This window comes from Qipengyuania marincola, assembly GCF_029688625.1.
Classification (GTDB): Bacteria; Pseudomonadota; Alphaproteobacteria; order Sphingomonadales; family Sphingomonadaceae; genus Qipengyuania.
Genome location: NZ_JARULC010000003.1, coordinates 440,611 through 552,564 on the forward strand (window position 1 = coordinate 440,611; position 111,954 = coordinate 552,564).

Genomic DNA, 111,954 nt, shown 5'->3' on the forward strand with positions numbered 1-111,954 from the left:
GGTCTCGTAAGCCCACTCGATCCACGGCAGGAGACGCTTCAGATCTTCCTGCTCGACCGTGCCACCGCACCAGATACGAAGGCTGGGCGGAGCGTCGCGATAGCCATTGAAGTCGTATCCAACGTCGCGCTCCTCGAGCAGCTTGACAATCTTCTTCGGGACACCTGCCTTGTCCTCGTCGGACAGGCCATCGTACCACTCGCCCTGGAAGACGAAGCACACGCCGGTGTTCGTCCGCTTTGCAGGGTCGGCAACCATGTTGCGCAGCCAGGGGGTCCCCTCGATCCAGTCGAGCACGATCTTCGCATTGGCATCGGCGCGTTCGAACATCGCCTTGCGGCCACCCATTGCCTGCGCCCATTCGAGCGCATCGATGTAGTCTTCGGTCGCCAGCATGGAGGGCGTGTTGATCGTCGCGCCTTCGAAGATGCCGGTGTTGATCTTGCCGCCTTTCTTCAGGCGGAAGAGCTTGGGCAGGGGCCATTCGGGATCATAGCTCTCGATCCGCTCGACCGCCTTGGGGCTGAGGATCAGCATGCCGTGCTGGGCTTCGCTGCCCATTACCTTCTGCCAGCTGTAGGTTGTGGCATCGAGCTTCGCCCAGTCCATCTCCATCGCGAAAACGGCGCTGGTGGCATCGTTGATGGTCACGCCTTCGCGGCCCGGGGCAAGCCAGTCGGTGTTCGGGATCTTCGCGCCCGAGGTCGTACCGTTCCAGGTGAAGACGACGTCGTTATTCTGCGGAATGGACGCAAGGTCGGGGATTTCGCCGTAGTCAGCGTCGAGCGTAGTCAGCTTCGGCAGCTTGAGCTGCTTGACCGCATCCTGGATCCAGACGTTGCCGAAACTTTCCCACGCCGCGACCGTGGCCGGGCGATCGGGGCGCAGCATCGTCCACATCGCGCATTCGAGCGCGCCCGTATCCGATGCAGGCATGATGCCGACCAGGTAATCCGCGGGCACGCCGAGCATCTCCTTCGACAGGTCGATGGCGTATTTCAGCCGCGACTTGCCGAGGGCGCTGCGATGCGAGCGGCCGAGCGATTCGGTTTTGAGCTTGGAAGCGGACCAGCCTTTGTGCTTGGCAGTCGGTCCGGACGAGAAGAATGGGCGCTCAGGCTTGAGCGTCGGTTCGGCAGTCATGTATTCTCTCCTTGCAGAGAGCACGCGCGGCGTTGGGACCGCGTGGCCCGCTGGCGGCAATAAAGTTGCGTCCGTGGGAGTCAATGCGAAATAGGAATGCATCGACCGGTCGAGGGTTCGCTGGGTTCAACGCAGGCTGGCGCAAATCGGTCCTGCGCCCTATGGCCCGCCGTAATGGACGCTTCCGACCTGCGCATTGCCCTGTTCAGCGGCAATTACAACATGACCGTGGACGGCGCGAACAGGGCGCTGAACCGCCTGGCGGAATTCCTGATGCGGCAGGGGGTCACCTTGCGCGTCTATTCCCCCACGATCGACACGCCCGCCTTCGCACCGCAGGGCGATCTCGTGAGCCTGCCGTCGGTGCCGATCCCCGGCCGGTCCGAATATCGGGTGCCGCTGGGCCTCAACGATGCGGTCAAGGCGGACCTCGAACAATTCGCACCGAACATGGTCCACATCGCCTCGCCCGATTTCAGCGCGCGGGCGGCGGTCGACTGGGCGCGCGAGCGCGATATCCCGGTGCTCGCCTCGGTGCACACGCGGTTCGAGACGTACCCCCGCTACTACAAGCTCGGCTTTCTCGAGCCCGCGGTCGAGGCGTGGCTGCGGCGCCTCTATCGCAAGTGCGATGCGCTGGTCACACCGTCGCAGAGCATGGTCGACACGCTGCACGAACAACGCATGCACCGCGACATCTCGATATGGTCGCGCGGGGTGGACCGCACGATTTTCGATCCTTCCAAGCGCGACATGGAATGGCGCCGCGCCCAAGGGCTGGCCGACGACGATGTGGCGATTGTCTTCTTGGGCCGGCTGGTCATGGAAAAGGGACTCGACACTTTCGCCGACACGATCGTCCAACTGCGCAAGGAACAGGTGCCGCACAAGGTGCTGGTGATCGGCGACGGGCCCGCGCGCGGCTGGTTCGAGAAGACATTGCCCGGGGGGATTTTCGTCGGCTTCCAGGGCGGCGCAGACCTTGGCCGCGCGCTGGCGAGCGGAGACATTTTCCTCAATCCGTCGGTCACCGAAACTTTCGGCAATGTGACGCTGGAAGCGATGGCATGCGGACTGCCGGTGGTGGCTGCAGGCGCGACCGGGAGCGCGAGCCTCGTCGCGGACTGGGAAACAGGCCGGCTGGTCGAGGCGGGGAGGCCGCGCGAATTCGCCGAGGCGCTGGCGCCCTATTGCACCAATCCGGACCTGCGGGCGCGCCACGGCGCGGCGGGTGAGCGCGCCGCCCGCAACTACACATGGGATGCCATCAATCAGGCGGTGCTCGACACCTATCTGCGCCTGATTGGCCAGCGCGCGGCCTAGGTCAGCGAAGCACGCCCTTTTGCCGCATGCTGATTGCATAAATCAGCAGGAACACCGCGATGCTCCACAAGACGATCGGGAACCAGGCCGGCTGAATCGCCGCGAGTTCGGGCGGAATGTCGGCCATCGCCTCATAAAGCGAAGTCAGCGCAAGGCCGATGAGCGACAGACCGAAGGCAAGGATGGCGAAACGGTTGCGCAGCAAGAGCAGGACCGAACCAATGATCGCGCCCCAAACGCCCAGGGCCCAGCCGCTGTGCGCCCAGATCGGAAACGCCTCGAGATAGGCGATACCTTCTGCCGGATAGCCCATCGAATCGAGATAGGCCTGATCGCGCAGATTGGTCATCGTGTAGTCGTAAGCTCCGATCGCGTTCCACAGCAGCGATACGATGCCCACAAGCCACAGGTGCCATGGCGTCTTGATGGTCTCGGCCATAAATGTCCTCCCCTCGTTCCGACCCTCGCCAGCCAGCCTAGCGAGGATCGGCCGAGAGGCAAGCGAGCGCGGCGTCAGAGGCGTTCGATCTTCTTGGCGAGATCATCCACCAGATCGACGATCTCGCGCATGGTCGCCTCGTCCAGCTTGCCGGATTTGGCGCGGTTCTTGAGCACGGTTGCGAGGTTGCCCACGGCGCGGAACATCTCCGGCGTCGCAAAGGCCTTGCCCGATTTGGCGCGGCGCTTGCGCTGGCCCTCGATCCGCTCGCGCAGGTTATCGACCTCGTCCTTGCGGTCTGCCAATTCGCCGCGTCCCTTCTCGGTGGCACGATAGGCCTTGCGCGGCTCGTCGCCGTCGACTTCGCGGATCAGTCCCTCGTCTTCCAGCAAGGAGAGCGTGGGATAAACTGTGCCCGGGCTGGGCGAATAATTGCCGCCGGTCATATCCTCGATCGCCTTGATCAACTCGTATCCGTGGCGCGGTTCCTCGGCAATCAGATGGAGCAGCAGGAGACGCAGCTCGCCGGAGGCGAACATGCGCCGGCGCCGGGAACGGTGCTTCTTGCCGCCCCGACTGGAGCCTGTACCGAAGGGACCATTGGGGCCGAAAGGGCCGCCAGGCCCGAAAGGACCGTCGGGGCCGAAGGGGCCTTTCGGGCCGAACACGCCCTCGGGCCCGAAGAAGCCGGAAGCGCTGTAGGTTCTGCTGAACGATCCGTCGCGATCGGGGTCGACATCGACCTCTATATCGACATCGACATCGAAGTCCTCGCCCTCGGGGTGGTCGGGAATATTGCCTTCGAGGGGTTCGCCCCGGTCGCTGTCACGGTCATGACCACAAGCCATATCTTTTCTCCTTTACGATAGGTCTAAGATATATCTTTCATTCACGCTGACAAGCGGGCGGTGCAAAAGCTCGACCGACGCACTATGTCAGCCGACCAATGGCCGACCTGTTTCCCGATAGCCTGCCCGCCAAGCCTGCCGATGCCGCGCCCCGCGAAGACGCGCCGTTGGCCGATCGCCTGCGCCCGCGCTCCCTTGCCGAGGTCGTCGGCCAGGACCATTTGACCGGCCCCGAGGGCGCGATCGGCCGCATGGTCGCTGCCGGCCGCCTGTCCAGCATGATCCTGTGGGGCCCGCCCGGCACCGGGAAGACCACCATCGCGCGGCTGCTCGCCGATAGCGTCGGCATGCGTTTCGAAAGCGTCAGCGCGGTGTTCAGCGGCGTGGCCGACCTCAAGAAGGCCTTCGCCGCTGCCGATAAGGCTGCCGAGGCGGGGCAGAAGACGCTGTTGTTCGTCGACGAGATTCACCGCTTCAATCGCGCGCAGCAGGATGGCTTCTTGCCCTTCGTGGAACGCGGCACGGTGACGCTGGTCGGCGCGACAACCGAGAACCCGAGCTTCGCGCTCAATGCCGCGCTGCTCAGCCGCGCGCAGGTGCTGATCCTGCAGCGGCTCGACCACGAAGCGCTTGGCGCGCTGCTCGACAAGGCGGAAGAATTGGAGGGGCCCCTGCCCCTAACCCCCGAGGCGCGCGGCGCGCTAGTTGCGAGCGCGGATGGCGACGGGCGCTTCCTGCTCAACCAGGCCGAGACGCTCTATAATGCGAAAATCGAAGCGCCGCTCGATCCCGCCGCACTGGGCCAGTTCCTGCAGCGCCGCGTGGCGGTCTACGACAAGGATCGCGAGGGGCATTACAACCTCATTTCCGCACTCCACAAGGCGGTGCGCGGCAGCGATGTGCAGGCAAGCCTCTATTACCTCGCGCGCATGCTGACCGCTGGGGAAGAACCGCGCTTCCTCGCCCGCCGCCTGATCCGCATGGCGGTGGAGGACATCGGCATGGCCGACCCGCAGGCGCTGTTGCAGTGCATGGCGGCGAAAGATGCTTACGAGTTCCTCGGCAGTCCGGAAGGTGAGCTCGCGCTGGTGCAGGCCTGCGCCTATCTTGCCACCGCGCCCAAATCGAATGCGGTCTACAAGGCGCAGAAGGCCTCGTTCAAAAGCGCGAAGGAAACCGGCAGTTTGATGCCGCCCCAGAATATCCTGAATGCGCCGACCAAGCTGATGAAGGAAATCGGCTATGGTTCGGGCTATAGCTACGACCACAATTCCGACGAAGGCTTTTCGGGCGATAATTACTGGCCCGAGGAGATGGAGCCGCAGGAATACTACACGCCAGTCGATCGCGGCTTCGAGCGCGAGGTCAAGAAGCGCCTCGACTATTGGGACAAGCTGCGCCGGGAAAGGCATTCGTGACACGCAGGTTCGATAATTTCCTCGCCATCGACTGGTCGGGCGCGAAGGGCCGCAAGCACAAGGGTATCGCGCTTGCGGTGGCCAGGGCAGACGGTGGTGCACCGGTACTTATCGACCATCGCTGGAGCCGCGAGGAAGTGCTCACCGTGCTGCGCGAGGACCTGCCGCCGAACACGCTCGTCGGCCTGGATCTCGGCATCGGCTTGCCGCATGTCGATTGCGGCGCATATTTCCCGAAGAACGATGTCTCCCTGCCCAATGCACCGGCGCTATGGGCGCTGATCGACGATATCTGCCGCAAGGACGAGCATCTCGGCGTGCAGTCCTTCGTCGGGCATCACCAGTATGCGCCGTACTTCCGCAATGGCGCGGACACAGGCGCGCATTTCGGTTGCGACGATGCAGTCCATGGCCGCGGACGCTTTCGCGTCACCGAACATGCGCAGGCGGCGATGGGCTGCAAACCCTATTCGAACTTCAACCTCGTTGGCGCGGCGCAGGTCGGCAAGTCGAGCCTTACGGGCATGCGGATGCTGCACCATTTGCGCGGCCTGCTGCCGGTCTGGCCGATCGACCCGCTGCCGCGCAAAGGCTCGGTTATCGTCGAGATTTACACCAGCCTCGCCGCGATGGAGGCGGGGCGCAGCGCGGCGCGCGCCAAGATGCGCAGCCACGAGGACTTGAACCAGGCGTTGTCGGCTCTCGGCTGCGCCCCCGTGTCGGGCAAAGGGCCGATCGACGATCACTCCTCCGACGCGCTGCTCACCGCGGCCTGGTTGCGGAAGGTCGCAAGCGAGAAGCGACGGTGGCACCCCGATGCGATGACAGCGCAAATCGCGCGCACGGAAGGCTGGACTTTCGGCGCGATATGACGCAGTGGCGCGCCACGTTCCGACGCTCTTTTGCAGCTTCGTGGTCTTCGGGGTCATCGCCCCCAAGCAGCGAAGCGGCAGGGCAAACAGGATACGCCGGCTTAGCTCAGCTGGTAGAGCACCTGATTTGTAATCAGGGGGCCGCGGGTTCGACTCCTGCAGCCGGCACCACTTTTTGTGGGACGTCACTGAAACTTGGACAATTTCCAAGTTCTTTGGACAATTCCATGCGTGAAGACAGGCGCAGTTCGAGAGATCTGTAACTGCTTTGCGCCCCAAATACGTACGCTCGATCGACCGAAGACGCTTCCCGAAAGCCGCCAAACAGCGGCTTCCTGCGTTGACGCCTGAGGCAACGACATGATGTGGGTGCAAAGCTAGCTCTGTGCGCCTCGAGGTGCTGCTTCTGCCAGCAGCAAGGTTCCGATCAGGCCAGCCTTGCCTCCAAGCGCGGAAGACATGATTTTGTGGTTCTTTCGGCGGGGGAAATATTCTGCGCCCGATCCACCACCTTCTCCAGCAGGCCCGGTGTTTTCATGACCCCTCCGCCCAGCACGATTATCTCCGTCGCCATCGAAGCAGAGATACTGTGACACATCTGGGCGAGATAACCCGCCACGAGATCCCGGGCTTCGTGGTTTGCGGGAAGGTCGGAAAGTGTCGAGCCCCAGCGCTCAAGGATGGCCGGCCCCCGCATCAAATTTGCGTTCGGAATGTCGGACTAACCGATGTCAGTTCCGGCTCGGCAATGGTGATAACCCGTTGATGACCGAAGCGATCCTGAATCTGTCCAAACATCAGTGATCGCTGGCGCCAGGTAAGGCGACGCCCGCCTTCACCTCGCGCCGCCACCGTTTGGTCATCACGAGGGCATATGTTTACGCAGCTTAATCCGCCTATGCCGGTGACGGTACTCGACAAAGGGAACGGCCTTGCGTTTGCCGTCATCGACTACGGGCTGGAACACAACCTCATCTGGGTCACGGCGCTCGATAACTCGGGCGAAATCTGGTGCGCTCCGAACCCCAAGGTCAGGGTGCAAGCCAACTGGACGGCAGGCCGGATAAAGGATGAAGACTTTCATGCTTCCGGCAAAGCGGATTCACCCGCATGAAGTCTGGAATGCTCGCTGTTGAAAGTCGGCTTACTGGTCGCCTTGCGGAAGAGTTCAAAGCGCATATCGCTATGGCCTCTTTTCCTTGCGTCGGTGCGAAGTCGGCACTTGCGAAGGGCCTTCTGGAAATCGTGATCGCTTTCGATATGCGAAGCGCCTGGGACGATCTGCGCATACATGATCGGCTCATAGGGTGGGCGCAAACCTATCGTGACGATCCGGAAGGCTTACGGAGCCTGGCTGTCATCTTCTCACAACCGTCGAGCCTCGACGAGAATGAGTTTGAGCAGCTGCTGTGGGAGCGACTGCAGTCGTTTGCCGAAAAGGACAATTGGCTCGGCCAGCCATACGATCCGGCGGTCAGTGCCGATCCAGACGATCCGCACTTCTCGCTGAGCTTCGGAGGACAGGCCTATTTCGTCGTCGGCCTTCATTCCGCAGCCTCCAGACCAGCTCGACGGTTCTCGCATCCCGTGATGGTTTTCAACCTGCACGACCAGTTCGAACAGTTGCGCGCGGGCGGTCGATACGAACGGATGCGCGAGGCCATCCTGGAGCGCGACAGACAGCTGGCCGGCGACATAAACCCGATGCTGGCGCGTCACGGCGAAAGCAGCGAGGCGCGGCAGTACAGCGGTCGAATGGTCGGCGAAGATTGGGAGTGCCCTTTCCGCGATCCGAGATTGGAGAGAGAATGAATCGCATCGAACCACGCACCGGCGTCGCCTTCACCATGCGCCGCGGGGCGACCCTCACGGTTCGCGATCCGTACGGTCAGCAAGTCTCCGACCTTGTCGCCTACAACTCCGATGACGTACGGGAGGTCATCTCCAATGGACGAACCTTCGATTATGAAGAGACCATCCATTTAGGCTGGGGTAATCGCCTGTGGTCGAACCGCTCCAACCCCATGCTCACAATCACCGACGATACCGCGCAATGCCATGATTTTCTGCTGACGCCGTGTTCGGAGCAAACCTTTCAGCATTTCTATCCGGACAAGCCGGTCCATCGCGGCTGTTTTGGCAATCTGGCGGAGGCGCTCGAGCCGTATGGCATCGGTCCCGATGATATTCCCACCGCGTTCAACATTTTCATGAATGTGCCCGTGGATGGCCAGAGCGGATTACTCGCAGTGAAGCCGCCCAGATCCAAGGCTGGTGACAAAATTCAGCTGCGTGCGGAGATGGATTTGATCATCGGTCTGACCGCGTGCTCCGCCTACGATTCAAATGGTGGGTCATTCAAACCAATTGATTATTCGGTGAGCGAAGTTGACTGAAACCCCGAATATCTGGTCGAATTGGGAGCGGGTCGTGGAGATTTCCGCGAACGCGCTTCTGTTCTACATTCTCATCATCGTCATGGTCCGGGTCGTCGGGAAAAGGACCACCAGCGAATTCAACAATTTCGACTGGATCATCAACGTCGCCGTGGGAAGCCTGGCGGCAAGCGGAATTCTGCTACGCAACGTGGCAAGTGTCGATGCGATCGCAGCCATCGTAGTTCTCGCCGCCTGCCAGTTCGTCACCACGAAACTAGTGATGCGGAGTGATGATGTCGCCGATGTCGTTAAGGCGGAGCCGACCTTGCTAACCCACAAGGGCGAGTACCTGCGGGACGCGATGGCGCGAACGCGGATCTCGGAAGAGGAGATAAAGACTGCCCTGCGCGCTGCCGGGATCACAGCTAATTCCGATGCCAATTGGGTTGTCCTGGAAACGAACGGCACCATGTCCGTCATACCGCGACAAGATGTCCAATGGGGTGACGCCGATGCTCTATCAGACGTCAATTGCCCCGACGGACTGGAAGGTTAGTCCCAATCTTCCTTCACCTTCAGCGGGCCATCACCATAGAGATAGTCCGGATCAAACTGGGCGTACTCCTTCAACGCGTCCCAATCGCTGGTGTACAGGTCGCCCCTGCGAATTTCCGCAATTCCAAGTTCGCGAAGTTTCCCTACGGCGCGGTTGGCATGGATCGCACTAACCCCGCACATGTCAGCCATATCGAACTGGGTAAATGGGGTACGCAAAGCGCGGGTGACGCTGCGGCCAATCAGATCGAGACGTGTGTGCAGCTCTGCATAAAGATGCGCGATGCGCCGAGGCGCGTCCAGCTGTTCGAGGGTCTGGATCCATTTGCGATGGATTGCAGCATCGAGCAGCGTGGCGAACCACATCGCTCGGGCAACACCCGGCCGATCCCGCATGACCCGGCGAAGCGTGTCATGGCTGACGCAGCCGACTTTCACGCGTCCGGCAGCATCGACGTTATGGTCGAGCCGCTTCAAAGCAAATCCATGCAAGTCGACAAAATCGCCCGGGACATGCACGCCCGTAATGAAACGCTTGTCCTTAGTCTCGATAGTACGAAAGATGTAACCTTCGATGAGGATCGTACTGCGATCGGTCCTGACACCCCGTTCGAGCAGGCGCGTGCCGTCCTCGTGCTCTTCCACGCTCTCGACGAGTTCTTCGATGTAGTTCAAATCATCGAGACTAAGATTTCGTCGCAACCTGCCAGCGAGAAAATCGCCGGTGAGGGGGAGGCGACCGAGCTCGATGTCTCCAGTCTTTGCATCCATGACGCGCGGTTAAGCAAAGGTGCGGAAATGCGTCTATTGACGGATGTTAGCTTTCTGTTCTTTTTGCTCAGAAGGCTCGGATTTTATGAACCGTTCGGACTTCGTGGCGCTTGCGACCGCCTCGCGGATATCCCGCAAGGGGTGCCGACATATCGGCTCGAAAGGGTCACATTGGCCGCCGGCTCGATAGCCCCACTTCTGCATCCGTGCTGCTAGCTCTTCGTCCAAGTCGGCTGATACACGATAGCGGCGATTACCATCCATGATCTTGAGCCCGGTGGGCTGATCGTCAAGCGACAGGAACGCGAATAACGACCGCCGCACCCTGCCCGCATCGGCGACCAGATCTTCATATCTGATCACGAGCGCCGAATGTAGATAGGCAAGGTCTGTCGCCATAAGGTCATAGGCATCGAGCGCGTACCGAACGAGCTCCTGCGGATCGGTATCGACCCATTTGGAGAGTGCAGCTGCCATGACCTGCGGATGGCGCAGGATCACGATAAATTGCGACGTAGGAAACAGCTGCTGATACAGTCTCATCCTCGTCAGGTTGACAGGCGACTTTTCGATCCACCACGGCTTCTCCGGCGCGAACCAAGAACGCCAATCGGTGAGCAGACGCTCCTTCGTCTCGAGCGTGTTGTATGCGGAAGACTCTGTATAATGCTCCTCGGGGGCGGTGGCGTAATGACCTGGTCGACCATGAAGGGCCGTATGCGGAATCGCCCCTTGGAGATAGCACCCCTCGTTTTCCGGTGCTGGCGAAGCCGAAATTGCGGAAACTTGCGGGTGCGATCCGATAATCCGTGCGATTAGCGAGGTTCCCGTGCGGTGGAGTCCTGCGACAAAGATGAACCTGTTATTCAAAGGGTTCACCCGAACTTCCTAATCGCCAGTTCACCTCCGCCGTAGAGATAATCGGGTCTAAAACCTGCATAATCTTCCAGCTTCTGTCGGTCTGGGATTCGCACTTCGCCACGCCGGAAATCGACGAGGCCTTGTTTGCGCAAGTCGGCGAGTGCACGATTTGTATGGATGGGAGTAGCGCCGCACATATCGGCGATGTCGGATTGTGTCAGAGGTGTTTCGAAACCGTCCGGATAGCCCAGCCCGACCATCTCCAGCCGCCGCCAAATTTCGGCAAAAATATGTCCGATCCGCTTTGGTGCGGTCAGCTGTTCAAGCTTCATGATCCACTCGCGATGCATGGCGGCATCCAACAGGGTGGAAAACCAGAAGAGGCGCGCCAGATGCGGCTTCTCCTGCATGATATTCGCAATCGCTGTATGCGGCACCTGCGCGATTTTCGTGGGACCGACACAATCGATGTTGTGGTCGAGCCGTTTGAGCGCGAAGCAGTGGAGGTCCACGAAGTCACCCGGCACGTGGAAACTCACACCATAGCGCCGGTCCTCGCTTTCGAGAGTTCGCAGCATGAAACCTTCGACGAGCATCGTGGAGCAGTCGCACACGTCGCCGCGCGCAATCAGGCGGTGACCATCGTCAAAGGTCTGCACATCACCAGCCAAAGCCTCGAGCTCGGCCTTCTCGGCATCGCTCATGTCCTGCCGGAGCCGCCTCGCAAGGAAGCGGCCAGTCTTCGGATATAGCTCCAGTTCGCTTGCGGGAGTCATCGAACCTCCTGACCACTAAACCCAACGGCCTGCCGCACGTTCCGGTCGCTCATTCGACGAATGTTAGCTTTGCCGTCTCCCGGCAAGTCCGCCCGTTCTGCAACACATGTCGGATCGTCTCGGATTTAGCCGGTGAAAATCGCCGTACTCGCCCATATTCGCCATGCAATTGCCGAACCGTTTAGCGGGGGAATGGAAGCGCATTGCGATATGCTGTGTCGCGGCCTGCGCGCAGCCGGTCACGAAGTCGACATGTTTGCGGCCGACGGGTCCAGCGATCCGGGCCTCGTGCCCATCTGCGATGCACCTTACGACGAGGTGCTGCCATGGCGTGTCTATAGAGGCACACGGGAACTCGCCGCTTACCAGCGCGACGCGTTCGAGCGAGTTTTAACGAGGATTGGAACTGGCGAGTACGACGTGGTGCACAACAATTCGCTGTTCCCGGAAATCATCGAGTGGTGTGCGCATGCCGGAATTCCCTGCGTCACCTCCCAGCATGTCCCGCCCTTTGGCTCGATGTTCGATGCCGTTTTGGCCAGCAGCCAGCACCCCAACATTGGTGCCACCGTCACATCGCGCGACCAACTATCCTTGTGGTCGCAGAAGGGATGCGCGGATCTGAAGGTAGTACCAAACGGCATCGACAGCCAGGCCTGGCTGCCGGTCGGAGAGGTTGGCGATTACTTCACATGGGTGGGCCGCATCGTACCGAACAAAGGTCTCGGACACGCGGTACGAGCCGCACGCCTTGCTGGGATCCGGCTCAAAGTCTTCGGGCCGGTGGAAGATGCAAGCTATTTTGCGGATGAGGTTGAACCCTTCCTTACGGATGGGATCGAGTTTCACGGCCACAAGTCACGCGCAGTCCTGCGCAAGGAAGTGGCAGGCGCTCGCGGCGCTCTCGTCACCCCGCTGTGGGATGAGCCTTTTGGCCTTGTTGCCGCCGAAGCTCTTTCCTGCGGAACGCCGGTCGTCGGTTTCGATCGGGGCGCCCTCGCCGAGGTCGTAGGGGATTGCGGCTATTTAGTACCGAGTGGCGATATTGATGCGCTCGCTGACGCCATTGCCCAAACCGGGCAAATTGATCGAAAGGCATGCCGTCGACGCGCGGTTCAACACCTTTCGGTTCAGGCGATGATCCAAGGTTACGAGGATTGCTATGCCAAGGTTATCGCTGGCGCCCGGCTCGCCTCTTTGCCGCGCCTGGCCTGGTCCTCGAGCGTTTCGAGTACGAGCGCACTGCTCGCATAGGGTTGATCTTCCTGTTGGCGAGTAAGCGCCAGATCTGTCTCGTCGGGCTCTTTGAGCTTGATCCAGCCGCCCTGCCCGTCTGGCTCGATCAATCCCATTAGGCGAAAAGCCCGCAACCAATGCTGCATCGTAGGCTCGCCCCATTTCTCGGCAAAAATCCCGGCGTTCTGCACCACGCTATCTAGGTGATGGACCGGTGGCATATGATGCTTGTGATACTGGTGATAGGCCTTTGCGCCTCGCGCCCACCATAGAGGAACGTCCTTCGACACCAGGGTCCGACCGAAATCCGTGTCCTCACCACCATAGCCAACATACCGAGGATCGAACCCGCCGATCTCGTGGAAAGTTCGCGCCGGAAGGGCAAAATTCAGCGACCAGAAGCAGCGGTAGTCTCCGCACCGTCCAACCATGCCGCGTGGCGGACCAGCACGCTCGGAATGCTTGACCGCCAGGCTCTCGAACCTCTCGAAATCGATCCCTTTGTCGGCTGCGCCTTTAGGGAGGTATCCCACCTCGCCCATCAATACGCCATCGTTGAAGGCCGAAGCGGCGACATAATCCTCGATCAGCCGAGGCGCTGGGATGCAATCAACATCCAGAAAAACGAGCAGGTCGTTTTTAGCCTGAGCGGCGGCATGATTACGCGCCTCCGCCAAGCAAATCCCGGAATTTCCGAGCAACACCTGACGCACAGGGAAGCTCGTCGCCGGGAGGTCATATCGGCGCTCCTGCATGACGGCGACTACAAGTTCACCCGGCGGGCGGGTCGAGTGGTTCAGTCCCTTAATCAGATTGGCGAGATGCGTTTCGCGGCCATGTGCCAGGGTGCAGACGGTGATTGTCATGCCACGATCTCCAGCGCTGGCTTCTCTCCGGATCCCGCCCACAATCGCTGACACAGTTGTTCCAGCCATTCGGCGGCTTTCTGCGGTGCGTCCGGGTCGATTAGAGACCGCTGCCGCTCGACATCGATCAAACTTGCTGCTGTCCATAGCTTTTCCCAAGCCTGAGCATGCGACGGCCATAGCCGCGACACCGCCGCAAGGCCCTCACGATCGAGCACTTCGGCCTTGCAGAACTGCTCGTCGAAATAGCGCCATTCCGGAATGACGACCCACGGCTTGCCAGCAGCCAGTATCATGTGAACCGTGGTGTTGCCGCAGGAAGAGACCACGCGATCGGCGGCGGCGATCCACTCATGTGGATTGTCTACCCATCCCTTGTGTTCGAGATTGCCGGGGGGCGTCTCATGCCATTCGCTGCGTACCTTTCCGATAGTCACCCACCGTACGTCGGGTTCAGCACGTGCACCGAGGGTGAGTGGGGCTGATGGAGTGCCCTCACCACCACCACCGGCGATTACCAGAACGACCTCCTGCTCCGGATCAAGACCAAGTTTCTCGCGGGCCTTGCTCTTATCGATGGGCTGGTCACATTCGACGCCGACACCCGAAGCGTAATGCGTTTTCTGCCGTAGTTTCGCAGGACGGTCAGACTGCTCCAAGCTTGGCGCAAACGGTGCCAGCAACCCGACGGCGCTGTCGTAAGACGCCATGTGTCCCGGGTCGGATCTCTGGCCATGCTGCAGTACAGCGACGTGCGGTATGGAGCAGAGGCGAGCCAGCTGGCCAAGTTCGGCCGAAACGTCGGTCACGAAAAGCGCTGGTTTCGCTTTCTCGAACCATCCCGCGATACGAGATACCGCCGAGGTTATGGTAGGCCAGCCTAACGGTGCACAATGAACCGTAGCAGGCATGGCAAACGACGCCATGGCCGGCGCCTCATTACCCCGAGGTTCGAAGAGCGAGGGCACAGCGATCACCTCGATACGCTTATCTAGATCAGAAAATATCTCCGGCTTCGCGCAGAAGAGCGTCATGTCCCGATGTCCTACGACGCAGTTGGCTATCGAGGCTGCGCGTTCAGCGTGACCGCGTCCCTGGTGGTGAACAAAATAGCCGATGGGTCCGTTCTTACTCATGCCGGAACTCCCGCAGATTGGCGCATACGCAATGTCCGCGCGCGATGGTGAGCAAGAACTCCTTCCAACGCGCCGGATGCATTCTCCCGCCGCGAGCGATAAACGTTGCTGCGCGTAGCCAGCGAAGCAACCTCTTCTGCGTGATTGCCGACGAGGATCGCGTTCTCGCAAGCCGTGAGCATGTCGGCATCGTTGCCGCTGTCACCAGCAGCGAAAACATGGCTTGGCGCCACCTTAAAGTGGTCGGCCACATAGCTCATCGCAGCAGCCTTGCCTGCGTAAGGGGGCAGGACGTCCAGTAGTCTTCCGTGACTGAAGACGACACGCGCCGCTATATTTTCGGATCGGAGCAAATTTTCGATGCGCGCGGCGCATTCTTCGTTTTCAACGAAATAGCTGCGCTTGTAAGGTCGCTGTTCGTAAGATGGTTGGGCGACGAGGTCCGGATACCCATCCAGCAGGCTGTCTACGGCTGCGGGATTCCAATCCTCGTTGATGAACGCCGAAAACTCTTGATCGAGCGTCAATTCGCCCGCTTCTTCCCGATAGACTTCTGTTCCCACCGAGGTGATCCAAGCGAGGGGTGCCGGCAGCCCCCAGTCGCGCACCAGTCGTCGGGCTTCGACAATCGAACGCCCGGTCGCCACGACAAAACCGATCTTTTCACGTCTTTCCATGAAGCGTCGGAAGCGGCGAATGCCTTCCGGGCAGCCAGTCAGAGTGTTGTCGAGATCGCTGACGAGGAGGTGCGTATGCTGCTTCTGCGGCCTTGGCCCCGATAGCACCTCTCGCGCGACTTCGGTGAAACCGGCTGCGTATCTTTCCCAGTTCATCTCGAGGCTGTTGGCCAGAGCATTGCGCGAGCACCGGTTCCACAGATGCCTGTCGGTGACGAGGCGCTCTACGGCAGAACCGATCTCCGATACATCGCGGGGATCGACGAGCAGCCCGTGCTCCAGATCCGCAAGGATGTCCTGTGGTCCCCCGACCTTGGTCGCTACAACCGGAAGCCCATGCGCCGCAGCTTCCACCAGCGTCAGGCCATAAGGCTCCATGAGGGCCGGATTGACGAAAACCCCACGTGTTCGTGCAGCGAGCGCGTAAAGAGCCTGCACGTCATCACGAGAATGGGACTTTGGATAGGCGACGCAACCGTAAAGATCGTGCCGGTCGATGCGCTCGACCAGTTCGCGCTGGACCTGCTGCTGTTCCTCGCTTCCAGTTGCGAGATTTTCACGCAGTCCGGCGAGGATGACGAGATTGCACCGGTCCCGCATCGTTGGGATTGATGCGAAAGCATCAATCAGCGTGGAAAGGTTCTTCTTGCGGACAGGCCGCGCAATCGCGAGCACCATTGGCTTGGAGGGGTCACGGAGAAAGGGGGCAATGAGATTTGTCGCCGAAGCCAAGCTTGCAGCGCGCTGCTGCCGGTCGATCCCCGGGACGAGGCGGTTCACCTTGCCAATTCGAGCCGAGGGATAGGCGACAAGCTGGCGTTCGCATTCGTCGCGTGACGACCCGATCACGGCGCAAGCTCTGTCGATAGCACGGTCTTCTTCTGCAATGCGGGCCTCAATTGCTTGAGAACGCACCGCCATGGCAGTGCGCTTATCCAGACCAAGAGAATGGGCGGTATAAACAAACGGGACGCCTAGTTCTTCTTCCACCCTGATCGCGACATCGGCTGCATCGGCGAAGTGAGCGTGGATCACATCTGGCAATCGTTCGCGCTGGCAAAATTCGGCGATAAGAGCATCCGTAAACGCTTCGCGGTCGGCTCTGAGGGCTTCCTTGGCCAGGTACGCAGAATTTCCGCTATCGATCCTCGTAATGACGAGTTTGGGGTTGATGCGTTCTTCTGCTTGATGATGGACGCTGCCGAGCTGCGGCGCATCGAAGCGGCGGGTTATAATCTCGGCTAAGCTTACATCTTTCCTCCGGGACAGTGCCTCCATTTCGCCCAAAATGTAGGTGATGTGCCCGCCCGTATCCTCGGTCAGGCCATACCGGACCGGTTCGGCTTTCAGGCAGCCGCCGAGCGCGAGCGACACGATATGCAACAGCAATCCCCTTGGTGGTTCAACTCTTTGAACAGGGGAAATCGATAGTCAGGCCCTTAACCAACCAATGTTGGTCCATGCGCCTTTTTGTAGGGTTCGCTAGTCAGTTTTTCGAGATCCCGAACCGTATCGACATCAGCAAGCTCTCGCCAATCTAGTGGGGCGACCAACTCAGCTTCGCCAAACTCGAGACTGCGAGCACCTTGCTCGCCTGTCAGACCTTCCAGCTGTCTAAAAGCCGATCTCGGGAGGATGGCCGGACATCCAGCGGAGCCATCGGGATAGCGCGTGAAGGCTACGCCTTGCGCGGCGATGAGCCGCTCAAGGTGGGTGCGTGAGACAAGCGGCATGTCAGCGAGCATGATGATGACCCGATCGCAATCGGTAAGCGCGCGCACTCCTACAGTGATCGAGGTGCCCATTCCGTTTTCTGCGAACTGGTTCTCGACTCGTATCCACCCCAAGCGGCTTTCAATCGGGCTGTCTGGACCGACGACGACGACGCGCTTGCAAAAATCGATGGCCTTTGCGGTCTCGGCAGCTCGTTCCCATAAGGGTTGTCCTTGGAATTCGGCCAAGAGTTTACCCCCGCCGAACCGCTTCGCTTGGCCCGCTGCAAGCAGGATCACGCCTGTCCTTAGTTCAAGCGGCGACACGCATTTGCTCGTAGCGGCCGACGATTTCGGACAGTGCCGACAGGGCAAGAGTTCGTGGAGACTTGCAGGAAGGCAACAGTCCGATCGGGCTTGTCAGCCGCGCGATTTGCTCTTCCAGAACGCCGCGTGCGGCAAGCGCCAATGTCCGATCGGAACGCGCCCGCTCCCCGCCTTGCGCTCCTATATAGAAGGCCTCACTCGCCAATGCCTGCTCAAGCAAGGCCAGCTCCCATTCGTGATCATGAAAGAGCAGCAGGCACGCCGTCCAGGGATCGTAGCGCACATTCTGGATCGTTTGGCCAAGAGCGAGTCGATTCCGCGAAAACACTTCGACATCGATTGCCATGGCCGAAGCTAAGGCAGTGACAGCCTCGACTTCCTGCCCCTCACCCAGGACGATAAGTTTCAGCGCCGGTAGATAGGCGCGGCTCAACAGTTGCCTGCACTCCCTTAGCGCCAGCCTGGCTGGGCGACGCCCCCGCAGCGCTTCGAGTGCAGTGCGACAGTCGGTCCGATCCGGTGCCGGATCGAGCATGATATCTAGTCCGCCTCCACACGGCAGACGGAAGTCGATTTTCGGCGAACCCCGGCCATAGCGAGCGACATGTGGTCCTTTGCAATTCGCTATATCCGTAGCCAGTTGCTTCTCGAGACAGCCATCGGCGAGATCGCCCACGGTAGATCCATCCGGCAAGACTGCCAGTTGCGCACCGAGGCGCCGCGAGAAACTGCCGTCTATGTTCACGATAGTGCAAAGCCCCACACCGGGCTGGCACGCGGCGGCGAGCGCGAGATGATCCTCGTCGTGCACCGTCTCAATGGTATGATCGGACAGCATCAGTCGGGCATTACCGCGAGCACGCGATCCGGCGTCATCGGATAATCGTAGAGCCGCGCACCGCAGGCGTTGTAGATCGCGTTGGCGATCGCTGCCGCTCCGCCGCACATGCCGAGTTCTCCGATGCCCTTGGCCTGGATCGGGCTGGCCGCGCCATCGCGTTCCTCGACCAGCACGACATCCAGATCGGGGACGTCGCGATGAACGGGCACGTGATACTCGGCAAGGTCGCAGTTGACGAGGTGCCCGTCGCGCGGATCGAATTCCAGCGCCTCGGTCAATGCGACGCCTATGCTCCACGTAATGCCGCCGATGCATTGCGAGCGGGCGGTTTTGGCATTGAGCACGCGGCCGAAACCGAATGCGCCGAGCATGCGCTCGACACGGGTCTCGCCGGTGTAATGGTTGACGCGCACTTCGGCGAAGAATGCACCGAAGCCGGACGCGGTGTAATCGTCTTCGATATCGCCGGGTTCGTAATGTCCCTCGCGGGCGAGGTCCTTGCCTTCGAGAAGGTCTGTCAGCGATTCACCGGTAGCGGTCTTGCCTTCGCTCAGTTCGAGTTTGTCCTCGCTCGTGCCGATCCTTGTGGCCAGTTCCTCGCGGATCGCCTTGCACGCGACATAAACCGCCGAGCCGATCGAAGCCGCGCCCCAACTGCCGCCCGAGCCGGGGCCGCGCGGGTGGCGCGTATCGCCCAACTCGACAAGAACCCGCTTCGGATCGAGTCCGAGCATCTCCCCGGCGATCTGAGCGAGGATGGTGTAGGTCCCGGTGCCGATATCGGTCATGTCGGTTTCGACGAGTGCCGTCCCATCGGTTTTCAGCGTCACGCGCGCCTTCGCCTCTGAGATATTGTGCACGCGGGCGGCACTGGCCATGCCGGTGCCGATCCACCACTCGCCCTCGCGCCGCTGACGCGGTTTGCGTTGGTCCTTGTCCCAGCCAAAAGCCTCAGCACCCTGTTTCAGGCATTCGGCGAGCTTGTGGGAGGAGAACGGCAGTCCGTCTTCGGGATCCTTTTCGGGTATATTGCGCAGGCGCAGCTCGACCGGATCGATACCGGCCTTTGCGGCGAGCACATCCATCGCGCCCTCGAGCGCCGGCATGCCCACCGCCTCGCCCGGAGCGCGCACCGATCCCGCAGTCATGCGGTGGATGCGGGCGACATTGAGCATCAGTTCGCGGTTTTCGCCGCCATACATGAAGTGCGATGATTGTAGCACGGGCTCGGCAAAAGTCTCTCCGGGAAGATTGGACACCAGCGCCTCGTGACCGAAGCCGATGAGCTTGCCGTCGCTGTCGGCCGCCAAGCGCAGACGCTGCGTCGTTTCGCTGCGGCGCATGACCGTCTGGAAAACCTGCTGGCGCGACTGCACGACGCGGACCGGGCGACCCACCTCCTTCGCCGCCAGCGCAGCTGCGACCACTTCCTCGCTGATCCCCAGCTTAGAACCGAACCCGCCCCCGACGAAGCGGGATATGAGGCGGATGTTTTCCTCCTTCATATCAAGCGCATCGGCCAGTTCGGTGATGTTGTAATTGAGCATCTGGAGCGATGCATGGACCGTCAGCTTGTCGCCATCCCATTGCGCGATCGCGGCGTGAGGTTCCATCGCGGCGGACGCGTGACCTTTCGTGGTATAGGTCACATCGACGCTGTGTGCAGCGTCGGCCATGGCATGGGCCAGATCGCCCTGGTGAACTGTCTCGTCCTCCTGCTCCTCGGGTTCGACCTCGCTGGGATCGAGGGGGGCACCCTCCTCCTTGCGATACTCGACGGCCAGGTGCTTGGCGGCGTCGCGCGCCTGCTCAAAGGTTTCGGCCACCACGAGCGCAATCGGCTGGCCCCAGTAGCAGACCTGCGACGGCCCTTGCATGGGCGCTTCGTTCGCCGTTCCCTGCGCCGCGCGGGTGCAGAGCTTTTCGTCGTCGATCACCGCGATGACGCCAGGCATGGAAAGCACACTCTCGCGATCGATGGACGTGACCTCGCCGCGTGTAATGGTAGCTGTGACCAAAACACCTTCGGCGCAGTTCTCGACCGGAAATTCGGCCGCGTAGGACGCGGTCCCGGTGACCTTGGCCAGTCCCTCGATGCGCGGCAGGGGCTTGCCCAGCACACCCTGCTTCATACCGTCGAGACGGTTCGAATTGACGGGTTCGTCCTGTTTGAAATGGACCGTCATGCTGCGTCCTCCGTCGCCTGTGAAAGGACGGCGTGAAGCGTGCGCCGTGTCAGCGGTATCTTGAAGTCGTTCTCGCCAAACCCGCGCGCATTTTCCAGCAGGATGTCGGCTGCCTTGTCGAACAGCGCATCCGAAGGCGGCTGGCCCAGCAGGCATTCTCCGACGCGCGGATCGTGCCACGGCTTGTGCGCCAGCCCGCCGAAAGCGAGGTCGGCGCGCGAAAACTTGCCGTCGGTCAGCTCTATGATGGCGGCAACGGAAACCAGCGCAAAGGCATAGGAGGAACGCTCACGCACCTTGCGATAGATCTGGGTGCCGCCCACTGGCGCGGGAAGAACGATGCCGGTGATGATCTCGCCCGGTTCGAGGACATTTTCGATCCATGGCGTATCGCCCGGCAAGCAATGGAAATCGCGCACCGGTACGCTGCGCTCACCTTTGTCGCCCGAGATGTGAACCGTCGCGCCAAGCGCGCTCAGCGCCACTGCCATGTCGCCCGGATAAGTGGCGATACACTGGTCGCTCGTGCCAAGGATCGCGTGCAGTTTCGCGATACCGTCGATCGCTCCACAACCGCTGCCGGGCTCGCGCTTATTACAGGGCTGGTCGATATTGGTGAAATAGAAGCACCGCGTGCGCTGGCACAGATTGCCGCCGTTGGTGGCCTTGTTGCGCAACTGCTGCGTCGCTCCGGCAAGGATCGCGCGTGAGAGCACCGGATAATCGGAACGCACGCGCGGATGGACGGCGGTTTCGGTATTTGTGGCGAGCGCGCCAAGGCGCAGGCCGCCATTGTCCGTATCCTCGATTTCGGCGAAGCCGAGCCGGTTGATGTCGGCCAGCTGATCGGGCGTTTCGACCTGCAGCTTCATCAGATCGAGCAGATTGGTCCCGCCGGCAATCGCAAGCGTATCCTTGCCTGCGGTCATATTCGAGGCTTCGGCCAGCGAAGGCGCGCGAGTGTATTGGAACGGCCTCATGAGCGCCCTCCTGCCGCGACTTCCTCGATCGCAGCGACGATATTGGCGTAAGCGCCGCAGCGGCACAGATTGCCGCTCATCCGCTCGCGTATTTCTTCACCGGAGATCGCGATACGCCCTTCGAGATTTTCGCTGGCGTCACTGGGCCAATCGGCAGCAATCTCCTCCAGCATGGCGGTGGCCGAACAGATCTGGCCCGGAGTGCAATAGCCGCACTGGAAGCCATCGTGCTCGAGAAAGGCGCGCTGAAGAGCCGAAGGCTCGTCGGGCGTGCCGAGACCTTCGATGGTGGTCACGCTGTCGCCATCATGCATTGCAGCCAGCGTCAGGCAACTGTTGATGCGGACGCCGTTCACGATCACCGTGCAGGCCCCGCACTGGCCGTGATCGCAACCCTTCTTTGTGCCGGTAAGGCCGATGTGTTGCCTCAGGAAGTCGAGAAGACTGACCCGCGGGTCATCGGGAGTGGGATAAGCGGTTTCGTTTACGGTAATCGTGTCAGCCAAGGACGCCTCCTATCCCCTTAGAACCTTCAAGAGGCAAAAGGTGTCCGAAAACCCGGCATTCAGAATGCCGGAAGCTGCTGCTCTGCGAACCCCCAGCCTTGGAGCGCCTTGGACGAAGCACGCCGTAACAGCGTTTCCGCCTGATCGATCGAGAACGCATTCGCGCTGTCCATACCTCTCAGTTCGTTCCAGGTCACAGGGACCGCAATAGGTGCCCCGGACCGTGCACGCGCCGAATAGGGCAGCACTGCCGTCGCGCCGCGCTGGTTGCGCAGCCAGTCGATGAAGATGCGGCCCTTGCGTTTGGCCTTGCTCATGTTCGCGGTGAAGCGGTCGGGCTCGGCAAGGCTCAGCGCTTCGGAGAAACGCCGGGCGAAATCCTTGTGCTCGCCCCAGCCGTGCCCCGGCGTGAGCGGCACCACGACATGGACGCCCTTGCCGCCCGACAGCATGGCGAAGCTGGTCAGCCCAAGGTCGGCAAGCCGGGCGTGAATGTCGCGCGCGGCTATCTTCACTTCGGTAAAACCAAGCCCCTCGTCGGGATCGAGATCGAAGATCATCCGATCGGGCTTCTCGACATCGTCAGAGCGCGCGCTCCAGCCATGAAACTCGATCGTGCCCATCTGGACGCATTGCAGCAGGCCGCGCTGGTTCTCGACATAAAGGTAATCCTCATGCCCGCCGTCCTTCTCGCGTATCGGAACATGCTGGACGGCATCGCCGAAAGCGCCGCTGTCATGCTTCTGGAAGAAACACTTTTTCGCTCTCCCTTGCGGACACCGGACCAGGCTGACGGGGCGCCGCGCGGCGAATGGAAGCATGACCGGTGCGATTGCTGCGTAATAGTCGGCCAATTCCCCTTTCGTCTGACCGCTGTCCGGAAATATGACACGGTCGCGGCTGGAGATCGCGACCTCCTCTTCCGCGGGCGCAGATGCGGGTTTGTCGGGAACGACCTTTTTCGCCGGTTTATCGCCACGCAGGCCGAGGAAACTGCCGTGGCGCACGTTCCCGTCGGCGGTGAACTCGGCAAAGGCGATTTCCGCCACGAGCTTCGGGGTCACCCAAGTCACGTTGCGCGACGATGCCTTCTCCACCTCCGCAGGTGGGGTCTTTCGCTGCAACCGCTTCAGTTTCCCCGAAAGTTCATCGAGATCGTCGGCAGAAAAGCCGGTGCCGACATTGCCCTTGTAGACAAGCTCGCCGCCCTCGTGCTGGGCGAGCAGCAAAGAAGCGAAGGGGCGCGCCTTCGCGCTCGAGGCCTTCCAGCCGATGATGACGAATTCCTGCCTGCGGGTGCATTTGACCTTTACCCAGGCTTTCGACCTGCGTCCGGAATATTTCCCGTCCACGGTTTTGGAAATGATACCTTCCTGTTTCGCATCGCACATCGCCCGGTACAGGGTTTCGCCTGCACCCAGTACGTGTTCGGCAACATGGATCGGCGCCTCCGCATTCGCGAGCAAGGCCTCGAGCCGCTCCTTGCGCTCGATATTCGGAAGGTCGCTTAAATCGTCGCCCTCCAGTTCCAGCAAGTCGAAAGTGTGCAGTGCCAGTTTGTCGGATGGCTGTTGTGATCCGGAACCTCGCTTCAAGACCTTTTGCAGGGTCGAGAAGTCCGGATTGCCCTTGTCGTCATAGGCCACGATTTCGCTGTCGATCAGCGCCGACGGGAGGTGGAGCGCAGCAATGGCATCGACCAGAGGGCCGAACTTGTCCGTCCAGTCCTTGCCGTTTCGCGTATAGATGCGCACGTCCTTGCCGCGCACCGCCACCAGCGCGCGGTAGCCGTCGAACTTGATTTCGTGCATCCAGCGATTGCCCGTCGGCACATCGTCGACCAGAGTGGCAAGCTGGGGTTTTCGATACTTCGGTAGCGCAGCGGTTTTCGCCTTGCGGGATTTTGTTGTGCTGGCGCCGGGGCGCTTGTCACTCTTCCCGCCCGCGATTTCCGCCATAGAACGGCCAGTCGCAACGCTGGTCAATTCGCGCTGCACCAGCGCATCGCCCGCTTCCGCGTGCTCATCCTGCAGCTTGCGCAAAAGCCAGTTTTCGCGCTTCTCGCCCGGCTTCTTCTTCATACGGATCAGCAGCCACTCGCCGCGCATTCGCTCGCCTTGCAATGTGAAATGGAGATGCCCTTTTTCGAGGTCCTTCGCGCTTTTACCCTCCACAGGCGCCCAGCTTCCCTGGTCCCACAGCATCACCGTCCCGCCGCCATATTCCCCCTTGGGAATGACGCCTTCGAACTCCGCATAGGACATGGGATGGTCCTCGGTCCGCACCGCCAATCGCTTGATATTCGGATCGGGGGAAGGTCCCCTGGTCACGGCCCAACTCTTCAGAACGCCATCCACTTCGAGCCGTAGGTCCCAGTGCAACCGGGTCGCGTCATGCTTCTGGACGATGAAGAGGTCGCCAGATTTACTGGCCTTGCGCTTGCCCGCAGGCTCTGGCGTTTGCTTGAAGTCCCGCTTTGCGTTGTATTCGGCCAAATGATCCTTGCGTGCGGCCATGGATCAGGCGGATTTCTTGCGCTTCGCAGGCTTCTTCGCCTTGTCGCCCTCGACCGATTTCTTGAGAGCGGCCATCAGGTCGATGACGTTGGAACCCGGCGGGGCGTCCGGATCGTCCACATCCTCTATGACCGCCTTCTTGCTCTTCGATTTGGCCTTCTTGTCGATCAGCTTCTTCAGCGCTTCGGCATAGCGGTCTTCGAACTCGCCCGCATCGAAGGGCGCGCTCTTCTGTTCGATCAGCGTATTGGCCAGGTCGAGCAGTTCCTTCTTCGGCTTGGCGTCTTCGATATCGTCGAAGAAGCTCTGGCCCGCGCGCACTTCATCGGCATAGCGCAGCGTCTCGAGGAGCAGCCCCTTGCCGCACGGCTTGATCGCGACAAGCTTCTCCCGCCCGCGCACCGATAGCTGGCCCAGCGCCACTTTCTTGGCCTTCCGCAGCGCCTCACGCAGTACGATGAACGCCTCCTCGGCAAGCTCGTCCTGCGGCGCGACGTAGTAAGGCTTCTCGAAATAGAGCGGATCGATCTCGCAGGCATCGACGAACTGGACCAGCTCGAGCGTGCGCTTGCTCTCGATCTTGACGGCTTCGATTTCTTCGTCCTCGAGCAGGACATAATTGCCTTTGGATATTTCGTATCCGCGGATGATCTCGTCGCGGTCGATGGGGCCGATACCCGGCACGACCTTTTCGTAGGAGATGCGTTTGCCGCTCGGCTCGTGGATCTGGTTGAAGCTGATCCTCGAACCGGATTTGGATGCCGAGTAAATTTCGACCGGGATCGAAACCAGGGCCAGCCGAATCTGTCCTTGCCAATACGCACGAGCTGCCATGAAATTCTCCGTTCGGAGGTGAACGTGCGAGGCGGGCGGAATGTTTCAGTCAGGGCTGCTCCTTGCGGATAAGATAGCGCCATACGCCCCAGGCGTTAATGATGAGCAACACCAAATTCATAGCCGCGATCGGCATCGCGTTTTTCACGAGACCGGAGTAGATCCACATCAGCGAAACGACCGTAAATAAGACGAACCCCCACCCCGTGAGCCTCCGTCCCCTGTCTAGCGCGATCAGCGCGGCTGCGATTATCGTTCCAATCGATGCAATCCACTCAACCGGTCCTTCCATATAAAGCCTCTTTCAAGCGCGAAAAACAAATCGACGCATCAGATGTAGTCGTGGCTGAAAACCTTTCAAAAGTCAGGAAGCGATAATGCGCGTTAGCTATTCTTAATCGTCAGATCGTTTAGCAAATAGCCGATGGCCAGGCTCATTCACTAGCAGGGCGTCAGAGCGCATACGCAGCCAATTCAGGAAGCATTTCGACGTCTGCTTCTGGGCAGTCGATTTTACATCCGTGATGACGGAATTGGGGGCGCAGAGCGGACGATCCAGAATCGATAAGAGCAACCCGCACGCAAAAAAGTCCAATCGGCGCAATTCGAAAGCCGTTGGCTGTTTCGTGGGATTACGAAGGTATCCAACCACTCATGGCTATCCGCAAGATTATCCAGGCTACGTTGACAGCTTGTCCAAGCTAGTTGGAAAAGTGCAGCCTCAAAGCCCCCGGATTCTCGTACGCGCTATCCAAGCTTCAGTGACGTCCCACCTTTCCAACAAAAATCAAGTTCGCGCATTTGCTCTTGGCCAGCCGTTCGCTGCGACTTAGGACGGGCGCGATGGACACCTTTTTCACCAGTGCCGAACTTCCGTCAGGTCTGCGCAGCGCCTTTGCCGAAAGTCGCATTTCGCTGAGCCTGGCCGATGCAAACGCACAGGATATGCCGTTGATTGCGGTCAATCGCCCTTTCTGCGAGATGTCCGGCTATGGCCCGGACGAAGTGCTTGACCGGAATTGTCGGTTCCTCCAGCCCGACGAATCACCTGAGGCCGTTCGCAAGGACATGCGGGGATTCCTCTATGATTCGGACAAGCTGGATGCCCGGTTCGTCATCCCCAATGTGACCAAGGACGGACGCAAGTTTCTCAACCTGGTGTATATGGCCAAGCTCACGAAAGGCGACGAGGTTGCATTCGTTTTGGGCTCGCAATTCCCGGTCGATCCGGAAAAGGCTTCCGAGCCGGACCTTTACGACCGCGCGCTGAAGGAAAGCCTGAAGCAACTAAACTTGCTGACCGGTGACGATAACTGGGCTCTTCTGGGCAGCTTCGATGCCCTGGCATCGAGCCATTCGATCATTGCAAGGGCGCGGATGGAATGAAGGAAGGGGCACCGGCAAGCAAACCCGCGACGTCGGGCGATTTCGCGATCGTCGGCGTCGGCGCGTCGGCCGGCGGACTGGAAGCCCTGCGCGAAATGTTCAGCGGCTTCGACGGCCAGAGCGGCATGGCTTTCGTGGTCGTCCAGCACCTCGATCCGACGCATGAATCGCTGATGGCGCAGCTGCTCGAACGCTACACGCCAATGGCCGTGAAGCAGGCAGAAGGCGGCGAACAGCTCGAACCCGACCACATCTATGTGATCCCGCCCGCCCACGGCCTCGCGCTGAATGACGGCGTGCTGGAACTCACCGAATTTACCGAACAGCGCGGCATGCGCCGGCCGATCGACGATTTCTTCGAAAGCCTCGCCAAGGACCAGGGCGAGCGGGCAGCCTGCGTGATCCTGTCGGGCACCGGCGCGGACGGCAGCCGAGGCCTGCGGGCCATCAAGGAGCATTCGGGCATCTGCATCGCGCAGGATCCCGACACGGCCGCCTATGACGGCATGCCGACCGCCGCCATCGGCACGGGGCTGGTCGATATCACCTGCGACCCGCGCGACACGGTCGAGCACCTGTCGAAGTTCTTTCAGCGTGCCGGCCTCGCCGATGTCGTAGAAAACGATCTCGAAGACGCTGATACGCTGCTCGATATATGCGACGTCCTGCGCGAAGCGGTCGGCCACGATTTCTCCAATTACAAGCGCAGCACGCTGAACCGCCGCGTTGCCCGCCGCATGCAGGTCCTCGGGATCGAGGACACCAAGGCCTATCTCAAGCACCTGCAGGAAAACGGGAACGAGTGCAGCGCGCTCTTCAGCGACCTTCTGATCAACGTCACCCGTTTCTTCCGCGACACCGAACACTTCAAGAAGCTCGACGAACTGGTCATCTCGCCAATGGTCGAGAAGGCCAACAACGGTGAGGAACTGCGCATCTGGGTGCCGGGCTGTTCAAGCGGCGAAGAGGCCTACAGCATCGCGATGTTGTTTGCAGATGCGGCCAAGCGCTTCGACAAGCGCCCCTATGTACAGGTGTTCGCCACCGACATCGACGACAAAATGCTCGATATCGGGCGATCGGGCGTCTACCCGCTGTCATCGATTCAGGACATTCCCAAGCAATTCCAGGATGAGTACATCTATGGAAGCAAGGAGAAGTTCACGATCGCGCCGCAGATCAGGGACATGGTGCGCTTCAGCGTGCACAACCTCGTGCGCGATCCGCCCTATTCCAAGATCGACCTGGTTGCCTGTCGCAATGTCCTGATTTATTTCGACGATTCACTGCAGAAACTGGTGTTCCCGCTGTTCCATTTCGCCACGCGCGAAAGCGGTTACCTGTTTCTCGGATCATCGGAAACGATTGGACGGCACGAGGATCTGTTCGAGCCCGTGGACCAGTCTTCGCGCATCTTCCGGCGCAAGAACGTCAAGGGCAACTACACGCTCAATCTGGCCAGCGACGTATCGCGGCAAATCAATCGCAGCAGGCAGAGATCCAACAGGGAAGAAGCAACGCGCAGGGGCGGCGTCGAGGTGCGCGCGCTGGAAAAGGTGGCGCAGCGTTATGCGCCGGTCAGCCTGCTGCTCGACCGCGAGGCCATGCTGCTCGAACGCTGGGGCTCCGCCGGACGCTATCTCGATTTCCCAGAGCGGCTGGAGCGCTCGATCCACGTGCCCTCGCTCGCACGACCGGGCTTGCGCGAATTGATCGGCCCGATGATCCGCCAGGTTTCCAACACGGGGCGCCGCGCGATCGTCAAGGAGGTCGAGATCGTGACCGACTTCGGCACGCTCGAGGCGACGGTCGTCTGTGAGCCGATCGACAACCAGACCTTCCTGTTCGTCGTCAACGAGACCCGTGGCCTCGAACCGGATAGCGGTGGCGATTACGATGAATTCGATCCCGAGGACGGCCAGCGGCAGTTCCTCGAAGAGGAATTGCAGGCCACCCGGCATCGCCTGCGCTCGACGGTCGAGGAGCTGGAAACGACGAACGAGGAGCTGAAGAGCTCAAACGAAGAAATGATGTCGATGAACGAGGAGCTCCAGTCGACCAACGAGGAGCTGACCACCGTCAATGACGAGCTGAAGAACAAGGTCGACCAGCTCACGACCGCCAACGCCGACCTCAAGAACTTCTTCGATAGCACCAAGCTGGCCGTGCTGGTTGTCGATTCCGAGCTGAAACTCCGCAGCTTCACCGATGCGGCCGAAGACCTCTTCCCGCTGACGAAGGAGCATATCGGGCAATCGCTGGCCACTTTGCCGCACAATCTCGACAATGACCATTTCGTCGAAATGGCCAAGAGCGCAGCGAAGCAGGGATTGCAGGTCGAAGAGGGCATGCATTCCCGTGCGCTGGATCGCGAGCTGGTGCTTCAGGCAATCCCCTATCGCCTTCTCGATGGTGAGCTGGACGGGGCGACATTGATCTTCACCGATGTCTCCGAAACGCTATCCCTCGAACGGGACCTGCGCGAGGAGCGCGAACGGCTGCGGCTTGCGCTCGAAGTCGCGAAGATCGGCATCTGGGAATACGAACCTTCCACCGACAAGACGGTGCTGGATCCGACCGAGCGCATCTTGCTCGATCTCGACGAGGACGATCCTGGCGACACGCTGGAACCCATCATGGCCTCCCTGCCCATCGAGGATCGCGACCGTGTCAACCGCGCATTGCGCATGGCGATGGAAGGGAAGAGCGACTTCGACGAGGTATTCCGCCTGCCGCTGGATGATGGCGAGACGCGTTATCTTCATGGTCTTGGCAAGCTGATCGAAATTTCAGGCACGCGAAAGTTCATCGGTGTCACCTTCGATGTGTCCTCCGAACGCCGCCTGCTTGACCAGCGCGATCTGATGATCCGCGAGATGAACCACCGGGTGAAGAACCTGTTCTCGGTGATTTCGGCCATGGTTTCCATCGCCGCTCGCGACGCCGAGGATGTGACGAGCTTCGCCGAGGGGCTGCGCGACCGCATTCACGCGCTCGGCCGCTCGCATTCGCTGACCCACGAGGCGGGCGACCCGGCAGATGGGGGGATCCAGCTATCGAAGCTGGTCGATACCGTCCTGCGACCCAATCTAGCAGGTCAGGATGTGGCGATAACCGGTCCCGACACGACCATCCGCAACGACCAGATCACCTCCATCGCTCTGATTCTTCATGAATGGGCGACGAATTCGACGAAATATGGAGCGCTCGCGACCCGTGACGGCTCGATCGAAATTCGGTGGAGCGAGAAGGAAGGCGAAGTGGCGATCAACTGGCGCGAGCAAGGAGAGGCGCCCGGGGGCACCGCAGACAGCGGGCCAGGCTTCGGCACAAAGCTAGTTCAGACGGCCGCGCGTCAGCTCCGCGGCGATGCTACCGGGGAACCAATCGATGGCGGCTATCGCCGCACCTTGAAGTTCCAGACCGAGTAGGTCGCTCTCTCAGGCAGCGCAGCTTTTCGTGTCGCCAGCCATTTGCAGAGCCCTGCCGATGTCCGCAGGCGAGGCCGGCTTCTCCAGCTTGGGGCAACCGGAAAATTCCTGGCAGAGTTCCTGGTGCGAGAGGTTTGCGCTGACAAAGATGACCGGAACGCCGTGATTGGTCAATTCGCGGGCCACCGGCCAGACCGGTACGCCTGCAACATCGATATCTAGCAGGGCCAGATCGGGCGTTGCGTTCTCGAGCGACGCAAGTGCGCCTTCGACACTCGTCGATTCCGAATGGATGGCATAACCGAGATCTTCGACGGTATGGACGAGGTCGAGAAGTACAAGCGCCTCGTCATCGACAATCATAACATTCTGCATCGGGGCGATTTTAGACCTTATCCCACGTTATCGTGTGGACCGAACGGCCCAATCCCGGAAACCGTTCCACGCTTCGCCGATTTTTGCCGCCATACGTTAACCATTGGGTAACTCACCCTTCTGCGGCGGATTGCGAACTCGCCTTGCGCTGCAAAAGCTTCTAGAGGGCGCGGCATGCATTTTCTCGACCAGGCCAAGATCTACCTCAAGTCCGGCGCAGGCGGCCCCGGTGCTGTCAGCTTCCGGCGCGAGAAGTATATCGAATACGGCGGCCCCGATGGGGGCAACGGCGGCAAGGGCGGCGACATCGTGTTCGAAGCGGTCCAAGGCCTCAATACGCTGATCGACTTTCGTTATGCGCAGCATTTCAAGGCCAAGCGCGGGATGCACGGTCAGGGCAAGGACCGCACGGGCGCTGGCGCGCCCGATCTCGTAATCGAGGTGCCGGTCGGCACGCAGGTGCTGTCGGAAGACAAGGAAGACGTGCTCGCCGATTTCACCGAGGTCGGTCAGCGCGTGGTTTTCCTCGAAGGCGGCATGGGCGGGCGCGGGAATGCCAGCTACAAGTCGAGCACCAACCGTGCGCCGCGCCAGCACCAGCCGGGCGAGCCGGGCGAGGAGATGTGGGTCTGGCTGCGACTGAAGCTGCTTGCAGATGTCGGTCTGCTTGGGCTGCCGAATGCCGGCAAGAGCACTTTCATCAATCAGGTGTCGAACGCCAAGGCCAAGGTGGGCCATTATGCCTTCACGACACTCGTGCCCAAGCTGGGGGTGGTAAGCCACAAGGGTCGCGAGTTCGTGCTGGCCGATATTCCCGGGCTGATCGCTGGCGCTGCCGATGGTGCGGGCATCGGCGACCGCTTCCTCGGCCATATCGAGAGATGCCGTGTGCTCATCCACCTGATCGACATTTCGGGCGATGATCCGGCGGCCGCCTATCGCACGGTCAACGACGAGCTCGAGGCCTATGGCGCGGGCCTCGCCGACAAGCCGCAATTGGTCGCGTTGAACAAGCTCGACCTCGCCGATGAGGAATTGGGCGAAGGCTTTGCCGAGGAATTGCTGGCGGCGGGTGCGGACAAGGTTTTCACTATCTCTGGCGCGACCGGCGCGGGAATCCCCGAATTGCTCGATGGCGTGCTCGCCTATCTGCCCGACCGGACTGCGACCGAAACGCATGCCGAAGAGGTCGAGGACGACAGCGAAACGCCCGACTGGTCGCCGATCTAGGCTTCGTTGTCCGGACCATGGAAAGGACCGTTCCGCTCAATCTGCGAAAGACACGCCGCCTGGTGGTCAAGGTCGGCTCCGCGCTGCTGGTCGAAAACGGCGAAGCGCGCGCCGAGTGGCTGGCGACCTTGGCGCACGATCTGGCTGACCTGCGCTCAGGTGGCACGGAAATCATCGTCGTGTCCTCCGGCGCCATTGCGCTGGGCGCGGCGAAGCTCGGGCTTGCCCGGGGCGGGCGCGGCAGCTTGGCCGACGCGCAGGCAGCCGCGAGCGTGGGGCAGGTCGAACTGGCGCGGCTGTGGTCGGATAAACTGCGACGTCATGACATCACCGCAGCGCAAATGCTGGTCACACTTGGCGATCTGGAAGATCGGCGGCGCTATCTGAACGCCTCCGCCACCCTCCAGCGGCTGGTGGAGACCGGAGCAATTCCGGTGGTCAACGAAAACGACAGCGTTGCGACCGAGGAAATACGCTTCGGCGACAATGATCGGCTCGCGGCCCGCGTGGCGCAGGCCGCCGGCGCCGATACCGTGATCTTGCTGTCAGACGTCGACGGGCTTTACGATCGTGATCCCGGCGAGGAAGACGCGAGACTTGTCGAGCGGATTGAAGGGGTCACGCCTGAAATCATTGCAATGGCCGGCCCGGAGTCTTCATCGGGTATCGGCTCGGGCGGGATGCTCGCGAAACTGCAGGCCGCTCGCATCGCCGAGCGGGCCGGTATCACATTGGTCATTGCGAACGGGACTGGCCCTTCTCCGCTCACCCGCTATTGCGACACCGCGATCGGCACCGTCTTCCTTCCGCAGGCGGACGCCAGCGCGCGCAAGGCATGGTTGGCCGGTCGGCTCGCACCCGCCGGGGTCCTCACAGTCGATCCGGGCTGTGCCACCGCGCTGGCCAATGGAGCCAGCCTGCTTGCCGCAGGGCTGATCGAAGTCGCAGGCGAGTTCGGACGGGGAGATCTCGTGGCGATCCACGGGCCGAAGGGCGAGCGCCTTGGCCAGGGCCTTGTCGAGTATGGTGCCGCCGAATGCCGCACGATCATCGGCCTGCGGGAAGACGAGCAGGAAGCGCGTCTCGGCTATGCACCGCGCGCGGCGGTTGTCCATCGCGACCATATGGTGCGAGAATGACGATAGCCTTGACCGGTGCGACCGGCTTCGTCGGACAAGCCGTGCTCGACGCGGCCACACGGGCCGAGACCCGCGTGCGCGCGCTCACTCGTCGCGCGCAGCATGATCGCGAAGCCGTCGAATGGATCGAGGGAAGCCTGTCGGACCCTGCTACGCTTGAGCAATTGTGCCAAGGTGCGGAGGCGATGATCCATGTCGCGGGCTTGACCAGCGCTGCCGATCCGGATGCATTCATCGCGCCCAACATCGATGGCACCGCTGCCGTCATTGCCGCGATGAAGGCGGCGAAATGCAAGCGGTTGATCTTCGTTTCGTCATTGTCTGCCCGCGAACCGGACTTGTCAGCCTATGGCGCATCAAAGGCGCGCGCCGAGGAACTGGTCCAGGCAAGCGGGCTCGACTGGACCATGGTGCGCCCGCCCGGCGTCTACGGTCCGCGCGACATCGATTATCTCGAGATGTTCCGCAGTGCGAAATGGGGCCTGGTCCCCCTGCCCCCGCGCGGCGCGAGCTCGATCATCCACGTCGACGATCTCGCGCGTCTGCTGCTCGATCTGGTCGATGCGCCGCCAGCATTGGTTCGTCGCCAGACCTTCGAGCCCGACGACGGGAGAGAGGGAGGCTGGGCGCACAAGGAACTGGCCCGCGAGATCGGCCATGCAGTCGGCCGCCGGGTCTTCGCGCCGCATCTGCCGAAGCCGCTGATGCTAGCCGGCGCTAAGATCGATGGGTGGCTGCGCGGAGACCGGGCGCGGCTGACCCCGGACCGCGTCGGCTACATGGCGCATCCCAACTGGGTCGCGCGCAGCGACCGAAGGGTTCCGGCTGCGGTATGGCAACCGCACATTCCGGGCGAGGAAGGGCTTCGGCAAACCGCCCAATGGTATCGCCGCGAGGGCTGGCTTTGAGGATTGCCCACCGCTAGCTTCGCTTCATGGACTTCATGAAGATCATCAAGTCGCTGGAGCTGTTGCTCTACGAGCTGATGGTCTGGCTGGTATTCTACCCGCTGACGCTGGCTCGCAGCGTCATCCACCCACTGCGCCTGATGGTGTATTCGGATGACGAAATCGAGCAGGCCGAGGAAGATCGCTATTCTGACACCCTCAGCCCGCCGATCTTTCTGGCGATAACTCTGGGGCTGATCCATCTCGTCGAGCTTGCCGGCGGATGGAATATCCAGTCGGAAGGCTTCCTGGCAGACGACAGGAATCTCATCGCCTACCGGCTCGTCGCATTTTCCCTGTTCCCGCTGATGCTTTCGCTACGCATGCTGCGATCTCAGGGCGTTGTGCTGGATCGCAAGACCTTGCGCGAACCTTTCTACGCCCAATGCTTCATCGCGGCGCCATTCGCCTTGGGCGTCAATTCGGGCGTACTTGCGATAGCCGCCACCCGCACCTTTACGACCGGTTTGGCGATCATGCTTCTGGCGGTGATCTGGTACTTGGCCGTCCAGACAGCCTGGTTTCGGGAAGAGCGAGATATTTCGCTGGTGCGAGCGTTCGGCAATGCGGTGCGCGGCTTCTTCGAAGCGCTGGTGATCGTAGTCCTCCTCGGGGTCGTGGTCGACGCGCTCTAGAGGAAGGGCTCCTCGCCCGGCTTGTGGATGCCGCATTCGACCTTGTCCCAGCCGGCCCAACGCCCGGCCCGCGGGTCTTCGCCCTCGCCCACCTGCCGGGTACAGGGCGAACAGCCGATCGAAGGGAAACCGCGCTCCACGAGCGGATGGCGCGGAAGGTCGTAGGCCGCGAAATAGGCGGCGATATCCTCGGCTGACCAGTCGATCAGCGGATTGATCTTCAGCCGGCCTTGCGCATCCGACGTGTCCAGTTCGAAGCGCGGCAGATTGGCGCGAGTCGAGGACTGGAACGCCTTTCGCCCGGTGAAGCTCGCGTCGAAATCGGCGAGCGCCTTGGCGAGCGGCTTGACCTTGCGCAGCTCGCAGCAGCCGTCGGGATCGTAGGACCAGCGCAGCCCGCTCTCGTCGCGCGTTTCGAGGTCGGTGAGTTCTGGGTAGATATCGATGCGGTTGAGACCCAGGCGCTCGGTCAGTTCGTCGCGATAGGCCAGCGTTTCGGGGAAATGCTTGCCTGTTTCCAGGAAGAGAACGGGGACTGTCGGATCGATCTGCGCGATCAGATGGAGCAGCGCCGCGCTTTCAGCGCCGAAACTGGACACCACCGCCGTATCGCCTGCCAGCTGCCCTTCGATCACCGCGCGCAGCCATTCCTCCGTCTCCGAACCGCGAAACATGCGATTGAGGCGGATGGCATCGTGCTCCGAGAACCGCGGAGCCGTATCGAGGCGGCCGATGGCGCGCAATTCGTTCATGCGTGGCGTTTCGTCCAGATGGGCGTGCGATCGTCAGCCGCGCTCTGGTAGACTTCCGGCCACCGCTCGAAAGCGGCTTCCACATCGTCCTTGTTCAGCTGCTGGTCGGGCTCGAATGCATCGAAGCCGCAGCGGCGCATATAGGCGAGCTGGTCTACCAGCACGTCACCCACGGCGCGCAATTCGCCGTCATATCCGGCCTCGCGCAGGATACGGGCCGAGGAATAGCCGCGCCCGTCGCCGAATGCGGGGAAATTCACTTCCACCAACGCCAGCCGTTCCAGGTGCGGCAAGAGATCGCGGGCATCGTCGCCCGGTTCGATCCGCACGGCCGAGGCGTTGGACTGATCGAGAAAGGCATCGACCGTCACTGCGGGATGGTCGACCGTCTCGTCGTCGCGATAGCGCAGAAGCTCAGCCATCCCAGCCTCCAGACCGTTCGGTCGAGTTGCGAAAAGATTTGCCGACCGGAACAGTCCCGTCCGACAGCGGAAGGTTGCAGGCGGTCCAATCAACCATAAAGCGCCTCCTTGAAGGGGTTCATGCCGATGCGGCGATAGGTATCGAGGAAGCGTTCGCCGTCCTCGCGTTCACGTTCGTAAACTGTTGTGACCGTCTCGACCGCATCGACGATGCCGTGCTCGTCGAAGCCGGGGCCGGTGATCTTGGCGAGGCTCACGTCCTCCGCCTCGCTGCCCCCGAGCAGGAGCTGGTAGTTCTCGACCCCCTTTCGGTCGACGCCGAGGATGCCGATGTGGCCCGCGTGGTGATGCCCGCAGGCATTGATGCAGCCCGAAATCTTAAGCTTGAGCTGGCCGAGCGTTTCGGTCTTGCCGGTCTTGGCGAACCGTTCCGAAATCCGCTGCGCGACCGGGATCGAGCGGGCATTAGCCAGGCTGCAGTAATCGAGACCGGGGCAGGCGATGATGTCTTCTACGGTGTCGAGGTTGGGCGCGCCCAGCCCTGCCTCGTCAAGCGCGGTCCACAGCGCATGGAGATCGGCCTTGCGGACATGTGGCAGGACGATGTTCTGCGTGTGCATGACGCGCAATTCGTCGAAACTGTAATCCTTGGCGAGATCGGCCATAAGGCGCATTTGCTCGGCCGTCGCGTCGCCCGGAATGCCGCCCACCGGCTTGAGGCTGATGACGGCAGAGACATAGCCGTTCGCTTTGTGCGCGACGGTATTGCGATCGACCCACAGCGCGAAGTCGGGGTCCGAACGGTCGATGTCGGAGGATGCGTCGGCTTCGAACAGCGGGTCTTCGAAGAAGGTGCGGATACGCTCCAGTTCGGCGAAGGGCGGTTCGACGCCCTGTTCGAGCAGATGGGCGAATTCCTCTTCGACCTGGCGGGTATATTCCTCGGCGCCCAGTTCGTGGACGAGGATCTTGATGCGCGCCTTGTACTTGTTGTCGCGCCGGCCGTAGCGATTGTAGACCCGCAGGCAGGCCTCGGCATAGGTCACCAGCCGGTCGAGCGGCACAAAATCGTTGATGCAGGGGGCAATCATCGGTGTGCGGCCCATGCCGCCACCGACATAGAAGGCCGCGCCCAGTTCGCCCGCGTCATTCTGCACGATCTGGATACCGATATCATGCAACCGCATGGCTGCGCGATCGGTGTCGCTGGCGATCACCGCGATCTTGAACTTGCGCGGAAGATAGCTGAATTCGGGATGGAAACTCGACCACTGGCGCAGCAGCTCCGCATAGGGCCGAGGATCGACGACCTCGTCGGCCGCGGCGCCCGCAAAATGGTCGGAGCTGATGTTGCGGATGCAATTGCCGCTGGTCTGGATGGCATGCATCTCCACCTTGGCAAGGTCGGCGAGGATGTCGGCGGCGTCCTCCAGCCTGATCCAGTTGTACTGGATGTTCTGGCGCGTGGTGAAGTGGCCGTACCCGCGATCGTACTTGTCCGCGATGTCGGCCAGCGCATGCATCTGGCGGCTGTCGAGCGTGCCATAGGGAATGGCGACGCGCAGCATGTAGGCGTGGAGTTGCAAATAGAGCCCGTTCATCAGCCGCAGCGGCTTGAACTGGTCTTCGGTCAGCTTGCCTTCGAGGCGGCGGCGTGCCTGGTCGCGGAATTCCTCCACGCGGGCATCGACCATCGCCTGGTCGTATGTATCGTATTTGTACATCAGATCACCCAGTTGCCGATATCGGGATCGGCGGGCTTGAGGGTCAGGTCGGGCCGGATGGTGGGGCCGAGTGCACGGACGCGCTCCTTGATGTGCGAAGGCCGGGGGGTGCCTTCCAGCATCTCGGCATCGATGGCGTAGGGCGCATTGACGCGGCGCGCGGCTTCTTCGCGGCGGGCGGTCTCGTCCTCGCTTCCGCTGACATCGGCGGCGTCTTCGACATGGATCGACCAGTCGCTGCCGGTCCACCAGATCACCGCTCCGGTCTTGAGATCGTTTCCGGTCAGCAGCCTCATTGCGCAGCCTCCTGTGCCTGCGTCGCAAACGCGGCGGCATCGCGTGCAGTGACTTCGCCGATCACGATCAGCGCAGGACTGACCACCGCCTCGCGCTCGACCAGTTCCGGCAGCCCCGCGAGCAATCCGCGCAGCACGCGCATCTCAGGACGCGTCCCGTTCTCGATCACCGCAACCGGCATGTCGGGGGCCAGCCCGTCCTCCATGAGCTTCTCGGCGATCTGCGGCGCGGTCTTCACGCCCATGTAGATGACCAGCGTGCGGCCCTTGCCGGCGAGCCCCGCCCAGTCCTGATCCTTAAGTCCCTTGCACTGGCCCGCCACAAAGCTGACGATGCTGGAGGCATCGCGATGCGTCAGCGGGATCTGCGCTGCGGCAGCTGCGCCATTTGCGGCGCTGATACCCGGGACGACCTCGACAGCGATGCCAGAAGCACGGGCCACCTCGGCTTCCTCTCCGCCGCGCCCAAACACGAAGGGATCGCCGCCCTTGAGCCGCACGACATCCTCGCCCGAGCGTGCAATACGAACCAGCAACTCGCTGATCTCTTCCTGCGGCAAGGTATGGTGCGACCGCCGCTTCGCCACGGAAACGAGCTCCGCATCCTTGCGCGCGAGGGCGAGGATCGTCGGATCGACGAGGCCGTCATGTACGATTATGCGAGCGCGCTCGATCAGCCGTGCGGCGCGGATGGTCAGGAGGTCGGGATCGCCCGGTCCCGCGCCGACGAGATAGATGGTGCCGATATCTGCCATGCTGGAAACATGCGCCCGACGGCCATCCAGCGCCAATCAGAATGCATGTCCGGCAAGGTAGGCGAGATTTTGAAATCGCACCTTCCGGCGCGGCAACCTATTCTTTCGTGGCCTTGGGCGACGCGGCACCGCCTTCGGCCATGCGGGCGAAGATACGCTCCAGCTGGTCGCTGCTGCGCAAGTGGATATCGCGCTGCGGGAAGGGAATTTCGACGTCGTGTTCCTTGAACAGCCACCACAGCTTCTTCAGCACCGCGGACCGCACATTGCCGACGCCCTCCTCGGGATCGTCGATCCAGCAATGGATGGTGAAGTTCACCGAATTGTCGCCATAGGCATCCATCCATACGGTCGGAGGCGGGGTTTTCAACACGCGGTCGCATTCCATGGCGGCCTGCAACATCAGCTTTTCCGCCAAATCCATATCGGATTCGTAACTCACTCCGACCGGCACCTGCATGCGCACGTTCTTCGACGAATAGGACCAGTTTTCCACCTGATTGATCATCAGGTTCTCGTTCGGAATAAGGTATTCGCGCTGGTCGCGGGTGGTCACCGACACGGCGCGCACACCGATCTTGCGGATCTGTCCAAAGGTCTCGTTTCCAGCCATGTCGGCCACGGCGATAACGTCGCCCGGCTTGATCGATTTGTCCATCAGCAGGATGATCCCGGCGATCAGGTTGCCGAAGGTCTTCTGTAGGCCGAAACCGATGGCGAGGCCGAAGGCGCCCGAAAATACCGCCAGCGCGGTGAGATCGATGCCGAGCAGATCGATGCCGAGGAAGAATGCCGCGGCCCAGACAACAATCGTGACGATCTTTTCGACGAGCAATTGCTGGGTCTGGTCGAGCCTGGTCAGACGCCTCACGCCCCGCTTCGCCAGCTTGCTGGTGAACCACGCAAGCGCGAGCACGCCGAGAATGACCGCGGCGACAATCAGCACGTCGAACAGCGAGACACGGAAATTGCCGAAGCTCAGCGCCAGAGCGTCGAGCGTATCGAGCACGGTCCCGGCTGTCTCACTCTTCGAACTCACGGCATCGCGGATGCCCTGAGCCGCCGCAACCGATGTTTCCTCCGGTGCGTCCTGCGCCAGGCTCCACGCCTGCTCGACCGGGGTTGCCTCGGGAGCCGGGGTTTCGCCCGCAGTCGGTTGAGTGGCGGTTTCGCCTTGCACGTCTATCCCCCGTCCATCGCCGCAAAGCCGCGCGCGAGGTCGGCGATGAGGTCGTCAGTATCTTCGAGGCCGATCGATAGCCGCACTGCATGGCGGTCCTCAAGCCCCCAGCCGTCCTTGGGCCACGCCATTTTCGTTCGGACGGGTTCGACATCGAACGGCAGCGCCAGGCTTTCGAACCCGCCCCAGCTGTAACCGATGCCGAACAGCTCCAGCCGGTCGACCAGGCGACAGCGCGCGGCATCGTCGCGGCCCGCGATCACGAAGCTGAACAGGCCGCACGCGCCGGTGAAGTCGCGCTGCCACAATGCATGTCCCGGGGATCCCGGCAGCATCGGGCACAGCACATGTGCAACGTCGTCCCGCTGGTCCAGCCACTCGGCAATGGCGAGGGCGCTCGCGGTTTCCCTCTCGAGCCGGAGCGGCATCGTGCGCAGGCCGCGCAGGGCGAGCGCCGCATCGTCGGGTGAAACGACATGTCCGAGCTGTTGCGCGGTGATCCGCAGGCGGCGATACCAACGCTCGCCAGCGCTCGCCGCCCCCATCATCAGGTCCGAATGCCCGCCGACGTGCTTGGTCAGCGCGGTAATCGCGATGTCGCACCCACGTTCCAGCGCGGGGAAGCCGAGCGCGGTTGCCCAGGTGTTGTCGATCAGGCTCACCACGCCGCGCTCGCGCGCGATCGCGGCGAGCTGCGGAATGTCGCAGACCTCCATAGTCAGGCTACCGGGCACTTCGAGCATGACTGCCCGGGTCCGGTCGCAAAAGGCCGTTCGATAGGCGTCGAGGTCCAGCGGGTCGAAGAACCGATGCTCCACGCCGAACTGCTTCAACAGCCCCATCGCCGTATTGCGCGTGGGGTCGTAGGCGTTGTCCGCCACCAACAGCACGTCACCGCTCCGCAGGACGGCCATCAGCGATCCCACGATAGCCGCAAGGCCGCTGGGATAGAGGACAGTACCCGCCGCGCCTGCTTCCAATTCGGTCAGCGCTTCGCACAGCGCCCATTGTGTGGGCGCGCCCCGGCGGCCGTAGAAGAATCTGCCATCGGCGTTCGCTTTCGGCCCTTCCCTCAGCGACGCGCAATCATCGTAAAGATGCGTGCTGGCACGCCAGACAGGCGGATTGACCACGTGGTCGGCAAAATCGCCGGATCGCCCGCCGGTGACGACGCGCGTTGCCGGACGGTGAGTGCCGTCGCCCCTGCTACTCATCCCGGTTTGGCTCCACTTGCCTTCGGCGTATCCGGATCGCTGCCCCACTCCAGCCAGCTTCCGTCATACAGGGCCGCATCCTGCTTCCCTGCCAAATCGAGGCCGAAGAGCAGCACGCAGGCAGTCATGCCGCTGTTGCAGCTGGTCACTATGGGTCGTTCAAGATCGACGCCTGCACCTTCGAATTCCGCGCGCAATGCGTCGGGAGATTTCCACGTACCGTCCTCGTTCAACAGCCTCGCAAAATGCAGATTGGCGGCGCCGGGAATATGACCCTGCGAACCGCTGCCCTCCTCTCCGGAGAAGCGCGCTGAGTCTCTGGCGTCCAGCACCTGTTCGGCGCGGTGTTCGCAGTTGGCGAGAATTTCCGCCTTGCTGCGCACCTCCCGCCGAGGCGAAGGGACTGGAAAGGCGATGGCTTGAGAGACTTCAGACCCGCTTTCAGTCTCACGCTCCTCGGCCCGCCACTTGGCGAAGCCGCCGTCGAGGATTGCAACCTCCTCCATTCCGAAGTGATCGAGGATGAACAAAGCGCGCGCCGCGCTCCTGATGGCGCTGTCATCGTAGAGGATTATGCGATCGGTCGGCCCAACGCCAAGCGCACCCATGCGTTCGGCGAATTGATCTGGTGTCGGCAGCGCCTTGGGAACGTCGGATGCCTCGTCGACGAAACTGGCAAGATCGAGAAAACGCGCGCCAGGAATATGGGCAGCGCGGAATTCTTCGCGGGCATCGCGTCCGCTATCCGGCAAATGCATCGTCGCATCGAGCACGACGAGTCCGGCATCGCGGTGGTGCTCCGCAAGCCATCGGGTGGAGACGAGACGATCCATCCCGTTCCGACTAGCCGCGCAAGGTGTGCAAGTCGAGCTAGGCGAGCTCGCGCTGCGCGATCGGCGCATAGCTGCGCGGCGGCTCGTCGAGGCGGAAAGGCTGGACCCGGCCGCCATCGGGCTGGCCCTGACCGACCACGAAGGTCTTGACCAACGCACCCTCTCCTGCCCCGTCGACGCGCACGCGCATCAGCGGCACGAGGAGCGGGTGTCGGCCCTGCATAATCACCTGCGCTGCGGAAAGCGGAAGCTGCACTTGGCCTTCCACAGCGACCGTCTGGCGCGGCGCGATGCGGGCTAGCGTGTGGCGCGGTTCAAGAATTGTGGCGGGTGTGGCAACCTGATTTTCCATCGGACTGCCCGAATGGGCCGACACGAGATCGACCCCTACGGTCACGTCATTCAGCGCGCTGTCGGTCCGGTTGGTGAGGGTCAGGCGATATTTCAGTGTTGCAAACATCGCGCTGCGGGTGAGCTTTTCGGCGCTCAACCGCATGGCAAGCGCCTCTGCGGTACCGATGGCAGGCGCCGGGCTATTCGCTGCGACCACCGGTTTCTCGATAGCGGGGGGCGGCGCAGCGGCCTTTCGACGATGCCATGCGAAAGCTCCGGCGGCCAGGGCGACGAGCACACCCAACAGGGCGAACAGCCAGCCCCAAGTACCGCCCTCGCTTTCGACATCGGCTGGGCCGGCGTTATTTCCTGGCTCGAACCCCTGCTCGATATCCGGAGTGGGCGGTGGCGCGGCGATCGGTGGGGTCCCGTCGGTCGGCTGGACCGGAGGGACGACCGGCGACGCCGATGGAGCAGCAGATGAGGATCCCGATGTCGCGGGCGCGGCTTGATCGGGTCGCGCTGGGGGCGTCGTAACCGAGCGCGTTGCGGGTGCTCGAGAACCCTCGCCGGTCGCCGTGGGCGCTGGCGTGAGCGTGGGCGTGATAGTCGGCGTGACTGTGGGCGTGGCAGTGGCGCGTGGCGTCGGGCTTGCCGTCTCGATTGCCCGCGGGCGCACCGGGACCACGCCGCTCTCGGTATCGACCGGCCCTTGCACCTGCGGCGACGCGGTTGGCGTAGGCGCCGGTGGCAAGGAGAAATCCTGCACCGATTGTTGCGCCAGGGCTGCACCGGGCAGGCTCAATGCCAGAGCGGTAAGTGGAAGGTGAAGACGCTGGATCATCTGCGTGTGAAGCGATCAAAATTCATGGGGTGGCGGGCAGGCACGCGCCTTATCCGGCTTCGCGGTGAATAGGCACTGAAGCGGACACTTCCAAGCATCGCCTTGCGCCGAACCGCCTTTCACGGCAGATGCGCGGCATGAGCGACACAGTGTCTCCCAGGTTTCTCGGCGAAAACAGCCCGCTTCCCTCCTCTCCGGAGGAAGCCGAGCTCGATTACGTACCCAACCCGCGTGCCGGCCAGCTTTACCTGGTCCGCTTCGCGGCGCCCGAATTCACCTCGCTGTGCCCGGTGACGGGTCAGCCCGATTTCGCGCATCTGGTGATCGACTATGCGCCGGGCGAAACCATCGTGGAATCGAAAAGCCTGAAACTTTTCCTGGGGTCATTTCGCAATCACAATGGTTTCCATGAAGACGTGACTGTCGGGATCGGCCAGCGCCTGTTCGAGGAGATGCGCCCGCAATGGCTGCGCATCGGGGGTTACTGGTATCCGCGCGGCGGAATTCCGATCGACGTTTTCTGGCAGAGTGGCGCGCCGCCTGCCGATTTGTGGCTGCCCGATCAGGGCGTCGCATCCTACCGGGGGAGAGGCTGATCATGGCTGAACACGAAGATACGACCGCTCACGACGATAATGCCACGACGACGACCACGGGGGATACGGCGCAGCGCCCGCGCCGGGTCTGGCGCAAGAGCTTGCCGAAATGGTCGCTGTGGGTCTCGCTGGCGGTCCTCGCCTGGTTCGCTTTCGCAGCCTTCGGGCCCAAGTTCGGCCTGATCGGATGGCAGACCGGCCTGATATTCATGATCCGCGAGGCGGGCATCATCCTGATCGCCATCGCCGCCATCTTCGCTCTAATCGCGCTCGCCTTCGCGTTCTTCAAATCCCCGCGTGGACCGTGGTGGAAGGCGGCGCTGGCGCTGGCCATTCCAGCGCTCCTGTTCCTTGGCCTGCTGATGCTTCGTGCCCAGGCCGCCGCCGTCCCGCCGATCCACGACGTATCGACCGACCTGCGCAATCCGCCGACCTTCTCCGCGCAGACCATGGCCTTGCGCGCCGAACTGGAAGCCAATCCGATCAACGATTACGGAACCCCTCTCGGCGAGTTGCCGATGTGGGCGGAATCGGACGATGCGGCGCTCAAAGCCAAGAACCACGCCGACATCGTGTCCGAGGAATATCCCGACCTGACGCCGATCATCATCGGCGGAGCGACGCAAGACCAGGCCGTCGATGCGGTGGTCGCGGCGATGGGCGAGATCGGCCTGCAGGACGTGCACCGGGTCGAGGGTGCGAACACGGTCGAAGGCGTGGCGGAGACCTTTGCCTTCGGCTTCAAGGACGATGTCGTCGCACGGGTGGAGAACGGCCAGATCGACCTGCGTTCGGTCAGCCGCGTTGGCGTGTCCGACCTTGGCTACAATGCCGAGCGGGTGAAGGAACTGCGCGAGGCGATCATCGACCGCCTCGAGCGGTAAAGCGCCTGATCCAGCGGGTGTCGAGCCAGTCCTTCACCCGCCGCAGCCAGGCCGACTGCAATCCCAGCCTGCCATAGCTGGCGATAGATTCGCCACGGCAGGTGTTGAGGAGGTAGAAATCCATGAAGCGCGGGCTGTAGCTGCGGCGCGGAGCCTTGCCGGCGAGCATGCGGCGCAAATTTTTGGCCAGCACTGGCCCGCTGTAAACGGCATGGACACCCGAATGCGGCACTTTGCGATCGGTTCGCCGCGCGACATCGCCCGCGGCGAGAATATGCTCGAAGCCGCACACGCGCTGATATTCGTCGACGCGCACGAAACCTTGATCGTCGATCGGCAACCCGCTCGCCTCCGGCCAGTCGGGCGCGCCACTCCCCACGGCGGCGGCTATCAGGTCGAGCGGTTCGAGCGACCGTTGCCCGGCCACCAGTGCCCCGCCCTCCACTCGCGCATCGTTCCGGACGACCGCGATGCCCTGCCGGTCGAGTTCGGCAGCGACGCGCCCCCGCACCGCCGGCGAATGGTCCGGCAGCAGGCCGCTTTCCCCAGTCACGAGAACCACCTCGCAATCGCGCCAATGGGCCGAATTGCGAAAGCCGAAGGCGAGTTCGGTGCCCCCGGCGCCGCCGCCTACGATCGCGATACGGCCATGCCGAGGTTCGCTGTCGCGCAGCCGCTGCCAGCCTTCGATGAAGCCGTCGAGTGGCCGGATATCGAGCAGTCGCTCGTCATTGCCCAGGATAGCGCGCGCCTGACCTGCCCCGCCGGTTGCAATCGAACAAAGGTCGAAGGAAACCGCCTCCCCATTGTCGAGATGCGCAATCCGGCGATCGGGATCGATCCGATCGAGGCGGGCGCGATGCCATTGAAGTCCGGTTTCTTCGACCAGCGGACCGAGCGGAATGGCAAGCTCGCTGGCGCGATATTCGCCAGCGATCCACCCCGGGACCATGCCTGAATACCGCATGGCATCGAGCGGCTCGACCAGCACCCGATGCGCGCGAGGCGGCCCATTCTTGCGCCAATCGTCGATGACACCGAGATGCGCGTGTCCCGCGCCGACAAGCAACAGAACCGGATCGGTGCGCGCGGTCATCAGGCCACCCTATCGCCCGCGCATCGCCATGTCTTGCAGAAGAAAGCCCTGGTGGAGCCGAGCGGGATCGAACCGCTGACCTCGTCATTGCGAACGACGCGCTCTCCCAACTGAGCTACGGCCCCGTTCCAGGTGGTGCCCCGGCCTGGCCGGAACGGCGCGTCGATTAACCAATCGTGCGCGCCGTGACCAGACCATTTCTGCCTTGCCTGACGTAGCCGCTCTATTGCTGAGGCGTGTCGTTGTCGCCTGCATCGGCGGGGATCGGCTGGACGATCGGCACCGATTCGTTCGCGGTATCGACCGGGGTGACCGGAATGCGCGCGCCCGTTTCCGGATCGACCGCGGTGGTCGTGCGGATATTGGCCTGACTGGATAGCAGTGCAGGGTCGCTCACGCCCGGCTGCGGCGCAACCATGCTCGAGCGGGCTTGCTGCACCGCGACGTAGCCGGGCTGCGAGGCACCGTAGCGGGCCCCGTATTGCGCGTCCCAGGCGGCAGCGCTGCGCTCGTATTCCTCGTAGGCGCGGAAGAAGTTCTCGAACGGCTGCTCGAAAGTGCTGAAGTTGGTCAGGGCGAAAGCGGCCGGATCCACGCTGTCGGCGGCGAGATACTGGTTCGAGAGCTGCAAGGCCGAATCGCAGAACTCGCCACGGGCCGGTGGCAGGGCGAAGTAATTGTAGACCATGGTCATCTGGGATTCGCGCGCCATGATCGCTTCGCGACGCGAGCTCGCCTCCTTGCGGTAATCCGCATCGATCCGGTCATTTACCGCCTTCAATGGCCGGCCATGCGTCTTGATATAGTCGCTGTAGCCATCGAGGATCGGCTGGTACTGCGGTGCCAAGCAATTGAGCGCCGCCACGTTCCATGCCGACCGGAAATGCCACACGCGCTCGTCGTCGCTGATGCCGGTGTTGACCGTCTGGCGCACGCCCAGCGGGCCGACGCGCGGAATATCCATCACATAGGCCGCCTGTGCCGGGGGAAGCGGGCGATACGGCACCGCTTCGACCGGCGGCGGAGGCGGCGGAGGGGGCGGCGGCGCGGGCGTGGTGCAGGCGCCGATGGCGGCGAGACCGCCGGCAAGTGCAGTCAGTCGGATGATATGCTGTGCAGCACGGCTCATGATAGGCGGACCCTCCTGGAGATACATCTGGCATTCATTATGCGCTGCCCCGGATTGACCGGGGATGAAGGCGCCAGTCTAACGCCTGCGAAAGGCAAAGAAAATGCCCGGAGCGTGAGTTACGCCCCGGGCACGTTCAAACGAATCCTGTGTGCGATCAGTGGAACGCGATCACTCGCGGCTGCCCATGAAGCGCAGGAGGAACAGGAACATGTTGATGAAGTCGAGATAAAGGCTCAGCGCCCCCATGATGATCGCCTTGCCAGCGAACTCGGTGCCGCGCAGATACTGGTATTCGCGCTTCAGGCGCTGCGTATCGTAGGCAGTGAGGCCCGCGAAGATCAGCACGCCGAGGAAGCTCACGGCCAGTGCCAGCGTGCTCGACTGCAGGAAGATGTTGATCACCATCGCAATCAGCAGCCCGATTATGCCCATCACGAGGAAGGTGCCGAAGCCCGAAAGGTCTTTCTTGGTGGTGTAGCCGAACAGGCTGAGGCCGGCGAAGGCGCCCGCCGTGGCGAAAAAGGTCGCGGCGATGCTTTCACCCGTATAGACGAGGAAGATCGTCGACAGCGACAGACCCATCAGCGTGGCGAAACCCCAGAACATCGCCTGAAGCGTGCCCTGCGAGAACTTGTTCACGCCGAAGCTCATCGCAAAGACAATGGCCAGAGGCGAAAGCGCGACAATCCACATCAGCGGGCCGCTCGCAAAGGTCAGGGCGAGGCCCGACTGCGCAGTGAGCAGCGCGACGATGCCGGTCCACAGCACGCCCGAAGCCATGTAATTGTAGATCGACAGCATGTGCTTGCGCAGACCCGCGTCGAAAGTTTCCTGCCGCGTAACGGCATCGCCGGCACGCGGAACCGAGCCGAAGCCCCGCCGCTGCTCGGTGTTGTCGTTCCAATTGGCCATTTTTCACGTACTCCCATAAGCGGCAATCACGCACGCCGCTTCTCATGACCGCAATATCGCTATTTGGCGCCGGAATTTCAAGGGAAACCGACCGCCGGAAATCACCGGTCGGTTAACCAGAAACGCTTACCAGATCACGCTTCGCCAGCCGCATCGACCATCGCCGCGTCGAGCGCATCGCGCGGCGACTTGTCGCCCCACAGCACGAACTGGAACGCGGGGTAGAAGCGGTCGCATTCATCGACCGCGATTTCCACCAGCGCCTGCGCCTGAGCAAGGCTGAGCATGCCGTCGTCGCCTAGCATTGTACCATTGCGATAGAGCACGACGCCGCCGCTCGACCAGATATCGAAATGGCCGAGCCACAGCTGTTCGTTGATGCGTGCAACGAGATCCTGCGCAACGGCGCGCTTGCCGTCGGGGACGCGAATTTCCGGAAGGCAGACGATCTGCAGCACGGCATCGCCGGGCCGCCAGATGCCGCGCAGCTGGTAATTGGTCCAGCCGCCCTGCACCTCGCCACTCATCTCGCCCTGCGTTGCCTCGCACGGCCAACCGCGCGCTTCGAACAGGGCCATAAGCATATCTAGCGGGGCAGCGTCGTCCTCTGCCTCGTAACTGTCGCCAGCCATTCTCATCGTCCCGTTTCCTCGCAGGTCATGGATGCTGAATGGAGAAACGCACGGCGCATTGGCAATCGGAGCAGGCGTGGCTGCTGGGGAGAACCGTTTTCGCCTGTGCAAAGCTTGTGCACAGATTATCGCGCGGCCGTCCTCCGCGAGGATCACCCGAGCGGCTCGATCGCTTCGCCTTCTGCGCTGCGGAAGGTAAAGCTGTCGATACCCAAGGCCTTGAGATCGTTCATGATCTGGCGCGCAGACTGCGCGTCGGGATAGGGGCCGGCAAGGAGCCTGTTCGCCTCGCCCCAGGGCGTGACGAAGGGCCCCTTCCCGTCGAGGATGCTGTCCGCCTTGCGCGCAATGCGCCGCCAGTCGAAACCGAGTGCAGCGCGGTCCTTGCCGGTCGCCACCTGAACCCAGTGCCGCGCGGGATGTGCGGGTGGAGGCGGCGGTGGCGGGGACGCCCGCTCGCGCGGCGCCTCGATCCGCGTGATGTCGACCGCACCCTGCGCCGCGGGTTGCGGGGCGGAAGGTTGCAGCGTGAAACTGGAGAAGGCTTCCTCGAGCGAGGGGATCGCTTCGGTCGGCGGCGCGGGAGATGGCGAAGGCGGCGGTGGAGGCGCAGATTGGGGCGCTACCGCCACCACAACCGCCGAGGGTTCGGGCTGCCGTGCCTCGGCGACCGGCGGCAGTTCGCCTGTCGCAGTGACCGCCGGTCCGGCCGTTGCCACGGCTTCGGGAGACCCGAGGGAGCCACCTGCCGGAGTCGGTGCCGGTGTCGGTGTCAATGCCGGTGCCGGAGCGGGGTCTTGGGTTTGCGGGCGGGCTGAAGCCTGCACACTCGCCTGCTGCTGCTGCGCTGCTTCGATCGTTGCGGGCGAGAGGTCGCGCGGAATACCGGCCGTTACGCTGGAGCGGGGGCCCACCGTGGTCTCGCGGCCGGCGCGCGCAGCGGATCGCGGCGCGGACTGCCGGGTCTGGGTGGCGCGCGATGCGGCGCGAGGCGGGGAAACGCTGGCGCTCGCCTGGCGTGCCTGCGTCGGCGCAGGCGCGGGCGGCGGAGCCGCTGCAGGCTCGGGAGGCGGAGCGGGAGCCGCTGCGACGTAGGCCGCGATTTGTGGCGCATCCGTGCCGATATTCGCCGCGCGCGGAAACACGCCGAGCGATCCCGCAGCGGCCTGCTGCGCGGGCGTGAGGCGTGGCATGAATTCGAGATAAGGTCCGATCCGCTGCGCCATTGCAGGCGGCAACATCGCATCGGAGATACCCTTCGCCTCGCGCACATCGCCGAGGATCGCGAGGCCAAAGGCGCGGGTCCGGAACGCGGCGAGATCGCGCGCCTCGAGCAGGGGCAGAAGCGTTTGCTCGAAGCCCTCGCGATCCCCCGAGATCGCCAGGCTCAGCGCCAGGCGTCGCTGCACTTCCGGGTCTTGCGCACGCGACAGGGCGAGGCGGAATAGCTCCTGCGCGCTGCGATTGTCGCCCACCAGCATGAACGCCATCGCCCGGTCTTCGGCCATGCGATCGTTGCTGACCCCGGCACGTTCGGCCTCGGCGAATAGGCGCAGCGCCTCGATCGGCTGGCGCGAACGGACATAGGCTTTCGCGAGCCCGAGCGCGACACGGCTATTGTCCGGCGAGAGCTGGTTGGCGCGGCCGAAGAAGCCGATTGCCGCCTCGATATCTCCGACATCGAGCGCAGCCTCGCCTGCATCGAGCAGCGCCGAGACATCGGCCGCGTTGCGGGCAAGCCGCGTCAGCGCCTCGCTCAAGCGGTCGGAGCCTGGCGGAGGAAGCGGCTGGACGATCTCGCGCTGAGCCGAGACGGAGCCGGGCATGGCGGCCACCGAACCGACGACCGCTGCGATTGCGATACGCGAGAGCTTGCCCATGCTTACGTCCTTGCCGAGCCGCGCCTTAACAGGCGCTGGCCCGCCGGTCCCCGCGGTTTACTGGTTGTTCTGGCGACCGAGGAAGCGCGGAATGTTGAGCGAGCCGCCCTCGTCGCCATCCTCGTCCTCGTCATCCTCTTCGTCGCTCGGCTTGTTGGCGCCGCGCGACAGATTGGCCATCCGCTCGAACAGCGTGCTGCCCTGCGATGCGTCGCCCGGTGCGCCGCCATCGATGTCGCCATCGCCGCCGCCCAGGACCGGCCGTTTCTTGCCGGGTTTGCTGGCAAGCGGGCTCTCGCTTGCCCCGAAGCCGGCATCGTCGTCGTCTTCCACCGGCTCGGAAAGGTCGAGCGGCGAGGGCTGCCCGGCATCTTCGGCCCAGCCGCCACCGAACTCGCTGTCGTCGGCAGGCGAAGGGACCTCGCCATCCTCGTTACGCAGGCCGGCCAGCGGATCGACGATGCCGTCGACGTCGTCGTAATCCTCGTCTTCGTCCTCATCGGATCCATAGCCCAGATCGTCGGACAGGACGGAGGACGCGTCGTCGTCCGCCTCTGCCGTCAGGTCCAGCGTATCCGCGGTCTCGTCTTCGCGCTCGGCGGAAAGGCCTTCGGACAGCTCGAACGGCTCGTCCTCGTCCACCTCGTCGCTCGGCAGGTCGAGCACCGGGCGCTTGGGCGCACGGCTGTCGCTCATCGAGAAATTCTGCGGTGCGGAGGAATGGGCCGAGCCGTCCGTCTCGATCCCCGTGGCGACGACCGAAACCCGGATCTTGCCTTCGAGATCGGGATTGAAGGCCGAACCCCAGATGATGTTCGCGTCTTCGTCCACCAGCTCGCGAATGTGGTTCGCCGCCTCGTCCACTTCGAGCAGCTTCATGTCTTCGCCGCCGAGGATCGAGATGATGACGCCCTTCGCACCGGTCATGCTGACCCCGTCGAGCAGCGGGTTGGCAATGGCGCGTTCGGCGGCTTCGAGCGCGCGATTGTCGCCCTCGCCCTCGCCGGTGCCCATCATCGCCTTGCCCATTTCCTGCATCACCGACCGCACATCGGCAAAGTCGAGGTTGATGAGGCCCGGCATCACCATCAGGTCGGTGATCGAACGAACGCCCTGCTGCAGCACCTCGTCGGCCAGCTGGAACGCTTCCTTGAACGTCGTTTCCGCCTTGGCCACCAGGAACAGGTTCTGGTTGGGAATGACGATCAGCGTGTCGACATGCTTTTGCAGCTCGTCGATGCCCGCCTCTGCCGCGCGCATGCGCCGCGTACCTTCGAACAGGAACGGCTTGGTCACGACACCGACGGTCAGCACGCCCTTCTTGCGCGCCGCCTCGGCGATCACCGGAGCAGCGCCGGTCCCGGTGCCGCCACCCATGCCGGCCGCGATGAAGACCATGTTGCAGCCTTCGAGCGCGTCCTCGATGTCCTCGACGGTCTCTTCGGCTGCGGCCTTGCCCACTTCGGGCCGCGCGCCTGCACCGAGGCCGCCCGTGATGTCGGGGCCGAGCTGGATGCGGGTTTCTGCAGGCGAAGTGCTCAGCGCCTGGGCATCGGTATTGCTGACGATGAAGTCCACACCCTCGATGCCGGCTTCCATCATGTTGGCAATGGCGTTGCCGCCAGCGCCGCCGACCCCGATGACCATGATCTTGGGACGCAGGTCGTCGCTGGATGCCGGACCGATATTGATGCTCATTGGGTATCCCCCGGAAAGTCGAAATTCTGAAATAACACTATGGCATACCTTGCGCGCAAAGCGAATCGCGCAAGGGCGCAAGCACGCGCCTTATCCACAAGGCCCTAATGCTTGATTGCCGCGCATGTGCAAGCATCAGAAGTACTCGCGCACCGCCTGTACGACACGGTTCACCAGTCCGAGACCGGAATAACGACGTGTCGCCTGATAGCTGGGACCGATCGAGCGAATGTCGACCGGGTCCTGCGCGGCATAAAGACACAGCCCAGCCAGAGTGGTAAAGCCGGGGTTGGCATGGCCTTCGGGCAAGCCCTGCAAGGCCGGCGGCTTGCCGATCCGCACCGGCTGACCCAGCGCACCCTGCATGAATTCGGCGATGCCGTGAAGTTCCGCGCCGCCGCCTGTCAGCACGACCTGGCCACCGCTCGATCCGCCGAAGCCCATGGTCTTCAGCGCTTTCGAGATTTCCCCGCTCATCACGCCGAGCCGGTCGGTCACGATCCCTACCAGATCGGCGCGCGGGATCCGGTTCTGCTCATCCGCGCCGCGGGCAAGCCGGCCGTCCGGCGCGTCACCTGGACCATCGACCGCGATCAGCTCGCGATGATCGGTCGGTGTCGCGAGGGCCGATCCCGATACGCACTTCAGCCGCTCCGCCTGGCTGCGCCTGATGCCGAGCGACGAGGCAAGCGCGTCGGTAATGTCGTTCGAACCCATCGGGATCGACCGCAGCCCCAGCAGCATGCCCGCCGCATGGACCGAAATGCTGGTGACCTGAGCCCCGATCTCGACCAGTGCCACGCCCAGGTCGCGCTCTTCGGGGGAAAGGCAAGCATAGGCGGTGGCAAGCGGGCTGGCGACAACGCTCTCGACCTCCAGATGCGCGCCCTGGACCGCCTCGATCAGATTGCGCACCGGCGGACCTTCGGCGAAGGTCACGTGCACGTCGACGCCCAGCGCCTCGGCATGCAGGCCCTTGGGATTGGCAACGCCATGCGCACCATCCAGCATGTAATGCGCCGGCTGGGCATGCAGCACCATGCGTCCATCGGGGTGCAGATGGTCGCGCGCGGCATGGAGCAGGTGCTCGATGTCGTCTTCCTCGATCCGCCGCCCGCCGATCGCGATCTCGACGCTCGAGATCCGGCTCGACAGGCCGGCTCCGGCGCAGGCGATCCAGACGCTCGAGATCGAGGTGTTGGCATTCGACTCGGCCTTCTCCACCGCGGTACGGATCGCGTGGCTGGCGGCGCGCATGTCGGTCACGTAGCCGCGCTTGATGCCTTCGCTTGCGCGGTGGCTTGAACCCAGCACGATCATCTCGCCATTCTCGGCCTCGCCCATGATCATGGCCGAAACGCGAAACGAGCCGATGTTCACTGCCCCGAACACGCGCGTGATGCGCGGGGTGGGCGCGGCCACTAGCGGGGCCTCCCGTTGCTGGCGAGTTGCGTCGGGCAGGGTCCGTCCTGACAGCGCAGATAGACCCGGTCGGGCACGCGCATGTCGATTGCGACGGGCTTTCCGCCGATCAGGCGATGCATCCCGTCGAGGCGGGCGAACTTGACCAGCGCCGGAGCGCCGGCATCGCCTTCGGGAAGGGCCAGCATCTGGCCGCTGTTGAACGTCACGTTCCACCGGCGATTTCCGACCCATTCCGCGCCGGCGATATGCGGCTTCAAGGCCGGCGCGGCGTCGAGCAGGTGGGCAAGATCCTCGACCTGCTTCTGTGCTCCCGGCCCCTCGATCAGCAGTTTGCCCTTGGCATTCTCGCGACTGATCGGTTCAAGCTCGTGCCCCTCGCCATCCACGAGCACCAGCCGGTCGGGTTTGCGAAGCACGGCGTGCGGCTGGCGCTCGACGATATCGATCTTGAGCGTATCGGGCAGCTGGCGAGACACGCGCGCATCGGCCACCCACGGCAATTCGAGCAGGCTCTCGCGCACCTCGTCCAGCTCGATCAGCGGCATGGGGCGATCGCGTTGGGCCAGCACGCGCTCGTAAACCAGCTGCTCGTTCATCCGTTCGACGCCCGAAACGCGCACCTTGCTGACCTCGAAGCCCGCGCGCGAAGCCGACTTCGCCAGCTCGGCGCGCGCCAGCTCGGGTACGCCCGCATAGCTGGCGACGATCCAGGCCAGGCCCAGGCCGGCCACGACGATGACCGTCAGGAAGAACCTGTGCCACTGCTCTTCGGTGAACGGCAGGGCGGCCATTGCGCGATCGAGGATCGAACTGGTGTGCTTGCGCGCGGCGCGGGCCTTGTTGCTGCGGCTGCGCGCTGCGGCGGAGCGGCGAACGCCCTGCGGTTTGCGACCGACCTTAGCCATCGCCGCCGCCCTCATGATGTCGCAAGGCCGCGGCAATCACGGCCTCCACCAGCTCGCCATACTCCATGCCCGCATACTTCGCCTGCTCGGGCACCAGGCTGAATGGGGTCATGCCCGGCTGAGTATTGGTTTCGAGGATGAACAGGCCGTCTTCGCCCTGCTCCTCGTCCCACCGGAAATCGGTTCTGCTGGTTCCCCGGCAGCCAAGCACCTTGTGGGCCTTCAACGCATATTCGAGGCACAGTTTCTCGATGTTCTGCGGGATTTCGGCCGGGCAGACATGGTCCGTCATGCCGTCGGTATATTTGGCATCGAAGTCGTAAAAGCCGCTCTTGGGCTTGAGCTCGGTCACCGCCAGCGCCCGCGGGCCATCCTCGAAATCGACCACTGCGGCGGTCATCTCGCGGCCCTTGATATAGGGTTCGGCGAGCAGCTCGGAAAATCCCTGCCATGGTCCCTTCGCGTCGCGCGCGATCGGATTGCCGTAATTGCCGTCATCGGTGACGATGGCGACGCCCACCGAGCTGCCCTCGTTCACCGGCTTGAGCACATAGGGCCGGGGCAACGGGTCGCGCTCGAACAGATCCGCACTCTTCACGATGCGTCCACCGGGCATGGGGATACCGTGGGGCACCAGCGCCTGCTTGGTCAGCTGCTTGTCGATCGCGACCACCGATGTGGCGAGCCCCGAATGCGTATAGGGCACGCCCATCAGATCGAGCATTCCCTGCACCGTGCCATCCTCGCCCGGAACCCCGTGCAAAGCATTGAACACGACGTCGGGTGCAGCCTCGGCAATGCGCGCCGCGACCTTGCGATCCATGTCAATCCGCGTCACGCGATGACCGCGCTCTTCCAGCGCCTTGGCCACGCCCTCGCCCGACATGAGGCTGACGGGGCGCTCGTTGGCCCAGCCGCCCATCAGAACCGCGACGTGCAGCTTCGGGAGTTTGGTCGTCGTCATCCTATGGCCGCCCCACGCGCTGGATTTCCCATTCAAGCTCGACACCCGAGTGCTCGTAGACCCGCAGCTTCACTTCCTCGCCCAGTTCTTCGATGTCGGCGCTGGTGGCATCGCCGGTGTTGATGAGGAAATTGGTGTGCTTCTCGCTCACCTGCGCGCCGCCCATTTTGAGCCCGCGGCAACCGGCGGCATCGACCAGCTCCCACGCCTTCTTTCCCGGAGGGTTCTTGAAGGTCGATCCGCCGGTTTTGGTCCGCAGGGGTTGCGAGTTTTCGCGCGCTTCGGCGATGCGATCCATCTCGGCCCCGATTTCCGCAGGATCGCCGGCATGGCCCTGAAATCGCGCCGCGACGACCACGGCACCATCGGGCAGTGCCGAGTGGCGATAGGTATATTGGAGATCCGCGGTCGAGAGGGTGACGAATTCGCCCTCGGGCAGGATGACATCGCAATCGATCAGCACGTCTGCGACCTCGCGCCCGTAGGCCCCGCCGTTCATGCGGACGAAGCCGCCCACCGTGCCGGGAATACCGCGCATGAATTCGAGGCCCGCCACACCGGCATCGCGCGCGGTCGAGGCCACGAGGATGCCGTGCGCTCCGGCCCCGCAGGCCACAACGTGGCCGTCCTGGATTTCGATCTGGGCGAAGGATTTGCCGAGCTTGACGACGACGCCGGGCACGCCGCCATCGCGCACGATCAGGTTGGAGCCAAGGCCCAGCGCCATGACCGGTAGTTCCCCTTCTAGCCGCGCGAGGAACAGCCGCAGATCGTCTAGATCTTCGGGCTCGAACAGCCAGTCCGCCTTGCCCCCGGACTTGAACCAGACCAGCTTGGCCAGCGGCGCATCCTGCGTCAGCTTGCCCCGCAGCCCGGCCGTCGAGATCGGCGTGCCCATCGCCCCGTCGACTTCGCAGTCGGGAGCCATGCCGCTGTCCCAGTTCCACACGTCGTCGGGTTGCTCCATCGTCATCGCTCAGCTCGCCAGCGCAATGTTGTTCTGCAGGGCGGCGGCCCAGCGGGTTATGTCGCCCGCTCCAAGGCAGATGACGTAATCGCCAGCGCGCAATTCGCGCGCCAGTTCGGCGGCAAGCGCTTTCTCGTCTTCCACCGTGCTGGCGGCACGATGCCCGCGAGCCTTCAGCCCTGCGACCAGCGCATCCGCATCGGCGCCTTCGATCGGGTCCTCGCCGGCAGCATAGACCGGCGTCACATAAACGAGGTCGGCCTCGTTGAAGCAGGTCTGGAACTCGTCCATCAGGTCGCGCAGGCGGGTATAGCGATGCGGCTGGACGACCGCGATGACCCGTCCCTTGCCGGCACTCTCGCGCGCAGCGCCGAGGACCGCCTTGATCTCCACCGGGTGGTGTCCGTAGTCGTCGATGATGGTCGCCACGCCGTCGCCGCTGGGCACTTCGCCCACCTTGGTGAAGCGCCGCCGGACGCCGCCAAACTGGCTGAAGCCGTTGCAGATCACATCGTCGGCGCAGCCCATCTCGATGGCCACCGCAATGGCTGCGAGCGCATTCTGGACATTATGGCGTCCCGGCATCGGCAGGCGCACGCCCTCTATCCGCCGATCTTCCTGTCCCCGCCGGCGAACGATCACATCGAAACAGTTCCCCCCCGCATCGGGGCGCACGTTCACACCGCAAATATCGGCCTGCAGATTGAAACCGTAGGTCACGACATTGCGATCGCGCACCTTGGCGATGACCGACTGCACCTCGGGATGATCGATGCAAAGGATCGCGGCACCATAGAAGGGCACGTTGTGGATGAATTCGACGAAGGCGTCCTTCACGCCATCGAAATCGCCGTAATGGTCGAGATGTTCGGGATCGATATTGGTGACCACCGCGATCGTCCCGTCGAGCCGCAGGAAGCTGCCGTCACTCTCGTCGGCCTCGACCACCATCCAGTCGCTGTCGCCAAGGCGAGCGTTCGAGCCATATTGCTCGATAATGCCGCCATTGATGACGGTGGGATCGACCTGCCCTGCGTCGAGCAGGGCGGCAATCATGCTGGTGGTGGTCGTCTTGCCATGCGTGCCGGCCACCGCGACAGTCGACTTGAGGCGCATGAGTTCCGCCAGCATTTCCGCGCGGCGCACCACGGGGATCCGGTTCTCCAGCGCATAGGCGACTTCGGGATTGGTGCGCTTGACCGCCGTGGACGTCACAACCACGCTCGCCCCGTCGACGTTTTCCGGGGCGTGGCCGATGGAAACGGTCACCCCGCGGTCGCGCAGGCGTTCAACCACCGGGCTTTCCTTGATATCCGAGCCCTGCACGCTGTAGCCGAGATTGGCCATCACCTCGGCGATGCCGGACATGCCGATGCCGCCGATCCCGACGAAATGGATCGTGCCGATGTCGGTCGGAACGCCCCTCATTCGGCCGCCTCCTTGATCGAGCCTTGCCCTGCCGGGATACCCTGCGACGCGCCGCGCGCATTGTTTGCGCCTACGCGGATGACATCCATCATGTCGGCCCCGCCGAAGCTCTCGACGAGGTCCGCAAGGTCCTCGACCGCCTTGGGCCGCCCGCAATTCCACGCGGCGTGGGCGGCATTGTCGAGGCCCTTGGGATTTTCCGCCAGCGCCTTGATCTGCTTGGCGAGTTCCTTGGCGGTGAAACGCTCCTGCCGAATCATTCGTGCGCCGCCTGCCTTCACCATTTCGCGCGTGTTGGCAGCCTGGTGATCGTCGGTCGCAATAGGGAGAGGGATCAGGATCGCGGGCCTGCCGACGGCGGTCAGCTCCGCAATCGTCGAGGCGCCCGCGCGGCCGATAAACAGGTGCGCATCGGCAAGGCGGGTCGCCATATCCTCGAAATAGGTCGCCAGTTCGGCGGGAATGTCATGGCTGCGATAGCGCTCGCGCACCGCGTCGAGATCCTCCGGGCGGCACTGCTGCGTCACCTGCAAGCGCTGGCGCAGGGCCGGCGGCAGCATGGCGAGCCCGTCTGGCACCACTTCGGACAGCACGCGCGCGCCCTGGCTCCCGCCGGTCACGAGAACCCGCAGCAGCCCGTCTTCGCCAAAGGTCGGGAACGGCTCGTCGCGCAGGATCAGGACGCCGGCGCGCACCGGATTGCCAACGAGATGGACCTTGCCTGCGTGCTTGGCGGCCAGCCGCTCGACATCGGGATAGGCCGTCGCGATGGCCTCCACCCGACTTGCCAGCAAGCGGTTTACCCGGCCGAGGACTGCGTTCTGCTCGTGCACCACCGTCGGAATGTCCGCCGAGGTGGAAGCGAGAACCGCAGGCAGCGACGGATAGCCACCGAAGCCCACGACTGCACTGGGCTCGAAACTGTCGAACAGGCGCAGCGCCATGCGGCGCCCCTCCAGCACGGCGCGCGTGCCCCTGATCCATTGCAGCGGGTTCTTGCCGAAGCGCCCTGCCGGAATCACATGCGCTGGCATAAAATCGGGCTTGCCGGGGATCTCCGCCCCGCGCTCGTCCGTGATCAGCGCCACGTGATGGCCGCGCCGCTCCAGCTCCGTCGCGAGCGCGAAGGCGGGTAGCAGGTGGCCGCCCGTACCGCCGGCGGCGAGGACATAGTGACGGCTCGAACGGGTCATCGCGAAATCTCGCGCGTCGGGCGCGGGGCAGCTGTATTCATCGCGCCCGCCTGCCCTAAACCCATCCACTCGCCAAGCCCCTTGGTCCGGCTTTTCAGGAACGGATTGCGACGCGTCACCGCAAGCAGCAGGCCGACCGTCGTGCACACCGCGATGGTCGATGAGCCGCCATAGCTGACCAGAGGCAGGGTCATGCCCTTCGACGGAAAGAGCTGGAGATTGACCAGCATGTTGATGAACGCCTGGCCGCCCAGCAGCGAGACGAGGCCCGCCCCTGCAAGAAGCGCGAACAGGTCCTCCTCGTCCACCAGTCGCATCAGCACGCGGCCGACGATGGCGAGGTACAGGATCACGATGACCGCGCAGGCCAGCAGGCCGAATTCCTCGCCGATGACGCTGAAGATGTAGTCGGTATGCGCCTCGGGCAGGCTCATCTTGCGGATGCCGAGGCCGTAGCCCGCGCCGGTCCAGCCGCCGGCCAGCAACGTGCGGCTGGCAAGGTCCACCTGGTCGTAAGCCGTGCCGCCGCCGAGGAAACTGTCGATGCGGTGGCGCGCGTTGTCGTAGAGGAAATAGGCCGCCGTGATCCCCGCGATACCGCCGCCGATGAACACGCCGATGCGCTTGGCATCGACGCCGGACAGGACGACCATGACGAACCATACGCCAGCGAACAGGATCGTGCCGCCAAGGTTGGGCTGAAGCATCATCAGCGCCGCAATCAGGCCGAGAATGCCGGTCGCGATGCCGAGCACGGGCAGGTTGGGATCGCGCAGGCGCCACGCGAAGATCCACGCCATGGCGATGGCAAATCCTGGCTTCAGGAATTCGGAGGGCTGGAACTGCATCCCCACCCTGATCCACCTGCGCGCTCCATTGATCTCCACCCCGACGAAGGGGACGAGGAACAGGAAGAACAGCATTACGGCGGCGAGAACGATACCGAGCCGCCGCGCATTGTCGCGGGTCAGCATGGATACGCCGAGCATCGCGGAGAGGCCGACCACCTGCCAGGCAATATGGCGGTAGAAGAAATACAGCGGATCGAGCGTCTCGCTGCTGGTCGAAAGGCGGTTCGCCGTGGCGGGGCTGGCAGCAGCGACGGCGATGGTGCCGAAGCTCATCAGCAGGAAGATGAGGAACAGCAGCACGCGATCGATCTCGCGCCACCAGATCTTGAGCTCCGACCAGCGCGAAAGCTTGCCCTTCGGGATATGCGCGCGCTGGCGCTTGCCGGGAACGTAGGGCTGCATGGTGGTGCTCATTTCAGGCCCTCTACCAGCTCGCGAAAATGCTCGCCGCGTGCCTCGAAGTCGCGATACTGGTCGAAGCTGGCGCAGGCGGGCGAGAGGAGGACGGTGTCGCCACTCACGGCGTGACTAGCGGCGCGAGTCACGGCGTGATCGAGCGTTTCGCACTGCTCCACCGGCACGCGGCCTTCGAGCAGCGTCGCGAAGTCCGGTCCGGCCTGACCGATTGTGTAGGCGGCTTTCACATGGCCCAGTTCAGCCTCGCACTCGCCCAGAAGACTTTCACCTTTTTTGGGCTCCTTGGCGAGCCCACCGAGTATCCAGTGGATGTTGTCGAACGCCGCCAGCGCAGGCGCCGAGGCGGCGGTGTTGGTACCCTTGCTGTCGTTGACGTAGGCGACGCCGGAGATTTCCGCGACACGCTCCATGCGGTGCGGGAGGCCGCGAAAACTTGCGAAAGCCTTCAGGATCGTGCGCTCACTTACACCAAGTAACTCGCAAGCTAGCATTGCTTTAGTCGCATTGTCGGCGTTGTGAGATCCGGAAAGAGACGCCGGAAGATACTGCTCTAGCGATTTCGCATCCGGTTCAGAGAACCCGGATCGCGCTCTGTGCGATATGACGCCGGCCTCGAAGAGGTCGGAAATTCGCGAATGCACCTCGACGTTTCCGCCCACTATTGCTGAACTGTCTGCCGACTGCATATCGAAGAGGCGCGCCTTGGAGAGTATGTAAGCTTCAAAATCTCCATCGTACCGGTCCAGATGATCCGGCGTAATGTTCAGCAACACCGCGATGTCGCAATCGAGCGAGTAAGTCAGGTCGATCTGGTAGCTCGACAGCTCCAGCACATAGACCCCGCCTTCAGGTAGCGGCTCCTGCTCGAGGATCGGCAGGCCGATGTTGCCGCCCATCGTGGTCGGCACGCCGGCGGTCTTGAGGATGTGGTGGACCAGCGCTGTCGTGGTCGACTTGCCGTTGGTGCCGGTGATGCCGACAACCTTGTGCGGCGGCAGTTCCGTCCGCGCCTGCGCGAACAGTTCGATATCGCCGATCACCGGCACACCGAAGCTGTCGGCATGCGGCTTGATCGGGTGCGTGTTGAGCGGGACACCGGGGCTCACGACGACGCCAGCGAAACCGCTCAAGTCCGCCTCGACCGGATCGACCAGTTCGACACGATCCGCGAACTCCGCGCGTGCTTCCTCGCGGCTGTCCCACGCCATGACCTCGGCCCCGCTCGCCAGCAGCGCCTCGACCGTCGCCCGGCCGGACCGCGCGAGGCCGAGCACCGCGTAGCGTTTGTCCTTCCAGGCGGTCGAAATGATCATCGCAGCTTCAGCGTCGCCAGGCCCATCAGCGCGAGGATGATCGAGACGATCCAGAAGCGGATCACCACCTTGCTTTCCGACCAGCCGAGCTGTTCGAAATGGTGGTGGATCGGCGCCATGCGGAACACGCGCTTGCCGGTCCGCTTGAACCAGAAGACCTGGATGATGACGGAAAGCGCCTCGAACACGAACAGCCCGCCGACGATCGCCAGCACGACCTCGTGATGCGTCGCCACGGCAATCGCGCCGAGCGCGCCGCCCAGCGCCAGCGATCCGGTGTCGCCCATGAAGACAGCGGCTGGCGGCGCGTTGAACCACAGGAAGGCGAGTCCCGCCCCCATGATCGCCGCGCAGAAAATCGCCAGCTCGCCCGCGCCCTCGACGTAAGGTATGCCGAGGTATTCGGAATAGTCCACGCGGCCCACGAGATAGGCGATCAGCGCGAAGGTGCCTGCCGCGATGATGACCGGCATGGTCGCAAGCCCGTCCAGCCCGTCGGTCAGGTTCACCGCATTGCCCGCGCCCACGATCACGATGGCGGCAAAGGCATAGTAGAACCAGCCCAGCTCGACCCCGAAATCATTGACGAAGGGCACGTAGACGAAGGTGCTGATCTGGCTGACCACGATGTAGCTCGCCGCGCCGGCGACCGCGAATTCCAGCAGCAGGCGGACCTTGCCGCTGACACCCTTGTGACTGGCCTTGGAAACCTTGTCGTAATCGTCGAGGAAACCGATCAGGCCGAAGCCCAGCGTTACCGCGAGGCAGGCCCAGATGAACGGGTTGCGCAGATCCATCCAGATCAGCACCGCCAGCGTCAGGCTGATCAGGATCATCAGCCCGCCCATGGTCGGCGTGCCGCGCTTTGCAAGGTGCGTCTGCGGGCCGTCTTCGCGGATCGGCTGGCCCTTGCCCTGGCGCACGCGCAGCATGTCGATGAAGCGCGGCCCGATCAGCAGACCGATGACGAGCGCCGTCATCAGCGTCGCCCCGGCGCGGAACGTCTGGTAGCGCACGAGGTTGAAAACGCCCTCGAAATTCAACCACTCAGCGAGGAGAAAAAGCAAATGCGCCTCTTCGCGCCTATCCGGCGCGGGTGAAATGATCCACGAGCCGTCCGAGCCCGACCGAATTCGAGCCCTTGACCAGCACGGCATCGCCAGCGACGACGCCGAAATCCTCAAGCAAACCGATCGCCTCGTCGGCGGTTTCGCAATGCGCCCATGCTATCGGCTTGCCAAGCACGGCGCTCTGCGGTTTCCCCAGTTCGCGCGCGAGGGTGCGCATTTCCTCGCCCACCAGCACCGCGTAGTCGATATCGGCGGCCAGCAGCGGTTCGGCGAGGCCGGCATGGAACTTCGGCCCGAAATCGCCCAGCTCCTTCATCGAACCGAGCACAGCGATGCGGCGGCCCGAGGGCGTTTGCCCGAGCTGCGCAAGCGTGGCGCGCATGCTGGCGGGATTGGCGTTGTAGCTTTCGTCGATCAGCAAGGCCTTGCCACCGGGCACGTCGATCCCGTGGCGTGCGCCGCGCCCCTTGAGGCCGCCCATCTCGGCTAGAGCGAGACCTGCCGCGGCGAGATCGCCGCCGGCTGCACGAACTGCTGCCATCACCGCGAGCGAGTTGGCGACCCAGTGCTCACCCGGTTCTGCGACCGTGTAACACAGCCGCCCCTCGGGAAATTCACAGGTCACAAGGCTGCCGCCATTGGCGCTGGGAATGGCATCCAGCAGGCGCATGTCCGCATGGCGCGCGGTACCGAAGCTCACGACCTTGGCCCCTGCGCGCAGGGCAGCGAGCTTGAGCTGTTCGTAATGCGGCGTATCGGTGGGGATGACCGCGGTGCCGCCCGGCTCGAGGCCTTCGAAAATCTCGGCCTTGGCCGCCGCGATTGCCTGCATCGACCCCAGATTTTCGATATGCGCGGGAGCGATAGTGGTGATGACCGCGACATGCGGGCGGACCTGGGTGGTCAGTTCCTCGATCTCGCCGGCATTGTTCATGCCCATCTCGAAAATGCCGAAGCGGCTGCGCGCAGGCATGCGCGCCAGGCTGAGCGGCACGCCAACGTGGTTGTTGTAGCTGCGGATCGAACGGTGTGCCGCCCCGCGGCTGGCGCGTTCGAGGGCGGCGAAGATCGCTTCCTTGACGCCGGTCTTGCCGACCGATCCGGTGACGCCGATGATCTTGGCTTCGGTGCGGGACCGCGCCGCGCGGGCCAGCGCCTTCAGCGCTTCGGTGGTGTCTTCGACGAGGATATGCGGCCAGTCGACCGGACGATCCACGATGGCTCCGGCAGCGCCGTTCGCGAAGGCTTTGTCGAGGAAGCGGTGCCCGTCCATCGCCTCGCCCTTGAGCGCCACGAACAGGTCGCCATTCACGACATCACGGCTGTCCATTTCCACGCCGGCGACCTGGAAATCATGGCTGGCCTTACCACCGACGGCTTCGGCGATGCTCTTCGCGTCCCACAGCGTGAGTGGCAGGCGGTCGCGCGCATCGGCGGGCCATTCGACATAGGCCGGGTGCCGCAGGATCGCCGCGCTCATGCCCGGTCACTCGCAATTTGTGCCGCGCATTCACGCGCGACTTCGACATCGTCGAAGGGCAAAACCCGCATGTTGTCTCCCGACCCGATTATCTGACCCGTTTCGTGTCCCTTGCCCGCGACCAGGACGATATCGTCCGCGCCCGCCTCGGCGATGGCGGCAAGGATGGCCTCGCGACGCCCCCCTATTTCGCGTGCCTTGGGCGCGCCCTCAAGCACTTGCGCGCGGATATCCGCAGGATCCTCGCCACGGGGATTGTCATCCGTCACGATCACGAGGTCACTCGCCTTGGCGGCTGCTTCGCCCATGGGCGCGCGCTTGCCGTGGTCCCGATCGCCGCCGGCGCCGAAGACGGTAATGAGGCGCCCCGTGACATGCGGACGCAGGGCAGCGACCGCCGCCTCGAGCGCGTCCGGCGTATGGGCGTAATCGACATAGACCGGCGCACCGCTGGGGGAAATGACCGCGCGCTCCAGCCGTCCGCGGACAGGCTGCAGGCGAGCGACCGCATCCCAGACCTGCAAGGCCTCGTTTCCGGTCGCCAATGCCAGGCCCGCTGCGCACAGGGCGTTGGACACCTGATAGGCCCCGATCAGCGGAAGAGTGATCTTGCGTTCGTCCCCGGCATGCTCGACGCTCAGCACCTGACCCAGTTGCGTCGCTTCGCGCGAGGTCAGGCGAATATCGGCTCCCTGTTCGCCGACCGTCATCACGGAGAGGCCGCGCTTGCGGGCGTGCTCGACGACGCGCACGTTCCAGCCGCTTTCGCCCGAGCCCATCCAAACGACAGCCGTCGCAGTGTCGGAAACGACCTCGTCGAACAACCGCATCTTGGCCGCGAAATACTCTTCCATGCTGGCATGGTAGTCGAGGTGATCGCGGCTGAAATTGGTGAAGGCCGCCGCTTCGACGGGCACGCCCTCGTTGCGATACTGGGACAGGCCATGGCTCGACGCTTCATAGGCGACGTGGGTGACGCCTTCGCGGGCGAGGCCGCTGAGGTTCGCAAGGAAAGTCACGATGTCGGGCGTGGTCAGCCCGGTCGATACGCTCTCATCTGGCGTGGTGACGCCGAGTGTGCCGATGCTCGCCGCGCGTTCGCCGGTCATGCGCCAGATCTGGCGCGTCATCTCGACGGTCGAAGTCTTGCCGTTGGTCCCCGTGACTGCGACGATATGCTCCGGCACGGGCGTGTAATATTGTGATGCCAGTTTCGCGAATGCGCGGCGCGGCTGATCATCGGCGATGTGCACGGCTCCGGTCACGGTCGCTTCCGGCCGTGCGACCACCGCGATTGCGCCTGCCTCGATTGCGGCCGGAATGAAATCCTCGCCATTCACCCGCGCGCCTTGGAAGGCCCCGAAAACCGTGCCCGGCGCAACCTTGCGGTTGTCGATGGCAAAGCCGGTCACCTCGGCTTCGGCGTCGTCGCAATTCAAGCCGGCCGCAGCGCAAAGCTTGGCGAGTTTCATGCGCCGGCCTCCTTGATGAGGGGGCGGATGTCGGAAATGTCGACGTCGCGCGTTTCGTCCGGTCTCACCCCGAGAAGCGGGCCGATGCGGGGGACCAGCCGACCGACGATGGGTGCGGCAGTCCAGCCTGCCGTGCGCTGGAAGCTTGAAGCCACCGTGCCGCGCGGTTCGTCAAGCATGGTCACGACCACGAAGCGCGGGCGGTCCATGGGAAATGCGGCGGCGAACGTCGAAACCAGCGCAGTCTTGCGATAGCCGGCGCTGCCACCCGGCTTCTCGGCCGAGCCGGTCTTGCCGCCCACGCGATAGCCGTGGGCATCGGCATTCTTGCCGGTTCCGAAAACGGCGATCGCACGCATGAGCTGGCGCATGCGGCTTGAAGTCGAGGCCTTGAAGACGCGGCGGCCCTGGGGCGCCTCGCCGGGTTCAAGCTTGCGCAGGGTCGCCGGGCGCCAGATGCCACCATTGACCATCGCCGCATAGGCGCTCGCAAGATGCAGCGGCGTGACCGCAATACCGTGGCCATAGCTGACCGTCATGTTGCGCAGGCGCGGCCATTTCTCGCCCGGCCAGATCGGGAAACCCTTCGCCGGCAGCTCGATATAGGGCCGCTCGTTCATGCCCATGTCTATCATGTAGCGGCGCATGCGTTCCGGGCCCAGCTCGTCCGCGATGCGGGCGGTGACGGTGTTCGAGGAATAGATCAGTGTCTCGACCACGTTCAGGCTGGTGCCCTTGGGATGCAGATCCTTGATTGCGAAGCGGCCGACCTTCACCGGTGTCGCATCGTAGCGCTTGCCGAAATCGCGCACCACGCCGGCGTCGATGGCCGCCGCGATGGAGAGCGGCTTGAAGGTCGAGCCAAGCTCGTAAACCTGGTTGGTCACGCGGTTGAACATCAGTTCCTGCCCGCGCGCGTCGATCTTGTTCGGGTCGAATTCGGGCAGCGAAGCGAGCGCCAGCACCTCGCCCGTATCGACGTCCAGCACGATGCCGGCTGCGCCCTGCGCCGCGACGAGCTTCATGCCCCGGCGCAATTCGTCCTCCAGCGCGCCTTGCACTCGTGCATCGATCGAAAGCGGGATCGGCGTCCCGCGCGTCGCCGGATCGGCCAGCTGCGCGTCGAGCACCTGCTCCATCCCGACGCGGCCCTTGCCGTCCGCTGCGACATAGCCAAGGACGTGCGCAGCCATCGATCCTTGCGGATAGTGGCGATCGTTTTCCAGCGGCATTTCCAGCGCCAGTTCGCCGATTTCCTGTACCCGGTTCGCTTCTTCGGGCAGCACCCGGCGACGGATATAGCCCTGCTTGCCGGCAGCGAATTGGGCGGCGATCCGAGCCTCGTCGATATCGGGGAAGATGGCCTTGAGCCGCGCCGCGACATCCTTGGGATCGCGCACCAACGGCGCCCCGTCTTCGCCCATGGCGGTCGGGTTGAACCACAAGGCATAGGCGGGAAAGGCGCGCGCCATCGGCATGCCGTTGCGGTCGGTGATCTCCCCGCGCGCGGGCAGTAGCGCTTCCTCCAGCGAGGCCGCACGCAGCGAGCGATCCGACATTCCCAGATAGCCGATGCGAAGCAAAGCCGTGAGCGCGATGAAAGCGAACGCGAGAACGATCCACAGCACACGCCAGCGCGCCATCGTCAAAGCATGCTGGCGCAAAGTGACGAGCTGCACCCGGCTCGACGCCACCGCCATGCTTACCGCGCCATAGGGCCGGCCTCCGGTCGCGATTGCGGGACCGAAGCCCGAAAAGGCGTTCACTGGCCCACCTCGGCCACGACCGTGACCGCGCCGACCGGCTGGGTCAGGCGCTGTGCGAGATCACCGGCCACCAATTCGCGCCGGTCGTTGCGCGCCGTGCGAGCGGCGGGCGCATCGTCCTCTCCCAGCCAGTCGGCCAGCAGGCCCTGCTCCTCGCGCGGGGGACGATTCAGCGCCACGCGCACCGGCGAGGGCGCATCGACGCCGCGCGGCGTGCCGAGCGCGGCAAGCTGGCGCTCGCTCTCGAGATACTGGTCCGCCCGCGGGGGGCCGTATCCGAACTCGACCGCGTTCCAATTCGCCAGCTGCTGCTGGTTGGCGCGCGTCTGGAATTCGGTTTCCAGCATCATTTTTTCCTGCTGCGCCGCGATGATGCGCCGCTCGGTCAGGCGGACCTCGCTCTTGACCGCATTGACCTTGAAGGTGAGCGCAAGGAGCAGTCCCAGACAGACCGCGAGGATCAGGGCCCAACCGATCTGGCGCATGCGCGACCCGGCAACCATCACGCGGCCTCCCGCGCAGGAGTGGCCGTGCGCGTGGCATAGCGCAGCACGGAGGACCGGGCACGAGGATTGCGGGCGATTTCAGCTTCGCCCGGCTTGATCGCCTTGCTGACACGAGAGAAGACCGGATCGTCCTGCGCCGCCAGTGGGACGTGACGCGAGGCGCTCGGGGTTGAGGATGCCTCGCGCAGGAAGCGCTTGACGATCCGGTCTTCGAGGCTGTGGAAGCTGACCACCGCAAGGCGCCCCCCTTCGCGCAGCAGGTGTTCGGCAGCCGACAGGCCTTGGGACAGTTCGTCGAGCTCGCCGTTCACGTGAATTCTGATGGCCTGAAAGGTCCGGGTGGCCGGGTCCTTCTTGTCGTGCGGCTTAAAGCCCAGCGCCTTGCGCACGACCCTTGCCAGTTCGCCGGTCGTCTCCAACGGGCGTGCAGCCACGATCGCCCGCGCGACGCGGCGCGACTGGCGCTCCTCACCATACTGGTAGATGACGTCCGCGATCGTGCCCTCGTCTGCGGTGTTGAGGAAATCGGCGGCGCTTTCGCCCTCCTGGCTCATGCGCATGTCGAGCGGACCGTCGGCCGAAAAGGCGAACCCGCGAGCTGCCTGGTCGAGCTGCATGGACGATACGCCGATATCCATCACGATCCCGTCGACTCGCGCCACCCCGGCCGATGTCATGACGTCGAGCATTTCGGAGAAACGATGCGGGTGGAGAATAAGGCGCGGCGGGTTTTCCCCCGTCTCGCGCCAGGTGCGACCCGAAGCAATCGCATCGGGATCCCGGTCGAAGGCGTGCACGATTGCGCCGCGATCGAGCAACGCACGCGTATAGCCGCCCGCACCGAAGGTCGCGTCGATCACGACGTCGCCCGGCTGCGGGTCCAGCGCGTCGATCACCTCATCGAGGAGGACGGGAATATGGGGCGCCGCGCTCATTTGCCTTTCGCCTTTGCATCGGCGAGCAGGCTTTCGCAGGCGGCCTTGGCGCTCGCCCAGTCGTCGCCCATCTTGGCGAGCTCGTCAGGATTCCAGAGAGTGAAAAACCGTCCGCCGCCCTGGAAATAGAGGCCATCCTCGATCCCGGCGAGATTGCGCAAGTGCTCGGGCATGACGAAGCGACCGCTGTCGTCGAAGGGCATCTCAAGGAAGCCGAACAGCTGGCTGGCACGCGTGTCGCGGTCGAAATCCTTGCCGACGCGAACGGCGATCTCTTCTTCGCGGTCGAGCTGGGCGTCGAGTTCTTCCTTGCGGCTGAGGCCGAAGCCGACGAGGCAGTTCCACGTCGGGTGCTTCATCAGGCACAGGACGCGGCCGTCGCTGCTCTCCTTTACGGCCTTGCGGAACAGGGGCGGAAGCACAAAGCGGCCCTTGTCGCCCGAGGGCGAATAGGCCTGTCCGCTGTACCCTCCGAAAGACACTTACCCCGGTTCCCGATCTCGCGTTCGACATCCCCCTCGGACATGACTTCCTCCCCCTCGCCCACACGTGTGGGCGAGCTGCATCGCTTGCGGGCGATGCGCGCATAGACAGCCTTGTCCGAATGTTCCGTGGGTGTATCGCGGGACCGGCGGGGATGAAAGGGAAAATTGCGGGATTTCACGGGATAAACCCGCAAACTATTGTTTTATGGCATATTTTTCGCGCAAACGATCAAGGCAAATTCCTAACGCATTGCTAATGGCGATCTTGAAAAGACTAGCATTTTTCCCGCCAAAAGCAGGCTATCCCGAGATTTCCCCGACTCGCTCCCGCACATTCCCGCGCTCAGAAATCGAGCGCTGCGGCGACCAGGTTATCGAGCGAGCCAGCACGCCGCGGGGGCGGATCGCCCTCGCCCTCCCAGTCGAGGATCGCCGCATCGGCCAGCAGCGTCACCCGGCCATCGCCGACCAGGCATTGCGCGAGCACGCCGGTCTCCGAGACGTGACATTCGGACGGAGCGCCCGGTTCGACGCGGACGAATTGCCCGGGGAGGTTCACAGGAAACTGCCCGTCATAGGCTTCGACCCAGCGTTCGCCGACGGGCTGCGTCTCGTCGAACTGCAGTTCCAGCCCCCAGCGCTTGAGGATGGGCGAGATGAGCACGACGTCCTGCGGCCGCCGACGATCTCCGATCGAAAACTCGCTATGCCGGGTGAGCAGGGGATCCGCGAAAACGAGCAGTCGCCCGCCACCGCGTACCCATTCGTCCAGCGCCACGTTCTCCGACGGTGCCAGCGGCCGCGGCTGCGCCAGCAGCAGGCGATCATACTGCGCAAGGATTTCCGGCTCCAGCGCATCGACCGGCGTCAGGGTGAATCGGTATTCGAGTTGCGCGCGGACCCAGTCAGGGCCGCGCGCCTCGTCGATCAACGCCGCAAGGTCGCCGCCTTCTCCCCAATAGATGGGCAAGGTCGAGAAGAGAGCCAGTTCTGCCTTGCTCGTGTCTTCCGAGGCGGCCTTGGGCCCTATGCCACAAGCTGCAAGCGCAAGGCACAGGGCTGCGACCAGCCCCGCCCTATTCTGCAGGATCGACATCGCCGGCAGGCTCGGGTGCAGCGGACGACGGCGTTGCCGCCGGTGTGGCTACCGGTGTCGCGGGCAGGTCCGGCACGACGCCGGCTTCGACCAGCGGGTCGTTTTGCGGTGCCATCGCGCTCGGCTCGGTCGTGGGAGCGGCTTCGGGCACGGCGGTCGCATCGGTGCGGGCCGCCCGGTTGCTGACCACGCTGGCCAGCGCCACCAGCAGTATCATCAAGATCACGCCGGTCGCGCCGATCTGCAGGCGCTGGATGTTGCGTGCCCGCCGCGCGCTGCTGCCGGGCACCTCGGGCAGTTCGCCCGGCGCCGGCTTGCGGCTCATGTCGAAGAAGTGGCCCATGGAGCTTCGGGATAGGCCGGCAAGCCCGCCCCGGTCAATCGTCGCCCTGCAACCAGTCGAACACTGGCAGGCCCTTCGCCTCCAGCCAGTCAGCATCGTAAAGGGTCGAGAGATAGCGGAAACCGGTATCGCACAGGATGGTGGCGACACGTGGCTGTTCGCGTCCCTCCGTCACCAATTGCTTGCCGAGCGCAATCGCCCCGGCCACGTTTATGCCGGACGACAGCCCAAGGCACAGCCCCTCCTCGCGCAACAGGCGGCGGACCCAGACGAGCCCCTCCTCATCCGAAATGCGGAACTGCGTGTCGATCGGTGCGCCTTCGAGATTGGCGGTGATGCGCCCCTGCCCGATGCCCTCCGCCACCGAAGATCCCTCGGCCTTGAGCTCGCCATTGGCGAAATAATTGTAGAGCGCCGCCCCATGCGGATCAGTCAGCGCGATACACACGTTCTCGTCGAATTCCTTGAGGCCCATGCCGACCCCGGCGATCGTGCCGCCGGTTCCGGCAGCGCAAGTGAATCCGTCGATCCGGCCCTCCAGCTGCTGCCACAGCTCCTTCGCCGTACCCTCGATATGCGCTTTGCGATTGGCGGTGTTGTCGAATTGGCCCGCCCAGATCGCGCCCTCCGTCTCTTCCGCCATCCGGCGCGAGACGTGCTGGAAGTGGTTGGGATCGGCATATTTGGTCGGCGGCACCGTCACCAGTTCGGCGCCCAGCGCGCGGATCGTCTGCATCTTCTCGCGGCTCTGGTTGTCCGGCATCACGATGATCGTGCGATAGCCCAGCGCATTGGCCACCAGCGCGATGCCGATGCCCGTGTTCCCGGCCGTCCCCTCGACCACTGTCCCGCCGGGTTGCAGTTCGCCGCGCGCCTCCGCATCGCGAATGATGTAGAGCGCGGCCCGGTCCTTCACCGAGGCGCCGGGATTGGCGAATTCGCATTTGCCGTAGATGTCGCAGCCAGCTTCGGCACTTGGCCCCTCGAGACGCACGAGCGGGGTGTTGCCGATGAGGTCGAGCGTATGCTCGCGAACGGGAATTGTGGTCATGGTCTGCGAGTTAGGCGCAGGGTCTCGACCGCGCAAACAACATCAATCTTCAGGCGCGATAGTAACCTTCAGCCCGTCGAGCTCTGCGGTGAAGGGGATCTGGCAAGACAGGCGGGACGTGGGTTCGCGATGCTCGGTGGATTCGAGCAGATCGTCCTCGTCCTCGCTCATCTCGGGCAGCTTGTCCGCAAAGGCGGCATCCACATGGACGTGGCAGGTCGCGCAGGAACAACAGCCACCGCACAAGGCCAGCAGTTCGTCGAAGCCGTTGTCGCGAATGGCCTCCATCACGGTCAGGCCGTCCTCGACCTCGATTTCGGAGGTGTCGCCTTCGCGGGTGGTGACGATCAGCTTCGGCATTCGGACTATCCTCGGTTGCAAAGGGCCACTGGCCCGACCTATGCGGGCGGCTGCTATTCAATCGGACGCGGGAAGGCAAGCGCGCGACACCATGGGCCTGACAAACGCACAATTGCGCGAGCATCTCGATACGGTCGCGCAGAAGGATGGTGTGGTCGCCGCCGCACTGGAAAGGTGCGGCTACCCCGAGGAGAGGATCAGGCCGACCGGCTACCGGACTCTCCTGCGCACCATCGTCGGGCAGCAGGTCAGCGTCGCCGCGGCAGCCTCGGTGTGGAACAAGCTCGAGGCAGAACTGGGCGAGGACATGCTGCCGCAAGAGCTTCTGGCGCGCGATTTCGACACCTTGCGCGCCTGCGGCCTGTCGCGCCAGAAACAGGGCTATGCCCGCTCGCTATGCGAATTGGTGGCGAGCGGCGAGCTTGGCCTTGACGACCTGCCCGAGGATGACGAGGCGGCGATTGCCGAGCTGACGCGGATCAAGGGGATCGGTCGCTGGTCGGCGGAAATCTACCTGCTTTTCGCGGAAGGCCGCCCGGACATCTGGCCCGCCGGCGACCTGGCCGTGCAGGAAGCGGTGGGGCGCCTGCTCGCACTGCCGGCCCGGCCGAGCGAAAAGGAAACCCGCACGCTGGGAGAGCAGTGGCGGCCCCATCGCGGCGCGATGGCGATTTTCACCTGGCACACTTACAACAATGCCGCGCTTTGACAGGCGCAATCATGGAGAGAGACATGGCGGACCGTAAAGCGATCTTCATCACCGGCGGCGGGTCGGGCATCGGCCGTGCGGTCGCGACCTATTTCGGCGCACGCGACTGGTTCGTCGGCGTAGGCGATATCGACCAGGCGGGCATGGACGAGACGCTCGGCGAAATCGGCCACGGCTTCACCTATGCCCACAAGTTCGACGTGCGCGACCGCGCGGCATGGGACGAGGCGCTCGACAGCTTCGCGACCGCCGCGGGCGGGCGGATCGACGTCGTCTTCAACAACGCCGGCATACCGATCGGCGGCTCGTTGATCGAGAACTCGACCGAAGAGATCGAGCGCTGCCTCGATATCAATCTCAAGGGTGTGCTGTTCGGGGCGCAGGCCGCCTATCCGCACCTCAAGAAAACAGCGCCCGGATCCTGCCTGCTCAATACGGCAAGCGCGGCGGGAATTTACGGCACGCCCGGTGCCAGCGTTTATTCGGCGACCAAGTTCGGCGTGCGCGCGATCACCGAAAGCCTCGACGGCGAATGGGCGGAAGACGGGATCAAGGTCCGCTCGCTGATGCCCAGCTTCATCGACACCCCGCTGCTCGACCACACGCCGAACGCTCAGACCAACGAGGGCATCCGCCAGCGCGTGACGGAGGCGGGGCTGGAGATCACCCCGGTGCTCGAAGTTGCGCAGGCCGCGTGGGACGCGGTGCATGGCGAAAAGCTGCACACGACCGTCGGCAAGACGGCAAGGCAAATGGCCTTCGCGGCGCGCTGGCTGCCCGGCCGCGTCCGCAAGCAGACCCGCGCGAGTGCCCGGCCGCTGGGCCGGTAGGCGCGCCTAGCCCAGCAGCGCGTCGATCTTGCGCGCCATCTTCACGTCGCGCAGGCTCAGCCCGCCCGCATCATGGGTGGTCAGAGTGATTTCGACTTTGTTGTAGACGTTGAACCACTCGGGATGATGGTCGCGCTTCTCCGCGATCAGCGCGACGCGCGCCATGAAGGCGAAGGCTTGCGAGAAATCGTCGAATTCGAACTTGCGCTCGATTGCATCGCCGTCGCGGGCTTCCGACCATTCGGGCAGGGCGCTCAGCCACGACTTGCGCTCTTCCTCGCTCAGCTTCTCGACCGACATTCGATACATCCTCTCTCGCCCTCGTCACCTCGCTTGTGACAGGCGCGGCTTTTGCCTATCGCTGCGCGCCATGCAAGCCCGCCTCGCCGCGACCGACCTTTCCTGCCGCCGCGGCGACCGCCTGTTGTTCAGGGCCTTAGATTTCCAATGTGACAGCGGTGCGGCACTGCTCATCTCCGGCGCCAACGGCATCGGCAAATCGAGCCTGATGCGTATTCTGGCGGGACTTTTGCGCCCCTTCGCCGGCGCGGTCGAGCGGCATGGCAATCTCGGCCTCGTCGACGACCGGCTGGCCTTGGACGAGGCCCTACCGCTCGGCAAGGCGCTGGCCTTTTGGGAGGCGATCGACGGCTGTCGCGATGCGGGCCGGGCGCTGGAGGTCCTCGACCTCATCGACCTGCTCGACGTGCCGGTGCGCTACCTCTCGACCGGTCAGCGCAAGCGGGCCGCGCTCGCTCGGCTGCTCAATCGCAACTGCCCGATCTGGCTACTCGACGAGCCGCTGAACGGGCTCGATACTCAAGCGCAGAAAGCCTTTGAGGCGCTGATTGCCTTGCATTGCGGCGGAGGCGGCATTGCGGTGGTCGCGTCGCACCAACCGATCGCCCTGCCCTCCCCGCAAGAAATCGAGCTCGCGGAGTTCGTTGCATGATCGGCGCGCTGCTGCGCCGCGATCTCGGCCTGCTGCTGCCCGGCGGGCGCGGCGGTACAGGCGTGCTGCCGCTGCTGTTTTTCCTGGCCGTCGCAATGCTCTATCCCTTCGCCGTGGGCCCAGACGCGCAATTGCTGGCGAGGACCGGGGGCGGCGTCATCTGGGTCGCAGCGCTCCTGGCAGCGATCCTGCCACTGGAACGGCTCGTCAGCGCAGACCTTGAAACAGGCGTATTCGACCAGTTGCACCTGCGCGGCGTCAGCGAGGAGCTGGCCATGGCCTCGCGTCTGCTGGCCCACTGGCTCGCCTTTGCGCCGCTGCTTTTGCTTGCGGCCCTGCCCGCAGCCGCGCTGCTCGGCCTGAGCGGGGAAACCCTGCAGACCGTGGTTCTCGGTTTGCTGGCAGGCACACCCGGCCTGGCCGCCGTCGGATTGATCGTCGCGGCGCTCACCGCGTCATTGCGCGGCGGCGCGGCGCTCGCCGGGCTCATGGTAATACCCCTCGCCGTGCCCATCCTCATTTTCGGCGCGGGCGCACTGTCGCGGCCCGACACGAGCGGCCTGATCCTTACCGCGGCAATCAGTCTCGGTCTGTGCGCGATCGCGCCTTTCGCAGCGGGCGCGGCGATCAGGTCGGCGCGCGAGGGCTGACCTGTCAGTAGGGCGGCTTGTGCAGCCCTTTCGGACTTTCGGTGAAGACTTCCACACCGTCCTCGGTAATTGCGATCGAGTGCTCGAACTGCGCTGACAGCGACTTGTCGCGCGTCACCGCGGTCCAGCCGTCACGCAGGATCTTTGCATGCGGGCGACCGAGGTTGATCATCGGCTCGATGGTGAAAAACATGCCCGGCTTGAGCTCCGGCCCGGTTCCGGCGCGCGCGGCGTGAATCACTTCGGGCGCGTCGTGGAACAGGCGGCCGAGGCCGTGGCCGCAGAACTCCTGCACCACACCATAGCGGAACTGCCGCGCATGCGCTTCGATCGCGGCGCCGATATCGCCGAGGCGGGCACCGGGCTTGGCCGCCGCATCGATCCCCAGCATCAGGCACTGGTAGGTCACATCGACGAGCTTCTTCGCCTTGAGCGCGGGCTCCCCGGCATAGAACATGCGGCTGGTATCGCCGTGCCAGCCGTCGAGCAGCGGCGTGACATCGATATTGACGATGTCGCCGTCCTTCAGGGCCTTTTCGCTCGGGATGCCGTGGCAGATGACGTGGTTGATCGAGGTGCAGCAGCTATGCGCATAGCCGCGATATCCCATCGTGGCCGGCACCGCGCCTGCATCCAGCGTCATCCCGCGCACGAGATCGTCGATCTCCCCGGTCGTCACGCCGGGCTTCACGAAAGTCGTCAGTTCGTCGAGGATTTCCGCCGCCAGCCGACCGGCCTTGCGCATGCCTTCGAAGCCATCGGCCCCGTGCAGCTTGATGGTCCCGTCGCGATAGACGGTCTGGTCGCCTTCGATCACCTGATATTCTGTCATCCGCGCGACATAGCGATTGGCGCCATGAATTGCGAGGGGATCAGCGCTTCACACTGAAGGCACGGGCATATTCCGGCTTCACAGCGTCGATGATGCTGGCGGTGACCGGGAAATCGAGTTCATAGTCACCTTCGGCATACGAGCCGGCGACATAGGGCCCGAAATATACGGCGATCCGGTCAAAGGTTTCGCCGTTGGAAGACCCGACCAGGATCGATGCCTCGTCCAGCCCCGGGCAATCGTTCGGCCATTCTCCGTTGCGATCGACCGGCCCGCCGCGCCGTTTCGCGCGGGCATCGTTCAAAGCATCGCACAATTTGGCACCCAAGGCCTTTTCGAGGTCGACCGCAGAATTGAAAAGGTCGATACCCTTCATCCCGCTGCCGGCCTGCTTGTCCCAGACCATCGAGCTCTTGCCATGATTTCCATGCGCCCCGCCGGTGTAAAGATAAAGATCGGCGCTGAGGCTCAGCCAGTCGGGCAGGTCTGCCACCACCAACCATTTCTTCTCAAATCCGCGATTGCGGCAGGAAGTGCAGTCGGGCGGGGAATCCGCTATCGCACTCTGCCACTCGTCCTTCTGTTCGGCGAGCTGCGTATCGCGCTCTTCCTCAAGCCGAGCGGCAAGCGCGGGAATCGCGGATACCTCGGCGGGCCAGCTATAGGAAAAGGCCCGGGTATCGCCCGCGTCGTCCGAATTGTCCTCGAAGCTTACGGCTTTGAAATCCTTCGCATTACCCGTCGCTGTGGCGCTTGCCGTGGCCTGCGCGACCGGGCGATCCGCAACGCCCGCCTTCTCGGCATACTCGGCTGGATCCGAACAGGCCGCACTCGACAGGGCGAGGGAAATCAGGAACAGGGACGCGCGCATCGCGATTTCCTTTGCGACAGACAACAGATCCGGGGACCCGCCAAATATGGCCGACAAGACGCCGCTAATCCAGCCCGACCGTGGCCAGGACGCTATCGCCATCCACCTTGTCAACAAGGATGGCTTCGCCGAATGGGCAAAATCCCTCTCCGCCGGACAGCGGGCAGCATTGGAGGCACAGAAGTTCGACGGTAGCGGCTATCAGGTCGGCATCGTACCCGATGGCGACGCTTGGTTCGCGGTCGGTGGCGTGGCCAATCCCGACGAGCTGTCGAGCTGGTGCATGGCCAAGCTGGCCGAAGTGCTGCCCGAAGGAACCTATCGCCGGGCAACGGGCGAGCCGGGGCCCGCGCTGCACGGCTGGCAAACTGCGCAATATTCGTTCGAGCGTTACAAGAAGCCCGAAAAGCCGGTGGGGCCGCGCGTTCTGCTGACCAAGGATGCCGGCAGGATCGACGCCGCCATCGCGGAGGCGCAAGCCGTTTGCCTCGTGCGCGACCTCGTCAACACACCGGCAGAGGACATGGGCCCGGCCGCACTCGAGGATGCTTGCGAAACGCTCGCCAAAACCCATTCGGCGAAACTCGCGGTCACCCGCGGCGATGCTCTGGAGCAGGACTATCCGATGGTCCACGCGGTGGGCCGCGCCGCCGCGCGCTACCATGCACCGCGGATCATGCACCTGACCTGGGGCAAGGAAAGCGACCCCGTGCTCGCCATTGTCGGCAAGGGCGTATGCTTTGATTCCGGCGGGCTGGACGTCAAGAGCGCAACCGGCATGAAGCTGATGAAGAAGGACATGGGGGGCGCCGCCCATGCCATCGCGCTTGCCGGGCTGGTGATGCAGGCGGGGCTGAAGGTGCGGCTTCACCTCCTCGTGCCCGCAGTGGAGAACGCGATCGCCGGCAACAGCTTTCGCCCGGGCGACGTGCTGAAGACCCGCAAGGGGCTGACGGTCGAGATCGGCAATACCGATGCCGAAGGCCGCCTGATCCTGGGCGATGCCCTGACCCGCGCGAGCGAGGAAAAGCCCGACCTGATCCTTGATTTCGCCACCTTGACCGGGGCTGCCCGCGTGGCGCTTGGCCCGGATTATCCCGCGCTGATGACGCGTCGTGACGAGACCGCCGCCGCACTCATCGAGGGAGGCAAGGCGAGTGATGACGAGCCCTGGCGCCTCCCCCTGCCCGAAGCCTATCGCGAGTGGCTCGCCTCCGATATTGCAGATATGAACAATGCCCATGGCAATGCTTATGCCGGGGCAAGCGTCGCCGGCCTGTTCCTCGACAAGTTCGTCGGCGAGGGAATCGATTGGGCGCATTTCGACACCTTTGCGTGGCGTCCCTTTGCCAAGCCTGGCCGGCCCAAGGGCGGCGATGCCTACGGCCTGCGGGCAAGCTGGCATATGCTCAAGACGCGCTATGGCGGGACATGATCGGGGCAAATCTTGCGGGATCGCGCAGGCGCGGCTAAGCGCGCGCAAACCATTCGCATCGGATCATCGAGAAGCGTGACTTCCCCTGCCCGTTACAGCCTGCCCGATGGCATTGTCGGCCTGAAAGGTCCGATCGAGCGTCCCGCGCCCGGTACCCTGCCGCTGCGCGGCGATCTCGCGCACATCGCGCTCGCCGGAAGGTTTCTGGCGGCCCATTACGTCATTCCCCAGCAGCGCCGTGTCGCCGACAGTGCTGTAACGCTCAAGCTCGCCATGCGCGATGATGCGGGCGATGGCGCCACATTGTCGCCGGGCACCGCGGTGGAATTGCTCGACGTGGCGGGCGACTGGGCGTGGATCGCATGCGGGCCCGAAGGCCCGAGCGGCTACGTCCACCTCGAAACGCTCGCCCCGGCGGAGTGACGCACAGGGTTTTCATCGACGGTGCGGCAGGCACCACGGGCCTCGAGATTGCCGACCGGCTAAAGGATCGCACCGAATTCGAGCTGGTGCGGCTCGGCGATGAGCAGCGCAAGGACAGCGGCGCTCGCCGCGAGGCCTTAAACGAGTGCGACATCGCCATCCTGTGCCTGCCCGACGATGCCGCTCGCGAAGCGGTGGAGCTGGTCGATCCGGGCAGCCGCACGCGCATCATCGACGCGTCAAGTGCTCATCGCACCGTCGAGGGCTGGTGCTATGGATTTCCCGAACTGCTCGGGCAGGATCGCATTGCGAACGCCCGGCGGGTCAGCAATCCGGGCTGCTATCCGACGGGCTTTCTGGCGCTTGTCGCGCCGCTGGTGCGCGATGGCCTCCTGCCGGCCGACTGGCCCTATACCGTCAACGCCGTCAGCGGTTATTCGGGCGGAGGCAAGGCGTTGATCGAACGTTTCGCCACGCATTGCGACATCGCGTTTCGCGCTTATGGACTTGGTCTCAACCACAAACATTTGCCGGAAATGCAACAGCATGCCGGCCTCGCGCACCCGCCGGTTTTCTCGCCATCCGTCATCGCGGCGATGCGCGGCATGATTGTCGATGTGCCGCTTCCGCTCGAGGCGATGGATGGCGCTCGATCGGGCGGCGCTTTGCGCGACGCGCTCGCGCAATTCTATTCCGAGGCACAGTTGGTCCGGGTGCAAGGCAGTGACGAGCCTGTCGCCGAACTCCTGCTGCATGAGGGCGCCGAAGCATGGGACAGCCTCGATCTCTGGGTGTTTGCCAGTGACGACGGCAGCCAGGCGCGGCTGGTCGCCCGGCTCGACAATCTCGGCAAGGGCGCCAGCGGCGCTGCGGTCCAGAACCTCAACCTGATGTGCGGACTTTCGGAAACGGCCGGGCTGCATCTGCCCAAATTTTAGGCATAAAACGACCGGGCATTGAGCAGGTGTTCGAGGCAGCATCGACCGGATTGCCGATAGTCACGTGTTTCGAGGCCATTTCTATCGTGTCTCGCCCTCAAATCTTGCTGAATCTGTCGCGGCAGTCCAATCAGCGCTTTGGCATGATTCTTGGAACATCGCGCACAGGCGCGGGTTCGATTTATCGAAGCGCATGACATTTCGGCAGGCGGGGCTCTACCAAGCGTGAAAAAGATCGAAGCGATCATCAAACCCTTCAAGCTCGACGAGGTGAAGGAGGCGCTGCACGAGATCGGCGTGTCCGGCATCACCGTGACCGAGGCGAAGGGCTTCGGCCGGCAGAAAGGCCATACCGAGCTTTATCGCGGCGCCGAATATGTCGTCGATTTCCTGCCCAAGGTGAAGCTCGAGGTGGTCGTCCCCGACGAGCTATCCGAACGCACCGTCGAAGCGATCGCCGCCGCTGCCCAGACCGGGCGCATTGGCGACGGGAAGATTTTCATCTCGCCTGTGGAAGGCGCGCTGCGCATCCGCACGGGCGAAAAGGATAACGACGCAATCTGAGACCGGGTGCGGCGCGTCGAACCGGCCGCCAGCCCCCACCATGAAGTTCAAGAGAAAGGCATTACCAATGGCAAGTGCGAAGGACGTCCTCAAGCAGATCAAGGACGAAGGTATCGAGTGGGTCGACCTGCGCTTCACCGATCCGAAGGGCAAGTGGCAGCACCTGACCATGGTCGCCAAGACGCTCGATGAGGACCAGCTCGAAGACGGGCTGATGTTCGACGGCTCGTCCATTGCCGGCTGGAAGGTCATCAACGAGAGCGACATGATCCTCAAGCCCGACCTCGACCGGGTCTATGTCGACCCGTTCAGCGCCGAGCCGATGCTGATCGTTTTCTGCGACATCGTCGAGCCCTCAACCGGCGAATGGTATGCACGCGATCCCCGCTCGACCGCCAAGCGCGCAGAGGCTTTCCTCAAATCGACCGGCATCGGCGACACCATCTATGTCGGCCCGGAAGCCGAATTCTTCATGTTCGACGACGTGCGATTCGAGGACGGCTATGCCGGTTCCGGCTACGCGATCGACGATATCGAACTGCCGACCAATAGCGGCAAGGAATACGAATCAGGGAACATGGCGCACCGTCCGCGCGCCAAGGGCGGCTACTTCCCCGTCGCCCCGGTCGACAGCGCCGTCGACATCCGCGGCGAGATGGTCGCGACAATGATCGAAATGGGCCTCAATTGCGACAAGCACCATCACGAAGTGGCCGCCGCGCAGCACGAGCTGGGCCTTACCTTCGGCACGCTGGTCGAAACCGCCGACAATATGCAGATCTACAAGTATGTCGTGCATCAGGTCGCTCACGCTTATGGCAAGACGGCGACCTTCATGCCCAAGCCGATCAAGGACGATAACGGTTCGGGTATGCACACCCACATGTCGATCTGGGACGATGGCAAGCCCACCTTCGCGGGGAACCAGTATGGCGGTTTGAGCGAAAATTGCCTCTACTACATTGGCGGCGTCATCAAGCACGCCAAGGCGCTGAACGCCTTCACCAACCCGACCACCAACAGCTACAAGCGCCTGGTGCCGGGGTTCGAGGCGCCCGTGCTGCTGGCCTATTCGGCTCGCAACCGGTCTGCGTCGTGCCGCATTCCCTATGGCGCGGGCGACAAGGCGAAGCGCGTGGAGTTCCGCTTCCCCGACGCGATGGCCAACCCGTATCTCGCCTATGCCGCGCTGCTGATGGCCGGCCTCGACGGGATCACCAACAAGATCCACCCGGGCGAAGCGATGGACAAGAACCTCTACGACCTGCCGCCGGCAGAGCTCGCCGAAGTTCCGACCGTGTGCGGGTCGCTGCGCGAAGCTCTCGAAGCCTTGCAGGCCGACCACGAATTCCTGCTGAAGGGCGACGTGTTCACCAAGGACCAGATCGACGCCTATTGCGAATTGAAGTGGGAAGAAATCCTGCGTGTCGAAACCACGCCCTGCCCGGCGGAGTTCGACATGTATTACAGTGCTTAACCTTTTCAGGTCATAGCGCCGAAATCACCGAGGGGGCGTCCGGAGCGATCCGGGCGCCCTTAATCTTTGTTGGGTCCCGGCACAGCGCATCCAAGTTCTCCGGACGGCCTCTTCGCCGAGATTCCAACCAGACAAGATCTCGCCGATTTCCAAGCCTTTGCGATGACACATTGCCAAGCCGATCATGGTGACTTCTCGCGGTTACCGAGCGGGTGTCCTCTTTCTCATTCCGGTAATACCAGAATAGCGTGTCTAAGCTTCGATCAGGCCGCGTCGCGCTCCCGCCCAAAACGAGGCGACCAGTGAAACGACCCAGAAGATCGTGACCAGCTCGATCATGCCCGGGGCCGCGACAAGGCTGGAGTGGGCCAGCGCGGCCCAGCCACAAATCACAACAATCAGAAGGCCGTAACTGATCGCGACCGCTTCAAGCGTCGCGAGCTTCATGAATTCGTCGAGCATCGGCAGGCCCACGGCATAAAGTGCGAGGCCGGCGACGGTAAGGCCGCAAAACACCAGCGCGCCGGTCGAAGCTGCTATCGGGGCAGAATCACCCGACAGCGCCAGGATCGCCAGCGCAGCGCCGAAGAGGATCGCGACGGCCGCCTGATTGAGATAGAGCCCGCGGGAATCGCGCAGATCATCTTCATTTACACCGTTCAGGATGATCGCCCCCGCTTTGGGAGACAGCGTTCCAATCGCAATGAGCACACCGATCAGGACATAAATTCCAGCGACGGCCATCGCGACGACGGCAGATTGAGACGGCGTGCTCCCCGCCCCGATCCACACATCGATTTCGCTGCGTCCGAGGGCTTTGCCCAGGAAATAGCCAGCAACTGCGCTCGCGGCGACGAGACCGAAGAATGTCCATCCCTTAGATTTCGACTGTGCCATCAATCTTGCTCCGGTTCCCATTCGTCGATGAACAATTCAGGCACCGGCACGCCGAAGATTTTCGACATGCGCAATGCCAGCGGCAAGGAAGGATCGTATTTGTCCGTCTCGACCGCGTTGATCGTCTGGCGCGATACGCCGAGCCGCCGAGCAAGCTCGCCCTGGCTCCAGCCCTTCGCCTCTCTATAATCTCGCAGCCGGTTGTGCACGAATCCTGTCCTTGCCTGTAAAGAGGTCTTTACTGTAAAGAACTCTTGTCAGTCAAGAGCTCTTTACAGGCAGGATTGGGTTTTCCTACGCAGAGCTTTTGTGCCTAATTCTCCTGCCTCCCTTCGTCGCAAAGAGGCTTGGCATGAACCGCAGACCGATATTCGACTACATTCGCGCCCTTCTCGGGCGTGGCTTGACCCAGACCGAGGTCGACCAGCTTGACCGGCTGCTCGACGATTTCGCGGGCGCGGATACAACCGAGAGTGGGTACCCGCCGGCCCGCACGATCGGGCCCGATGGCATTGCACTTATCAAGCAGTTCGAGGGCTTTGGACGTTTGCGGCCCGACGGACTGGTGGCGAGCTATCCCGACCCCGGAACCGGCGGCGAGCCCTGGACGATCGGCTGGGGCAGCACGGGTCCTGGCGTCGGACCCGATACGGTCTGGACACGCGCGCAGGCCGATGCACGCTTCGAACGTGACCTTGAAACCTATGCTGCGGAAGTCGCAAACGCCATCGGCGACAGCCCGACCACGCAAAACCAGTTCGATGCTCTGGTGAGCTTTCACTACAACACCGGGGCGATCGGGCGCGCGACGCTGACTCGCCGACACCGCGAGGGCGACTATGCAGCGGCGGCGGCGCAATTCGGGCGCTGGATCAGGGCTGGCGGCCAAATTCTTGAAGGGCTGGTGCGTCGACGGAGGGCGGAAGCCAACCTCTACCGCAAAGCGTGAAGCGACCCTTGCCGGCTGTGCAGATCGACGGAACCCGACCCATACGTGCGCCGTTAGCCCACTAAAGGAGCTTAACATGCGTTATATTTTGAGCGGTGCGGCGGCGATCGCGCTCGCCGCCGCGGGTGCGTATGCCCAACCGGGGAAGGGCAACGGAAATGGCAATGACAAGGGCAATCGCGGAAACGGTGCTGCTGCCTCAGTCGAGAAAGGCGCTGACAAGGCACGCGGACAGCGCAATTCCGCGCAGCGCGAGCAGGCCCCCAACCGACCGCCACAGGCTCGGCTGCAATCTCGTGGCGACGAACGCAAGCAGGGGCGGGTAACGCCTCCGGCAATCGGCAAGGAACGCGGTGCGAATGCGGGCGCTTCACAACGCAACGGTCCGAACGGACCCACTGTCCGTCGAGCAGTTCGCAATCAGAGATCCGACGGTACCATCGAGCAGGTGGTTGATCGCGTCATCTACGATCGCGAGCGAAGCCTCTTGCGCCGCGATCTGGGCCGTTCGGTGCTGGACGGTTGCCCTCCCGGCCTGGCCAAAAAGGGCAATGGCTGCATGCCGCCAGGTCAGGCGAAAAAATACTACGACCGCGGGCTTTTCGGACGCGATTACCGTCCTGGAATCTTCGGTCTCAGCAACTATCGCGACGGGCGTTACGCCTACAACGACGGCTATCTCCTGCGCCTCGGATCGGGCGGCGGCATAAGCGGATACATCCCGCTGCTCGGCGGTGCGCTGGCCATCGGAAACCGCTGGCCTAATTCCTACGATTACTACGAGGTGCCAGACTACTACGTCGATTATTATGATCTCGGAGGGCGTGATCGCTATCGATACGCCGACAACGTGATCTACCGGTACGACGCGGAGGACGCGGCGATTACGTCGGTCGCGGCGCTGCTGACAGGCGACGATTTTGCAATCGGCCAACCCATGCCGCGCGGCTACGACGTCTACAACGTCCCTTATGCCTATCGCGATCGTTACTACGACACGCCCGACAGCTGGTATCGGTATTCCGACGGCTACATCTATCGCGTCGATCCCGAAACACAGCTGGTCGCCGCGGCAATCGACCTCCTGATCTGACGAGAGCATCATGCGACACCCTGCAAAACTTGCGCTCTATTGCGCCATTATCGCCGCGACTCCCCTTACCGTCGCCTGTTCACAAAGCGATCCGTCGCCGGAAAGCGCGGCCAGCACACGCGATGCCGGCACCCAGTCGCTTGGCGCAGCCCTCGGCGAACTGAACGAAACCTCCATCCTTCGCGACGCCATGACAGAAACCGAGCTGGCGGGCATTCTCGACAGCCCGGCAAGCTACACGATCCTCGCGCCGACCGATGCGGCGTTCAACGCGCTGGGCGACGATGCCGAAGGGCTGACCGATGACGAGCAGAAGCCCCTGTTGCTGGCCTTGGTTCGCAATCACCTGTTGCCCGGCCACCTGACGCCGGAGACCATCGGGAGTGCTATTGACGCTCAGGAAGGTGCGGTCACAATGACCACGCTTGGCGATGGCGAAGTGACATTCGCGCGCGACGGCGAGGGCCTGACAGTAGCCTTCGGCGACGGACCGCAGGCACGTATCGTTGGAGAGCCGGTTGCCACCAACAACGGGGTTATCATCCCGCTCGACACGGTTCTTGTCCCGCGCAACGCCGGATGATGGCAGTTGATCAATAGTCGCGGCTGATTTCGGCTACCACGCTTTCCCGGCCGACTGTCGAGACTGCAGCCAGCAGGGATAGCCAGCTCGACACACGGAACTCCAGTTCCGTCGCGCTGTAGCCGCGTCCGTCGGTGATGATTTCGGCATAGAAGCGCCGCCCGAAATTCTTGCCCAGCGCCACGCCGGTGCCACGCCCCAGTGCGGGGTCCGCGCTCACGATGCGCAGGCGATCGAGCCCGATCGCGCTCCGCAGCTGGTTGATCGGGTCCATCCCGCCACCACCGCGCAGGCTGGCCACAGCCGCGCCCAATTGCAGCGCGTCGGTTGCCGAGAGGCTTGTCACGGACCCGCCGAACAGGAGGCGAGCGAGGATTTCCTCTTCCGGCAAGGCGGGATTCGAGCTGAAGGCGATTTCCGGCTGAGTTGCGCTGCCTCGCACCGTGACCTCGACCGTCAGCCCGTCGCGGTCTGTCTCTGCACGGATGTCGAGCCGGGGATCGATCGGCTGGTTCTCGTCGAAATCGATGCGCCCACGAGTCAGTTCGAAGCGCGTTCCGGCAAAGGTATAATCGCCCCGCACCACCTCTGCCCGGCCACCGATGCGCGGATCGTCGGTCGTTCCGCGCAGAATGATGTCCGCGCCCCATTCGCTCTCCAGCCCCATGCCATCGACATCGATCCGGCTGCTGGCGGTGGCATCGATCAGATAGCGCCAGGGGCGACCCGGTGCGGCCTGCGGCTGGCGATTGGCTGGAGCATTGATTTCTCGCGTCGCAATCTGCGGAAGACGCAGATCGTCGGCCGCCGTGCCGAGACCCCAGCTTGCCTGATCGACGCGAACGCGGCCTGCGATCGTCCCGCCAAGTCCGTTCGAGACGATCCGCAAGGGTCCGGTGATGGTGGCCGAAAGCCCGGCTGCATTCAGCAACCGGGCGTTGCGTGCAGAAGCGCGCAAGTCGATTATCGGGCCGCGGATTTCCAGAATGCGCCCTTCGACCGGCTCACCCAGCGTGCGCAAATCTACGATCCCGCTGCCGCTCACCGAGCCGCCATTGGGCGTTTCGCCCGCGAAGCGCGTGATCTGTAGCCGCGAACCGGCGAAGCGGCCGCGCATGGCGACGCTGCGAATGTCGGTTCCTGACAACGAACTCTGGACGCGGAGGGCATCGCTCGAAACCGAACCGCGAACCGTCGGATCGGCCAAAGTGCCCGTTGCATCGGCAGCCACGGCCACCGGGCCAGTAAGGTCGAAGGCGTCGATTGCGGCAAGACGCCAGAGGCTTTCGGCTGCCCCGCGATAGCGGAGTTGGGCGAGCAAGCGTCCGGCGCGAAGTCGCTCGAGCAATTCGCCGGAGGCGGGTAAACCGGAAATGCGCGCCTGCACCCGGCCACGCTGGATCTCCTCGTTGCGCAACAGGCCGCGCACTTCCAGATCGTCCCCGCCCAGCCGGGCGACGAGCGAGACGTCCACCGGACGGGATGTCAGTATAAGGCCGCTTCGCGTAAGGCCGTCGATCTTGACCTTGGCTTCGCTGATCGGAAGGCCGTTGGCCGACTGGCGATAGTCCACTGTTCCGGAAATCGTGCCACCAAGCCCGGTATCCGCCCGTGCGATATCGACCAGGGCCAGCGGCATGCGCGCCAGCTTGAGGTCCAGCGCGAGGTCGCCCCCGCCGACCCGTCCCGCTGCGATGAGCCCGCCATCGCCATATTTGACCTGCGTCGGCGCGAGGCGCCAGCTCTCGCCCTCGCGCGTCAGCACCGCGCGGCGCGGCATGGTGATGTCGCGTCCGGCAAACTCGCCCCTTGCCGCAACCGCGATCCGTTCCGACTGGAAGCGCGCGTTTAGATCAAGCTCGAACCGGGAGTTGCGGCGTCCGGAGATCGACGCATCGACGCGTCCGACCCCATCTTCCAGCTCGCCCTGAGCCGCGAACCGCCCGATGAAGACAGTGCCGAAGGAGAGGCCCGCCCCACGTGCCGTGCCGGTAAAGTTCGTCCCGCCATCGCCGATGACGCCTTGCGCGTCGACCCGTGCACGGGCGATGCGGACCGGCGTCTCTCCGCCGAAACTGGCGTTGCGGGCGGTGAGGTCGATGGCGAGGCCCTGCCCCCCGGCTCGCGGTGCCAAATCGATCGTCCCGTCAAGCCCCCCGCCGGCAAAGGCCAGCTGGCCCTGCGCGCCACCATCGACAAGCGTCAGGCCGCCGGTCACGTCCGTGTCGGTGAAGCGCAGGCTTTCGATATCGATCCGCGTCGGTCCGCTGGCCGGGGCGAACAGGCCAAGGCGGCCATCGAAAGGACCGATCGGAGACTGGCCCGTCGTGTCGATAGCGAAGCCTTCTTCGGTCGGTGCAATGGCGACGCGCACGTCTGTCAGTCCGGTAACCGGCGCGGCGAAGACGAGTTCGGCCGTCGGGCCAGCATCGTCGAGCGATGCCACGACGGTGAAGGCCCCGTATTCGGTATGGCGCCCATTGCCGGCGATGCTGGTCGTGCCATCGCGCACACTGCCATCGAGCCGCATTGCGAGCTTGCTGGCATCGACGCGCACATCGTCGAACACCAGCGGCCGGTCGCCGCCGATCGCCAGACCACCGCGCACCCGGATGGGCGTGCCGGCCAGATTGGCCAGCGTGTCGTTGGTGACCGGCGCGACGCGCGCGTCGAGATCGGCCGTCACGCGCCACGGTGCACCGGACGCCAGCGTCAGGTCGATTACCGCCGTTCCACCCACAGTTCCGACATTGTCCAGCGCCAGACCGCTTGCGCGCAGCGGGCCGCGAATCTGGTAGGATCCGCTATCGAGATCGCCGCGAAGGGCAAGGTTTGCACTGGTCGAAGGGAAGGACAGCCGCAGATCGTCGGCGAGCAGGCGGGAACCGGCAAGCACCAGCGTCCCGCGGACCGTGCCATCGACCAGTCGCGGGTCGACCAGAGCATTTCCGCTCGTCACGCGGCCCAGATCGAGATTGATCGGTAGAGTCCAGCGCGTGCCATCATAGCGAGCCGTACCCTGCTGTCGCAGCCCCGCGAGCACAGTCCCGCCCGCATCGATTTCGCTGACCGCGAGGTTGTGGACGATGGTCAGATCGGAGAAGGCCCCGTCGATCGTGGCCTCGGCGCGCGCGTTGCGCAAAGTTAGGTCGGGACCGAACAGATTCGGATCGCGCAACACGGCATCCACCTGCAGATCATCAACGCGGTTCTCGGCAAGATTGACCGCTCCAATTGCATCCAGGGCAAGGCCTTGGCCCTGCACTTGCGCGCGCCCGTCGAAGATGCGGTCGTCAATCGTGATGCTGGATCGAACGGCAACGTCGCGCCCGAGCGCATCGAGCGGCAGGCCGGTGAGGAAATTGGAAGGATCGACCTTGCCCAGCAGGCCGAACTGTCCCCCGCGATTGGTCACCCGCAAGGCCGCGACGCGAGCGTCCGCGCTGCGCACCAGCAGTGAACCATTCCAGCGGCTCCACGATCCATCGCCGCGAATCCGCGCAGTATAATCCTGGTCCAGTCCGGCGAGTGCCGCCACCGGACCATCGGCTGCAGCATCGAGGTCGAGAGAAAGATCGAACCTGTCGCCATCGGGCTCCGCATCGACGAGCAGCGCAACCCGGTCGCTCTCACCAAGGCGTCCGCGGGCATCGACCAGCAAGCGACGATCTTCGACCTGCGCTTCACCGGCCAGGTCGACCCGCTGGGCGCGTTCGCCAGCAATACCCGGCGCGAGCATCAGATTGTCGATCTCGAAGCTGTCGATCGATATGTCGAAACCCGGGAGGATCGGCCCTTCTTCCTCGCTCGGGATGAATTCCGGAATGCGCTCGAGCGTGGCGCGGCGGGCGGCGAAACTGTCGATTTCGAGCCGGTTGTAAAGCCATGCCCCCGGGTTCCAGTCCACCTCGGCACGCGGAATGGTCATGAACACGCCCTGCGGGTCGGATAGGCGCACATCGTGCAGCACCGCCGCGCCATAGAGATTGCCCTCGATCCGGCCGATTTGGATGTTGAGACCGTTCGGCAGGGTCGTCCTTGCGATCTGGCTAGCCAGCCAGCGTTCGCCCAGCGGCGTGTTGAGCACCACCAGGCCGCCCCCGATGAGGAGCGCGAGCGCAGCCAGAAGACCCAGCGCCCACTTCCCCACCCGCTTGAGCGGCGAACGGCGCGCGGCCGGCGTTTCCTGCACGCTCTCTTCCACCATCAGAACGCCTGGCCCAGCGAGACATAGACGGCGACGGGAGAATCGTCCTCGTCGGGGTTCAGCGGCACGCCCACATCAATGCGGATCGGACCGAAGCCGGTAGCGTAGCGCAGGCCGACACCCGCACCATATTTGATGAAGCGGAAATCGGGCGTGCTCGAAATCGAGACCGACCCCAGATCGAAGAACGGGACGATCGAGACGGCGCCGTCGAACAGGCCGGTCCCGATGCGCGCCTCGATCGAGGCTTCGACAAGGCTGCGCCCGCCGGTCGGCTCGCCCAGATCGTTTTCCGGACCGATGGTCTGAAACCCGTATCCGCGAACCGAGCCCCCGCCGCCTGCATAGAGCCGCCGCGATGGTGGCACGGCGAAGGTCGGCGCACCCTGGATACTGGCAAACCGCAGCCGTCCGGCAAGGACGGTTCGCTCTCCGACCGATTGGTAGTAGGACGCATCGGCCTGGTTGCGCAGGTAGAAGTAATTCTGCCCTTCGGTGCGCGACGCCTCTGGCGCGAGAAATCCGGTGATCCTGAAGCCCTGTGTCGGATCAAGCAGCGAGTCGCTGGTATCGATGGTCGCGCGTCCGAAAACCGAGGCCACGAAATAACGCTGGCGGGGTCTCGGAATTCCGCCGATCACCCGATTGCGCTCGTCCGTCGCGAGGATTTCAGCCCCCAGCCCCCAGGCCAGCGGTTTCTGGAACAGCAGCGTTGACAACCGCTCATAGGTACCGGTGAGGGCGATAGTGCGCGCATCGAAGGCGTCGGTATCGAGCGTGGACGCATAGGCATCGACGGTGAGCACCTTGTCGCGTCCACCGAAATTGTTGCGGCGGAAGGTCACGCCGGCGAGCTGTTCCTGAGTGCCAACAATCCCACGCACGCGCAACAGGCCTTCGGGCGGGAAGAGGTTGCGGTGTTCCCAGCTTCCCTCGATGCGGATACCCTCTTCCGAGCCATAGCCGATCGCCCCCGCAATCGTGCGCAGCTTGGCGCGTTCCAGCTCGACATCCATGGCCACCACACCGGGCTCGTCCCCCTGCGGCGGAGTCACTTCGCGCGGCGTCACCGAAACGCTGGACACGAGGCCGGTCGCCGTGACGGCGCGGCGCAGGTCGAGATTGAGGCTGCGCTGGTAGACATCGCCGGGATCGAACCGTGCGATGCTGGCAAGATGGCGCGACGACAGGAAATCGGGATCGTTGCTTACGACCTCGCCGAAGACATATTTGCCATTCGGGCGGACCGGCATGGTAAGGTCGCCCTCTTCGCGTTCGTGGTCGATCAGCAATTCGGGAGCGTCGATCTCGGCAAAAGGATAGCCGGTTTCGCCCAGAGCGCGATCAAGATCGAACCGCTCCTCGATGATCTTGTCGCTCTGGAGATAGTCGCCTGTGACAATCTCGAAGGCGGCGCGAAGCCGGTCGGCATCGGGGGCCTGCGGCAATTGGCCGAGATCAATGGCTCCGAAGCGGTATCGATCGCCCGGGATGACATCGAAGCGGACGCGCGGTCGCGGCTCGGCCCCCTCTTCGCCTGCTTGCGGAGTCACGATCGAACGCAGGACGGTGCCGTCGTAATAGCCATAGACCCGCAGCAGATTGTTCAGCAGTTCCTCGTCGGCACGCGCGCGAGCCGCAACCTGCGCCGAATTCTCCTCGCCATTCTCGAGTTCTTCGATCGTCGAGAGGGCTTCGAAGCGACTGACGAAATCTTCGCGCTCGCTGAAGGGAGGTTCCCGCTGCGGGAATCCGAGCACGAGGGTGTCGGACAATTCACGCGTTTCTGCCTCATCGAGAGCCACGCGACGACGGTCTTCGAGCAGGCTGGCAAACTCGATATCCTCTTCCGGCTCGAGATCCTGCAACGGTGCCAGTTCGATCTCGTCCGGCCACGCGATTTCCATTCCCGGAATGTCGTCAGTCGGGGTTTCGGCATCGAGATCGGCGAATGTGTCGATGGCGTCCGGCTGCTCTCCGTCGGTGCCCTGCTCCGCCCACTCGTCGGGATTGTCGACGGCGCTATCTGGGATCAGGTCCTCGAGCGCAGGTGCGGTTTCGCGGTCCTGTGCGGCGGCCGGCTGGAAGGTCAGGGAAAGGGAAGCGATCCCGAGCGCGAGCGCGCAACGAACCGAACTAGTCGGCGAGCTTGTATTCCGCCTGATTGCCATCCTTGGCGGGCAAGGCACCGTCGCGGCTGCGGTGGCGCGGCGCGGTAGCAGCGGCGATGAGGCGGCGCTGTTCGCCTTCTCCCATGCGTTCCCATCCGGCCCGTCCGAGCTTTTCGAGCGGACGATAGCGGACCTTGTATTGCATGCGCTCGGCCCCTTCGACCCAGTAGCCGAGATAGACATAGGGCAGGCCCCGCTCGGCCGCGCGGCGGATGTGATCGAGAATGATGTAGTTCCCAAGCCCAGCCCGATCCTCATGCTCCGGGTCGTAGAAGCTGTAGATCATCGACAGCCCGTCACCCTGGAAATCCGTAAGACATGCTCCGACCAGGCGACCCGGCTCGGTGCCGATTCCCGGCTCCCTGTATTCAACGACATAGCTGCTAACCGGCGTATGTTCCACCATGTCGGCAAAGTCACTGTCTTCCATTTGGGTCATCCCGCCGCCGGGATGACGCGAAGCGAGATATTTCTGCAGCAATTCGAACTGTTCGTCCGTCGCCCATGGGCGGCATTCGGTGACGACGAGATCGTCATTCGCCTTGAGCGCCCGCTTCTGCGTCTTTGATGCGCGGAATTCGCTGGCGACCACGCGGACCGAGACACAGGCCTGGCAATCCAGGCAGGAGGGACGGTAGGCCACCGTCTGGCTGCGCCGGAAGCCGATGCGACCCAGCGCCTCGTTCAATTCGTCGGCATTGTTGCCGCGCAATTCGGTGAACACCTTCCGCTCGCTCTTGCCCGGGAGATACGGACAGGGCGCAGGGCTCGTCACGAAGAACCGGGGAAAGCGGATCGGAGCTGTCACGGTTGCCGGCATCCTTTCATCGACGGAATCGTCAACTTGCCGGAGCACCATGCCACGGCGTTTACGATTTGTTGACTCTGTTATGCAGCACCCGGTTCCGGGTTAAAAGGTTCTTAACCATGAAAATGGCTGAGCGTCCGACGAATGTCGCGAGAATCCCGTGGCGCCGGGTCGATAATCCTCAGGCCAGCTCGGCAAGGCTGACGTCGTAGCCCTTGGCTCGCAGCCCCTTCACCAGGCCATCGATCTGCTCGGCATCGCGCGCCTCGCACTCGATTTCGGCTGTCAGCCCCTTGGCCGGGAGCGTGGTAAAAATGCGCTGGTGATAAATTTCGATGATGTTGACGTTATGCGCGTCGAATTCGCGCATCACCTTGAACAATGCGCCCGGACGGTCCTGCAAAGTGATCTGCAGCCGCGCCAGACGGCCCGAACGCGCGAGATCGCGCAGCAGCACGTTGGCCAGCAAACGCGTGTCGATGTTCCCGCCGCACAACACCAGGCCGACAGTCTTGCCAGCAAACTTCCGGGGATGGGAAAGCACTGCCGCCAGCCCTGCGGCGCCCGCGCCCTCGACCACGGTCTTTTCAATCTGCAGCAGCAGCGAGACTGCGTGTTCGAGCTTGGCCTCCTCGACCAGCAGCACCTCGTCGACAAGTTCGCGAATGATCTCGCGCGTGAATTCGCCCGGTGCCTTGACCGCAATGCCTTCGGCGAGCGTGTCGCCCCCGCACGGCAGGTCCTGACCGGTCACCGCGCTATACATGGACGGAAACAGCCTGGCCTGAACACCGACCATCTCGATGTCGGGCTTCAGCGCCTTTGCGACCGTCGCCATCCCGCTCATCAGGCCGCCACCGCCGATCGGGACCACCAGGCAATCGAAATCGCCTTTCTGCTCCAGCATTTCGAGCGCGACCGTCCCCTGCCCCGCGGCGACCAGCGGGTGGTCGAACGGATGGACAAACGTCAGGCCACGCTCGCTTTCGAGCTGCCGGGCATGGGCATAGGCTTCGTCGAAAGTTTCACCGAAGAGCTCGACCTGGCCGCCGACGCTCTCCGTCTGCATCACCTTCACGCTCGGCGTCGTCTGCGGCATCACGATGGTGACCGGCACCCCGAGCCGCCGCCCGTGATAGCTCAGCCCCTGCGAATGGTTGCCCGCCGACGCCGCGATGACACCGCGTTCCTTCTGCGCTTCGGTCAGATGCAGCAGGGCATTGAGCGCGCCGCGCTCCTTGTAGGCGGCGGTGAACTGCAGGTTCTCGAACTTCAGCCAGATATCCGCACCGGTGATTTCCGACAGCGTCTGGCTGCGCAACATCGGCGTCTTGACCACAGCACCATCGATGCGCTCCGCGGCTGCCCGCACATCCTCGAGCGTCAGGAGATCGGTCGCCCTGTCGGCGGCGCGTGCAGTGGATGGCTTGCTCATGGGTCTCGGCCCTACGGCGAGCGGGGCAGCGGCGCAATCGCGGAAAGGGTTTGCCTGCGCCAAGCTATGCCTTATCGCCGCCCGAGACACGAATATGGGGCCGCCTGATGAAACGATTAATCCTTGCCGCATTCCTCGCCAGCGCCATGGCTGCACCCGCCATGGCCGACGTGCTGGTGGACAATGTCGAAGGCCTGACCATCGACGAGGACGGCGAGGTCAAACGTTTCACGGGTCTGGTGATCGACGACAATGGCACGATCGTGCAACTGCTGGAGCGCGGGGACGACAAGCCGCAGACCGACTATCGCGAGGACGGCCAGGGCCGGGTGATGATCCCCGGCCTGATCGATGCGCACGCCCATGTTATGGGCGTTGGCATCGGCGCGCTCACGCTCGACCTCTCGGACACGCGCTCGCTTGACGAAGCGCTGGCCAAGATCTCAGCCTTTGCCGCTGAGAACGAGGCGCGCCCATGGATCCTCGGACGCGGCTGGAACCAGGAGCAATGGGGCCTCGGCCGTTTCCCCACCGCCAAAGAGCTGGACCGCGCGGTTTCCGATCGCCCGGTCTATCTCCAACGCGTCGATGGCCATGCGGGTTGGGCCAATACGCTGGCATTGCAGGCGGCCGGTATCACGGCGCAAACCAAGTCGCCCGATGGCGGTCGGATAGAGCGCCTGCCCGGCTCGCAAGAACCCTCCGGAGTGCTGGTCGATGCGGCGGAAGAGCTGATTAATCGCGCAATCCCCGCGCCGCGCCCGGTGGAACGCGATCTCGCCTTTGCCGAGGCGCAGAAGGTGCTGCATCGGCAGGGCATTACCGCCGTGGCCGATATGGGCACCACGATCGAGGACTGGCAGGCGTTCCGCCGCGCCGGCGACCGTGGCACGCTGACGCTGCGCATCATGAGCTATGCCGCCGGGCCCGACCAGATGGAACTGATCGCCGGTTCGCGGCCCACCCCCTGGCTGTATGGCGACAAGCTGCGGATGAACGGGGTGAAGCTTTACCTCGACGGCGCACTCGGCAGTCGCGGCGCCTGGCTGAAGCGTCCCTATGCCGACGATCCAGGCAACACCGGCCTGCCTCTGACCCCGCCCGCGAAGCTGCGCAACATCCTCGTCCGCGCAGCACAGGGCGAGTTCCAGCCGGCGATCCACGCGATCGGTACCGCTGCGAATGCCGAAGCGTTGAATGCGATCGACGAGCTTGCCGAAAGTTTCCCCGGCGACCGCCGTTGGCGGATCGAGCATGTCCAGATCGTCGATCCGGTCGATCTGCCCAAGCTCGGGCAGAATGGCGTCATCGCCAGCATGCAGCCGGTTCACCAGACCAGCGACCGCCTGATGGCGGAAGCGCGGCTGGGGCCGGATCGGCTTGATGGCGCCTATGCCTGGAACACGATCCTCGGTCTTGGCGGCAAGCTCGCTTTCGGGTCTGACGCGCCGGTGGAAAGCGCCGACCCATTCGCGGGGATGGCTGCCGCGACGACTCGCATGGACGCCGATGGAGAGCCGTTCGGGGGCTGGCGCCCCCAGGACAGGGTTAATCGCGAACAGGCGCTGGCGGGCTTTACCGCCTGGGCAGCCTATGCGGGATTTGCAGAGGGTCGCTTCGGCCGTCTGCTACCCGGTGAGCGCGCGGACTTCGTGCTGGTCGATACCGATCCGCTGATGGCAACGCCCGCGCAGTTGCGCGCTACGAAAGTGCTGGAAACCTGGGTGGGCGGCCGGAAAGTCTACGACGCCGACTGAGGCTCGTCCTTCTCCGCCGCATCTTCCGGCGCCTCCATGCTCTTCTTGCGGTCGGTGAACCGCATCAGGAGCAATGAGCTTTCGAACAAGAGCAGGAGCGGTACGGCCAGCAGAAGTTGCGACCCTGGATCGGGCGGCGTGATGATCGCCGCGAGTGCGACCACGAGGACGATGACATAGCGCCGTGCATCGACCAGCTGCGCCCGCGTGACGATCCCGGCGCGGTGAAGCAGCAACAGCAGGACCGGCAGAAGGAAGCTCATCCCGAACGCGAGGATGAACTGCATCACCAGTCCAAGGTATTCGTTAGCCGTCGGCAAGGCCTGTATCTCCAGCCCGCCTGCCGTGCCCTCGAACCCCAGGAACCAGCGGAAGGCAGTCGGCATCACGACATAGTACGCGAGCGCCGCGCCCGCCCCGAAGAGCAGCGGGGTCGCGAACAGGAACGGCAGGAAGGCCTTCTTTTCCTTCGCATAAAGGCCGGGTGCGACGAAGGCCCAGAGCTGGTTGGCGATAATCGGAAAGCTTACGCAAAAGCCGGCGAACAAGGCCACTTTCAGCTCAACGAAGAACACCTCGTAGAGCTTTGTGAAGATCAGCTGGCCCTCACCCTTGGGGAAGGCTTCCTTCAGTGGCTGGATCAGGAAGCCGAGGATCGGATCGGCGAAATAAAGGCAGACGCCAAACGCGATAACCAGCGCAAGAATGCACCGCACCAGGCGCGCGCGCAGCTCGATCAGATGATCAAGCAGCGGGGCTTGCGTTTCGTCGATGTCCTTGATGACCGCCATGTCAGGCCTCCGACGGCGGCGGCGGGGGCGGGTCAAGCGGGAGCGGCGGCTCTTGGGGGTCGGATGCTGCGTGCTCGGGAGCCTTCTTCGGCGCAGCGCGCCTGATTGCGGCTTCGGCAGCGGCATCTGGATCGGGGACCTCGTCGGCCGCCGCCAGCGGCTCCATCTGCGGTGGAACGAGATTGTCCGGCGCGCCGCCGGCAGGATCCGTTCCCTTCGGGTATTCGGCCATGATGCGCTTGTTGCGCTCGGCCCATTCCTTTTCCATGTCCTCGATTTCAGCCTGGCGGACCATCTCGTCGATCCCGGCGCGGAAATGACCCGACATGCGCCGCAGCTTGCCGATCCAGCGCCCGGCGGTCCGCATGGCCTTCGGCATGTCCTTGGGGCCGATCACGATGATCGCCACCACGACAATGACGAGCAATTCGGCGGCGCCGATATCGAACATGGCTGGCCCTATCCGCCCGTTGGCGGCCTATTTGGAGTCGCTGGGCGACTTGACCTGGCTGTCCTGCAAGCCGTCTTCGGCAGGTTTGGCTTCGTGGCCGAGCTGCCTCGCGGGCTTCTCGTCTTCCTCGTTCATGCCCTGCTTGAAGCTTTTGATGCCCTTGCCGAAATCGCCCATCATTTCGGAGATGCGACCCCGCCCGAACAGGACGAGGATGACGATGGCAATGATGATGAGCTGCCAGGGACCGAGCGACATGATGAAACCTTTTTCGTAGCTGTCCTGCCCATATAGGCGCGTGCGCCACGCTATGCCAGTGAGCTGTCGTCTGTCGCGCTTTCTGGTTCGTCCGCCCCGTCGTCTGCCTTTGTTTCGGTCGGGGCCTCGCCCATCAGATCTTCATACGCGTCATCGACAGGATCGAGCAGGCCGGTTGCGCGCAATTCCGCCAGTCCCGGCAAGTCGCGGCGGCTTGCGAGGCCGAAGTGCTCGAGAAATTCGGGCGTCGTGGCGTAAATCGTCGGGCGCCCCGGCACTTCGCGTCGCCCGGCAATCTTCACCCAGCCGGCCTCCATCAGCACATCCAGCGTGCCACCGCTGGTCTGCACCCCGCGGATCGATTCGATTTCGGCGCGGCTGACCGGCTCGTGATAGGCGATGATCGCCAGTACCTCGGTCGCCGCGCGGCTGAGGCGGCGCAGTTGCTCCTTCTCGCGGCGCAGCAGGTGCGCGAGATCGGGCGCGGTTTCGAAGTGCCAGCGCTTGCCGCGCTCGACCAGGCGGATGCCGCGATCCTCGTAATGCGCCGCGAGCGCATGCAACGCATCGCGGACCTCGCCCGGTGCCGCATCGCCGAGAAACGCGGAGAGCGCATCCGCCGACATCGGCTCTTCGGCAGCGAACAGCGCCGCTTCCACCGCCCGCGCGAGATCATCCATTAGTCGATGCCCGGCGCAGATGGAGGGGACCGAACGTCTCGTCCTGCTGCAACTCGGCCTTGCCCAGCCGGGCGAGCTCTAGCGCAGCGACGAAGCTGGAGGCGAGCGCCGACTTTCGCAATCGCGGTTCCGCATGGGGCGGGAGGAAGTCCTGCAACTCCATCCAGTCCAGTGTCACGCCAAGCATGTGGGAGACGCGGTCGAGCGCGCTTTCGAGCGTCATGACCGGCCGTTCGCGGACCATGTGGATCGCAGGAGCGGTGCGCGCCTTGACCCGTCCATAGGCCTCGATCAGCGCATACTGATCGCATTGCCACAAGGTCTTGCGGGCGATCTCGAGACCTTCGGGCGCCGCGCGCAGGAAGACGTCGCGCCCGATCCGGTCGCCGCCCATCAGCCGCGCCGCCGCATCGCGCATCGCGCCGAGTCGCTGGAGCCGCAATTGCAGCTTCAGCGCAAGCTCTTCGGGGCTCGGATCCTCCTGCTCGTCCTTCGGGAGGAGCATCGCCGACTTGAGGTAGGCCAGCCACGCGGCCATCACGAGATAATCGGCTGCCAATTCCAGCTTCAGCGCCCCGGCCTGCTCTATATAGTCGAGATACTGGTCGACCAGCGCCAGGATCGAGATCGAGCGCAAATCGACCTTTTGCCGCCGCGCGAGGTCGAGCAACAGGTCGAGCGGACCTTCCCAGCCGTCGAGCTCGAGATAAAGTGCCTTCCCGCTTGCGGGTGTGGGCGACGCAATGCCATCCCAGCTCTCATCCGCCTCGCTTTGCGGTGGATCGGAAAAGAGCAGGCCCTCGTTCATGGTCAGGCCGCCTGATCTGCGATGGCCAGCAATGCATCGCGTCTGGCCAGCAGTTCGGATGCATCGATCGTGTCACGCGGATCACCCATCGCTGCGTGAACCCGATCCAGGCGCTCGGCAGCCTGCTCCGATATCGTTCCGCACCGTTCGACGATGCCCTGCATGTCGTCGAGCTTGGCCCAGCAATTCAGGACGATGTCGCAGCCGGCCGCCAGAGCTTTCTCCGCACGATCCGGGATCGAGCCGTCGAGGGCCTGCATGTCGATGTCGTCGGTCAGCATCAAACCGTCGAAGCCGATATCGCCGCGAATAACCTTCTCTATCACGGTGGATGACAGCGTCGCAGGATGCCTAGCGTCCCACGCGGTGAAGACGATGTGCGCGCTCATGCCGAGCGGATGGTGGGACAGGGAGCGGAAAGGTTCGATATCGGCTTCGAGCTCGGCCGCGCTGGCATTCACGACCGGCAATTCCTTGTGCGTGTCGCAAGTCGCCCGCCCGTGGCCAGGCATGTGCTTAAGGCAACCGACGACACCGGCGCGGCCCATCCCGTCCAGCACGGCGCGCCCGAGCGCCGCCACCTGCATCGGCTCGCTGCCCAACGCACGGTCACCGATGACCTCATCGGTTTCCGGCCGGCGCACGTCGAACGGGGCATGATAGTCGACGCTGATCCCCGCAAGGGCGAGTTCGAGCGCCATGGCTTCCGCATTACAGCGGGCTGCCTCGATAGCGGACGCCGGAGCGATTTCGTATAACTTAGCAAATGCCTCACCAGCGGGATAGCGCGGCCATTCTGGCGGTTTCATTCGCGCAACCCGACCGCCCTCCTGGTCGATTGAAACGATCAGCCGGTCGCGGCCTTGGATGCTGCGCAAATCGTCGGTCAGACGCCGCAACTGGTCGCGCGTCTCGCAATTGCGGGCGAAAAGTATGTAACCCGCCGGATCGGCCTCCTTGAAGAAGGCGCGCTCGTTGGCCGTAAGTTCCAGGCCGGAAATGCCGAAAATGGCGGGTGTCATGGCGGTAGCCTGCGGGTTTTCGCGCCGAGCGCAAGTGCCCTGCGCGCGCGAAGTGTGGAAATTGCAGTCCTCGCAGCTGCTATTTTACGAAGCAGGCGAGCCCATCGTCCTTCAGGGCCTGACACAAGCGAGTGGCCGCCGACCGATCGCCGGGCAATGCCTGCAGCCGATACACCGTGCCGATGTCGACCCGCGCCTCCACCACGCGATGGCGGACGCCCAAAAGCGCCTCGGTCTGGCGGATCATGCGTGCCCAGGCGTCTTCGGCATCGGCACGGCTGGGGAAGGCGCCAACCTGGACAGCCGTCCCGTCATTTGCCGGAACCGGTTCCGGCGCCGCGCGATCGGCGGGGCTTTCCGCCGGCGCGTCGGTCTCGGTAATCGTCGATGCTATCGACGGGCCACCCGCCGACGCTTGCTGCGGTGTGTCGGCCAGGCGCCCCTCGCGAGTCAGGCCTTCGCCGACGGCAAAGCTGGCATCGCCGGTCCCGGGGAAGACCTTGCCGCCCTCCCGCATCGGCGGTGTCTTGTAGGGTTCTTCCGGCGCGGCGATCAGGCTGCCATCGGCGGGCGGCTCGTCCGAACTTGCCTGCCCGAAGAACCAGATGCCACCGCCGACAAGCCCGAGCGCCAGCAACGCCAGCACGCCGAGCAGCACCATGCGGCCCGTATCGACTCCGCCGCGCGCGTCGTCTGGCTCGGTGCTTTCAAGCCACGGCAGGCTTTCGTCCTCGGCCAGGTCGAGCTCGTCCTCGCTCTCCCAGTCCTCGTCGGTGTCGTAGGGCGTTGCCGCCATGCTCACATCTCCTCGACCGCCTCGACCCCCAGAATGGCGAGACCGTTGCGAATGACCTGTCCCACGGCGTCGACCAGAAACAGACGCGCGGCTGTCAATTCAGCATCGCCTTCCTGAATGATCCGCCTAGAGGGATCGTCATTACCCGCATTCCAGAAACTGTGGAAGGCGGCAGCGAGATCGCCCAGGAAAAAGGCAATGCGATGCGGCTCGCGCGCCTTGGCCGCAGATTCGACCACGCGCGGGAATTGCGCCGCTTCGCGCACAAGCGCCAGTTCGTCTGCGCCCAGCCGGTCGAGATGCTCCGCCGATGGCTCGACGCCTGCCTTGCGCATGGTCGAACGGATGCGCGCATGGGCATACTGCAGGTAGAAGACCGGATTGTCCTTCGACGCCTCGACCACCTTGGCAAAATCGAATTCCATCTGGGCTTCGGGCTTGCGGGTCAGCATGGTGAAGCGCACCACGTCCTTACCCACCTCCTCGACCATATCGGCGATGGTGACGAAATTGCCCGAGCGCTTCGACATCTTGATCGGCTCGCCATTCCGCATCAGCTGGACCATCTGGACCAGCTTTACATCGAAGGGAATTGCCTTGCCTTCCCCTTTGGACAAAGCAGCGACAGCAGCCTTGATCCGCTTGACCGTGCCTGCATGGTCCGCGCCCCAGATGTCGATCAGCTCGTCAGCGGATTGGGCCTTCTGCAGGTGGTAGGCGAGGTCGGCCCCGAAATAGGTCCAGGCGCCGTTCGATTTCTTGATCGGGCGATCCTGATCGTCGCCGAACTGGGTCGAGCGGAACAGCGGCAGTTCGACCGGCTCCCAGTCCTCCGGCGGTGCCTTGCCCTTGGGGGCTTCGAGCACGCCGTCATAGACGAAGCCATGGTCGCGAAGCCACGCTTCGGCAGCCTCGGGCTTCTTGGCCGCCTGCAGTTCGGCTTCGGAAGAAAACAGGTCGTGATGGATGCCTAGCAGCGCGAGATCCTCGCGGATCATGTCCATCATCGCGGCGACCGCCTGCTCGCGGAAGATCGGCAGCCAATCGCTTTCCGGCGCGTCCTTGTACGCATCGCCGAATTGCTGCTTCAGCCGCTCGCCGACCGGCTTGAGATAGTCGCCCGGATAGAGGCCCTCGGGGATTTCGCCGATGTCCTCGCCCAGCGCTTCCTTATAGCGCAGGTGCGCGGAGCGAGCGAGCACATCGACCTGCCCGCCGGCATCATTGACGTAATACTCGCGCACCACGCGGTGGCCGGCGAACTCCAGCAGGCCCGCCAGCGCGTCGCCCACCACCGCGCCGCGGCAGTGGCCCATGTGCATCGGGCCGGTCGGATTGGCGGAGACATATTCGATATTGACCGTGCGCCCGTCGCCCATCGTCGAGCGACCGTAGTCCGCGCCGAGCGACGCGATTGCCTCAAGCTCACGCCGCCAGGCGTCGTCCGACAGGCGCATGTTGATAAAGCCCGGCCCGGCGATTTCCGTCGAGGTGATATCGGGATCGCGCTCGAGATGCTCGACGATCTTATCCGCCAGCGCGCGCGGGTTGGTCTTCGCCTGCTTGGCCAGAACCATGGCGGCATTGGTCGCAAGATCGCCATGCGAGGGATCGCGCGGCGGCTCCACCGTCACGTTGCCGCGCGGCGTTTCGGGTGGAAGCGTTCCTTCCATCTCCAGCGCGTTCAGGATTGCGTTGATCCGCGCGGCGAAGGCCGCGTGCAGGGTCTCGTTGTCAGCCATGGCGCGCGCCTAGCCCATTGGGCCAGATTCGCAAGAGAGGTCCGTGCCTAGCGGGTGGCGTTGTAACGCAGCTGATCCTGCGACAACTGGAAGCCAACGAGCAGCTCGAACGTGGCGCGTTGCACGGCAGCGCGGACGGCCGGATCGGCCAGCGGGTCGAGTGCCGCATCGGGATCGCCCGGCTCGCGCTTGCGCGTGATCTGCTCGCGAATGTCCGCCGGGAGGGTCGCATCGGCGCGATTTACGTAAGCACCGGCAGAACCGCTCGTGCTTGCCCGTTCCTGGCCGTCAGCGAATTGCAGCGTGACCTGACCCACGCGCTTGGTCACCACCTGCGAGCCGCCTCGCAGAACGGTCGAGAAATAGGGCAGCGTGACGGTGCGCGCGCCGCGCGTGTCCGTGCGGCGGGCAAGAACGTCGAAAGTCGCTTCGGTATAGACCCGCTCGCCGCCCTCGTTGCAGGTCGACCGCAGATTGGTGATCGTGGCGGTCACGTCCAGATCGGCAAGCGTGGTCGAGCCGGGGGCGCGAAAGGTCGTGATGTCGCCGGTATAGTCAGGAATGCCCACGGCCGGGCAGACGGTGCGGACAGCCTGGATACCGACACCCTCGCCAACAACGAGTTCGCCTTCACGGCTGCATCCGGCGAGCGCCAGTCCGAGAGCGAGCACGGAAAAGAGGCGATTGCGGCTGGTCATGCGGCTGATATTCCCTTGTCGAAATTCGAATTCGTCCCGCCGGGCGGGCGCGACGACGCCCTAGCTTGCGTGTGGCGAAAGCGCTAGAGGGCACCACATGAACGCCCCCTTTCCATCCACCGCCACGCCCGAGCGCACCGATCCGCGCCTTCCGCTCCAGTTGCTGATCGCCGCCCCGCGGGGGTTTTGCGCCGGAGTCGATCGGGCGATCGAGATCGTCGAGCGCGCGCTCGAGAAATACGGCGCGCCGGTCTATGTCCGGCACGAGATCGTCCACAATCGCTTCGTCGTGGAAAGCCTGAAAGCCAAGGGCGCAATCTTCGTCGAAGAGCTTGACGAGGTCCCGACCGACGCACCAGTCGTCTTCAGCGCGCATGGCGTGCCCAAATCCGTTCCGGCGGAAGCCGAGCGGCGCAACATGCTGTATGTCGACGCCACCTGTCCGCTGGTCAGCAAGGTGCATCGCCAGGCCGAACGGCAGATCGAGAAGGGTCAGCACATCATCTTCATCGGCCACGACGGTCACCCGGAAGTGATCGGAACGATGGGTCAGGTGCCCGACGGCCGGATAACGCTGGTCGAGACGCTCGATGATGTCGCCGCACTGCCGTTCACGCAGGATGACAAGCTGTCGTTCCTCACACAGACGACGCTTTCGGTCGACGACACCCGCGACCTCGTCGAAGCGCTGCAGGCGCGCTATCCGCAGATCGTCGGGCCGAAGGCGGAAGACATCTGCTATGCCACCAGCAACCGGCAGGCTGCGGTCAAGAAAATCGCGCCCGCCAGCGATCTGGTACTCGTCATCGGCGCGCCAAATTCGTCGAACTCCCTGCGGCTTGTCGAAGTGTCCGAACGCCTCGGGACCGACGCATATCTGATCCAGCGCGCCGAGGAGATCGATCCCGCCTGGCTGGAAGGCGTTGGGACGCTGGGCCTGACGGCTGGAGCATCCGCGCCCGAAAAACTCGTGCGCGAGGTGGTCGATCGCCTGTCCGAATGGCGCGATGTGCGCGAAGAGACGATCATGACCGCCGAGGAGAACATGATCTTCAAGTTGCCGCGCCAACTTACCGAATAAGTGGCCGTCTACACCCATTTGGGCGCGGAGGCGCTGGCGGAGCTGATTGCCGCCTATGACGTCGGCGCGCTCGTTTCTGCCAAGGGCATCGCGGAGGGCGTCTCCAACTCGAACTGGTTGATCGAAACGAGCGGGCGCGACGGAAACGGCGCGCGTTTCATCCTGACCATGTACGAGCGGCGGATCGACGTCGCGGAGCTGCCTTTCTTCCTCGGCCTGCTCGATCATCTGTCCGAGAAAGGCTGCCCCGTCCCGCGCACGATCCATGATCGCAGTGGCGCTGCCTGGCGACAGGTCGATGGAAAAGCGGTCGCGCTGATCGAATTCCTTCCCGGCGTCTCGCCTACGAAGCCTGCCGATGCGCAGGCGCGATCGGTCGGTGCTGCACTGGCTGCGACCCATCTCGCCGCGCTCGACTATGACCAAAGCCGGCCCAATCCGCTCGACGTCCACCATAATGCGCAGGTCTTGGCAGCGCGCAGCACGAGTGAGCTCGAATCCGTCGATCCTCACCTGCCCGGCGTTCTCGACATGGCGCATATGGTTGCCGACCGCTGGCCCGATGACCTGCCGCGATCGGTGATCCATTCGGACCTCTTTCCCGACAATGTACTGATGCTGGGCAATCAGGTCTCTGGCATGATCGACTTCTATTTCGCCTGCAGCGACGCCATGGCCTACGACCTCGCAGTCACGCATGCCGCCTGGAGTTTCGACTCCACCGGATCGCGATATGACGGTTCGATCGGCAGCGCCCTTGTGGCCGGATACGAGAGCGTTCGTGCGCTTGACACACGCGAGCGCGAAGCGCTGGCCACACTTGCCGAGGGGGCGTGCCTGCGGTTCGTCGCCAGCCGCCTCGAGGATTGGCTCGACACCCCGGCCGATGCGCTGGTCACGCGCAAGGACCCGATGGATTTCGTCAGACGCTGGAAATTCTATGCCAGTGAGGGCAAGGCGCTGTTCGCATGAAGAAAGTCGAAATCTTTACCGATGGTGCCTGCAAGGGAAACCCCGGCCCGGGCGGCTGGGGCGCGCTGTTGCGGATGGGCAGACACGAAAAGGAAATGTCGGGCGCCGATCCCGAAACGACCAATAATCGCATGGAAATGATTGCGGCAATCAAGGCGCTTTCCGCACTCATCGAGCCATGTGAGGTCGACCTCTACACCGACAGCAAATACCTGATCGACGGCATCACGAAGTGGGTGCACGGCTGGAAAAGGCGCGGCTGGATCAATGCCAGCAAGAAGCCCGTGCGCAATGCCGAGCTATGGCACGAGCTCATCGAACTGACCGCCAATCACACCGTTCACTGGCACTGGGTGAAGGGCCACAATGGCCATCCCGAAAACGAACGAGTGGACAAGCTCGCCAGCGACGCGGCCGAAACCGTCGCCGCCGGCGGCGCCTGAGTTCGCTTCAGCTATTGTCGACGACGTCGGCCCCCGGGCCGTTCTTCTTCATCGATTCGATCGCCGCCTTGGCGCTCGACTTCGAACTGTATCCCTCTGTCGAGAACATGATCTCCGAATTGAACTTGAACCGCACGCGAAACTCGCCCGCCTTGTCCTTGTAGATCTCGAACATGTGAGCCATGGATTTCGGTCTCCCCGTCTGTTTGGCCTCGTTGGAGGCCGCACTCTAACAAATGATATGCCTTTGGCTAGGTGAAGCGGTCCGGGTCATAGAGGGCCGCATCGATCCCTTCCGTCATGGCATCGGGCGCGCTGTCGGTCAGCCGTTGCGCGGCAAGTCTTGCTGCCGCTGGCGAAGTCTGAATCCCGAACCCACCTTGACCGGCGAACCAGGCAAACCCTTCGACCAGCGGATCCCAGCCGTAGACCGGGCGGCGATCGGGCGCGAAACTGCGCAGGCCCGCCCACTTGCGTTCCGCTGCTTCGACGTGCCAGTCGACCACGCGCTCGAAGCGAGCGATGGCCTGCGCTACGTCGAGCTCTTCCGGTGCGGCGTCGCAAGGCTCGCTTGGTATCTCGTCATGGGGGCTGAGCCAGATGCGGCCCGACTCCGGTTTGAAATAGAACTGCCCCTCGATGTCGAGGACCAGCGGCATGTCGGCCGGCGCCTCCGGACTGACGCGCAATTGCACGACGGTCCGCCTTAAGGGCTGGATGCCAATCGGCCGGGCACCGGCGAGCAACGCGACCTTGTCGGCCCATGCGCCTGCGGCGTTGACGATGGCCTGCGCGCTCCATCTCTCGCCACTGTCGCTTTCAAGCAACCAATGATGATCACGCCGGGCGATACCGGCGACTTGCGCCCGGCAAACGATTTCGGTGCCCGCTCGCTGGGCTAGGGTCAGATAATGCTGATGCAGCCGGGCGACGTCGATATCCGCACAGGCCGGCTCCCATATTGCCGAGGTCCAGGACTCGCGTACGCCCGGCACATGGCGGGCCAACCCTTCGCGCCCCAGCCGTTCGATCGAGACACCGGTGTCGGCGAAGCGTCGTTCGAAAGCGTCGAGCGCCGTCACATCGCTTTCGCGCCCGATATAGAGAGCGCCGCGATTTGTCAGGAAGCCGCCTTCGCGCAGGTAGTCGCCGGAGGCCAGCGTGAGCGGGACGATATCCGGCCCGCCGTAGCATTCCTCCCAGAACGCTGCCGAGCGGCCGGTAGCGTGATAGCCGGGGAAATCCTCTGCCTCGAGCAGCAGGGTCCGCGCGCCATAGGCCGACAATTCGGCCGCCAGGCTCGCTCCGGCGATGCCGGCCCCGATGATCGCGAAATCGTACATGCTCACCCGTTTGCGGGTGCGACCCGGTCGAGGAATTCGGCAATCGCCGCCATGGCTCGGTCGCGGACCGCGTCGACCTCGCGCAGGATTTCATGGTGTGCCTCGGGCCCGAATTCGACGAGTTCGCCACGCGGCAGGCGTTCGCTGGCCCGCACGGCGGCTTCGTGACTGACGAGCTTGTCGTTGCTGGTGCTGACGATCAGCACGGGCATATCGACCCGCTCCATGGCACCTTTGGCTTCCAGCGCCCGCGTGGAGGCATAGGCGCGCTCCACCCAGCCCCAGCTGCCTGGCCCCATTACAAGTTCGGGGCGTTTCTCGCGCCACCAAGCCTCGTCGGCATAGCGTTCCGCATGATGGCTCAGGAGCTCGCGCCGGCGCGCGGGTACCTCGCCCGGTTTCTCGCTCCACTTCCACGCCGGACGGGTCGGCTTGCCGATGCGGGTCATCACTTTCGCCACGCCATGCAGAAGGGCAAGCGGCAACGGCGGGCCGGACATGCCGAGCATCGGAGCGCTGAGGACGACCGCCGCGGGATCGACCCTGCCGTCGACGAGCGCGCGCATGACCAGATGTCCGCCCATGGAATGGCCTGCCAGGATGTGCGGCCCGGGGGTTGCGTTCTTCCACTCGCTCCAGAGCGCGGCGAGATCCGCAACCCAGTCGTCGAAATCCTCGATATGGCCGGTGACGTCGTCGTCGCCGAGGCGTCCGGACCCGGCCTGCCCGCGCCAGTCAGCTGCAGTCACCCGCCAACCGGCGCGGTGCCATTCTTCCAGCGTTTCGAGGTATTTTTCGTAGAAATCGCCGCGCCCGGGGAAAAACAGGATCGACCCGCGCGCAGGCTGCGCCCCAGGCCAGTCTATGCGGCGCAGCGCGTGTCCGTCGGGCGCGGACCAGGTCGTTTCGCGGGCATGGTCTGGAATGGCGCGGCGATCGATTACTGTCATGTCATTGTCGTCCAAGGGGGCTGCGCTCCGCTATGGTTACCGTTTGGTAAGCCCTGTTCGGTAAATGTCCCCACGAAAGGAATTTCGGGGGCATCATGGCCGGTCTTGAATTCACCTACGTATTGCTCGGCGGATTGGCAATCGCACTGCTTGTGGCGGCGGTTACCGATCTCAAGAGCCGCACCATCGGCAACCGGCTGAACATGGCCATCGCGCTGGGCGCGCCGCTGTGGTGGTGGGCAAGCGGCCTGGCCTTGTGGCCGGGCGTCGCCTGGCAGCTTGGCTTTGCCGGCCTCGTGTTTGCGATATGCTGCGGCCTGTTTGCCATTCGCCAGATGGGCGGCGGCGATGTGAAGCTGCTGACTGTACTGGCGCTGTGGATTCCACCGGTGCCGTTTCTGAAGCTCGTGGTCATCATGGCCATCGTGGGCGGCGTCCTGACCGTACTGTTCGGCGCCCTCCATATGATGCGCCGCCGCAAGGACCGCATCGCAATTCCGTACGGGCTGGCCATCGCCATTGCCGGTCTTTGGGTGCTCGGCACCGAACAGCTGGGCCAGGTGCCCGCGATTTCGGGAATGCTGTGAAAACCCGATCTTAACCAATTCGCCCGTAAGCGGGGAAACCATACTTGCCCGCACCACGATTCCACGCGGGCCATACGAGGGGGCTAGATAGCCATGGACAGGAAGAAGCTGGTTCTGCTGGTAGGCGCGCTGATCGTTGCGGTCGGCACGGCGCTGGTTGCTCGGAGCATGTTTGCAGGGGCCGCCGCGCCCGAGGCGAATGCCGCGCAGGTCGAGGTGCAAGGACCCAAGGTACTGGTCGCGCAGCGTGCGCTGCCGGTTGGCACCATCATCACCGCCGATGCGATCGGCTTCCAGCTGTGGCCGGAAGAACTGGTGCAGAACGCCTACTTCCTCGATGGCGAAGCGGACATGTCCAAACTGCTGGGAACGGTGGTGCGCCACCCGATTACGGCAGGCGAACCGGTCACCCAGGGCGCCCTCGTCTCGCCAGGCGACCGCGGCTTCCTGGCCGCGGCTCTCAGCCCCGGCATGCGCGCCGTTACGGTTCCGGTATCGGCGCAGTCTGCCGTCGCCGGCTTCGTTTTCCCGGGCGACCGCGTCGACATGGTGCTGACGCAGACGATCGAGGGCGAGGAGGACACCAAGATGTACACCTCGGAAACCATCCTTCGTAACCTTCGCGTACTCGCCACCGACCAGTCGACGGTGACCGAGAAGGACGAAGACGGCAAGACCGTCGTCAAGCCCTTCCGCGCCGTCACGCTCGAGGTCACGCCGGCCATCGCGGAAAAGATCGCGGTTTCCCAGAGCATCGGGACGCTCAGCCTCTCGCTGCGCTCGCTCTCCGACAATCAGGGCGACCTCGAAGGCGCGCTGGCCAAGGGCAATGTGGTCATCCCCGACGATGCCACGCCCGAAGAAGAAGAACGCCTTCTGCGCCAGGCCATATCGCAGCCCGACGATGCAAGGGCGACCTTTGTCACCGGCCGCGACGTCTCGCGCTTCCAGCGTAGCAGCGTCCTGCCGAAGGGCTCGTCTGCGGCACGCAACGCCAATGCCGGCAATTTCAACCCTGCCGACCTCTTCGGCAGCAGGGAAGTCAAGCACACGGGGCCCGTCGTCAGCGTGACCCGCGGCAAGGAAACCGAAACCGTGCCGATCGGCAAGAACGGTTCGGTGGCCACGCAGGGCCAGCGCCAGCCGTCTGTCTTCGAACAGATGATGACCTCGGCCATGAAGGCTCAGGCTGAAGGCATGAACGCCGGTCAGTCCACTTCGGACAGCAATTGAAGACAGGAAGCCATTCAGGGGGCAATTCCATGAAACGTCGTCTCACTACCAAGATGCTGCTTGCCAGCCTGGCGCTTGCGCCCATGGCCAGCCTTCCCATCACCAACGCGACCGCTCAGACGATCGCGAAGCCGAGCACCGAGATCGTGCTCTCCATCGGCCGCGGCGAACTAGTAACCGTGCCGGGCGCCATGTCCAATGTCTTCGTCGCCGATGACAATGTGGCCGACGTGCAGGTCAAGTCGACCCGCCAGCTCTACGTGTTCGGCAAGTCGGGCGGCGAAACCACGGTTTATGCCAGCAATGCTGCCGGCGACATCGTCTGGTCGGCCAACGTCCGTGTCGGTTCGAATATCTCGAGCATCGACCAGATGCTGGCTCTGGCGATGCCGGCTGCCAAGGTGAATGTCGCCACGATCGGGACCAACACCGTCCTGCTGACCGGTACGGTCGGCGCGCCGGAGGATGCAGCCGAGGCTCAGCGCCTGGTCGAAGCCTTCGTCGGCGAGGATGCCAATGTCATCACTCGCCTGCGCACGGCGACGCCGCTGCAGGTCAATCTGCAGGTGAAGTTCGCCGAGGTCAGCCGCTCGCTTGTCCGCAATATCCAGGGCAACCTGACCACGCGTGACCAGTCCAACGGCTTCGTCTTCGGTGCCCAGAGCAACAATGCCGGCAACATCGTCGGCAACACGCCGGCCGAAAATGTCGTCCCGCTCGATCCTTGCGCGGTTTACGAATTCGCCTGCCGAAGCGAGCTGCGTCCCTATGACTACATCAACCAGCGGTTCGTGACGCCCAAGACGTCGTTCGAACCGGTGCGCGGTGCGCAGGACGGACTGCTGGCCTTCGGTGGCAAGCTGCTGGGTCTCGACCTTCTGGCAACGCTGAACCTGGGCGAAGAGATCGGTCTCGTCACCACCCTGTCGGAACCAAACCTGACCGCTCTTTCGGGTGAGACGGCGGAGTTCCTCGCAGGGGGCGAGTTCCCGATCCCGCAAAGCCAGGGCCTCGGCACGGTTTCGATCGAGTATAAGGACTTCGGCGTCAGTCTGGTCTATACGCCTACGGTCCTCGCCAATGGCCGCATTTCGCTGCGCGTCCGGCCCGAGGTATCGGAGCTGTCGAGCCGCGGCTCGGTCACGATCAACGGCTTCAACGTTCCCGCCCTGACCACGCGCCGTGCAGAAACGACCATCGAACTGGGTTCGGGCCAGAGCTTCATGATCGCCGGGCTGATGCAGAACAGTTCGACCAACGTCCTGGAAAAGACCCCGGGCCTGGGCGAATTGCCGATCGTCGGCAATCTGTTCCGCTCCAAGCGCTACCAGAAGGGTGAAACCGAGCTGGTCATCGTGGTCACGCCGTATCTGGTGAAGCCGGTCAACGCGAGCGACATCGTCCTTCCGACCGACGGTTTCCGCGCTCCGAACGAGATCCAGAGCATCCTGGGTTACATGGAGAACAACGGCGAAAGCGGCGCCAAGCGTCCGATGCCCACCATGCAGGAAAGCACGGAGCCCGCCACGCCGGGTCTGTCTCAGAACCAGCCGGCCGGCGGGGCGCAAGCCACTGCTGCCCCGGTCCAGCCGCGCCGCGCGGAGGCCGATCCGGTCGCCAAGCCCGGCTTCAGCTTCGAGTGAGAAGGAAACTAGCGATGCGTACCATCATGAACCGCAAGATCACGTCCGCCCTCGCCCTCTCGCTCGCACTGGGTCTGGGAGCCTGCGGCGGGATGCCGAAGAACAGTTCGCTCAATTCGACCAAGCAAGCCGTGGTCGAGCGCACCCACTACACGCTGGACGTCCAGACCAATGGCGACAGCCTGCCGGTCAGCGAACAACAGCGCCTGCTGGGCTGGTTTGAAACCATGGATCTGCGTTATGGCGACCGTGTCGCTGTCGAAGACCCGGGCTTCGGCCCCGGGGTTCGCGATACCGTGGCGCAGCTGGCCGGCCGCTTCGGCCTCTTGCTGGCCGAGGGCGCGCCCCCGACCGAAGGCTATGTCGCACCGGGCCAGGCCCGCGTCGTGATCTCGCGCACCCTCGCAAGTGTGCCGGGCTGCCCCGACTGGTCGGCCAAGAGCGACATGAATTACACCAATGCGACCTACCCGAACTACGGCTGCGCCACCAACGCCAATATGGCTGCGATGGTCGCCAATCCCGAGGATCTGGTCACCGGCCAGCAGGGCACGGGCGAGACCGTGATCCTTAGTTCCAACAAAGCCATCGACAGCTATCGCAACCAGGAGCCCACGGGCGCCGGCGGCCTGGCTGAAGTTGCCACCACCAGCGAGGACTGATCCATGAGCGCTTCACTCAAATCTGCCATGCCCGGCAATCGCGACCCTTTCGCCGCATTCCTGTGCGACGAAGCGGCGCTGGACGTCCTGCGCCCGGTGGTGATCGAGCTCGGCTGGCAGCCGGAGAAATGCAACAAGGGCGGTCTGCGCAATGCGATCCAGTCGCTGTCGGTGTCGGCTAGCCCCAACATCCTGATGGTCGACTTGTCGGAAAGCGGCGACCCGCTGAACGACATCAACGCCCTTGCCGAAGTTTGCGAACCGGGCACGGTGGTGATCGCGATTGGCCAGGTGAACGACGTTCGCCTCTATCGCGACCTGCTTGCCAGCGGCATCCACGACTATCTCCTCAAGCCGCTGAGCGCCAGCGTGCTGCGGGATTCGCTCAACCAGGCGCAGGCGGTCTTCACCGCCCCGCGCATGAGCGACGAGGAAATGGCCAAGCGGCATATTTCGACCGCGGTCATCGGAACGCGGGGCGGCGTCGGGGCATCGACGCTGGCGACCTCGCTGTCCTGGATCTTCTCGGCGGAACGCAAGATGTCGACCGCCCTGCTTGACCTCGATGTCCACTTCGGGACCGGCGCACTTACGCTCGACCTCGAACCGGGCCGCGGCCTGACCGATGCGATCGACAATCCCAGCCGTATCGACGGTCT

At 63.6% G+C, this 111,954-nt stretch carries 111 protein-coding genes and 2 tRNA genes (2 of these 113 cut by a window edge); 38 read left to right on the top strand and 75 right to left on the bottom strand.

Features of this window, described 5'->3' with window-relative positions:
* On the bottom strand, positions 1–1,143 hold the 5' portion of the coding sequence (locus tag P8Q88_RS12100; RefSeq protein WP_278324088.1) for a phosphoserine transaminase. It extends 15 nt beyond the left edge of the window; the window shows 1,143 of its 1,158 coding nt (coding positions 1–1,143); it begins with the start codon at positions 1,141–1,143; its stop codon lies beyond the left edge, outside the window.
* 174 nt (positions 1,144–1,317) lie between these two features.
* Here P8Q88_RS12100 and P8Q88_RS12105 point away from each other — a divergent pair, with 174 nt between their 5' ends.
* The gene (locus P8Q88_RS12105; protein ID WP_278324089.1) at positions 1,318–2,466 is read left to right on the top strand and encodes a glycosyltransferase family 4 protein; all 1,149 of its coding nucleotides are present in this window, start codon (positions 1,318–1,320) and stop codon (positions 2,464–2,466) included.
* Position 2,467: 1 nt separating this feature from the next.
* Here P8Q88_RS12105 and P8Q88_RS12110 read toward each other — a convergent pair whose 3' ends face one another.
* Positions 2,468–2,905 (bottom strand): hypothetical protein, encoded by a 438-nt coding sequence (locus P8Q88_RS12110; RefSeq protein WP_278324090.1) that lies wholly within the window; start codon positions 2,903–2,905, stop codon positions 2,468–2,470.
* Positions 2,906–2,979: 74 nt separating this feature from the next.
* A complete protein-coding gene (locus tag P8Q88_RS12115) occupies positions 2,980–3,753 on the bottom strand; it encodes a PadR family transcriptional regulator (RefSeq protein ID WP_278324091.1) in 774 nt (257 codons plus the stop codon).
* A gap of 98 nt (positions 3,754–3,851) precedes the next feature.
* Between P8Q88_RS12115 and P8Q88_RS12120 the strand changes: the two genes are divergently transcribed.
* The 3 genes from P8Q88_RS12120 to P8Q88_RS12130 all read left to right on the top strand — a co-directional run bounded on the left by P8Q88_RS12120 (position 3,852) and on the right by P8Q88_RS12130 (position 6,214).
* Positions 3,852–5,171: a replication-associated recombination protein A gene (locus P8Q88_RS12120; protein ID WP_278324092.1), complete on the top strand. Its 1,320-nt coding sequence runs from the start codon at positions 3,852–3,854 to the stop codon at positions 5,169–5,171.
* Positions 5,168–6,043 (top strand): hypothetical protein, encoded by an 876-nt coding sequence (locus P8Q88_RS12125; protein WP_278324093.1) that lies wholly within the window; start codon positions 5,168–5,170, stop codon positions 6,041–6,043. Before P8Q88_RS12120 ends, P8Q88_RS12125 begins: the two co-directional genes overlap by 4 nt.
* Positions 6,044–6,138: 95 nt before the next feature.
* Positions 6,139–6,214, top strand: a tRNA-Thr gene (locus P8Q88_RS12130).
* Between the two features lie 256 nt (positions 6,215–6,470).
* On the opposite strand, the gene P8Q88_RS15085 is transcribed toward P8Q88_RS12130, so the two are convergent.
* Positions 6,471–6,740 (bottom strand): ROK family protein, encoded by a 270-nt coding sequence (locus P8Q88_RS15085; protein ID WP_446532560.1) that lies wholly within the window; start codon positions 6,738–6,740, stop codon positions 6,471–6,473.
* 177 nt (positions 6,741–6,917) lie between these two features.
* Here P8Q88_RS15085 and P8Q88_RS12135 point away from each other — a divergent pair, with 177 nt between their 5' ends.
* The 4 genes from P8Q88_RS12135 to P8Q88_RS12150 are packed head-to-tail and all read left to right on the top strand — an operon-like array spanning position 6,918 to position 8,977.
* Positions 6,918–7,157 (top strand): hypothetical protein, encoded by a 240-nt coding sequence (locus P8Q88_RS12135; RefSeq protein WP_278324094.1) that lies wholly within the window; start codon positions 6,918–6,920, stop codon positions 7,155–7,157.
* An 8-nt stretch (positions 7,158–7,165) separates the two neighbouring features.
* Positions 7,166–7,855 (top strand): guanitoxin biosynthesis heme-dependent pre-guanitoxin N-hydroxylase GntA, encoded by a 690-nt coding sequence (gntA, locus tag P8Q88_RS12140; protein WP_278324095.1) that lies wholly within the window; start codon positions 7,166–7,168, stop codon positions 7,853–7,855.
* Complete coding sequence (locus tag P8Q88_RS12145) at positions 7,852–8,439, top strand: DUF1989 domain-containing protein (RefSeq protein ID WP_278324096.1); 588 nt, start codon at positions 7,852–7,854, stop codon at positions 8,437–8,439. Before gntA ends, P8Q88_RS12145 begins: the two co-directional genes overlap by 4 nt.
* Positions 8,432–8,977 (top strand): DUF421 domain-containing protein, encoded by a 546-nt coding sequence (locus tag P8Q88_RS12150; protein WP_278324097.1) that lies wholly within the window; start codon positions 8,432–8,434, stop codon positions 8,975–8,977. The genes P8Q88_RS12145 and P8Q88_RS12150 overlap by 8 nt, the downstream gene beginning before the upstream one ends.
* Here the strand turns inward: P8Q88_RS12150 and P8Q88_RS12155 are convergent.
* The 3 genes from P8Q88_RS12155 to P8Q88_RS12165 are packed head-to-tail and all read right to left on the bottom strand — an operon-like array spanning position 8,974 to position 11,312.
* Positions 8,974–9,747 carry a Crp/Fnr family transcriptional regulator gene (locus tag P8Q88_RS12155; protein WP_278324098.1) on the bottom strand — a complete coding sequence of 258 codons (774 nt, stop codon included), beginning with the start codon at positions 9,745–9,747 and terminating at the stop codon, positions 8,974–8,976. The two genes, P8Q88_RS12150 and P8Q88_RS12155, sit on opposite strands and share 4 nt — an antisense overlap.
* A 33-nt stretch (positions 9,748–9,780) precedes the next feature.
* Complete coding sequence (locus tag P8Q88_RS12160; RefSeq protein WP_278324099.1) at positions 9,781–10,626, bottom strand: sulfotransferase family protein; 846 nt, start codon at positions 10,624–10,626, stop codon at positions 9,781–9,783.
* The gene (locus P8Q88_RS12165) at positions 10,623–11,312 is read right to left on the bottom strand and encodes a Crp/Fnr family transcriptional regulator (RefSeq protein ID WP_278324100.1); all 690 of its coding nucleotides are present in this window, start codon (positions 11,310–11,312) and stop codon (positions 10,623–10,625) included. Before P8Q88_RS12165 ends, P8Q88_RS12160 begins: the two co-directional genes overlap by 4 nt.
* Before the next feature lie 264 nt (positions 11,313–11,576).
* Between P8Q88_RS12165 and P8Q88_RS12170 the strand changes: the two genes are divergently transcribed.
* Positions 11,577–12,638 carry a glycosyltransferase gene (locus P8Q88_RS12170; RefSeq protein WP_278324489.1) on the top strand — a complete coding sequence of 354 codons (1,062 nt, stop codon included), beginning with the start codon at positions 11,577–11,579 and terminating at the stop codon, positions 12,636–12,638.
* Here the strand turns inward: P8Q88_RS12170 and P8Q88_RS12175 are convergent.
* The 11 genes from P8Q88_RS12175 to P8Q88_RS12225 all read right to left on the bottom strand — a co-directional run bounded on the left by P8Q88_RS12175 (position 12,545) and on the right by P8Q88_RS12225 (position 25,493).
* Positions 12,545–13,486 carry a glycosyltransferase family 2 protein gene (locus P8Q88_RS12175; protein WP_278324101.1) on the bottom strand — a complete coding sequence of 314 codons (942 nt, stop codon included), beginning with the start codon at positions 13,484–13,486 and terminating at the stop codon, positions 12,545–12,547. The two genes, P8Q88_RS12170 and P8Q88_RS12175, sit on opposite strands and share 94 nt — an antisense overlap.
* On the bottom strand, positions 13,483–14,520 hold the full coding sequence (locus P8Q88_RS12180; RefSeq protein ID WP_347569014.1) for a hypothetical protein: 1,038 nt from the start codon (positions 14,518–14,520) through the stop codon (positions 13,483–13,485). The genes P8Q88_RS12175 and P8Q88_RS12180 overlap by 4 nt, the downstream gene beginning before the upstream one ends.
* 98 nt (positions 14,521–14,618) lie before the next feature.
* A complete protein-coding gene (locus tag P8Q88_RS12185; protein ID WP_278324490.1) occupies positions 14,619–16,673 on the bottom strand; it encodes an HAD-IIB family hydrolase in 2,055 nt (684 codons plus the stop codon).
* A 65-nt stretch (positions 16,674–16,738) separates the two neighbouring features.
* The gene (locus P8Q88_RS12190) at positions 16,739–17,311 is read right to left on the bottom strand and encodes a nucleotidyltransferase family protein (protein ID WP_278324103.1); all 573 of its coding nucleotides are present in this window, start codon (positions 17,309–17,311) and stop codon (positions 16,739–16,741) included.
* 13 nt (positions 17,312–17,324) lie between these two features.
* Positions 17,325–18,176, bottom strand: a complete 852-nt coding sequence (locus P8Q88_RS12195; protein ID WP_278324104.1) for an XdhC family protein — start codon at positions 18,174–18,176, stop codon at positions 17,325–17,327.
* Positions 18,176–20,365: a xanthine dehydrogenase family protein molybdopterin-binding subunit gene (locus P8Q88_RS12200; RefSeq protein ID WP_278324105.1), complete on the bottom strand. Its 2,190-nt coding sequence runs from the start codon at positions 20,363–20,365 to the stop codon at positions 18,176–18,178. The genes P8Q88_RS12195 and P8Q88_RS12200 overlap by 1 nt, the downstream gene beginning before the upstream one ends.
* Entirely contained in the window at positions 20,362–21,345 is a 984-nt protein-coding gene (locus P8Q88_RS12205; protein WP_278324106.1) for an FAD binding domain-containing protein, read from the bottom strand. The genes P8Q88_RS12200 and P8Q88_RS12205 overlap by 4 nt, the downstream gene beginning before the upstream one ends.
* Positions 21,342–21,851: a 2Fe-2S iron-sulfur cluster-binding protein gene (locus tag P8Q88_RS12210; RefSeq protein ID WP_278324107.1), complete on the bottom strand. Its 510-nt coding sequence runs from the start codon at positions 21,849–21,851 to the stop codon at positions 21,342–21,344. The genes P8Q88_RS12205 and P8Q88_RS12210 overlap by 4 nt, the downstream gene beginning before the upstream one ends.
* A 59-nt stretch (positions 21,852–21,910) precedes the next feature.
* Entirely contained in the window at positions 21,911–24,367 is a 2,457-nt protein-coding gene (gene ligD / locus P8Q88_RS12215; RefSeq protein WP_278324108.1) for a DNA ligase D, read from the bottom strand.
* Between the two features lie 3 nt (positions 24,368–24,370).
* On the bottom strand, positions 24,371–25,201 hold the full coding sequence (gene ku / locus P8Q88_RS12220) for a non-homologous end joining protein Ku (RefSeq protein WP_278324109.1): 831 nt from the start codon (positions 25,199–25,201) through the stop codon (positions 24,371–24,373).
* Between the two features lie 49 nt (positions 25,202–25,250).
* Positions 25,251–25,493, bottom strand: coding sequence for a hypothetical protein (locus P8Q88_RS12225; protein ID WP_278324110.1), 243 nt, complete (start codon positions 25,491–25,493; stop codon positions 25,251–25,253).
* A gap of 551 nt (positions 25,494–26,044) precedes the next feature.
* Here P8Q88_RS12225 and P8Q88_RS12230 point away from each other — a divergent pair.
* Both P8Q88_RS12230 and P8Q88_RS12235 read left to right on the top strand, forming a co-directional pair.
* Positions 26,045–26,587 carry a PAS domain-containing protein gene (locus P8Q88_RS12230; RefSeq protein ID WP_278324111.1) on the top strand — a complete coding sequence of 181 codons (543 nt, stop codon included), beginning with the start codon at positions 26,045–26,047 and terminating at the stop codon, positions 26,585–26,587.
* Positions 26,584–30,018, top strand: coding sequence for a CheR family methyltransferase (locus tag P8Q88_RS12235; protein ID WP_278324112.1), 3,435 nt, complete (start codon positions 26,584–26,586; stop codon positions 30,016–30,018). The genes P8Q88_RS12230 and P8Q88_RS12235 overlap by 4 nt, the downstream gene beginning before the upstream one ends.
* Before the next feature lie 9 nt (positions 30,019–30,027).
* On the opposite strand, the gene P8Q88_RS12240 is transcribed toward P8Q88_RS12235, so the two are convergent.
* On the bottom strand, positions 30,028–30,393 hold the full coding sequence (locus tag P8Q88_RS12240) for a response regulator (protein ID WP_278324113.1): 366 nt from the start codon (positions 30,391–30,393) through the stop codon (positions 30,028–30,030).
* Between the two features lie 174 nt (positions 30,394–30,567).
* Between P8Q88_RS12240 and obgE the strand changes: the two genes are divergently transcribed.
* From obgE to P8Q88_RS12260, 4 genes are read left to right on the top strand one after another with little or no spacing between them, the layout of a single operon-like run.
* Positions 30,568–31,623 (top strand): GTPase ObgE, encoded by a 1,056-nt coding sequence (gene obgE, locus P8Q88_RS12245; protein ID WP_278324114.1) that lies wholly within the window; start codon positions 30,568–30,570, stop codon positions 31,621–31,623.
* A gap of 17 nt (positions 31,624–31,640) precedes the next feature.
* The gene (gene proB / locus P8Q88_RS12250) at positions 31,641–32,762 is read left to right on the top strand and encodes a glutamate 5-kinase (RefSeq protein ID WP_278324115.1); all 1,122 of its coding nucleotides are present in this window, start codon (positions 31,641–31,643) and stop codon (positions 32,760–32,762) included.
* A complete protein-coding gene (locus P8Q88_RS12255; protein WP_278324116.1) occupies positions 32,759–33,670 on the top strand; it encodes an NAD-dependent epimerase/dehydratase family protein in 912 nt (303 codons plus the stop codon). Before proB ends, P8Q88_RS12255 begins: the two co-directional genes overlap by 4 nt.
* A 26-nt stretch (positions 33,671–33,696) precedes the next feature.
* Positions 33,697–34,344, top strand: a complete 648-nt coding sequence (locus tag P8Q88_RS12260) for a hypothetical protein (protein ID WP_278324117.1) — start codon at positions 33,697–33,699, stop codon at positions 34,342–34,344.
* Here the strand turns inward: P8Q88_RS12260 and P8Q88_RS12265 are convergent.
* From P8Q88_RS12265 to P8Q88_RS12305, 9 genes are all read right to left on the bottom strand, one after another.
* On the bottom strand, positions 34,341–35,096 hold the full coding sequence (locus P8Q88_RS12265) for a phosphoadenylyl-sulfate reductase (protein WP_278324118.1): 756 nt from the start codon (positions 35,094–35,096) through the stop codon (positions 34,341–34,343). The genes P8Q88_RS12260 and P8Q88_RS12265 overlap by 4 nt on opposite strands.
* On the bottom strand, positions 35,093–35,518 hold the full coding sequence (locus P8Q88_RS12270) for a DUF934 domain-containing protein (protein WP_278324119.1): 426 nt from the start codon (positions 35,516–35,518) through the stop codon (positions 35,093–35,095). Before P8Q88_RS12270 ends, P8Q88_RS12265 begins: the two co-directional genes overlap by 4 nt.
* Positions 35,519–35,607: 89 nt before the next feature.
* On the bottom strand, positions 35,608–37,242 hold the full coding sequence (locus tag P8Q88_RS12275; protein ID WP_278324120.1) for a nitrite/sulfite reductase: 1,635 nt from the start codon (positions 37,240–37,242) through the stop codon (positions 35,608–35,610).
* On the bottom strand, positions 37,242–37,538 hold the full coding sequence (locus tag P8Q88_RS12280) for a DUF2849 domain-containing protein (RefSeq protein WP_278324121.1): 297 nt from the start codon (positions 37,536–37,538) through the stop codon (positions 37,242–37,244). The genes P8Q88_RS12275 and P8Q88_RS12280 overlap by 1 nt, the downstream gene beginning before the upstream one ends.
* Positions 37,535–38,293, bottom strand: coding sequence for a uroporphyrinogen-III C-methyltransferase (gene cobA / locus P8Q88_RS12285; protein WP_278324122.1), 759 nt, complete (start codon positions 38,291–38,293; stop codon positions 37,535–37,537). The genes P8Q88_RS12280 and cobA overlap by 4 nt, the downstream gene beginning before the upstream one ends.
* 97 nt (positions 38,294–38,390) lie before the next feature.
* Entirely contained in the window at positions 38,391–39,473 is a 1,083-nt protein-coding gene (locus P8Q88_RS12290) for a mechanosensitive ion channel family protein (RefSeq protein ID WP_278324123.1), read from the bottom strand.
* Positions 39,474–39,475: 2 nt separating this feature from the next.
* Positions 39,476–40,687: a cystathionine beta-lyase gene (gene metC, locus P8Q88_RS12295; protein WP_278324124.1), complete on the bottom strand. Its 1,212-nt coding sequence runs from the start codon at positions 40,685–40,687 to the stop codon at positions 39,476–39,478.
* The gene (locus tag P8Q88_RS12300; protein WP_278324125.1) at positions 40,684–41,520 is read right to left on the bottom strand and encodes a sulfurtransferase; all 837 of its coding nucleotides are present in this window, start codon (positions 41,518–41,520) and stop codon (positions 40,684–40,686) included. Before P8Q88_RS12300 ends, metC begins: the two co-directional genes overlap by 4 nt.
* 37 nt (positions 41,521–41,557) lie before the next feature.
* Positions 41,558–42,697: a hypothetical protein gene (locus P8Q88_RS12305; protein WP_278324126.1), complete on the bottom strand. Its 1,140-nt coding sequence runs from the start codon at positions 42,695–42,697 to the stop codon at positions 41,558–41,560.
* A 137-nt stretch (positions 42,698–42,834) separates the two neighbouring features.
* On the opposite strand from P8Q88_RS12305, the gene queF reads away from it, so the two are divergent.
* Both queF and P8Q88_RS12315 read left to right on the top strand, forming a co-directional pair.
* Positions 42,835–43,293, top strand: a complete 459-nt coding sequence (gene queF, locus P8Q88_RS12310) for a preQ(1) synthase (protein ID WP_278324127.1) — start codon at positions 42,835–42,837, stop codon at positions 43,291–43,293.
* A gap of 2 nt (positions 43,294–43,295) precedes the next feature.
* On the top strand, positions 43,296–44,177 hold the full coding sequence (locus P8Q88_RS12315) for a DUF1499 domain-containing protein (protein ID WP_278324128.1): 882 nt from the start codon (positions 43,296–43,298) through the stop codon (positions 44,175–44,177).
* Here P8Q88_RS12315 and P8Q88_RS12320 read toward each other — a convergent pair.
* The 26 genes from P8Q88_RS12320 to P8Q88_RS12445 all read right to left on the bottom strand — a co-directional run bounded on the left by P8Q88_RS12320 (position 44,155) and on the right by P8Q88_RS12445 (position 71,554).
* On the bottom strand, positions 44,155–45,273 hold the full coding sequence (locus P8Q88_RS12320; protein WP_278324129.1) for an FAD-dependent oxidoreductase: 1,119 nt from the start codon (positions 45,271–45,273) through the stop codon (positions 44,155–44,157). The two genes, P8Q88_RS12315 and P8Q88_RS12320, sit on opposite strands and share 23 nt — an antisense overlap.
* A gap of 49 nt (positions 45,274–45,322) precedes the next feature.
* Positions 45,323–45,398 (bottom strand) — tRNA-Ala (locus tag P8Q88_RS12325).
* A 98-nt stretch (positions 45,399–45,496) separates the two neighbouring features.
* Positions 45,497–46,402 carry a hypothetical protein gene (locus P8Q88_RS12330; RefSeq protein WP_278324130.1) on the bottom strand — a complete coding sequence of 302 codons (906 nt, stop codon included), beginning with the start codon at positions 46,400–46,402 and terminating at the stop codon, positions 45,497–45,499.
* A gap of 171 nt (positions 46,403–46,573) precedes the next feature.
* Positions 46,574–47,317: a Bax inhibitor-1/YccA family protein gene (locus tag P8Q88_RS12335; protein WP_278324131.1), complete on the bottom strand. Its 744-nt coding sequence runs from the start codon at positions 47,315–47,317 to the stop codon at positions 46,574–46,576.
* Between the two features lie 134 nt (positions 47,318–47,451).
* Complete coding sequence (locus P8Q88_RS12340; protein WP_446532561.1) at positions 47,452–47,955, bottom strand: type III secretion system chaperone family protein; 504 nt, start codon at positions 47,953–47,955, stop codon at positions 47,452–47,454.
* Positions 47,956–48,101: 146 nt separating this feature from the next.
* Positions 48,102–49,829 carry an SPOR domain-containing protein gene (locus tag P8Q88_RS12345; RefSeq protein ID WP_278324133.1) on the bottom strand — a complete coding sequence of 576 codons (1,728 nt, stop codon included), beginning with the start codon at positions 49,827–49,829 and terminating at the stop codon, positions 48,102–48,104.
* Positions 49,830–49,886: 57 nt separating this feature from the next.
* Positions 49,887–51,527, bottom strand: a complete 1,641-nt coding sequence (ftsZ, locus tag P8Q88_RS12350; RefSeq protein WP_278324134.1) for a cell division protein FtsZ — start codon at positions 51,525–51,527, stop codon at positions 49,887–49,889.
* A gap of 135 nt (positions 51,528–51,662) precedes the next feature.
* Positions 51,663–52,949 (bottom strand): cell division protein FtsA, encoded by a 1,287-nt coding sequence (gene ftsA, locus P8Q88_RS12355; RefSeq protein ID WP_278324135.1) that lies wholly within the window; start codon positions 52,947–52,949, stop codon positions 51,663–51,665.
* Positions 52,949–53,857 (bottom strand): cell division protein FtsQ/DivIB, encoded by a 909-nt coding sequence (locus P8Q88_RS12360; RefSeq protein ID WP_278324136.1) that lies wholly within the window; start codon positions 53,855–53,857, stop codon positions 52,949–52,951. The genes ftsA and P8Q88_RS12360 overlap by 1 nt, the downstream gene beginning before the upstream one ends.
* The gene (locus P8Q88_RS12365) at positions 53,850–54,821 is read right to left on the bottom strand and encodes a D-alanine--D-alanine ligase (RefSeq protein WP_278324137.1); all 972 of its coding nucleotides are present in this window, start codon (positions 54,819–54,821) and stop codon (positions 53,850–53,852) included. The genes P8Q88_RS12360 and P8Q88_RS12365 overlap by 8 nt, the downstream gene beginning before the upstream one ends.
* A 1-nt stretch (position 54,822) precedes the next feature.
* Positions 54,823–55,749 carry a UDP-N-acetylmuramate dehydrogenase gene (gene murB / locus P8Q88_RS12370; RefSeq protein ID WP_278324491.1) on the bottom strand — a complete coding sequence of 309 codons (927 nt, stop codon included), beginning with the start codon at positions 55,747–55,749 and terminating at the stop codon, positions 54,823–54,825.
* A 48-nt stretch (positions 55,750–55,797) separates the two neighbouring features.
* A complete protein-coding gene (gene murC / locus P8Q88_RS12375; protein ID WP_278324138.1) occupies positions 55,798–57,216 on the bottom strand; it encodes a UDP-N-acetylmuramate--L-alanine ligase in 1,419 nt (472 codons plus the stop codon).
* Positions 57,213–58,409, bottom strand: a complete 1,197-nt coding sequence (murG, locus tag P8Q88_RS12380) for an undecaprenyldiphospho-muramoylpentapeptide beta-N-acetylglucosaminyltransferase (protein WP_278324139.1) — start codon at positions 58,407–58,409, stop codon at positions 57,213–57,215. Before murG ends, murC begins: the two co-directional genes overlap by 4 nt.
* Positions 58,406–59,662, bottom strand: a complete 1,257-nt coding sequence (locus P8Q88_RS12385) for an FtsW/RodA/SpoVE family cell cycle protein (protein WP_278324492.1) — start codon at positions 59,660–59,662, stop codon at positions 58,406–58,408. The genes murG and P8Q88_RS12385 overlap by 4 nt, the downstream gene beginning before the upstream one ends.
* 8 nt (positions 59,663–59,670) lie before the next feature.
* Positions 59,671–60,990: a UDP-N-acetylmuramoyl-L-alanine--D-glutamate ligase gene (gene murD / locus P8Q88_RS12390; protein WP_278324140.1), complete on the bottom strand. Its 1,320-nt coding sequence runs from the start codon at positions 60,988–60,990 to the stop codon at positions 59,671–59,673.
* Positions 60,987–62,057 (bottom strand): phospho-N-acetylmuramoyl-pentapeptide-transferase, encoded by a 1,071-nt coding sequence (mraY, locus tag P8Q88_RS12395; protein WP_278324141.1) that lies wholly within the window; start codon positions 62,055–62,057, stop codon positions 60,987–60,989. The genes murD and mraY overlap by 4 nt, the downstream gene beginning before the upstream one ends.
* A 16-nt stretch (positions 62,058–62,073) precedes the next feature.
* Complete coding sequence (locus P8Q88_RS12400; RefSeq protein ID WP_278324142.1) at positions 62,074–63,540, bottom strand: UDP-N-acetylmuramoyl-tripeptide--D-alanyl-D-alanine ligase; 1,467 nt, start codon at positions 63,538–63,540, stop codon at positions 62,074–62,076.
* Positions 63,537–65,012 (bottom strand): UDP-N-acetylmuramoyl-L-alanyl-D-glutamate--2,6-diaminopimelate ligase, encoded by a 1,476-nt coding sequence (locus tag P8Q88_RS12405; protein WP_278324143.1) that lies wholly within the window; start codon positions 65,010–65,012, stop codon positions 63,537–63,539. The genes P8Q88_RS12400 and P8Q88_RS12405 overlap by 4 nt, the downstream gene beginning before the upstream one ends.
* Positions 65,009–66,712, bottom strand: coding sequence for a peptidoglycan D,D-transpeptidase FtsI family protein (locus P8Q88_RS12410; protein WP_278324493.1), 1,704 nt, complete (start codon positions 66,710–66,712; stop codon positions 65,009–65,011). The genes P8Q88_RS12405 and P8Q88_RS12410 overlap by 4 nt, the downstream gene beginning before the upstream one ends.
* Before the next feature lie 62 nt (positions 66,713–66,774).
* A complete protein-coding gene (locus tag P8Q88_RS12415) occupies positions 66,775–67,281 on the bottom strand; it encodes a hypothetical protein (RefSeq protein WP_278324144.1) in 507 nt (168 codons plus the stop codon).
* Positions 67,281–68,219, bottom strand: coding sequence for a 16S rRNA (cytosine(1402)-N(4))-methyltransferase RsmH (rsmH, locus tag P8Q88_RS12420; RefSeq protein WP_278324145.1), 939 nt, complete (start codon positions 68,217–68,219; stop codon positions 67,281–67,283). Before rsmH ends, P8Q88_RS12415 begins: the two co-directional genes overlap by 1 nt.
* The gene (locus tag P8Q88_RS12425) at positions 68,216–68,701 is read right to left on the bottom strand and encodes a division/cell wall cluster transcriptional repressor MraZ (RefSeq protein WP_278324146.1); all 486 of its coding nucleotides are present in this window, start codon (positions 68,699–68,701) and stop codon (positions 68,216–68,218) included. Before P8Q88_RS12425 ends, rsmH begins: the two co-directional genes overlap by 4 nt.
* Positions 68,702–69,047: 346 nt before the next feature.
* Complete coding sequence (locus P8Q88_RS12430; protein WP_278324147.1) at positions 69,048–69,800, bottom strand: Gldg family protein; 753 nt, start codon at positions 69,798–69,800, stop codon at positions 69,048–69,050.
* Entirely contained in the window at positions 69,781–70,125 is a 345-nt protein-coding gene (locus tag P8Q88_RS12435) for a hypothetical protein (protein WP_278324148.1), read from the bottom strand. Before P8Q88_RS12435 ends, P8Q88_RS12430 begins: the two co-directional genes overlap by 20 nt.
* 52 nt (positions 70,126–70,177) lie before the next feature.
* Complete coding sequence (locus tag P8Q88_RS12440) at positions 70,178–71,194, bottom strand: cysteine synthase A (RefSeq protein ID WP_278324149.1); 1,017 nt, start codon at positions 71,192–71,194, stop codon at positions 70,178–70,180.
* 42 nt (positions 71,195–71,236) lie between these two features.
* Positions 71,237–71,554, bottom strand: coding sequence for a 2Fe-2S iron-sulfur cluster-binding protein (locus P8Q88_RS12445; protein WP_278324150.1), 318 nt, complete (start codon positions 71,552–71,554; stop codon positions 71,237–71,239).
* A 91-nt stretch (positions 71,555–71,645) separates the two neighbouring features.
* Between P8Q88_RS12445 and P8Q88_RS12450 the strand changes: the two genes are divergently transcribed.
* Positions 71,646–72,263 (top strand): DNA-3-methyladenine glycosylase family protein, encoded by a 618-nt coding sequence (locus P8Q88_RS12450; protein ID WP_278324151.1) that lies wholly within the window; start codon positions 71,646–71,648, stop codon positions 72,261–72,263.
* Positions 72,264–72,286: 23 nt separating this feature from the next.
* Positions 72,287–73,093 (top strand): SDR family oxidoreductase, encoded by an 807-nt coding sequence (locus P8Q88_RS12455; RefSeq protein ID WP_278324152.1) that lies wholly within the window; start codon positions 72,287–72,289, stop codon positions 73,091–73,093.
* 6 nt (positions 73,094–73,099) lie between these two features.
* Here the strand turns inward: P8Q88_RS12455 and P8Q88_RS12460 are convergent, their stop codons facing one another.
* On the bottom strand, positions 73,100–73,393 hold the full coding sequence (locus P8Q88_RS12460; RefSeq protein ID WP_278324153.1) for a 4a-hydroxytetrahydrobiopterin dehydratase: 294 nt from the start codon (positions 73,391–73,393) through the stop codon (positions 73,100–73,102).
* A 70-nt stretch (positions 73,394–73,463) separates the two neighbouring features.
* Here P8Q88_RS12460 and ccmA point away from each other — a divergent pair, with 70 nt between their 5' ends.
* Both ccmA and P8Q88_RS12470 read left to right on the top strand, forming a co-directional pair.
* Positions 73,464–74,045 (top strand): heme ABC exporter ATP-binding protein CcmA, encoded by a 582-nt coding sequence (ccmA, locus tag P8Q88_RS12465; protein WP_278324154.1) that lies wholly within the window; start codon positions 73,464–73,466, stop codon positions 74,043–74,045.
* The gene (locus tag P8Q88_RS12470; RefSeq protein ID WP_278324155.1) at positions 74,042–74,695 is read left to right on the top strand and encodes a heme exporter protein CcmB; all 654 of its coding nucleotides are present in this window, start codon (positions 74,042–74,044) and stop codon (positions 74,693–74,695) included. The genes ccmA and P8Q88_RS12470 overlap by 4 nt, the downstream gene beginning before the upstream one ends.
* A gap of 4 nt (positions 74,696–74,699) precedes the next feature.
* Here the strand turns inward: P8Q88_RS12470 and map are convergent, their stop codons facing one another.
* Positions 74,700–75,527, bottom strand: coding sequence for a type I methionyl aminopeptidase (map, locus tag P8Q88_RS12475; protein ID WP_278324156.1), 828 nt, complete (start codon positions 75,525–75,527; stop codon positions 74,700–74,702).
* Between the two features lie 40 nt (positions 75,528–75,567).
* Complete coding sequence (locus P8Q88_RS12480) at positions 75,568–76,398, bottom strand: polysaccharide deacetylase family protein (RefSeq protein ID WP_278324157.1); 831 nt, start codon at positions 76,396–76,398, stop codon at positions 75,568–75,570.
* A 46-nt stretch (positions 76,399–76,444) separates the two neighbouring features.
* On the opposite strand from P8Q88_RS12480, the gene P8Q88_RS12485 reads away from it, so the two are divergent.
* From P8Q88_RS12485 to glnA, 5 genes are all read left to right on the top strand, one after another.
* Positions 76,445–77,833, top strand: a complete 1,389-nt coding sequence (locus P8Q88_RS12485) for a leucyl aminopeptidase family protein (RefSeq protein ID WP_278324158.1) — start codon at positions 76,445–76,447, stop codon at positions 77,831–77,833.
* Positions 77,834–77,908: 75 nt separating this feature from the next.
* Complete coding sequence (locus tag P8Q88_RS12490) at positions 77,909–78,256, top strand: SH3 domain-containing protein (protein WP_278324159.1); 348 nt, start codon at positions 77,909–77,911, stop codon at positions 78,254–78,256.
* Positions 78,253–79,194 (top strand): N-acetyl-gamma-glutamyl-phosphate reductase, encoded by a 942-nt coding sequence (gene argC, locus P8Q88_RS12495; protein ID WP_278324160.1) that lies wholly within the window; start codon positions 78,253–78,255, stop codon positions 79,192–79,194. Before P8Q88_RS12490 ends, argC begins: the two co-directional genes overlap by 4 nt.
* 225 nt (positions 79,195–79,419) lie before the next feature.
* Complete coding sequence (locus P8Q88_RS12500) at positions 79,420–79,758, top strand: P-II family nitrogen regulator (RefSeq protein ID WP_278324161.1); 339 nt, start codon at positions 79,420–79,422, stop codon at positions 79,756–79,758.
* Between the two features lie 67 nt (positions 79,759–79,825).
* Positions 79,826–81,235 (top strand): type I glutamate--ammonia ligase, encoded by a 1,410-nt coding sequence (glnA, locus tag P8Q88_RS12505; protein ID WP_278324162.1) that lies wholly within the window; start codon positions 79,826–79,828, stop codon positions 81,233–81,235.
* A gap of 252 nt (positions 81,236–81,487) precedes the next feature.
* On the opposite strand, the gene P8Q88_RS12510 is transcribed toward glnA, so the two are convergent.
* Positions 81,488–82,132, bottom strand: a complete 645-nt coding sequence (locus P8Q88_RS12510) for a hypothetical protein (protein WP_278324163.1) — start codon at positions 82,130–82,132, stop codon at positions 81,488–81,490.
* Positions 82,132–82,341 carry a helix-turn-helix transcriptional regulator gene (locus tag P8Q88_RS12515; RefSeq protein WP_278324164.1) on the bottom strand — a complete coding sequence of 70 codons (210 nt, stop codon included), beginning with the start codon at positions 82,339–82,341 and terminating at the stop codon, positions 82,132–82,134. The genes P8Q88_RS12510 and P8Q88_RS12515 overlap by 1 nt, the downstream gene beginning before the upstream one ends.
* Before the next feature lie 143 nt (positions 82,342–82,484).
* Between P8Q88_RS12515 and P8Q88_RS12520 the strand changes: the two genes are divergently transcribed.
* From P8Q88_RS12520 to P8Q88_RS12530, 3 genes are all read left to right on the top strand, one after another.
* The gene (locus tag P8Q88_RS12520) at positions 82,485–83,081 is read left to right on the top strand and encodes a lysozyme (RefSeq protein ID WP_278324165.1); all 597 of its coding nucleotides are present in this window, start codon (positions 82,485–82,487) and stop codon (positions 83,079–83,081) included.
* 76 nt (positions 83,082–83,157) lie between these two features.
* Positions 83,158–84,174, top strand: coding sequence for a hypothetical protein (locus tag P8Q88_RS12525; protein ID WP_278324166.1), 1,017 nt, complete (start codon positions 83,158–83,160; stop codon positions 84,172–84,174).
* A gap of 10 nt (positions 84,175–84,184) precedes the next feature.
* The gene (locus P8Q88_RS12530) at positions 84,185–84,757 is read left to right on the top strand and encodes a fasciclin domain-containing protein (RefSeq protein ID WP_278324167.1); all 573 of its coding nucleotides are present in this window, start codon (positions 84,185–84,187) and stop codon (positions 84,755–84,757) included.
* A 10-nt stretch (positions 84,758–84,767) separates the two neighbouring features.
* On the opposite strand, the gene P8Q88_RS12535 is transcribed toward P8Q88_RS12530, so the two are convergent.
* From P8Q88_RS12535 to P8Q88_RS12550, 4 genes are all read right to left on the bottom strand, one after another.
* Positions 84,768–88,964: a translocation/assembly module TamB domain-containing protein gene (locus P8Q88_RS12535; protein ID WP_278324168.1), complete on the bottom strand. Its 4,197-nt coding sequence runs from the start codon at positions 88,962–88,964 to the stop codon at positions 84,768–84,770.
* Positions 88,964–91,135 carry an autotransporter assembly complex protein TamA gene (locus P8Q88_RS12540; RefSeq protein WP_278324169.1) on the bottom strand — a complete coding sequence of 724 codons (2,172 nt, stop codon included), beginning with the start codon at positions 91,133–91,135 and terminating at the stop codon, positions 88,964–88,966. The genes P8Q88_RS12535 and P8Q88_RS12540 overlap by 1 nt, the downstream gene beginning before the upstream one ends.
* Positions 91,101–91,943, bottom strand: a complete 843-nt coding sequence (locus P8Q88_RS12545; protein WP_278324170.1) for an arginyltransferase — start codon at positions 91,941–91,943, stop codon at positions 91,101–91,103. Before P8Q88_RS12545 ends, P8Q88_RS12540 begins: the two co-directional genes overlap by 35 nt.
* Positions 91,944–92,124: 181 nt before the next feature.
* On the bottom strand, positions 92,125–93,378 hold the full coding sequence (locus tag P8Q88_RS12550; protein WP_278324171.1) for a threonine ammonia-lyase: 1,254 nt from the start codon (positions 93,376–93,378) through the stop codon (positions 92,125–92,127).
* A gap of 107 nt (positions 93,379–93,485) precedes the next feature.
* On the opposite strand from P8Q88_RS12550, the gene P8Q88_RS12555 reads away from it, so the two are divergent.
* Complete coding sequence (locus tag P8Q88_RS12555; protein WP_278324172.1) at positions 93,486–95,135, top strand: amidohydrolase; 1,650 nt, start codon at positions 93,486–93,488, stop codon at positions 95,133–95,135.
* Here P8Q88_RS12555 and tatC read toward each other — a convergent pair.
* From tatC to P8Q88_RS12600, 9 genes are all read right to left on the bottom strand, one after another.
* Positions 95,120–95,926, bottom strand: a complete 807-nt coding sequence (gene tatC, locus P8Q88_RS12560; protein ID WP_278324173.1) for a twin-arginine translocase subunit TatC — start codon at positions 95,924–95,926, stop codon at positions 95,120–95,122. The genes P8Q88_RS12555 and tatC overlap by 16 nt on opposite strands.
* 1 nt (position 95,927) lies before the next feature.
* On the bottom strand, positions 95,928–96,377 hold the full coding sequence (gene tatB / locus P8Q88_RS12565; RefSeq protein ID WP_278324174.1) for a Sec-independent protein translocase protein TatB: 450 nt from the start codon (positions 96,375–96,377) through the stop codon (positions 95,928–95,930).
* Positions 96,378–96,404: 27 nt separating this feature from the next.
* On the bottom strand, positions 96,405–96,635 hold the full coding sequence (gene tatA / locus P8Q88_RS12570) for a twin-arginine translocase TatA/TatE family subunit (RefSeq protein ID WP_278324175.1): 231 nt from the start codon (positions 96,633–96,635) through the stop codon (positions 96,405–96,407).
* A 50-nt stretch (positions 96,636–96,685) separates the two neighbouring features.
* Positions 96,686–97,315, bottom strand: coding sequence for an SMC-Scp complex subunit ScpB (gene scpB, locus P8Q88_RS12575; RefSeq protein WP_278324176.1), 630 nt, complete (start codon positions 97,313–97,315; stop codon positions 96,686–96,688).
* A complete protein-coding gene (locus P8Q88_RS12580) occupies positions 97,308–98,123 on the bottom strand; it encodes a segregation and condensation protein A (protein WP_278324177.1) in 816 nt (271 codons plus the stop codon). Before P8Q88_RS12580 ends, scpB begins: the two co-directional genes overlap by 8 nt.
* A 2-nt stretch (positions 98,124–98,125) precedes the next feature.
* Positions 98,126–99,145 (bottom strand): beta-N-acetylhexosaminidase, encoded by a 1,020-nt coding sequence (gene nagZ, locus P8Q88_RS12585; RefSeq protein ID WP_278324178.1) that lies wholly within the window; start codon positions 99,143–99,145, stop codon positions 98,126–98,128.
* Positions 99,146–99,224: 79 nt separating this feature from the next.
* On the bottom strand, positions 99,225–99,941 hold the full coding sequence (locus tag P8Q88_RS12590; RefSeq protein WP_278324179.1) for an SPOR domain-containing protein: 717 nt from the start codon (positions 99,939–99,941) through the stop codon (positions 99,225–99,227).
* A gap of 2 nt (positions 99,942–99,943) precedes the next feature.
* Positions 99,944–101,683, bottom strand: coding sequence for an arginine--tRNA ligase (gene argS, locus P8Q88_RS12595; RefSeq protein ID WP_278324180.1), 1,740 nt, complete (start codon positions 101,681–101,683; stop codon positions 99,944–99,946).
* Between the two features lie 47 nt (positions 101,684–101,730).
* Positions 101,731–102,381: a hypothetical protein gene (locus tag P8Q88_RS12600; protein WP_278324181.1), complete on the bottom strand. Its 651-nt coding sequence runs from the start codon at positions 102,379–102,381 to the stop codon at positions 101,731–101,733.
* 97 nt (positions 102,382–102,478) lie between these two features.
* On the opposite strand from P8Q88_RS12600, the gene ispH reads away from it, so the two are divergent.
* The 3 genes from ispH to rnhA are packed head-to-tail and all read left to right on the top strand — an operon-like array spanning position 102,479 to position 104,877.
* A complete protein-coding gene (ispH, locus tag P8Q88_RS12605; protein WP_278324182.1) occupies positions 102,479–103,462 on the top strand; it encodes a 4-hydroxy-3-methylbut-2-enyl diphosphate reductase in 984 nt (327 codons plus the stop codon).
* The gene (gene thrB, locus P8Q88_RS12610; RefSeq protein ID WP_278324183.1) at positions 103,463–104,434 is read left to right on the top strand and encodes a homoserine kinase; all 972 of its coding nucleotides are present in this window, start codon (positions 103,463–103,465) and stop codon (positions 104,432–104,434) included.
* The gene (gene rnhA, locus P8Q88_RS12615; protein ID WP_278324184.1) at positions 104,431–104,877 is read left to right on the top strand and encodes a ribonuclease HI; all 447 of its coding nucleotides are present in this window, start codon (positions 104,431–104,433) and stop codon (positions 104,875–104,877) included. Before thrB ends, rnhA begins: the two co-directional genes overlap by 4 nt.
* Before the next feature lie 7 nt (positions 104,878–104,884).
* Here rnhA and P8Q88_RS12620 read toward each other — a convergent pair whose 3' ends face one another.
* The 3 genes from P8Q88_RS12620 to P8Q88_RS12630 form a co-directional block, all read right to left on the bottom strand.
* Positions 104,885–105,061: a YegP family protein gene (locus P8Q88_RS12620; protein ID WP_278324185.1), complete on the bottom strand. Its 177-nt coding sequence runs from the start codon at positions 105,059–105,061 to the stop codon at positions 104,885–104,887.
* A gap of 67 nt (positions 105,062–105,128) precedes the next feature.
* Positions 105,129–106,220, bottom strand: coding sequence for an NAD(P)/FAD-dependent oxidoreductase (locus P8Q88_RS12625; RefSeq protein WP_446532562.1), 1,092 nt, complete (start codon positions 106,218–106,220; stop codon positions 105,129–105,131).
* 2 nt (positions 106,221–106,222) lie between these two features.
* Positions 106,223–107,170 carry an alpha/beta hydrolase gene (locus tag P8Q88_RS12630; RefSeq protein WP_278324187.1) on the bottom strand — a complete coding sequence of 316 codons (948 nt, stop codon included), beginning with the start codon at positions 107,168–107,170 and terminating at the stop codon, positions 106,223–106,225.
* Positions 107,171–107,265: 95 nt separating this feature from the next.
* Here P8Q88_RS12630 and P8Q88_RS12635 point away from each other — a divergent pair, with 95 nt between their 5' ends.
* The 5 genes from P8Q88_RS12635 to P8Q88_RS12655 all read left to right on the top strand — a co-directional run.
* Positions 107,266–107,757: an A24 family peptidase gene (locus P8Q88_RS12635; protein WP_278324188.1), complete on the top strand. Its 492-nt coding sequence runs from the start codon at positions 107,266–107,268 to the stop codon at positions 107,755–107,757.
* A 93-nt stretch (positions 107,758–107,850) separates the two neighbouring features.
* A complete protein-coding gene (gene cpaB, locus P8Q88_RS12640) occupies positions 107,851–108,990 on the top strand; it encodes a Flp pilus assembly protein CpaB (protein WP_278324189.1) in 1,140 nt (379 codons plus the stop codon).
* A 29-nt stretch (positions 108,991–109,019) separates the two neighbouring features.
* A complete protein-coding gene (locus P8Q88_RS12645) occupies positions 109,020–110,633 on the top strand; it encodes a type II and III secretion system protein family protein (RefSeq protein ID WP_278324190.1) in 1,614 nt (537 codons plus the stop codon).
* 14 nt (positions 110,634–110,647) lie between these two features.
* On the top strand, positions 110,648–111,295 hold the full coding sequence (locus P8Q88_RS12650) for a CpaD family pilus assembly protein (RefSeq protein WP_278324191.1): 648 nt from the start codon (positions 110,648–110,650) through the stop codon (positions 111,293–111,295).
* Between the two features lie 3 nt (positions 111,296–111,298).
* Positions 111,299–111,954, top strand: partial view of a pilus assembly protein CpaE gene (locus tag P8Q88_RS12655; RefSeq protein ID WP_278324192.1) — the 5' portion only. 640 nt of this gene lie beyond the right edge of the window; 656 of the gene's 1,296 nt are visible here — the first part of the coding sequence; its start codon is at positions 111,299–111,301; its stop codon lies beyond the right edge, outside the window.

Coding starts and splice junctions, on each gene's coding strand:
- P8Q88_RS12105 (WP_278324089.1), top strand. CDS start 1,318: ATGGACGCTTCCGACCTGCGCATTGCCCTGTTCAGCGGCAATTACAAC.
- P8Q88_RS12110 (WP_278324090.1), bottom strand. CDS start 2,905: ATGGCCGAGACCATCAAGACGCCATGGCACCTGTGGCTTGTGGGCATC.
- P8Q88_RS12115 (WP_278324091.1), bottom strand. CDS start 3,753: ATGGCTTGTGGTCATGACCGTGACAGCGACCGGGGCGAACCCCTCGAA.
- P8Q88_RS12120 (WP_278324092.1), top strand. CDS start 3,852: ATGGCCGACCTGTTTCCCGATAGCCTGCCCGCCAAGCCTGCCGATGCC.
- P8Q88_RS15085 (WP_446532560.1), bottom strand. CDS start 6,740: ATGCGGGGGCCGGCCATCCTTGAGCGCTGGGGCTCGACACTTTCCGAC.
- P8Q88_RS12135 (WP_278324094.1), top strand. CDS start 6,918: ATGTTTACGCAGCTTAATCCGCCTATGCCGGTGACGGTACTCGACAAA.
- gntA (WP_278324095.1), top strand. CDS start 7,166: ATGCTCGCTGTTGAAAGTCGGCTTACTGGTCGCCTTGCGGAAGAGTTC.
- P8Q88_RS12145 (WP_278324096.1), top strand. CDS start 7,852: ATGAATCGCATCGAACCACGCACCGGCGTCGCCTTCACCATGCGCCGC.
- P8Q88_RS12155 (WP_278324098.1), bottom strand. CDS start 9,747: ATGGATGCAAAGACTGGAGACATCGAGCTCGGTCGCCTCCCCCTCACC.
- P8Q88_RS12165 (WP_278324100.1), bottom strand. CDS start 11,312: ATGAGCGATGCCGAGAAGGCCGAGCTCGAGGCTTTGGCTGGTGATGTG.
- P8Q88_RS12170 (WP_278324489.1), top strand. CDS start 11,577: ATGGAAGCGCATTGCGATATGCTGTGTCGCGGCCTGCGCGCAGCCGGT.
- P8Q88_RS12175 (WP_278324101.1), bottom strand. CDS start 13,486: ATGACAATCACCGTCTGCACCCTGGCACATGGCCGCGAAACGCATCTC.
- P8Q88_RS12180 (WP_347569014.1), bottom strand. CDS start 14,520: ATGACGCTCTTCTGCGCGAAGCCGGAGATATTTTCTGATCTAGATAAG.
- P8Q88_RS12195 (WP_278324104.1), bottom strand. CDS start 18,176: ATGCTGTCCGATCATACCATTGAGACGGTGCACGACGAGGATCATCTC.
- P8Q88_RS12200 (WP_278324105.1), bottom strand. CDS start 20,365: ATGACGGTCCATTTCAAACAGGACGAACCCGTCAATTCGAACCGTCTC.
- P8Q88_RS12205 (WP_278324106.1), bottom strand. CDS start 21,345: ATGAGGCCGTTCCAATACACTCGCGCGCCTTCGCTGGCCGAAGCCTCG.
- ligD (WP_278324108.1), bottom strand. CDS start 24,367: ATGGCCGCACGCAAGGATCATTTGGCCGAATACAACGCAAAGCGGGAC.
- ku (WP_278324109.1), bottom strand. CDS start 25,201: ATGGCAGCTCGTGCGTATTGGCAAGGACAGATTCGGCTGGCCCTGGTT.
- P8Q88_RS12225 (WP_278324110.1), bottom strand. CDS start 25,493: ATGGAAGGACCGGTTGAGTGGATTGCATCGATTGGAACGATAATCGCA.
- P8Q88_RS12230 (WP_278324111.1), top strand. CDS start 26,045: ATGGACACCTTTTTCACCAGTGCCGAACTTCCGTCAGGTCTGCGCAGC.
- P8Q88_RS12235 (WP_278324112.1), top strand. CDS start 26,584: ATGAAGGAAGGGGCACCGGCAAGCAAACCCGCGACGTCGGGCGATTTC.
- P8Q88_RS12240 (WP_278324113.1), bottom strand. CDS start 30,393: ATGCAGAATGTTATGATTGTCGATGACGAGGCGCTTGTACTTCTCGAC.
- obgE (WP_278324114.1), top strand. CDS start 30,568: ATGCATTTTCTCGACCAGGCCAAGATCTACCTCAAGTCCGGCGCAGGC.
- proB (WP_278324115.1), top strand. CDS start 31,641: ATGGAAAGGACCGTTCCGCTCAATCTGCGAAAGACACGCCGCCTGGTG.
- P8Q88_RS12255 (WP_278324116.1), top strand. CDS start 32,759: ATGACGATAGCCTTGACCGGTGCGACCGGCTTCGTCGGACAAGCCGTG.
- P8Q88_RS12260 (WP_278324117.1), top strand. CDS start 33,697: ATGGACTTCATGAAGATCATCAAGTCGCTGGAGCTGTTGCTCTACGAG.
- P8Q88_RS12265 (WP_278324118.1), bottom strand. CDS start 35,096: ATGAACGAATTGCGCGCCATCGGCCGCCTCGATACGGCTCCGCGGTTC.
- P8Q88_RS12270 (WP_278324119.1), bottom strand. CDS start 35,518: ATGGCTGAGCTTCTGCGCTATCGCGACGACGAGACGGTCGACCATCCC.
- P8Q88_RS12275 (WP_278324120.1), bottom strand. CDS start 37,242: ATGTACAAATACGATACATACGACCAGGCGATGGTCGATGCCCGCGTG.
- P8Q88_RS12280 (WP_278324121.1), bottom strand. CDS start 37,538: ATGAGGCTGCTGACCGGAAACGATCTCAAGACCGGAGCGGTGATCTGG.
- cobA (WP_278324122.1), bottom strand. CDS start 38,293: ATGGCAGATATCGGCACCATCTATCTCGTCGGCGCGGGACCGGGCGAT.
- metC (WP_278324124.1), bottom strand. CDS start 40,687: ATGAGTAGCAGGGGCGACGGCACTCACCGTCCGGCAACGCGCGTCGTC.
- P8Q88_RS12300 (WP_278324125.1), bottom strand. CDS start 41,520: ATGGATCGTCTCGTCTCCACCCGATGGCTTGCGGAGCACCACCGCGAT.
- P8Q88_RS12305 (WP_278324126.1), bottom strand. CDS start 42,697: ATGATCCAGCGTCTTCACCTTCCACTTACCGCTCTGGCATTGAGCCTG.
- queF (WP_278324127.1), top strand. CDS start 42,835: ATGAGCGACACAGTGTCTCCCAGGTTTCTCGGCGAAAACAGCCCGCTT.
- P8Q88_RS12315 (WP_278324128.1), top strand. CDS start 43,296: ATGGCTGAACACGAAGATACGACCGCTCACGACGATAATGCCACGACG.
- P8Q88_RS12320 (WP_278324129.1), bottom strand. CDS start 45,273: ATGACCGCGCGCACCGATCCGGTTCTGTTGCTTGTCGGCGCGGGACAC.
- P8Q88_RS12330 (WP_278324130.1), bottom strand. CDS start 46,402: ATGAGCCGTGCTGCACAGCATATCATCCGACTGACTGCACTTGCCGGC.
- P8Q88_RS12335 (WP_278324131.1), bottom strand. CDS start 47,317: ATGGCCAATTGGAACGACAACACCGAGCAGCGGCGGGGCTTCGGCTCG.
- P8Q88_RS12340 (WP_446532561.1), bottom strand. CDS start 47,955: ATGAGAATGGCTGGCGACAGTTACGAGGCAGAGGACGACGCTGCCCCG.
- P8Q88_RS12345 (WP_278324133.1), bottom strand. CDS start 49,829: ATGGGCAAGCTCTCGCGTATCGCAATCGCAGCGGTCGTCGGTTCGGTG.
- ftsZ (WP_278324134.1), bottom strand. CDS start 51,527: ATGAGCATCAATATCGGTCCGGCATCCAGCGACGACCTGCGTCCCAAG.
- P8Q88_RS12360 (WP_278324136.1), bottom strand. CDS start 53,857: ATGGCTAAGGTCGGTCGCAAACCGCAGGGCGTTCGCCGCTCCGCCGCA.
- P8Q88_RS12365 (WP_278324137.1), bottom strand. CDS start 54,821: ATGACGACGACCAAACTCCCGAAGCTGCACGTCGCGGTTCTGATGGGC.
- murB (WP_278324491.1), bottom strand. CDS start 55,749: ATGGCTCCCGACTGCGAAGTCGACGGGGCGATGGGCACGCCGATCTCG.
- murC (WP_278324138.1), bottom strand. CDS start 57,216: ATGAGGGGCGTTCCGACCGACATCGGCACGATCCATTTCGTCGGGATC.
- murG (WP_278324139.1), bottom strand. CDS start 58,409: ATGACCCGTTCGAGCCGTCACTATGTCCTCGCCGCCGGCGGTACGGGC.
- P8Q88_RS12385 (WP_278324492.1), bottom strand. CDS start 59,662: ATGCAGCCCTACGTTCCCGGCAAGCGCCAGCGCGCGCATATCCCGAAG.
- murD (WP_278324140.1), bottom strand. CDS start 60,990: ATGATCATTTCGACCGCCTGGAAGGACAAACGCTACGCGGTGCTCGGC.
- P8Q88_RS12400 (WP_278324142.1), bottom strand. CDS start 63,540: ATGAGCGCGGCGATCCTGCGGCACCCGGCCTATGTCGAATGGCCCGCC.
- P8Q88_RS12405 (WP_278324143.1), bottom strand. CDS start 65,012: ATGAAACTCGCCAAGCTTTGCGCTGCGGCCGGCTTGAATTGCGACGAC.
- P8Q88_RS12410 (WP_278324493.1), bottom strand. CDS start 66,712: ATGGCGGTGGCGTCGAGCCGGGTGCAGCTCGTCACTTTGCGCCAGCAT.
- P8Q88_RS12415 (WP_278324144.1), bottom strand. CDS start 67,281: ATGGTTGCCGGGTCGCGCATGCGCCAGATCGGTTGGGCCCTGATCCTC.
- rsmH (WP_278324145.1), bottom strand. CDS start 68,219: ATGAGCGCGGCGCCCCATATTCCCGTCCTCCTCGATGAGGTGATCGAC.
- P8Q88_RS12430 (WP_278324147.1), bottom strand. CDS start 69,800: ATGTCGATCCTGCAGAATAGGGCGGGGCTGGTCGCAGCCCTGTGCCTT.
- P8Q88_RS12435 (WP_278324148.1), bottom strand. CDS start 70,125: ATGAGCCGCAAGCCGGCGCCGGGCGAACTGCCCGAGGTGCCCGGCAGC.
- P8Q88_RS12440 (WP_278324149.1), bottom strand. CDS start 71,194: ATGACCACAATTCCCGTTCGCGAGCATACGCTCGACCTCATCGGCAAC.
- P8Q88_RS12445 (WP_278324150.1), bottom strand. CDS start 71,554: ATGCCGAAGCTGATCGTCACCACCCGCGAAGGCGACACCTCCGAAATC.
- P8Q88_RS12450 (WP_278324151.1), top strand. CDS start 71,646: ATGGGCCTGACAAACGCACAATTGCGCGAGCATCTCGATACGGTCGCG.
- P8Q88_RS12455 (WP_278324152.1), top strand. CDS start 72,287: ATGGCGGACCGTAAAGCGATCTTCATCACCGGCGGCGGGTCGGGCATC.
- P8Q88_RS12460 (WP_278324153.1), bottom strand. CDS start 73,393: ATGTCGGTCGAGAAGCTGAGCGAGGAAGAGCGCAAGTCGTGGCTGAGC.
- ccmA (WP_278324154.1), top strand. CDS start 73,464: ATGCAAGCCCGCCTCGCCGCGACCGACCTTTCCTGCCGCCGCGGCGAC.
- P8Q88_RS12470 (WP_278324155.1), top strand. CDS start 74,042: ATGATCGGCGCGCTGCTGCGCCGCGATCTCGGCCTGCTGCTGCCCGGC.
- map (WP_278324156.1), bottom strand. CDS start 75,527: ATGACAGAATATCAGGTGATCGAAGGCGACCAGACCGTCTATCGCGAC.
- P8Q88_RS12480 (WP_278324157.1), bottom strand. CDS start 76,398: ATGCGCGCGTCCCTGTTCCTGATTTCCCTCGCCCTGTCGAGTGCGGCC.
- P8Q88_RS12485 (WP_278324158.1), top strand. CDS start 76,445: ATGGCCGACAAGACGCCGCTAATCCAGCCCGACCGTGGCCAGGACGCT.
- glnA (WP_278324162.1), top strand. CDS start 79,826: ATGGCAAGTGCGAAGGACGTCCTCAAGCAGATCAAGGACGAAGGTATC.
- P8Q88_RS12510 (WP_278324163.1), bottom strand. CDS start 82,132: ATGGCACAGTCGAAATCTAAGGGATGGACATTCTTCGGTCTCGTCGCC.
- P8Q88_RS12520 (WP_278324165.1), top strand. CDS start 82,485: ATGAACCGCAGACCGATATTCGACTACATTCGCGCCCTTCTCGGGCGT.
- P8Q88_RS12525 (WP_278324166.1), top strand. CDS start 83,158: ATGCGTTATATTTTGAGCGGTGCGGCGGCGATCGCGCTCGCCGCCGCG.
- P8Q88_RS12530 (WP_278324167.1), top strand. CDS start 84,185: ATGCGACACCCTGCAAAACTTGCGCTCTATTGCGCCATTATCGCCGCG.
- P8Q88_RS12535 (WP_278324168.1), bottom strand. CDS start 88,964: ATGGTGGAAGAGAGCGTGCAGGAAACGCCGGCCGCGCGCCGTTCGCCG.
- P8Q88_RS12540 (WP_278324169.1), bottom strand. CDS start 91,135: ATGGCAATCAGGCGGAATACAAGCTCGCCGACTAGTTCGGTTCGTTGC.
- P8Q88_RS12550 (WP_278324171.1), bottom strand. CDS start 93,378: ATGAGCAAGCCATCCACTGCACGCGCCGCCGACAGGGCGACCGATCTC.
- P8Q88_RS12555 (WP_278324172.1), top strand. CDS start 93,486: ATGAAACGATTAATCCTTGCCGCATTCCTCGCCAGCGCCATGGCTGCA.
- tatC (WP_278324173.1), bottom strand. CDS start 95,926: ATGGCGGTCATCAAGGACATCGACGAAACGCAAGCCCCGCTGCTTGAT.
- tatB (WP_278324174.1), bottom strand. CDS start 96,377: ATGTTCGATATCGGCGCCGCCGAATTGCTCGTCATTGTCGTGGTGGCG.
- tatA (WP_278324175.1), bottom strand. CDS start 96,635: ATGTCGCTCGGTCCCTGGCAGCTCATCATCATTGCCATCGTCATCCTC.
- scpB (WP_278324176.1), bottom strand. CDS start 97,315: ATGGATGATCTCGCGCGGGCGGTGGAAGCGGCGCTGTTCGCTGCCGAA.
- P8Q88_RS12580 (WP_278324177.1), bottom strand. CDS start 98,123: ATGAACGAGGGCCTGCTCTTTTCCGATCCACCGCAAAGCGAGGCGGAT.
- nagZ (WP_278324178.1), bottom strand. CDS start 99,145: ATGACACCCGCCATTTTCGGCATTTCCGGCCTGGAACTTACGGCCAAC.
- P8Q88_RS12590 (WP_278324179.1), bottom strand. CDS start 99,941: ATGGCGGCAACGCCCTACGACACCGACGAGGACTGGGAGAGCGAGGAC.
- argS (WP_278324180.1), bottom strand. CDS start 101,683: ATGGCTGACAACGAGACCCTGCACGCGGCCTTCGCCGCGCGGATCAAC.
- P8Q88_RS12600 (WP_278324181.1), bottom strand. CDS start 102,381: ATGACCAGCCGCAATCGCCTCTTTTCCGTGCTCGCTCTCGGACTGGCG.
- ispH (WP_278324182.1), top strand. CDS start 102,479: ATGAACGCCCCCTTTCCATCCACCGCCACGCCCGAGCGCACCGATCCG.
- rnhA (WP_278324184.1), top strand. CDS start 104,431: ATGAAGAAAGTCGAAATCTTTACCGATGGTGCCTGCAAGGGAAACCCC.
- P8Q88_RS12620 (WP_278324185.1), bottom strand. CDS start 105,061: ATGGCTCACATGTTCGAGATCTACAAGGACAAGGCGGGCGAGTTTCGC.
- P8Q88_RS12625 (WP_446532562.1), bottom strand. CDS start 106,220: ATGTACGATTTCGCGATCATCGGGGCCGGCATCGCCGGAGCGAGCCTG.
- P8Q88_RS12630 (WP_278324187.1), bottom strand. CDS start 107,170: ATGACAGTAATCGATCGCCGCGCCATTCCAGACCATGCCCGCGAAACG.
- P8Q88_RS12635 (WP_278324188.1), top strand. CDS start 107,266: ATGGCCGGTCTTGAATTCACCTACGTATTGCTCGGCGGATTGGCAATC.
- cpaB (WP_278324189.1), top strand. CDS start 107,851: ATGGACAGGAAGAAGCTGGTTCTGCTGGTAGGCGCGCTGATCGTTGCG.
- P8Q88_RS12645 (WP_278324190.1), top strand. CDS start 109,020: ATGAAACGTCGTCTCACTACCAAGATGCTGCTTGCCAGCCTGGCGCTT.
- P8Q88_RS12650 (WP_278324191.1), top strand. CDS start 110,648: ATGCGTACCATCATGAACCGCAAGATCACGTCCGCCCTCGCCCTCTCG.